The 112,655-nt window shown below is 61.6% G+C and carries 112 protein-coding genes and 1 tRNA gene (2 of these 113 only partly in view); 56 read left to right on the forward strand and 57 right to left on the reverse strand.

Annotation, left to right across the window (positions count from 1 at the left end; genetic code table 11):
• Positions 1-89, reverse strand: the 5' end (the start) of a protein-coding gene (locus QMG56_RS06985) for a class I SAM-dependent methyltransferase (protein ID WP_281821857.1). 778 nt of this gene lie to the left of the window's left edge; only the first 89 of its 867 coding nucleotides appear in the window; the start codon lies at positions 87-89; its stop codon lies beyond the left edge, outside the window.
• Positions 90-161: 72 nt separating this feature from the next.
• Between QMG56_RS06985 and QMG56_RS06990 the strand changes: the two genes are divergently transcribed.
• The 6 genes from QMG56_RS06990 (at position 162) to QMG56_RS07015 (ending at position 4,230) form a co-directional block, all read left to right on the forward strand.
• Positions 162-935: a ComF family protein gene (locus tag QMG56_RS06990; protein ID WP_281821858.1), complete on the forward strand. Its 774-nt coding sequence runs from the start codon at positions 162-164 to the stop codon at positions 933-935.
• Positions 936-983: 48 nt separating this feature from the next.
• On the forward strand, positions 984-1,241 hold the full coding sequence (gene grxC / locus QMG56_RS06995) for a glutaredoxin 3 (protein ID WP_230187186.1): 258 nt from the start codon (positions 984-986) through the stop codon (positions 1,239-1,241).
• 5 nt (positions 1,242-1,246) lie between these two features.
• Positions 1,247-2,077, forward strand: a complete 831-nt coding sequence (locus QMG56_RS07000) for a carbon-nitrogen hydrolase family protein (protein WP_281821859.1) — start codon at positions 1,247-1,249, stop codon at positions 2,075-2,077.
• Positions 2,074-2,550, forward strand: a complete 477-nt coding sequence (locus tag QMG56_RS07005; protein ID WP_281821860.1) for a DUF1178 family protein — start codon at positions 2,074-2,076, stop codon at positions 2,548-2,550. The genes QMG56_RS07000 and QMG56_RS07005 overlap by 4 nt, the downstream gene beginning before the upstream one ends.
• Positions 2,551-2,677: 127 nt before the next feature.
• Complete coding sequence (locus QMG56_RS07010; RefSeq protein WP_281821861.1) at positions 2,678-3,562, forward strand: bestrophin family protein; 885 nt, start codon at positions 2,678-2,680, stop codon at positions 3,560-3,562.
• 56 nt (positions 3,563-3,618) lie between these two features.
• The gene (locus QMG56_RS07015) at positions 3,619-4,230 is read left to right on the forward strand and encodes a carbonic anhydrase (RefSeq protein WP_281821863.1); all 612 of its coding nucleotides are present in this window, start codon (positions 3,619-3,621) and stop codon (positions 4,228-4,230) included.
• A 51-nt stretch (positions 4,231-4,281) separates the two neighbouring features.
• Here QMG56_RS07015 and QMG56_RS07020 read toward each other — a convergent pair whose 3' ends face one another.
• From QMG56_RS07020 to QMG56_RS07040, 5 genes are all read right to left on the reverse strand, one after another.
• Positions 4,282-6,228: a calcium-binding protein gene (locus tag QMG56_RS07020; RefSeq protein WP_281821865.1), complete on the reverse strand. Its 1,947-nt coding sequence runs from the start codon at positions 6,226-6,228 to the stop codon at positions 4,282-4,284.
• Between the two features lie 126 nt (positions 6,229-6,354).
• Positions 6,355-6,741: a VOC family protein gene (locus tag QMG56_RS07025; protein WP_230187180.1), complete on the reverse strand. Its 387-nt coding sequence runs from the start codon at positions 6,739-6,741 to the stop codon at positions 6,355-6,357.
• A gap of 27 nt (positions 6,742-6,768) precedes the next feature.
• Complete coding sequence (locus QMG56_RS07030; RefSeq protein ID WP_281821866.1) at positions 6,769-7,434, reverse strand: glutathione S-transferase family protein; 666 nt, start codon at positions 7,432-7,434, stop codon at positions 6,769-6,771.
• 167 nt (positions 7,435-7,601) lie between these two features.
• On the reverse strand, positions 7,602-10,640 hold the full coding sequence (locus QMG56_RS07035) for a TonB-dependent receptor (protein ID WP_281821868.1): 3,039 nt from the start codon (positions 10,638-10,640) through the stop codon (positions 7,602-7,604).
• Positions 10,641-11,072: 432 nt separating this feature from the next.
• Positions 11,073-11,738, reverse strand: coding sequence for an O-methyltransferase (locus tag QMG56_RS07040; RefSeq protein WP_281821869.1), 666 nt, complete (start codon positions 11,736-11,738; stop codon positions 11,073-11,075).
• A gap of 91 nt (positions 11,739-11,829) precedes the next feature.
• Between QMG56_RS07040 and QMG56_RS07045 the strand changes: the two genes are divergently transcribed.
• Positions 11,830-12,456: a TetR family transcriptional regulator gene (locus QMG56_RS07045; RefSeq protein ID WP_281821871.1), complete on the forward strand. Its 627-nt coding sequence runs from the start codon at positions 11,830-11,832 to the stop codon at positions 12,454-12,456.
• A gap of 189 nt (positions 12,457-12,645) precedes the next feature.
• Here the strand turns inward: QMG56_RS07045 and QMG56_RS07050 are convergent, their stop codons facing one another.
• The 5 genes from QMG56_RS07050 to QMG56_RS07070 form a co-directional block, all read right to left on the reverse strand.
• On the reverse strand, positions 12,646-15,165 hold the full coding sequence (locus tag QMG56_RS07050; protein WP_281821872.1) for an esterase-like activity of phytase family protein: 2,520 nt from the start codon (positions 15,163-15,165) through the stop codon (positions 12,646-12,648).
• Positions 15,166-15,571: 406 nt separating this feature from the next.
• A complete protein-coding gene (locus QMG56_RS07055; protein WP_230187174.1) occupies positions 15,572-17,092 on the reverse strand; it encodes a Ppx/GppA family phosphatase in 1,521 nt (506 codons plus the stop codon).
• A 3-nt stretch (positions 17,093-17,095) separates the two neighbouring features.
• Positions 17,096-19,237 (reverse strand): RNA degradosome polyphosphate kinase, encoded by a 2,142-nt coding sequence (locus QMG56_RS07060; RefSeq protein ID WP_230187270.1) that lies wholly within the window; start codon positions 19,235-19,237, stop codon positions 17,096-17,098.
• Between the two features lie 53 nt (positions 19,238-19,290).
• Positions 19,291-19,923, reverse strand: coding sequence for a chromosomal replication initiator DnaA (locus tag QMG56_RS07065; protein ID WP_281821873.1), 633 nt, complete (start codon positions 19,921-19,923; stop codon positions 19,291-19,293).
• Positions 19,920-21,146: a heavy-metal-associated domain-containing protein gene (locus QMG56_RS07070; RefSeq protein WP_230187172.1), complete on the reverse strand. Its 1,227-nt coding sequence runs from the start codon at positions 21,144-21,146 to the stop codon at positions 19,920-19,922. Before QMG56_RS07070 ends, QMG56_RS07065 begins: the two co-directional genes overlap by 4 nt.
• A gap of 96 nt (positions 21,147-21,242) precedes the next feature.
• Between QMG56_RS07070 and purM the strand changes: the two genes are divergently transcribed.
• Complete coding sequence (purM, locus tag QMG56_RS07075; protein WP_281821875.1) at positions 21,243-22,337, forward strand: phosphoribosylformylglycinamidine cyclo-ligase; 1,095 nt, start codon at positions 21,243-21,245, stop codon at positions 22,335-22,337.
• A gap of 55 nt (positions 22,338-22,392) precedes the next feature.
• Positions 22,393-23,346 carry a phosphoribosylglycinamide formyltransferase gene (gene purN, locus QMG56_RS07080; RefSeq protein ID WP_281821876.1) on the forward strand — a complete coding sequence of 318 codons (954 nt, stop codon included), beginning with the start codon at positions 22,393-22,395 and terminating at the stop codon, positions 23,344-23,346.
• Here the strand turns inward: purN and QMG56_RS07085 are convergent.
• From QMG56_RS07085 to QMG56_RS07100, 4 genes are all read right to left on the reverse strand, one after another.
• On the reverse strand, positions 23,343-23,879 hold the full coding sequence (locus tag QMG56_RS07085) for a GNAT family N-acetyltransferase (RefSeq protein ID WP_281821877.1): 537 nt from the start codon (positions 23,877-23,879) through the stop codon (positions 23,343-23,345). The two genes, purN and QMG56_RS07085, sit on opposite strands and share 4 nt — an antisense overlap.
• Position 23,880: 1 nt before the next feature.
• Positions 23,881-24,303, reverse strand: a complete 423-nt coding sequence (ndk, locus tag QMG56_RS07090; RefSeq protein WP_230187168.1) for a nucleoside-diphosphate kinase — start codon at positions 24,301-24,303, stop codon at positions 23,881-23,883.
• An 82-nt stretch (positions 24,304-24,385) separates the two neighbouring features.
• A complete protein-coding gene (locus QMG56_RS07095; protein WP_281821879.1) occupies positions 24,386-24,823 on the reverse strand; it encodes a DNA polymerase III subunit chi in 438 nt (145 codons plus the stop codon).
• Positions 24,823-26,271: a leucyl aminopeptidase gene (locus tag QMG56_RS07100; protein ID WP_281821986.1), complete on the reverse strand. Its 1,449-nt coding sequence runs from the start codon at positions 26,269-26,271 to the stop codon at positions 24,823-24,825. The genes QMG56_RS07095 and QMG56_RS07100 overlap by 1 nt, the downstream gene beginning before the upstream one ends.
• A gap of 217 nt (positions 26,272-26,488) precedes the next feature.
• On the opposite strand from QMG56_RS07100, the gene QMG56_RS07105 reads away from it, so the two are divergent.
• The 4 genes from QMG56_RS07105 (at position 26,489) to rsmA (ending at position 32,154) form a co-directional block, all read left to right on the forward strand.
• Positions 26,489-28,765 (forward strand): LPS-assembly protein LptD, encoded by a 2,277-nt coding sequence (locus QMG56_RS07105; protein WP_281821881.1) that lies wholly within the window; start codon positions 26,489-26,491, stop codon positions 28,763-28,765.
• 199 nt (positions 28,766-28,964) lie between these two features.
• Positions 28,965-30,272 (forward strand): peptidylprolyl isomerase, encoded by a 1,308-nt coding sequence (locus QMG56_RS07110; RefSeq protein WP_375713650.1) that lies wholly within the window; start codon positions 28,965-28,967, stop codon positions 30,270-30,272.
• Entirely contained in the window at positions 30,272-31,330 is a 1,059-nt protein-coding gene (pdxA, locus tag QMG56_RS07115; RefSeq protein ID WP_230187164.1) for a 4-hydroxythreonine-4-phosphate dehydrogenase PdxA, read from the forward strand. The genes QMG56_RS07110 and pdxA overlap by 1 nt, the downstream gene beginning before the upstream one ends.
• Positions 31,330-32,154: a 16S rRNA (adenine(1518)-N(6)/adenine(1519)-N(6))-dimethyltransferase RsmA gene (rsmA, locus tag QMG56_RS07120; RefSeq protein WP_230187163.1), complete on the forward strand. Its 825-nt coding sequence runs from the start codon at positions 31,330-31,332 to the stop codon at positions 32,152-32,154. Before pdxA ends, rsmA begins: the two co-directional genes overlap by 1 nt.
• A 32-nt stretch (positions 32,155-32,186) precedes the next feature.
• On the opposite strand, the gene QMG56_RS07125 is transcribed toward rsmA, so the two are convergent.
• The 3 genes from QMG56_RS07125 to guaB are packed head-to-tail and all read right to left on the reverse strand — an operon-like array spanning position 32,187 to position 35,401.
• Positions 32,187-32,705 carry a tetratricopeptide repeat protein gene (locus QMG56_RS07125; RefSeq protein ID WP_281821884.1) on the reverse strand — a complete coding sequence of 173 codons (519 nt, stop codon included), beginning with the start codon at positions 32,703-32,705 and terminating at the stop codon, positions 32,187-32,189.
• Between the two features lie 56 nt (positions 32,706-32,761).
• On the reverse strand, positions 32,762-33,943 hold the full coding sequence (locus tag QMG56_RS07130; RefSeq protein WP_281821885.1) for an RsmB/NOP family class I SAM-dependent RNA methyltransferase: 1,182 nt from the start codon (positions 33,941-33,943) through the stop codon (positions 32,762-32,764).
• Positions 33,944-35,401 (reverse strand): IMP dehydrogenase, encoded by a 1,458-nt coding sequence (gene guaB / locus QMG56_RS07135; RefSeq protein ID WP_230187160.1) that lies wholly within the window; start codon positions 35,399-35,401, stop codon positions 33,944-33,946.
• A gap of 355 nt (positions 35,402-35,756) precedes the next feature.
• Here guaB and QMG56_RS07140 point away from each other — a divergent pair, with 355 nt between their 5' ends.
• Positions 35,757-38,006, forward strand: a complete 2,250-nt coding sequence (locus QMG56_RS07140; protein WP_281821988.1) for a TonB-dependent receptor — start codon at positions 35,757-35,759, stop codon at positions 38,004-38,006.
• Between the two features lie 52 nt (positions 38,007-38,058).
• Here QMG56_RS07140 and QMG56_RS07145 read toward each other — a convergent pair whose 3' ends face one another.
• On the reverse strand, positions 38,059-39,111 hold the full coding sequence (locus tag QMG56_RS07145) for a sensor histidine kinase (protein ID WP_281821886.1): 1,053 nt from the start codon (positions 39,109-39,111) through the stop codon (positions 38,059-38,061).
• 202 nt (positions 39,112-39,313) lie between these two features.
• Here QMG56_RS07145 and QMG56_RS07150 point away from each other — a divergent pair, with 202 nt between their 5' ends.
• The gene (locus QMG56_RS07150; RefSeq protein ID WP_281821887.1) at positions 39,314-40,780 is read left to right on the forward strand and encodes an integral membrane-like protein; all 1,467 of its coding nucleotides are present in this window, start codon (positions 39,314-39,316) and stop codon (positions 40,778-40,780) included.
• Here the strand turns inward: QMG56_RS07150 and QMG56_RS07155 are convergent.
• Positions 40,777-41,592 carry a CoA ester lyase gene (locus tag QMG56_RS07155; RefSeq protein ID WP_281821889.1) on the reverse strand — a complete coding sequence of 272 codons (816 nt, stop codon included), beginning with the start codon at positions 41,590-41,592 and terminating at the stop codon, positions 40,777-40,779. The two genes, QMG56_RS07150 and QMG56_RS07155, sit on opposite strands and share 4 nt — an antisense overlap.
• A gap of 84 nt (positions 41,593-41,676) precedes the next feature.
• On the opposite strand from QMG56_RS07155, the gene QMG56_RS07160 reads away from it, so the two are divergent.
• Both QMG56_RS07160 and QMG56_RS07165 read left to right on the forward strand, forming a co-directional pair.
• Positions 41,677-42,654 (forward strand): SPFH domain-containing protein, encoded by a 978-nt coding sequence (locus QMG56_RS07160; RefSeq protein WP_281821891.1) that lies wholly within the window; start codon positions 41,677-41,679, stop codon positions 42,652-42,654.
• Positions 42,651-43,094, forward strand: a complete 444-nt coding sequence (locus tag QMG56_RS07165; RefSeq protein WP_230187154.1) for an NfeD family protein — start codon at positions 42,651-42,653, stop codon at positions 43,092-43,094. The genes QMG56_RS07160 and QMG56_RS07165 overlap by 4 nt, the downstream gene beginning before the upstream one ends.
• A gap of 3 nt (positions 43,095-43,097) precedes the next feature.
• On the opposite strand, the gene QMG56_RS07170 is transcribed toward QMG56_RS07165, so the two are convergent.
• The gene (locus tag QMG56_RS07170) at positions 43,098-43,400 is read right to left on the reverse strand and encodes a hypothetical protein (protein WP_230187153.1); all 303 of its coding nucleotides are present in this window, start codon (positions 43,398-43,400) and stop codon (positions 43,098-43,100) included.
• 115 nt (positions 43,401-43,515) lie between these two features.
• Positions 43,516-45,111, reverse strand: coding sequence for a phosphoenolpyruvate carboxykinase (locus tag QMG56_RS07175; protein ID WP_281821892.1), 1,596 nt, complete (start codon positions 45,109-45,111; stop codon positions 43,516-43,518).
• Between the two features lie 262 nt (positions 45,112-45,373).
• Here QMG56_RS07175 and QMG56_RS07180 point away from each other — a divergent pair, with 262 nt between their 5' ends.
• Genes QMG56_RS07180 through QMG56_RS07220 form a run of 9 tightly spaced genes read left to right on the forward strand, consistent with a single transcriptional unit; the run spans position 45,374 to position 53,199 of the window.
• Positions 45,374-46,078, forward strand: coding sequence for a response regulator transcription factor (locus tag QMG56_RS07180; RefSeq protein WP_230187151.1), 705 nt, complete (start codon positions 45,374-45,376; stop codon positions 46,076-46,078).
• Positions 46,047-47,642, forward strand: coding sequence for an ATP-binding protein (locus tag QMG56_RS07185; RefSeq protein ID WP_230187150.1), 1,596 nt, complete (start codon positions 46,047-46,049; stop codon positions 47,640-47,642). Before QMG56_RS07180 ends, QMG56_RS07185 begins: the two co-directional genes overlap by 32 nt.
• On the forward strand, positions 47,639-48,100 hold the full coding sequence (locus tag QMG56_RS07190; RefSeq protein WP_281821893.1) for an HPr kinase/phosphorylase: 462 nt from the start codon (positions 47,639-47,641) through the stop codon (positions 48,098-48,100). The genes QMG56_RS07185 and QMG56_RS07190 overlap by 4 nt, the downstream gene beginning before the upstream one ends.
• Complete coding sequence (gene rapZ, locus QMG56_RS07195) at positions 48,078-49,013, forward strand: RNase adapter RapZ (protein WP_375713651.1); 936 nt, start codon at positions 48,078-48,080, stop codon at positions 49,011-49,013. The genes QMG56_RS07190 and rapZ overlap by 23 nt, the downstream gene beginning before the upstream one ends.
• 25 nt (positions 49,014-49,038) lie before the next feature.
• Entirely contained in the window at positions 49,039-49,443 is a 405-nt protein-coding gene (locus QMG56_RS07200) for a PTS sugar transporter subunit IIA (RefSeq protein WP_230187148.1), read from the forward strand.
• Entirely contained in the window at positions 49,440-49,712 is a 273-nt protein-coding gene (locus tag QMG56_RS07205) for an HPr family phosphocarrier protein (protein ID WP_230187147.1), read from the forward strand. Before QMG56_RS07200 ends, QMG56_RS07205 begins: the two co-directional genes overlap by 4 nt.
• A gap of 6 nt (positions 49,713-49,718) precedes the next feature.
• The gene (locus QMG56_RS07210) at positions 49,719-50,519 is read left to right on the forward strand and encodes an RNA methyltransferase (RefSeq protein WP_230187146.1); all 801 of its coding nucleotides are present in this window, start codon (positions 49,719-49,721) and stop codon (positions 50,517-50,519) included.
• Positions 50,516-51,793, forward strand: coding sequence for an MFS transporter (locus tag QMG56_RS07215; protein WP_281821894.1), 1,278 nt, complete (start codon positions 50,516-50,518; stop codon positions 51,791-51,793). Before QMG56_RS07210 ends, QMG56_RS07215 begins: the two co-directional genes overlap by 4 nt.
• Before the next feature lie 59 nt (positions 51,794-51,852).
• On the forward strand, positions 51,853-53,199 hold the full coding sequence (locus tag QMG56_RS07220) for a M24 family metallopeptidase (protein WP_281821895.1): 1,347 nt from the start codon (positions 51,853-51,855) through the stop codon (positions 53,197-53,199).
• Between the two features lie 3 nt (positions 53,200-53,202).
• On the opposite strand, the gene QMG56_RS07225 is transcribed toward QMG56_RS07220, so the two are convergent.
• Complete coding sequence (locus tag QMG56_RS07225) at positions 53,203-53,877, reverse strand: L,D-transpeptidase family protein (protein WP_281821896.1); 675 nt, start codon at positions 53,875-53,877, stop codon at positions 53,203-53,205.
• A gap of 283 nt (positions 53,878-54,160) precedes the next feature.
• On the opposite strand from QMG56_RS07225, the gene QMG56_RS07230 reads away from it, so the two are divergent.
• Genes QMG56_RS07230 through QMG56_RS07240 form a run of 3 tightly spaced genes read left to right on the forward strand, consistent with a single transcriptional unit; the run spans position 54,161 to position 58,617 of the window.
• A complete protein-coding gene (locus QMG56_RS07230; RefSeq protein ID WP_281821897.1) occupies positions 54,161-56,101 on the forward strand; it encodes a TonB-dependent receptor in 1,941 nt (646 codons plus the stop codon).
• A 28-nt stretch (positions 56,102-56,129) separates the two neighbouring features.
• Positions 56,130-58,073 carry an acetate--CoA ligase gene (gene acs, locus QMG56_RS07235; protein WP_281821898.1) on the forward strand — a complete coding sequence of 648 codons (1,944 nt, stop codon included), beginning with the start codon at positions 56,130-56,132 and terminating at the stop codon, positions 58,071-58,073.
• 4 nt (positions 58,074-58,077) lie between these two features.
• Entirely contained in the window at positions 58,078-58,617 is a 540-nt protein-coding gene (locus QMG56_RS07240; protein WP_281821899.1) for a cytochrome b, read from the forward strand.
• Between the two features lie 36 nt (positions 58,618-58,653).
• Here QMG56_RS07240 and QMG56_RS07245 read toward each other — a convergent pair whose 3' ends face one another.
• On the reverse strand, positions 58,654-59,133 hold the full coding sequence (locus tag QMG56_RS07245; protein ID WP_375713652.1) for a copper chaperone PCu(A)C: 480 nt from the start codon (positions 59,131-59,133) through the stop codon (positions 58,654-58,656).
• Between the two features lie 181 nt (positions 59,134-59,314).
• Here QMG56_RS07245 and dnaK point away from each other — a divergent pair, with 181 nt between their 5' ends.
• Both dnaK and dnaJ read left to right on the forward strand, forming a co-directional pair.
• Entirely contained in the window at positions 59,315-61,219 is a 1,905-nt protein-coding gene (gene dnaK, locus QMG56_RS07250; protein WP_230187139.1) for a molecular chaperone DnaK, read from the forward strand.
• 141 nt (positions 61,220-61,360) lie between these two features.
• On the forward strand, positions 61,361-62,488 hold the full coding sequence (dnaJ, locus tag QMG56_RS07255) for a molecular chaperone DnaJ (protein ID WP_281821900.1): 1,128 nt from the start codon (positions 61,361-61,363) through the stop codon (positions 62,486-62,488).
• 48 nt (positions 62,489-62,536) lie between these two features.
• Here the strand turns inward: dnaJ and QMG56_RS07260 are convergent, their stop codons facing one another.
• From QMG56_RS07260 to QMG56_RS07270, 3 genes are read right to left on the reverse strand one after another with little or no spacing between them, the layout of a single operon-like run.
• On the reverse strand, positions 62,537-62,989 hold the full coding sequence (locus QMG56_RS07260) for a hypothetical protein (RefSeq protein ID WP_281821902.1): 453 nt from the start codon (positions 62,987-62,989) through the stop codon (positions 62,537-62,539).
• Positions 62,990-63,021: 32 nt separating this feature from the next.
• Positions 63,022-65,376 (reverse strand): patatin-like protein, encoded by a 2,355-nt coding sequence (locus QMG56_RS07265; RefSeq protein ID WP_281821903.1) that lies wholly within the window; start codon positions 65,374-65,376, stop codon positions 63,022-63,024.
• A 39-nt stretch (positions 65,377-65,415) separates the two neighbouring features.
• Positions 65,416-66,120 carry an endonuclease/exonuclease/phosphatase family protein gene (locus tag QMG56_RS07270; RefSeq protein ID WP_281821905.1) on the reverse strand — a complete coding sequence of 235 codons (705 nt, stop codon included), beginning with the start codon at positions 66,118-66,120 and terminating at the stop codon, positions 65,416-65,418.
• A 108-nt stretch (positions 66,121-66,228) separates the two neighbouring features.
• Between QMG56_RS07270 and radA the strand changes: the two genes are divergently transcribed.
• From radA to QMG56_RS07295, 5 genes are read left to right on the forward strand one after another with little or no spacing between them, the layout of a single operon-like run.
• The gene (gene radA / locus QMG56_RS07275; RefSeq protein WP_281821906.1) at positions 66,229-67,596 is read left to right on the forward strand and encodes a DNA repair protein RadA; all 1,368 of its coding nucleotides are present in this window, start codon (positions 66,229-66,231) and stop codon (positions 67,594-67,596) included.
• A 48-nt stretch (positions 67,597-67,644) separates the two neighbouring features.
• On the forward strand, positions 67,645-68,157 hold the full coding sequence (locus QMG56_RS07280; protein WP_281821907.1) for a CvpA family protein: 513 nt from the start codon (positions 67,645-67,647) through the stop codon (positions 68,155-68,157).
• Positions 68,158-68,205: 48 nt separating this feature from the next.
• Positions 68,206-68,640: an iron-sulfur cluster assembly scaffold protein gene (locus QMG56_RS07285; protein ID WP_281821908.1), complete on the forward strand. Its 435-nt coding sequence runs from the start codon at positions 68,206-68,208 to the stop codon at positions 68,638-68,640.
• Entirely contained in the window at positions 68,640-70,448 is a 1,809-nt protein-coding gene (locus QMG56_RS07290; protein ID WP_281821909.1) for a cation:proton antiporter, read from the forward strand. Before QMG56_RS07285 ends, QMG56_RS07290 begins: the two co-directional genes overlap by 1 nt.
• Complete coding sequence (locus QMG56_RS07295) at positions 70,445-70,771, forward strand: DUF423 domain-containing protein (protein WP_230187130.1); 327 nt, start codon at positions 70,445-70,447, stop codon at positions 70,769-70,771. Before QMG56_RS07290 ends, QMG56_RS07295 begins: the two co-directional genes overlap by 4 nt.
• Here QMG56_RS07295 and QMG56_RS07300 read toward each other — a convergent pair.
• The 3 genes from QMG56_RS07300 to QMG56_RS07310 are packed head-to-tail and all read right to left on the reverse strand — an operon-like array spanning position 70,739 to position 72,587.
• The gene (locus QMG56_RS07300) at positions 70,739-70,912 is read right to left on the reverse strand and encodes a DUF2256 domain-containing protein (RefSeq protein ID WP_230187129.1); all 174 of its coding nucleotides are present in this window, start codon (positions 70,910-70,912) and stop codon (positions 70,739-70,741) included. The two genes, QMG56_RS07295 and QMG56_RS07300, sit on opposite strands and share 33 nt — an antisense overlap.
• Positions 70,912-72,015, reverse strand: a complete 1,104-nt coding sequence (gene aroB / locus QMG56_RS07305; protein ID WP_281821910.1) for a 3-dehydroquinate synthase — start codon at positions 72,013-72,015, stop codon at positions 70,912-70,914. The genes QMG56_RS07300 and aroB overlap by 1 nt, the downstream gene beginning before the upstream one ends.
• Positions 72,012-72,587 carry a shikimate kinase gene (locus tag QMG56_RS07310; RefSeq protein ID WP_230187127.1) on the reverse strand — a complete coding sequence of 192 codons (576 nt, stop codon included), beginning with the start codon at positions 72,585-72,587 and terminating at the stop codon, positions 72,012-72,014. The genes aroB and QMG56_RS07310 overlap by 4 nt, the downstream gene beginning before the upstream one ends.
• A gap of 120 nt (positions 72,588-72,707) precedes the next feature.
• Between QMG56_RS07310 and QMG56_RS07315 the strand changes: the two genes are divergently transcribed.
• The 5 genes from QMG56_RS07315 (at position 72,708) to QMG56_RS07335 (ending at position 78,310) form a co-directional block, all read left to right on the forward strand.
• A complete protein-coding gene (locus tag QMG56_RS07315) occupies positions 72,708-72,884 on the forward strand; it encodes a hypothetical protein (protein WP_281821911.1) in 177 nt (58 codons plus the stop codon).
• A gap of 33 nt (positions 72,885-72,917) precedes the next feature.
• Positions 72,918-74,726, forward strand: coding sequence for a hypothetical protein (locus tag QMG56_RS07320; RefSeq protein ID WP_281821991.1), 1,809 nt, complete (start codon positions 72,918-72,920; stop codon positions 74,724-74,726).
• Between the two features lie 190 nt (positions 74,727-74,916).
• Positions 74,917-75,813 carry a tyrosine recombinase gene (locus QMG56_RS07325; protein WP_281821912.1) on the forward strand — a complete coding sequence of 299 codons (897 nt, stop codon included), beginning with the start codon at positions 74,917-74,919 and terminating at the stop codon, positions 75,811-75,813.
• Positions 75,814-75,823: 10 nt separating this feature from the next.
• A complete protein-coding gene (locus QMG56_RS07330) occupies positions 75,824-76,768 on the forward strand; it encodes an acetyl-CoA carboxylase carboxyltransferase subunit alpha (RefSeq protein ID WP_281821914.1) in 945 nt (314 codons plus the stop codon).
• Between the two features lie 63 nt (positions 76,769-76,831).
• Positions 76,832-78,310 (forward strand): M48 family metalloprotease, encoded by a 1,479-nt coding sequence (locus QMG56_RS07335; RefSeq protein WP_281821915.1) that lies wholly within the window; start codon positions 76,832-76,834, stop codon positions 78,308-78,310.
• Between the two features lie 70 nt (positions 78,311-78,380).
• Here QMG56_RS07335 and QMG56_RS07340 read toward each other — a convergent pair whose 3' ends face one another.
• Positions 78,381-78,542, reverse strand: a complete 162-nt coding sequence (locus tag QMG56_RS07340) for a Flp family type IVb pilin (RefSeq protein WP_230187122.1) — start codon at positions 78,540-78,542, stop codon at positions 78,381-78,383.
• A gap of 358 nt (positions 78,543-78,900) precedes the next feature.
• Complete coding sequence (locus tag QMG56_RS07345) at positions 78,901-79,086, reverse strand: Flp family type IVb pilin (RefSeq protein ID WP_230187121.1); 186 nt, start codon at positions 79,084-79,086, stop codon at positions 78,901-78,903.
• A gap of 66 nt (positions 79,087-79,152) precedes the next feature.
• Between QMG56_RS07345 and QMG56_RS07350 the strand changes: the two genes are divergently transcribed.
• The 3 genes from QMG56_RS07350 (at position 79,153) to QMG56_RS07360 (ending at position 80,697) form a co-directional block, all read left to right on the forward strand.
• Positions 79,153-79,575 (forward strand): (deoxy)nucleoside triphosphate pyrophosphohydrolase, encoded by a 423-nt coding sequence (locus QMG56_RS07350; protein WP_230187120.1) that lies wholly within the window; start codon positions 79,153-79,155, stop codon positions 79,573-79,575.
• A 154-nt stretch (positions 79,576-79,729) separates the two neighbouring features.
• Positions 79,730-80,269, forward strand: a complete 540-nt coding sequence (locus tag QMG56_RS07355) for a glycoside hydrolase family 108 protein (protein ID WP_281821916.1) — start codon at positions 79,730-79,732, stop codon at positions 80,267-80,269.
• A 14-nt stretch (positions 80,270-80,283) separates the two neighbouring features.
• Complete coding sequence (locus tag QMG56_RS07360) at positions 80,284-80,697, forward strand: holin family protein (protein ID WP_281821918.1); 414 nt, start codon at positions 80,284-80,286, stop codon at positions 80,695-80,697.
• 33 nt (positions 80,698-80,730) lie between these two features.
• Here the strand turns inward: QMG56_RS07360 and rmuC are convergent, their stop codons facing one another.
• From rmuC to recR, 3 genes are all read right to left on the reverse strand, one after another.
• Positions 80,731-82,158, reverse strand: coding sequence for a DNA recombination protein RmuC (gene rmuC / locus QMG56_RS07365; RefSeq protein ID WP_281821919.1), 1,428 nt, complete (start codon positions 82,156-82,158; stop codon positions 80,731-80,733).
• 163 nt (positions 82,159-82,321) lie between these two features.
• Positions 82,322-82,855, reverse strand: a complete 534-nt coding sequence (gene def / locus QMG56_RS07370; RefSeq protein WP_281821920.1) for a peptide deformylase — start codon at positions 82,853-82,855, stop codon at positions 82,322-82,324.
• 36 nt (positions 82,856-82,891) lie between these two features.
• Positions 82,892-83,488: a recombination mediator RecR gene (recR, locus tag QMG56_RS07375; RefSeq protein ID WP_230187265.1), complete on the reverse strand. Its 597-nt coding sequence runs from the start codon at positions 83,486-83,488 to the stop codon at positions 82,892-82,894.
• Positions 83,489-83,542: 54 nt separating this feature from the next.
• On the opposite strand from recR, the gene fmt reads away from it, so the two are divergent.
• The 5 genes from fmt (at position 83,543) to purQ (ending at position 87,372) form a co-directional block, all read left to right on the forward strand.
• Positions 83,543-84,451 carry a methionyl-tRNA formyltransferase gene (gene fmt, locus QMG56_RS07380; RefSeq protein ID WP_281821921.1) on the forward strand — a complete coding sequence of 303 codons (909 nt, stop codon included), beginning with the start codon at positions 83,543-83,545 and terminating at the stop codon, positions 84,449-84,451.
• A 132-nt stretch (positions 84,452-84,583) separates the two neighbouring features.
• Positions 84,584-85,324, forward strand: a complete 741-nt coding sequence (gene truA, locus QMG56_RS07385; RefSeq protein ID WP_281821923.1) for a tRNA pseudouridine(38-40) synthase TruA — start codon at positions 84,584-84,586, stop codon at positions 85,322-85,324.
• Between the two features lie 169 nt (positions 85,325-85,493).
• Positions 85,494-86,273, forward strand: a complete 780-nt coding sequence (purC, locus tag QMG56_RS07390; RefSeq protein ID WP_230187112.1) for a phosphoribosylaminoimidazolesuccinocarboxamide synthase — start codon at positions 85,494-85,496, stop codon at positions 86,271-86,273.
• A gap of 189 nt (positions 86,274-86,462) precedes the next feature.
• Positions 86,463-86,696, forward strand: coding sequence for a phosphoribosylformylglycinamidine synthase subunit PurS (gene purS / locus QMG56_RS07395; RefSeq protein ID WP_230187111.1), 234 nt, complete (start codon positions 86,463-86,465; stop codon positions 86,694-86,696).
• A gap of 1 nt (position 86,697) precedes the next feature.
• Positions 86,698-87,372, forward strand: a complete 675-nt coding sequence (gene purQ, locus QMG56_RS07400; RefSeq protein ID WP_281821924.1) for a phosphoribosylformylglycinamidine synthase subunit PurQ — start codon at positions 86,698-86,700, stop codon at positions 87,370-87,372.
• Here purQ and QMG56_RS07405 read toward each other — a convergent pair.
• The 3 genes from QMG56_RS07405 to QMG56_RS07415 all read right to left on the reverse strand — a co-directional run bounded on the left by QMG56_RS07405 (position 87,369) and on the right by QMG56_RS07415 (position 89,600).
• Positions 87,369-88,355 (reverse strand): VacJ family lipoprotein, encoded by a 987-nt coding sequence (locus QMG56_RS07405; RefSeq protein ID WP_281821925.1) that lies wholly within the window; start codon positions 88,353-88,355, stop codon positions 87,369-87,371. The two genes, purQ and QMG56_RS07405, sit on opposite strands and share 4 nt — an antisense overlap.
• 144 nt (positions 88,356-88,499) lie before the next feature.
• Positions 88,500-88,841 carry a hypothetical protein gene (locus QMG56_RS07410; protein WP_230187108.1) on the reverse strand — a complete coding sequence of 114 codons (342 nt, stop codon included), beginning with the start codon at positions 88,839-88,841 and terminating at the stop codon, positions 88,500-88,502.
• A 6-nt stretch (positions 88,842-88,847) separates the two neighbouring features.
• On the reverse strand, positions 88,848-89,600 hold the full coding sequence (locus QMG56_RS07415; protein WP_281821927.1) for a queuosine precursor transporter: 753 nt from the start codon (positions 89,598-89,600) through the stop codon (positions 88,848-88,850).
• Positions 89,601-89,715: 115 nt separating this feature from the next.
• On the opposite strand from QMG56_RS07415, the gene QMG56_RS07420 reads away from it, so the two are divergent.
• Positions 89,716-89,792 (forward strand) — tRNA-Arg (locus QMG56_RS07420).
• A gap of 111 nt (positions 89,793-89,903) precedes the next feature.
• Positions 89,904-90,317 carry a membrane protease subunit gene (locus QMG56_RS07425; protein ID WP_281821929.1) on the forward strand — a complete coding sequence of 138 codons (414 nt, stop codon included), beginning with the start codon at positions 89,904-89,906 and terminating at the stop codon, positions 90,315-90,317.
• Between the two features lie 95 nt (positions 90,318-90,412).
• Here QMG56_RS07425 and QMG56_RS07430 read toward each other — a convergent pair whose 3' ends face one another.
• The 3 genes from QMG56_RS07430 to QMG56_RS07440 form a co-directional block, all read right to left on the reverse strand.
• Entirely contained in the window at positions 90,413-90,547 is a 135-nt protein-coding gene (locus QMG56_RS07430) for a hypothetical protein (RefSeq protein WP_281821930.1), read from the reverse strand.
• Positions 90,548-90,629: 82 nt separating this feature from the next.
• The gene (locus QMG56_RS07435; RefSeq protein WP_281821931.1) at positions 90,630-92,033 is read right to left on the reverse strand and encodes an MATE family efflux transporter; all 1,404 of its coding nucleotides are present in this window, start codon (positions 92,031-92,033) and stop codon (positions 90,630-90,632) included.
• Between the two features lie 63 nt (positions 92,034-92,096).
• A complete protein-coding gene (locus QMG56_RS07440) occupies positions 92,097-93,359 on the reverse strand; it encodes an ATP-binding protein (protein ID WP_230187105.1) in 1,263 nt (420 codons plus the stop codon).
• A gap of 48 nt (positions 93,360-93,407) precedes the next feature.
• Between QMG56_RS07440 and QMG56_RS07445 the strand changes: the two genes are divergently transcribed.
• The 4 genes from QMG56_RS07445 to QMG56_RS07460 all read left to right on the forward strand — a co-directional run bounded on the left by QMG56_RS07445 (position 93,408) and on the right by QMG56_RS07460 (position 96,346).
• Positions 93,408-93,839, forward strand: coding sequence for a hypothetical protein (locus QMG56_RS07445; RefSeq protein WP_281821932.1), 432 nt, complete (start codon positions 93,408-93,410; stop codon positions 93,837-93,839).
• A 173-nt stretch (positions 93,840-94,012) separates the two neighbouring features.
• Entirely contained in the window at positions 94,013-94,390 is a 378-nt protein-coding gene (locus tag QMG56_RS07450; protein WP_281821933.1) for a hypothetical protein, read from the forward strand.
• Entirely contained in the window at positions 94,387-95,250 is an 864-nt protein-coding gene (locus QMG56_RS07455; RefSeq protein ID WP_281821934.1) for an HprK-related kinase A, read from the forward strand. Before QMG56_RS07450 ends, QMG56_RS07455 begins: the two co-directional genes overlap by 4 nt.
• An 85-nt stretch (positions 95,251-95,335) precedes the next feature.
• Positions 95,336-96,346: a nucleotidyltransferase family protein gene (locus QMG56_RS07460; protein ID WP_281821935.1), complete on the forward strand. Its 1,011-nt coding sequence runs from the start codon at positions 95,336-95,338 to the stop codon at positions 96,344-96,346.
• 122 nt (positions 96,347-96,468) lie between these two features.
• Here QMG56_RS07460 and QMG56_RS07465 read toward each other — a convergent pair whose 3' ends face one another.
• The 16 genes from QMG56_RS07465 to QMG56_RS07540 form a co-directional block, all read right to left on the reverse strand.
• Complete coding sequence (locus tag QMG56_RS07465; protein ID WP_281821936.1) at positions 96,469-97,581, reverse strand: SEC-C domain-containing protein; 1,113 nt, start codon at positions 97,579-97,581, stop codon at positions 96,469-96,471.
• A gap of 239 nt (positions 97,582-97,820) precedes the next feature.
• A complete protein-coding gene (locus tag QMG56_RS07470; protein WP_281821937.1) occupies positions 97,821-98,627 on the reverse strand; it encodes a hypothetical protein in 807 nt (268 codons plus the stop codon).
• A 132-nt stretch (positions 98,628-98,759) separates the two neighbouring features.
• Positions 98,760-99,542 (reverse strand): DUF4019 domain-containing protein, encoded by a 783-nt coding sequence (locus QMG56_RS07475; RefSeq protein ID WP_281821938.1) that lies wholly within the window; start codon positions 99,540-99,542, stop codon positions 98,760-98,762.
• 115 nt (positions 99,543-99,657) lie between these two features.
• Entirely contained in the window at positions 99,658-100,326 is a 669-nt protein-coding gene (locus QMG56_RS07480) for a hypothetical protein (protein ID WP_281821939.1), read from the reverse strand.
• A gap of 70 nt (positions 100,327-100,396) precedes the next feature.
• Positions 100,397-101,341, reverse strand: a complete 945-nt coding sequence (locus QMG56_RS07485) for an L-lactate dehydrogenase (protein WP_281821940.1) — start codon at positions 101,339-101,341, stop codon at positions 100,397-100,399.
• A 92-nt stretch (positions 101,342-101,433) separates the two neighbouring features.
• A complete protein-coding gene (locus QMG56_RS07490; protein ID WP_281821942.1) occupies positions 101,434-102,540 on the reverse strand; it encodes a DUF5694 domain-containing protein in 1,107 nt (368 codons plus the stop codon).
• Between the two features lie 178 nt (positions 102,541-102,718).
• On the reverse strand, positions 102,719-103,792 hold the full coding sequence (locus QMG56_RS07495) for an OmpA family protein (RefSeq protein WP_230187095.1): 1,074 nt from the start codon (positions 103,790-103,792) through the stop codon (positions 102,719-102,721).
• A gap of 224 nt (positions 103,793-104,016) precedes the next feature.
• Complete coding sequence (locus tag QMG56_RS07500) at positions 104,017-104,523, reverse strand: DUF2793 domain-containing protein (protein WP_281821943.1); 507 nt, start codon at positions 104,521-104,523, stop codon at positions 104,017-104,019.
• A 35-nt stretch (positions 104,524-104,558) separates the two neighbouring features.
• Positions 104,559-106,724, reverse strand: coding sequence for a phage tail protein (locus QMG56_RS07505; RefSeq protein ID WP_281821944.1), 2,166 nt, complete (start codon positions 106,722-106,724; stop codon positions 104,559-104,561).
• A gap of 189 nt (positions 106,725-106,913) precedes the next feature.
• The gene (locus tag QMG56_RS07510) at positions 106,914-107,312 is read right to left on the reverse strand and encodes a peptidoglycan endopeptidase (RefSeq protein ID WP_281821945.1); all 399 of its coding nucleotides are present in this window, start codon (positions 107,310-107,312) and stop codon (positions 106,914-106,916) included.
• A 133-nt stretch (positions 107,313-107,445) separates the two neighbouring features.
• Complete coding sequence (locus QMG56_RS07515; RefSeq protein ID WP_281821946.1) at positions 107,446-108,264, reverse strand: DUF2163 domain-containing protein; 819 nt, start codon at positions 108,262-108,264, stop codon at positions 107,446-107,448.
• Positions 108,261-110,576, reverse strand: a complete 2,316-nt coding sequence (locus QMG56_RS07520; RefSeq protein ID WP_281821947.1) for a DUF2460 domain-containing protein — start codon at positions 110,574-110,576, stop codon at positions 108,261-108,263. Before QMG56_RS07520 ends, QMG56_RS07515 begins: the two co-directional genes overlap by 4 nt.
• Before the next feature lie 179 nt (positions 110,577-110,755).
• Complete coding sequence (locus QMG56_RS07525) at positions 110,756-111,316, reverse strand: tail tape measure protein (protein WP_281821948.1); 561 nt, start codon at positions 111,314-111,316, stop codon at positions 110,756-110,758.
• Positions 111,309-111,506: a phage tail assembly chaperone gene (locus QMG56_RS07530; RefSeq protein WP_281821949.1), complete on the reverse strand. Its 198-nt coding sequence runs from the start codon at positions 111,504-111,506 to the stop codon at positions 111,309-111,311. The genes QMG56_RS07525 and QMG56_RS07530 overlap by 8 nt, the downstream gene beginning before the upstream one ends.
• A gap of 199 nt (positions 111,507-111,705) precedes the next feature.
• On the reverse strand, positions 111,706-112,032 hold the full coding sequence (locus QMG56_RS07535) for a GTA-gp10 family protein (protein ID WP_281821950.1): 327 nt from the start codon (positions 112,030-112,032) through the stop codon (positions 111,706-111,708).
• 66 nt (positions 112,033-112,098) lie between these two features.
• Positions 112,099-112,506 carry a phage tail tube protein gene (locus QMG56_RS07540; RefSeq protein WP_230187085.1) on the reverse strand — a complete coding sequence of 136 codons (408 nt, stop codon included), beginning with the start codon at positions 112,504-112,506 and terminating at the stop codon, positions 112,099-112,101.
• 64 nt (positions 112,507-112,570) lie between these two features.
• Here QMG56_RS07540 and QMG56_RS07545 point away from each other — a divergent pair, with 64 nt between their 5' ends.
• A protein-coding gene (locus tag QMG56_RS07545; protein ID WP_230187084.1) for a hypothetical protein crosses the window boundary here: on the forward strand, positions 112,571-112,655 show its 5' end (the start). Its footprint extends 224 nt past the window's final position; the window shows 85 of its 309 coding nt (coding positions 1-85); it begins with the start codon at positions 112,571-112,573; the stop codon falls past the right edge of the window.

Below are 112,655 nucleotides of genomic sequence, written 5' to 3' on the forward strand. Positions count from 1 at the left end.
TGCGCGGCAAAATCCCGCGCTGCCCGGTCCCGCCGGATCGCACGCAGGCGATGGTCGAAAATCTCCGGGGCGTGATGCGAGTCGGACATGGCTTTTGGGATACCGTAGAAAAAGGAGGCGGCGCGCCTTGTGCTACGCGCCTCGTCAGGGAACAAGGGGCTATGCGCGCGCTGTCCCGTTTCGTCCCTTCCCCCGTCCGGCACCTCACGCGCATCGCAGTGGATTACGCGCTTCCCCCGCGCTGCCCCGGTTGCGGCGTCATCGTGGAGGACGATCATCGCTTCTGCGTTTCCTGTTGGCAGGGGATGACCTTCCTCGGCTCGCCCTGCTGCGACTGCTGCGGCATCCCCTTCCCCTTCGACATGGGGCCGGATGCGCTCTGCGGTGCCTGCCTTGCCGATCCACCGGAAATCGACCGCGCCCGTGCCGTGCTGGCTTATGGCGACGTTGCCCGCACCATCGCGCTGAAGCTAAAATATGGGCGACGCATCGGCCTTGCGCGCCTGATCGCAGCACAGATGGTGCGCCATGTGCCGGAGGGGGATCGGGACACTATGCTTATCGTCCCCGTGCCGCTGCATCGCTGGCGTCTGTGGTGGCGCGGCTTCAATCAGTCGGCGATCATCGCGGACCATCTCGCCCGGTTGAGCGGCATTGCGGTGGACAACGAAATCCTTATCCGCACCCGCCGTACACCCCCGTTGCGGGGCATGGGACCAAAAGCGCGGCGGAAGGCGGTGCGCGGTGCGTTTCGTTTGTGGGGCGCAAACCCCAACCCGCTGAAGGGCCGCAACGTCATCCTGATCGACGATATCCACACCAGCGGCGCAACCGCCGATGCCTGCGCAGCGGCATTGCGGAAAGGCGGCGCGCTGTCCGTTACCCTTTTATGCTGGGCGCGCGTTATGCCCGAAACAACGGAGCAGGCCGATTGACAAACGACGCTCCACTGCCAATCTCTACACAAAGGAGTTTCCCGTTTAATGGCGCACGTTGAAATCTATACAAAGGCGTTCTGCGGCTATTGCGCGCGCGCGAAGTCATTGCTGAATGACAAGGGTGTGGCGTTCGAGGAATTTGACATCACCATGGGCGGGCCAAAGCGGGCCGAAATGCTGGAACGGAGCAATGGCGGCGTAACTGTGCCGCAGATTTTCATCGACGGTAGCCATATCGGCGGAAGCGACGATCTGGGACGCCTCAACCGCGAAGGCAAGCTGGACGCGCTGCTGGGCCTTTGACTGTCATGCGCGCTGCGCTTTTTCAGATGACCAGCGGGATCGATCCGTCGGCCAATGCCGACGCGATCGTCGATGCGGTGTGGCGCGCCAAGGCGCAGGGCGCAGACATGCTGTTCACGCCCGAAATGGCGGGCTATCTCGACCGGGATCGCAAGCGCGCGGCGGATCGTGTCACCAACGAAGTTAACAATCTGGTGCTGACCCGCGTGCGCGAAGCGGCGGCGAAGTCGGGTATCTGGGTGCATCTGGGATCGCTGGCCTGTTCCGACGAACGCGAGGATGGCCGGTGGAGCAATCGCTCCTTCATGATCGACGACAGCGGCATGATCCGCGCGCGCTATGACAAGATGCACCTGTTCGACGTCGATCTTTCAACAGGAGAAAGTTACCGCGAATCAAATGCTTATGCTCCAGGCGAGGCCGTGGTAGCAGTCGACACACCATTTGCACGTGTCGGCTTATCTGTCTGCTACGACCTCCGCTTCCCGGACCTCTACCGCGCCTTGACCAATGCCGGGGCGACCCTCCTGCTCGTGCCCGCCGCATTCACCGTACCCACCGGCGAAGCGCACTGGCACACTCTCCTCCGCGCCCGCGCCATCGAAGCGGGCGCCTTCGTCATCGCCTGTGCGCAGGTCGGCCAGCACGCCGATGGGCGCACCACCTATGGCCACAGCCTGGTCGTCGATCCCTGGGGCACGACCCTGCTCGATATGGGCGATGTTAGAGAAGTTACGGTCGTCGATATCGATCTCGATCAGGTCGCTGCCGTCCGCGCCCGCATCCCCGCCATCGCCAACCGCCGCCCCGTTCCTCCGGTAGTGACCATCACATGATCGTATTCGACCTCAAATGCAGCCGCCACGGCCACCCCTTCGAAGCATGGTTCGGCTCCAGCGCCGATTATGAGGATCAGCGCACCCGTGGCCTTCTGACCTGCCCGGTCTGCGGCGACCCGGACATCGACAAGGCGTTGATGGCCCCTGCCATCCCCGCCAAGGCAAACCGCCGCAGCGATACGCCCGCGCCGTCTTCCGTCGCTATGGCGCAAGGCCCGCAGGCGGTGGAGGCAGCCAAGGCCCGCGCCGTCATCGAACAGCTCGCCAAGGCGCAAAGCGAAGCGCTTAAGGACTCGCAATGGGTCGGTCGCCAATTCGCCGATGTGGCGCGCGCCATGCACTATGGTGAGCAGGATCACGCCAGCGTCCACGGCGAAGTCGCCCCTGAAGAAGCCAAGGCGCTGATGGAAGAAGGCGTCCCCGTTGCCCCCCTGCCCTTCCCGGTCATCCCGCCCAAAGCGCAGAACTGACCACCCTGCCTCCCGCCCTGTAAACGTAACGAATTGTTACCTCGCCGTTATAAAGTATAGCGGCGCCGGCTTACCGCATCCAAAACTGTTTTTCGGTGTTATGCGTCCGCCATCTCGGGAGATAAGAGTGATAGTCGATGCCGTTCCACGCATCAGCCATATCGTGCGCGATGTCTGGAAACCCCTGCTGGTTCTGGCGATCTGGGATGTCGCGGTGACCGTCGTTTATTACGTCCTGCCGTTCAAGGCACCTGCGCTGCCGCTCACCATCTTCGGTACGGCGCTCGCACTGTTCCTGGGTTTTCGCGACAATTCCGCCTATCAGCGCTGGTGGGAAGGGCGCGTGCTGTGGGGCGCGATGATCAATGCCTCGCGCAGCCTCGCCCGCGCCGCCAACAATTTTCTGCATCTGGAAGAAGCAACCAGCCTGCGCCGCTCCATCGTGCTGCGTCAGGTTGCCTATGTGAACGCCCTGCGCTGTCAGTTGCGCCGCCAACCATGCGATGAGGAAGTGTTGCGCTTCCTGTCGAGAGGCGAAGCGGAGCCTACCCTGGCCCGCGCCAATCCCTCCAACGGCCTGCTCGACGGCACCGGCCATCGCATATCGGAGGCACAGCGCGCCGGGTGGATCGACACCATTCAGCAGACGCAGATGGAACAGGTACTGATCGACATCGCCAATGCGCAGGGCGGGATGGAGCGGCTGAAGAACACCCCGCTACCCAATCAATATCGTTTCTTTCCCTATTTCTTCACTCACCTGTTCTGCATCCTGCTGCCCATCGGTCTGGTGGAGACGCTGGGCTTTGCGACGCCGCTCGGCTCGACCGTCGCAGGCCTCATGTTTCTGGCGGTGCTGCGGATCGGCGACGATCTGGTCGATCCCTTCGCCAACACCGTGCACGACGTACCCTTGACCGCGATGTGCCGCACGATCGAGATCGACTTGCTGCAGGGCATCGGCGAAACCCCGCTTGCCCCGGTCAAACCTGTTAATGGCGTGCTGTGGTAGATGATCCCGCACAGCGCACTGTCCTACACCCCCGTCACCCCCTAAAGGAGATTATTATGCCCACTTCCGGCCAGCCCACCCCTGACGAAGCCCTGCAACGCCTCAAGGACGGCAACGCTGCTTTCATGGCGGACAAGCCTGTCGAAGCGGACGTGTCCCGTGATCGCCGCCTCGAACTTGCGCAGGGTCAGCAGCCTTTCGCCACGCTCGTCGGCTGCTCGGATTCGCGCGTCGGCCCGGAACAGCTTTTCGGCGCAGGTCTGGGCGAACTCTTCATCGTCCGCACTGCAGGCAATAATGTCGACACCGCGGGCATGGGCTCCATCGAATATTCGGTCATGGCGCTCGGCGTGCCGCTGATCGTGGTGCTGGGGCATGAGAAATGCGGTGCCGTCGCCGCCGCAACCGATATCGTGACGAAAGACGCGCGTTTCCCCGGCAGCATCGGCCGCATGGTCGAACCTATCCTCCCAGCCGTCATGGCCGCCCAGCGCGCCCATCCCGATGGTGATCTGGTCGAGCACGCCGTCGAGGAAAACGTCCGCCGCATGGTGGAAAGACTGCAGGAATATTCCGAACCGATGCTGCTGGAACCGCAACAACGCGGTGCATTGAAAGTCGTGGGTGCTGTATACAGCCTCTCCACCGGCGAAGTGCGCTGGCTGTAATAGCTACGAGTTGGTTTGCGGGTCGGGTTAAGCACCCGGCCCGCCACTCGGTCAGATCACAAAGTCATCCACATTAAGCAAAGGCTTGTTCGTCAACATTGCAATAAGGACCTGCGCCTCACCACCTGCACCGTCGTGATCATAATACAGAGAACCAGTCGAGCGGTCATATATGACATGCTGATCCGCCGTCGTCGCTTGTGCACCAGCGTAGAACTGCGACTTACTTAACGCTTGGGGGTTAACACCATGATCCAATGCGGCGTAATATGGATACGGCAGGACTAGGCTATCCACGTTCGTTTCGAAATCGGTGATTGTGTCCCAGCTCCCGGGCGCATCCCAACGTTCGAAGAAAAAACGATCGAAACCGGCACCGCCCGTCAGGGTATCGCCGCTCGGGCCGCCAATTATGGTATCGTTTCCATCTCCGCCCGAGATATTGTCGCGACCTCTCAACCCATCAAGAAAGTTATCCCCAGAATTGCCGACGATCATATTGGCCATATCATTCCCGCCGCCGGAAATGTCCCCCGTGCCGGTCAACCGAAGGATTTCAAGGTTGTAGAATAGAAACGTACCGACGCTGGCGAAAACCGTATCCGTGCCTTCCCCATCTTCTTCGATCAGCGATGTGGGGTTAGTATCGATATCAACAAAATAATGGTCGTTACCCGCGCCGCCATGCAACTCGTCGTTACCTAAAGACGCATACAGCTTGTCCTGGCCCTCGCCCCCGAACAGCCGGTCGTTGCCGATCCCGCCTTTCAGGATGTCGCTGCCGCTGGTGCCGATTAACGTGAAATCCTCGAAACCGCTGAACTGGCCGGTTCCCAGTTTGAGCGACCCATCAGCGCCCCATACGACTTTGGCGGAGGCTCCGGCACTCATCTGGAGCGTCAAACGGTCGTTCCCCTCGCCCCCCAGCATGGTCAAGACCGTGCCCGTGAATAAAGGTGCCGTATCGACCGAAACGAAGTCGTCGGACTTACTGAGGGTCAGATACAGTTTTTCGATATTGCGTACGCCATTGCCGCCTACTCTGCCCTGCAACCCGCCCAGACCGTCCGCAACCAGATCGCTGTAACGATCGGCATACACTCCGCTCAGGTTGACGCTGGCAAAGTCGATGCCCGCGCCGCCATCGATCGACATGCCCCGTGGCCGGGTGAGGCGGAACACATCCGCGCCTGCCCCGGAATTGATCGCACCGTTCCACCCTTCGTTCATAGTGATCGTGTCCGCGCCCGATCCCAGCACGGCGTTCACGACTTCAACATTCTTTGCCGTCACCACGCCCGCAATGGACGCAGTGGCTTTCAAGCGGTCATGCACCAGCGCATAGGACGCGATGCTACCGCCCATTTCGATAGACAGCGTGTCCCAATCGTCGCCCCCGTCCACGATATCCTGTCCGCCATGCACGATGATGGTGTCGTTGTGCGCGCCGGTTGCGATGGTGCTTGTTCCCACGCCGACGGACACGATGTCAGATCGCGCACCGGTCGTGATCGTATTGATACCGCCACCGACATACAGCTGAAACGCTTCGAAATTGGTCAGCGTCAGACCAAGATTTTGCGTAACCGCGCCGGTCGCATCCACCTTGAAAGACACGTTGTCGAACGTGGGAGCGTCGAACTTGAAGCTGTCGATACCCAATCCGCCGTCGACAGAAACGACCTTTCCGTTAAACGGCTTCAGGGCCGTAAACTCGAATTGGTTGGTGCCGTTATCCAGCCGCAAATCCAGTGCTTCGATCCGTCGAAAACTGACGAAATCACTGGCCAACGGAAAACCGATGGTGCCGCTCAACGCATCGTCCATCGTGATCCAGGAATAGGATGTCGGCCGCAGTGCGGAATAATCGACGATCAGCTTGTCGTAACCGCCTGCGCCATCCACCTCGTCCGAAAAGCCGGTCAGCGCGTTGAGTATGTCGTCCTGCTCGGTTCCGACAAGTCTGTCGCTGCGTATAGTCCCGGTAATGATGGCCATGACAATCCCCCCTGATCGCGTATCGTCTAGCAACGGCCCGGTGATTGTAAAAGCCTGATTAACCGCCTTTTTCGGAAGGGAGGGAAAATTGCCGGACGCACGATCTGTCGCACGTCCGGCCCGCCATTATTCCGCAGGCATCCGGTGGAGCGCACACAGCTTGTTCCCGGCAGGATCGCGCAGATACGCCAGGTAGAGCTTGCCCATCGAGCCTTCGCGCACCCCCGGCGGATCTTCGCAGGCGGTGCCGCCATTTGCCACGCCTGCCGCGTGCCATGCATCGGCCTGTTCGGGGGACTCCATCGCAAAGCCGATGGTGGCTCCGTTGCCGTAACAGGCCGGTTCCCCGTTGATGGGCTTGGTTACCATAAAGACGCCCGTCGGGGTCATCCAGATTAACCGACCCTTGGGGTCTTGTTGACCGGATTTGGCGCCCAGCACGCCCAGTGTCGCGTCATAAAACCTCTTGGATGCGTCCAGATCGTCCGAACCCAGCATGATATGGCTAAACATAGATTTTTCCTACTTTCGCTTTGTGAATTACAGGACCAACTCAGGCTGCGTTGCCATCGCTTCGATCAGGGGCCTTTCCTCCGCCAGGACCGATGCGAACGCCGGCCGGGTCTTCAACATATTCAACCACCGGCACAGTCGCGGATGAGTCGCGCTATCCACCGGCGGACAGCAATAGGCCAGGTTGATCAGGGGCGAGGCGACGGCAATGTCCGCAAGGGTCAGCCGGTCCTCGATCAGAAAGCCGCTGTCTGGCAGCACGCCCTCGATATAATCGAGCAGGCGCGGCAACTCGTTGCGCTCGGCTGCGTCGGCGGCAGCCAGATCGCCCGAAATCTTCATAAACTTGGGGGCCACTACCCTGTTGAAGAATATCTTTCCGCCTGTCGCAAACAATACCGTATCCGCGAATTCATCGAACCAGACCGCCCGCGCTCGCGCCTTTGCTTCCGTCGGGATCAGGTTCGGCTCAGGATACAGCGTTTCAAGATAATGGACGATCGCACTGCTGTCGCTGATCGAAAAATCGCCATCGACCAGTGCGGGAAACTTGCCGAAGGGAGACGCCTTGGCGAATTCTTCGCCGCCAATACCCAACCCGGCGGGTCGCAGCTCAAAATCGATGCCCTTTTCCTCTAAATAGAACAGCACCTTGCGTACGAACGGCGACGGCCGCATGCCATAAAGGATCATCGTCTCTCTCCCTGAGATTCCCTGGTCGGATGGTGCAATTCTATTCATTGCGTTGCAAAACACAACCAATATTGCCGGTGAAACGATCGCCGCCATCCGCGACAGACACAAAAAAGGGGGCGGCAAGGGACCGCCCCCTTTTCTAAAGATCAGTTACGCAGGCGCTGTCAGAAACCTACGCGCAACTGAACCCGTGCAGAACGTGGTGCCTGGAAAACCAGTGGCGAACGGTAATTTGGGTTGACGTTGCCGCCGTCGTCTTCGCCGAATTCGTCGAAGTCGAGCGCCGACTTGGAATTGAACACGTTGAACACATCGAAGCGAATGCTGGCGTCGAAATCACCCGGCACCTGGAACGCGGCGGTCAGGTTGACCTCCTTGCGCCAGTCGCTCTTGAACACGGTACCGCGCGGCACCAGAGCCCCCCCGCAGAAGTTACCGGCTGCGCCATAATCCGCCGCAAACTGATCGACCGATGTCGGCACGACGCCGATGCAGCCGAACTTCTTGGGCGACTGGATGAACGCATTCACACCCAGCGTAACAATGTCGTTCACCTGATAAGACCCATAGACCTTGAACGAGTGACGGCGATGGCCCGGCAGATAGCCGTAGGAGCCAAGCGTCAGGCCCGGCTGGTCGAAGTCCTGCGTGGCGCCGGTATCGGCCTGCCCCACATCGGATTTTGCGCCCCCTTCGTAGTTACCCTTCAGGCTCGCCCAGGTATAGGAGCCCGACAGACTCCACTTGCCGTCGAACTCCCGATCGAAGGTGAAGGTAACTGCCTTGTACGTGCGCTTCGCCTTGGGATAGCCGAGTTGCGCGGCGGTGAAGTCCACTACCGGCGTCGTGCCATCGGGCAGGCCCAGCAACTGGATGCTGGCATCCTTGCCGGGATTGACGAGCACATACTGGCTGAAGCCGGTATAGATCTGCCCGCAATCGTCGGCGCTGAAACCCTGCGACGTGCAATAGGCCAGAGCCGCCTGGTCGATCGCGACGTCTTCCAGCACTTCGCCCAGCTTGCGATAGGTGAAGTTGAGGCCCAGCTTGATCCGCGGCCCGAACCGCCTTTCCACGCCGAAGCTGTATTCATCCAGCGATTGCGGCTTCAGGCCTTGAGCGATGAAGGCCGTGGGATCGGTAATTTCCCCGTTGCCAGTGACCACACAGTTGGCAACACCTGTATCTGGACATGGGCGCGCATTGGCGACGCTCAGCACCGGTGCGCCCAGTATCGGCGTGCCATCCGCGTTCACACCGTCGAGCACGTTAAACCGCGTGTAGTCAAGTTCACGCCCTGCGCCGCGAATATTGGTGTTGGCGGCGATGGGTACGAAATACCGGGAGAAGGTGCCGAATATCTTGGTCCGTCCGTCACCTGCCGGATCGAAGGTAAAGCCCAGACGCGGTCCCCACTGATCACCCGACTCGTAGAACGCGTTGCCGGCGGCGTCCTTGTTGGTGAACCGGTCGTTGCGGATACCCAGTTGCAGCGTCAGTCGGTCGTCGAACAAGGACCAGCTATCCTGCAGATAGAAGGCTTCGTTGCGGGTGCCGAAAGACCCGCCATTCTCGAACGTCCGGGTCTGAACATACTCGGTGCCTACGGGCAGGCCAGTACGGTCCGTCGCACTGGTGACACGCAAAAAGGTCGATGTGCCACCGCCGAGGCTTGCCGAAATCTGCTTAGCCGTCAGGTCTTCGCGGTCATAGCCACCGCGAATATGGTGCGACCCGAACAGGTTGAAGTACAGATCGACGTCCGCACGATAGAATTCGCGCTTGTCGTCATTGGTCACGACCGACCCAACCGGATTGCCGATTTCGCTCGCAGTGCCGCTGCGCTGATCGATGATCCGCGGATTGACGGTATCGAGCGGCAGCGTGCCTGCACGGTTCTTGTTGACGCCATAGGCAGCCGACAGCGTGACCCAGGGGGCAAAGGTGCCGGTGTAGCGACCGACATAGTTCTCGCCACCCGCACGGATACGGCTGCCGCCTACGGAAGCGCCCCGCTCATTCGTGTCGGAATTATAGATGGTCGTGTTGGTGTTGGTGATCTGGGTCGTATTGAAATAGGTGCCTTCCAGGCGATGCCCATCGGTTATGATCGCGTCGATCTTGCCGCCGTAAAACGGGCTGGTCGTCCGCTGCCGCGTGGAACGGTTGCCCGCCGCGAACAGGTTGCCGTCATCATCGACCGCGCCAGTCGTCCCGTTTTCGACGGTCGAATCGCGGAAATTGTACAGGCCATAGAAGAACAAACGATCCTTGATGATCGGGCCGCTCAACTGGAATACCGTATCCGTGCGATTGGTGTAGTCGCCGTCATTGTCCGCTTGATAACTGTTGGGCGCATCGTCGGTCAGCGAATTGGGTTCCCAGTTGAAGAGGACGCTGCCGTGAAACTCGTTGGTGCCGCGCTTGGTGGTTGCGTTGACCACACCGCCGGTCGCCCGACCGAATTCCGCCTGGAAGCCGCCGGTCTTCACTTCGACCGTTTCGTAGAAATCGAACGGCACCGACACCGGCGCAAATCCCTGCCGGAATTCAGTGATGTTGAGGCCGTTCACATAGTAGGCGTTTTCGGTGAAGGACGAGCCGCTGATGCTCGACTGATTGGCAAAGGCGCTGTTCGACCCTGAACTGCCCTGTGTCGTGCCCGGTGCGAGCAGGATGACCTGATTAAGCGAGCGCGAGACTGGAATCCGTTTCGACAATTCTCCCAGATCGATCACTGCGCCAGTTGTGGTCCGATCGAAATCGGCAACCTGGACGCGCGCGCCCGTCACCACGATGGCATCGCCTCCATCAGCGGTCGCAGCATTGCCCCCCGGGCCATTAAGGCGGAAAGTGTTGCCCCCGCCGCCTGCCGATAAGGTGACGGCCGGATCGGTGAAAGGTGCTTGGCCGGGAGCAGTAATCGTGAAGCTATAGCTGCCCGGCGGCAGAGCCGGAATGCGGTAAGACCCGGTATCGTCCGTGGTTGCCGTGCGCTTGAAACCTTGCGCATTCGACGTGATTTCGACCGTTGCGCCACCGATGCCATTGCCCTGGGCGTCTACCACGCGGCCCGACGCGGACACGTTGGTATAGTCCTGCGCAAATGCCGCCGTCGGCATCGTGGTGGACAGCAGGGTGCCGCCGCCCAACACCATCATCGCCTGAAGCACCGAACCGGTGCGCAGGAGGTTGCGGCGCATGTTGTGAATTTTCGTCATTGTCCCTCGCATGAAATGCGGGGTGGCCTTTGCGACCAACCCTGTTGTTTCAGTGTTCAGGAAGGGGCCGACACCCCGCATATTCCCGAACGCCATGCGCAGGACCGTCGCGATAAAGCGTTCGAGGGAAATGATATTACGGTAAATGTTACGCCGGGTTTTGCGCAACATGTTGCTTATTTATGACAGGTGAAATCGCTTGGAAACATTCCAGCGCAGGCCCGAATATCCAGACGACTGCGCATCAACCTTCAACCATTGCTAATCATCGGCGTAGCTTTGCATCGTCGGCCGACCGTCTAAAAACCGAGGAACATAGAACGCGGCTTTAACGTGTTATTGGGGTCGGAGGTCGTGATGCCCTGCCTCCGACCCCCTGCCTCCGACCCCCTGCCCCCGACCCCTTGCCTCGTTTCAGGTCAGACGGATCGTCAATTCGACTTCGTCGCCAAACGGAATGGACATATATCCGCTCTGGGGCGCTCTCACGCGCTCCAGATAGGCAGGGCAGTGATCGGCATTATCGGCCACGATCAGGGCGCCGGGGCGCAGCCGGACCTCCACTCGGTCGAGTATGTCGGAATATAGCGCTTTCGCCCCGTCAAGCAGAAGTAGGTCTATGGTCTCGGGCAGATCGGTAGCAAGGGTCACCAGCGCATCGCCCTCTCGAAACTCGACGAGGTCGTCCAGCCCGGCGGCGATGAGATTGTCCCTGGCGCGTGCCAGCTTTTCGGGTTCGAATTCGCTCGTGATGAGCCGCCCGCCACCATTGTCACGCAGGGCTGCCGCAAGATGGATGGTGGAGTTGCCGAACGATGTCCCGAACTCGACGATTGAGCTGACACCTACAATGCGGGCGAGCATGTAGAGGAGCCTCCCTGTTTCCCGCGACACGGGAAGCGCGAAGTCCTTAAGCGCGCCATAAAAGGCTCGATATTCGGTGCGGCTCTGCATTAGCCGCGCGCTTTCCTCCGCAGAGACATTCGCGAACGCGAGACTGGTCTGGGGACTGGTCGCATCGGCTTCTTCGAAAAGCCGGTCGAGGAGGGGGACGACGGGGATTTCGGTCAGGGTGGACATAGACAACTCCATTTAAGGTGCGGCGTTCTTGCGCGGCTCCAGAAATACGAATAGTTCGTCATATTTGCTATTCGCATTGGCCGGAGCAAGCATGACAGAAGCCCGAAAACCCCTGATTTCCTCACGCAAACAGCCCAAGCAGGCGCGCTCTTCAGGGCTGGTCACTGCGGTTCTCGAAGCGGCTGTTCAGGTTTTGATGAAGGAAGGCGCACAGCGATTTACGATGGCTCGGGTCGCGGAGCGAGCCGGGGTGAGCGTGGGTTCGCTCTATCAATATTTCCCGAACAAGGCGGCTATCCTCTTCCGCCTGCAAAGCGACGAATGGCGTCAGACTAGCAACCTGCTGCGGGCCATTCTCGAAGACAAGCAAAGGCCGCCACTGGAAAGGCTGCGCATTCTGACGCACGCTTTCTTGCGGTCAGAGTGTGAAGAGGCAGCGGTACGCGGCGCGCTGAACGATGCGGCCCCTCTCTATCGCGACGCGCCAGAAGCGATAGCGGCAAAAACGTCCGCCCACGCGGCAATTTCGCAGTTTATGGAGGAAGTATTGCCACACAGATCAGATGCTCAACGGGCGCTGGTCGCCGATCTTTTGAAGACGACATTGAGCCAGGTGGGAAAGCACTTTTCCGAAACGCCGCGCGCCGACGCCGAAATCGAAGCCTATTCGGATGCAATGGCGGATATGTTCAGCGCCTATCTGACGGTATTGTGCTGATAAGTCGCACACGGTATGCGGCTCACCCCTGCGCCGCGCCCGATGGCGGCACGGGCGAAGCGACAGCCGCCCGCTGTCGCCACGCCCCCTCAAAATTGCGCCCATGCCCCGCAAAAATCGCATGGGCACGCAGGAAGAATGGTGACAGCGCTATCGCAGCCACCGACTATGCTGGCCCGACAGCGCGTATTACAGCGCAAACCCTACGCCGATGGTAACGCGAGCGTCATCGTTGCCGCGGCCCCAACGGCCACGGCCAGACACGTAACCCGAAACCGGGCCGTCGCCCATCGCAATGCGTAGTTCGGCGAAGGCCGTATCGCGCTCGGTATCGCCCAAAGAGAGCAATGCCGAACCCATGCTGTGCTCCGCACTGGCAAGGCGCACCGCTGCGCTTTTGTCGCCACTTTCCTGTTCGAAGCTATAGCCGCCGCGGATCGCCGGGTGGATCGCACCGATATCGACGCTCAGTTCGCCGCCCATGCTGATCGTAGCTTTCTTGAAGCTGCGATCGGCGTAAACGATGTTGGAAACCGACGCGCCGCTTTCGGTGTAGCCGTCCAGGTCGAGGTCGGTGTAATCCACAGCGGCAAATGGCGTGACGCCGACGCGGCCCACGGGAAAACGCCAACCGATTTCTCCGCTCACGGCCCAGCCTTCACCCTTGGTCTTGCCAGTTGCCGTTTGACCGTAGGCCGAGGCACGCCCGATCTCCCTGAACTTCACGTCGCCGAGCCACGCCGCCGAGATTTGCGCATAGATGCCCATCGGCAAGGATGCGCCAGCATAAGCGCCGACCGTCCATGCATCCGCGTCCAGTGGTGCGCCATAGGCCAGTTTGCCGTCCATTTTGCGGTAGCCGCCCATGACGCCAACACGGACGCCAGTGCCCAGCGGCACATCTAAACCCAGCGTAGTCCCCATGGTATCGACGTCGAGTCCCGTCAGCGGGCTGGCACCAGCACCGATCTTGCTCCAGTCCCCGTCCATCCAGAGCTGCGCCCGGGGGCGGACCCCCTCCGGCGCCCCTACGCTGCGCTGTGCATTGAGAAAGCGCATTGCTGGCTGCGTCGCGGTCATGCCCAGGCCGTTCATCGCCATGCGCGTGCCATAGAGGACGTCCGGCGCCATCGCGTTCATCGCTGCAAGCGCCTGCGGATCTACATAGGTAGGCAGCGTCAGCCGATAGACCAGCAGGATGCTGTCATTGTTCCCCGTGCCATCCAGCGCGCCGGAGGCGGAGGACACGCCGTTGAAGCGGATGTTGGTCCCCTGGAAGTCATTGTCATTGCCAACGAACAGAAAGAAGTCCTGCGGCGCATTTTCTTCCAGCACGGGTGCCAGCGCCATCGCTTCCCACTTTTCGCCGATCGTGGTCGAATTGGTCCGGGGGAGCCGTGTTATATTCATGCCGACGCGCGCAAGCTGCGTCGGGTTCAACATGTTGACCAGTTCGACTTGCTGAACCGGCACGATGGCGGGGATCAGAACGCCGTTACTGGCGATCGGGGTGGTGCCGGTTTCATATGGCGTTCCGGCGAGGTTGGTCGCCCCGGTCGTATCGACCAGGAGGACGCTCTTGAACAGCGGCGTGGTGCTCGTGCTTGCGTTGGCGGCGACACCGCGGCCCAGACTGTCGCGGGCAAGCACAAGAAACTGGTTGTCATTCAGCGCCAGCATTTCCGATTGAGCAGCCGTACGATCGGGTGCGCCGCCCGACCCGTTGTTGTTCAGAACCGGCAATTGCAGCACATAATGTCCGACCGGGTTCGTCGGGATGGCGTTTGCGCTGATATCGTAAACCAGAATGCGCGTATTGCTGCGTGTCTGCTGATTTGCTCCATTGGTATCCTGCACCGTCGCCGACTGCAGGATGGTCACCAACTTCTTGTTGTCGGGCGTGATCGCCATCGCCTCCAGGCCTTGGTTATTGCGGCGGCCGGTCTGGCCAGGCGTGGTGCTGTTGAAGTTGATCGCCCCGTTAGTGCGCGGCAACAGCGCAGGTACGGTTTGAATGGCGCCGATCTGCTTCCCGGTCGCGTCGAAATAATAGAGCCCCGCTGCATATTCATCGGAAACGTAGAAAGTCCCGTCCGGCCGGAAAGCAATGGCCTCTGCGTCGAGGCTGATGTGGCCGGCAGCCGTGCCATCTGTCGCGCTGGGATAGACGATGCCCGCCCGGGTAACGGTTTTCGCACCGGGATCGCGGCCGGTCATCTCGATCCCGTCCGTGTCCTTTAAGGTGAAGCCGCCGGTCGGGGTGATCGTCAATTGGCTTTGCGACGAAGGCAATTGCGGCAGGATCGCGGTGCCGTTCAGCGGCGTAAAGGCAATATCATGGGTGTGAACGCGATTGCGATAATCGATCGCGCCATCGAACGGGCCGCGGTCGGGCAAGGTTGCGATACTGCTCGTATAGCTCCCGTTTGGATTACGGCGCCAGGTCGACAGGTTCATGGCCATGCCCGAAAAGCTGCCAAGGGTTTCATTGCGGAAGTCGAGCGCATTCGCGTCCAGCCGACCGGCACCGGTCAGCCCCTTGTTGGTGAATGTCTTCCCACCGAGCGTGACGCTGCTTGCGCCTTCCACATTCGTGACGTTGGCCGTTCGGATTTGCGCAGACTGCGCAAAAGCTTGGCTCGCTGTAAACAGCATACCGGTCGCTACCGCCGCACCACATACGGTCGAATAAAAGCCCCAAATCTTCATGATACCCCCCACCACGAAACGTGATGGACGTGCCGCTAAGTGACGGATGTTACGGTTTCAGGGCAGTATGATGAAAGTTCGATGATGACGCTCTGCCTTCGAACAGGCATGAAAATCATAGCAGGCGAAATCAACGGCCTAGGCGAATTTATAAATCAACTTGTGAACGTGGTCTAATCGATAAGGACAGGTCGAGAAGAGGCTTAAGACGCGCGCCATCCAATGTGGCGTCCTCTTCCTCAGGCCGCGAACCTCGAAGCGCTCAACATGGGGTTGGACCAGCACTGCAGGGCATTGTGGACCTGTGGACTGGCCTGATCGCGTTGATCCGTATCAGTCGTCCGACACGGTGCTCGTCAAGATCGAGGCCGACCGCTGGGTTTGATAGGCCCCCCCAAAGGGCGATTTATCCCTCCGCCGCCATCTTGTATTTCAATCCCAAAGCCTGCGACAAATTCTTCAGCCGCCGTTCCACCGCTTCGCCGTACAGGTCCGCGTGTCGCGCAGGCAGAACCAGGGTCAGCGTTTCGCTATCCGCGTCCAGCCGACCGCCCAGTAGCGGCCCTTCGACCCCACCCGAAAGCCGCTGACCCAGCCTGATAGCCATGCCCCACAACGCCGCCCGCCGTAGCGCGTCCGGCGCCGCCAGCCGCGTCAGTTCTTCCGGCACCTGCGTCCCGCCGCCGAAATTGCTGTGGAGCGCCTGCGCCAGCATTGCCCGACCTTCGACATCGATACCGACCCAGTTGCCATGCAGCGCGATTTCCACGCCCCGCTGCGACCGGAAATCGGGGTTTGCGCGCCATCCGACATCGGCCAGCAGGCACGCCGCGCGCCGTATTCGCCGCCACTTCGCGCCATCCTCCAGAAACAATGGTGCGATCCAATTTTCGATCAGGTCGCCATGCCCCGTAAACCGCCCCTGCGCTTCGCCCTCGGCTTCAACCGCGACCAGCAGCGGGTCTTCGTCACGCACAGCCTTGGGCAGTTTCTCGAAAAGCAGGCCTTCGCGCAGCCCATAGGCCGACACTACCAACGTGCTGCTCTTTAACTGCCGCACCATCACGGACAGCAACGCCGCTGCTCCCGGCAAAGTGGGAATGCGCGTCCCGGTCAGTCCCGGTATGTCCTTCAGCGTCTCGCGCTGCATATGGCTCACCACGCGCACCAGACGCGCTGCCCGATCCGCGGGCATCTCATAATGGTGGATCACCGGCAGCGCGAATTGGTTGAGGTGCATGTCCAGCCGCGCCAGCGACCGCCACGATCCGCCCACGAGGTAGAAGGGTAGACCCGGCTCGATCTTGTCCCACCCAGATTTCTTCAGCAGCTTTTTAACGTAACGATCCAGCGCGCCCTGCCCCTTGGCCCGCACTTCTGGCAAGCGCAGCACACCCAGCGGCAGCGAGGTAATCTCATGCACTTCGCCATCGCGAATGCGAACCAGCTCCAGACTTCCGCCGCCCAGATCGCCGACGATACCATTGGCGCCAGGGATGGCCGACAACACGCCATAGCCGGAAGCCGCACCTTCCTGCGCACCGCTCAGCAGTTCGACCTTCAGGCCCAACGCAGAAGCCCGACGGATCAGTTCCCCGCCATTGTCCGCATCACGCACCGCCGCGGTTGCAACGCAGCGCAAAGACGCAACGCCCATCTCCTCGCACAGATGCCGGTACCGGGCCAGCGCAGCCAGACTGCGCTTCATGGCACCCGGCTCGATCATGCCGGTCTTGCCCAGCGAGGCACCGAGACCCGCCATCACCTTCTCATTGAACAGGATAAACGGAATGCGCCGCGGGCCATCGTACACCACAAGGCGCACGCTGTTCGATCCGATGTCGATAATCGCCGACCGCGTTTCGATCGACGTGGCCGTATCTCCGCGCGTCGCGGCCGCACGGATCAGGTTAAGCATCGATGCCATGGATCAGCTACGCCGACGCAAGCTGAGGGTTGGAACCGCATCGCTGCTCTGCATGGCAGCACCGCGCCCGGACAGCGAGGGATTGGTCATGAAATAGCGATGCAGGTTGAATGGACGTTCGCCCGGCTCCAGCCTGTGATAGCGTCCATCGCTATCCAGTTCCCAGCTTTGTTCATTGTCGATCAGGTTCGCGACCATCACCTGATCGAGAATCTGATCGTGCACCGTCTCATTCTCCAACGGCAGCATATACTCGACACGCCGATCAAAATTGCGCGGCATCCAGTCCGCCGAGCTGATGAATACCCGTGCGCCGTTATTGGGTAGCGGTTTGCCGTTACCGAACACCGTGATGCGGCTATGCTCGAGAAAGCGCCCCACTACGGACTTCACGCGAATATTCTCCGACAGTCCGGGCACACCGGGGCGTAGGCAACATATGCCGCGCACGACGAGTTCGACCTGCACGCCTGCATTGCTGGCGGCGTAGAGCTTCTCAATAATCGCAGGATCGACGAGAGAGTTCATCTTCGCCCATATCGTACCCGGACGCCCTTCGCGTACATGCACGATTTCCGCGTCGATCAGATCGCACAACTTTCCGCGCAGATCGCGCGGCGACATGATGAGACGCTCCAGATGCTGCGGCTCGACATAGCCGGTGATGTAATTGAACAGCGACGCCGCATCGCGTCCGACCCGCGGGTCGGCGGTGAAGAAGCTGAGGTCGGTATAAATCCGCGCAGTTACCGGATGATAATTGCCCGTGCCAAAATGGCAGTAGGTACGAAACTGCTCGCCTTCGCGCCGCACGACCATCGAAATTTTGGCATGCGTCTTCCAATCGATGAAGCCGTAGACGACCTGCACCCCAGCCCGCTCCAGCGCGCTGGCCCACAGCAGGTTCTGCTCCTCATCGAATCGCGCCTTCAATTCGACGACGGCCGTGACGGACTTCCCCGCTTCTGCAGCGTCGATCAGCGCACGGATGACAGCGGATTGCTTGCCCGCGCGATACAGTGTCTGCTTGATCGCCACGACATCGGGATCGTCCGCTGCTTGTTTCAGGAACGCGACCACCACGTCGAAACTCTCATAGGGGTGGTGGATGACGATGTCCTTGGCCCGAATCGCGGCAAAGCAATCCCCGCCATATTCGCGGATTCGCTCCGGGAAGCGCGGCGCATAAGGTTCGAACTTCAGATCGGGGCGATCCTCGTCCACAATCCCGGACAGATCCCCGATTCCCACGAACCCATCGATCTCCGCGATGATCGATTCGTGCCCCTGCAACATATCCTGCAGCATGTCCTCGACCGCTGCAGGAATGCCTGCCTCGACTTCCAGCCGTATCACGCGACCGCGACGACGCCTTTTGATGGCGCTACGGAAATAGCGGACGAGGTCTTCGGCTTCTTCCTCGATCTCGATGTCGCTGTCGCGGATGATGCGAAACACGCCGCTATGCTTTACGCGATAGCCGGGGAACAACTTGTCGCAGAAGCGGCGAATCACCGCCTCCAGCGCCATGTACCGCGCCGGTTCGCCAGGCACGCGCACAAACCGCGCGAGCGTCGCCGGTATCATCACCAGTTCGCGGATCGGCTGTTTGTCCGAAAGGCGCACCAGATCGAAAACGATCGACAAACCCTGATTGGGGATGAACGGAAAGGGATGCGCAGGGTCCAGCGCCTGCGGGGTCAGAATCGGGAAAATTTGCGTGAGGAAATGGTTGGACAGCCAGCTATCGGCCTTTTCGCCCAAGCTGACATCGCTTGCCGCGACTTCGATCCCGACAGCCGACAATTCTTCATGCAGTATATGCCAGACGCGCTGCTGCGCGGTCATCAGGCGATCTGTCTCCTGCGCGATTGCCGTCAGTTGCTGCGCGGGTGTCAGGCCGTCCGCAGAGCGCAGATCGACATCCTGCAGCTGCTGCCCCTTCAAGCCGGCAACGCGAACGGAGAAGAACTCATCCAGATTCGCACCCGAAATCGACAGGAACCGCAACCGCTCCAGCAGAGGATGCGCGGGGTTCATGGCCTCTTCCAGGACTCGCTGGTTGAAGCTGAGCCAGCTCAATTCACGGTTAAAGTATCTCTCTGGCGCTGCGGCCAAAGTTGCGGACGGATCGACTTCGGCCAAGGAGGCTTCCTTTTGGGTCACTGCGATATCTGGTTTCACGAGGCTCTCCGCAACTATGGTTCCGGGTCGGACCAGACTATAGGCAGAAAACCTGCGCTTTGCAGGGTCTCTTTAGCGAATGGCACGGAAATCTTTCGTCCGTGTGAAAGGGACGCAGCATGAAGGCACGCGATCACTTCGGTAATGGCAGCATAGCTGCGCTCGATCCGACGATGCAGCCAGTCGGGCAGATCCGGCGACCACAAGGCGGCACCACGCGCAAGCCCACGCTCGATCAACGCACGGACAAGGGCATCGTCGGGCTCCTCGATCCGTACATGCGGCACGGCGGCCAGACGAGAGCGCAAGTCCGGCAAAGCCACCGTCCATCGCTGCGGAGCAGCATCGGCAATCATCAGCAAGGGCCGTCGATCCAGTTGCGCCCGGTTCCAGGCGTGGAATAAAATCTCGTCCCCTGCCCTTTCCGCGTCATCGATCACATTGCCGCCGGACAGCCGCACAAACTGCCGTCCCAGCGTCGATCGACCGGATCGGGGCGGGCCGGAAAGCACACTCACCTGCACAGGCCAGTCGTGCCATCCCTCCAGATGACGCACCGCACGCGCGTTTGCGTCGCTCACGATAAAGCCATCATCCGCCGAAGCGTTCTGGTCACTCCAATCGAAAGGCAGGCTGATCTGGCTCATTGCCCCGTAGCCGGGGCCGCTCCCCGACGGCTGATCCGCAACGTATTGCCCGACGCGGACACCGTGTATCCACGCGACTGAAGCGCCGCGCGAAGGGCGTCTGCCGTGCCATCATATGTCACCGCCATGACGGACGTCCCGCCAAGCGCAAGGCTGGTGGTCGCTGCCGAACGGACGCCGGGGATACCGCGCAGTGCGGTCTCGCTCTGACTTACGGAAGTGGCACTCGGCGTGTCGTACTGGATCGAGAAACTCGCGGTCGTTGCAGTCGTCGCCGGAACGTCGATCACATCCACCGGCGCATCGCTGGCATTCTCGATGGCCAGAGCGTCCTCGTCTACCGGCTCCTCAATGATCAGCGACGGATCGGGTCGCAACGTGCCTTCCAGCAACGCTTGCGTATAAAGGCCATCGATCCGCTGGATGGCCTGATCGATCATCTGCGGGACCGCCGCTTCGTTCGAGGCGCGCAGAGAAAAGCCGCCGATCAGCGCATTGTCCGGCCCGTAGCGCGCAGTAAACCGCCCGGTGACTGGCCCGCCCGGCCACGCCCGTTCCAGCCGCGCAATGGGCACGACGACATCCGCCGCGCCATATTGATCCAGCAATACACGCCACCAGTTACGGCTGCGACGTCCGGCCTGCGCAGCGTTCAGCAGCAACGGATCGGCGGCATTGCCCGCAACGCGCACATAATCGATGGCACTGTCGCCCGTGCGAAAACGTGCCCAGCCCTTCTGCCATTCGTTAATCGTCTCATAGGAGGTCGCCGTGCCACCTTCCCAAAGGATGGGAATCACCAACAACGGCGGGGAACGCATGGAGCGGCTCTGCACGCCCAGTATCTGCCCGGTCCGCGCACGGTCGAACAGCACGCCCAGCGTCGCGACATAGCGGGTCGGGCCAGCCTGTTCTGACTGTATCTCGATACCCGACACGATGGCTTCAAGCTGAGAATCGGAAAGCCCCGGTGCCGTTGTCCCGCCATTGGTGCGGTTCCACAGCATCTTCCACGCCAACCGCTGCGCCTGCCGCCAGCCGGCATAGCGTGCCGCTTCGGCATTGGCGGCAGCAACGTCGACCTTCACGCCACTCACTTCGAAATCGCCGCCGCTGGCGATGGGCGGAACGCCTCTCTCGCCTTCGATTTGCGCGACCAATATCGCTGCGGCGAGCCCAAGCAGCAGCAGGATTACGATATGCAATGGGCGAATTTGGGGCATGGTCAGGGTCACGGCGCCCTTTTGACGGCATTTGCCGACGAAGCCAAGAGCCAAGTCCCTTGATAAAATCGCCCAAATGACTAGGCGCTTGTCCACATGAGCGACGACACATCCTATAGCTATGCCCAGGCGGGCGTCGATATTGCCGCTGGCAATGCCCTTGTCCGCGCAATCGCGCCGCTGGCCAAGGCAACACGCCGCCCCGGTGCCGACGCAGAGCTTGGGGGCTTTGGCGGTTTTTTCGATCTCAAGGCAGCGGGCTATACCGATCCGCTGCTTGTCGCGGCCAATGATGGGGTCGGCACGAAGCTGAAACTCGCCATCGATCATAATCGCCACGACGGCGTGGGCATCGATCTCGTCGCCATGTGCGCCAACGATCTGATTGTGCAAGGCGCCGAGCCGCTGTTCTTTCTGGATTATTACGCTACCGGCAAACTGGAAAGTGGAGTTGCCGAGCGCGTCATTGCGGGCATCGCGGAAGGCTGCCGGATCGCGGGCTGCGCGCTGATCGGCGGCGAAACGGCTGAAATGCCCGGCATGTATGCACCGGGCGATTATGATCTGGCAGGGTTCTGCGTTGGCGCAGTGGAACGGTCGCAGGCGCTTACCGGATCGCGCGTCGCTCCCGGCAACGTCCTGCTAGGCCTGGCGTCGTCCGGCGTTCATTCCAACGGTTTCTCCCTCGTCCGCCGCCTCGCCGCTGACAAGGGGTGGAAGCTGGATCGTCCGTCGCTGTTCGACAATGAAGTGCTGTTGATCGACGCACTGATGGCGCCGACCCGCATCTACGTCAAATCCTTGCTGCCTTTGGTGCGCAGCGGAAAAATCCATGCGCTTGCCCATATTACCGGCGGCGGCCTTCTGGAGAACATCCCCCGCGTCCTGCCCGAAGGCAGCCATGCCGTTGTCGATGCCGATGCGTGGGAACAGCCGCGGTTGATGGCCTATCTGCAGGCACAGGGCCATATCGAGCCGGAAGAAATGGCGCGCACGTTCAACTGCGGCATCGGTATGGTGCTGGCTGTGGACGAATCGGAAGTTGCCGGGGTGACCGCAGCGCTGACCGAAGCGGGCGAAACCGTGTACCGCATCGGGCAAGTCGAAGCAGGCGACAAGGGCTGCACTGTTCGGGGTTCTGTAGAAACATGGAGCGCCAAAACGGCATGGGTCGCAACGCATAAGGGATGATGACCATCCCGCCCGCATGCCGGATGTGGATGAAGCCATGAGAGGCGTTTCCCGGATGACCAAAGCCAAAGTCGCCATTCTGATTTCCGGTCGCGGATCGAACATGATGGCGCTGCTCTATGCCGCCAAATTGCCGGACTGTCCGTACGAAGTCGTCCTCGTGGCATCAAACGATCCGGACGCCCCTGGCCTTGCGCTGGCCGCTGCGGAAGGCGTCCCGACCTTCGGACATAGTCACAAGGGGCTGGATCGCACCAGCTTTGACGCAATCATCGATGCACAGCTCAAAGAGTCCGGAGCCGACTATGTCGCGCTCGCAGGCTACATGCGTATCCTGTCCACCGAGTTTGTTCAGAAGTGGGAAGGTCGGATGCTCAACATTCACCCTTCCTTGCTGCCGAAATACAAGGGGCTAGATACGCATGCGCGCGCTATCGCTGCAGGGGACAGCCACGGCGGCTGTTCCGTCCATCTCGTCACCGCCGAATTGGACGATGGCCCGGTCCTCGGCCAGTTGCGCATCGCCATTCTGCCGGAAGAAACCGCAGAAAACCTCGCAAATCGCGTGGTCTTTGCCGAGCATCAACTTTACGCCCGCGTTCTGGCCGACTTCGTAAGTCGCGAACGCAATCCCGAATGGCTATTGGGCAAAGTGCGGGAACTGGCGCTTGCCCTACCCGAAGCGGGCGAAAAAACGTCGCATGGCAGCCCGGGATTCTTCGTAGAGGGCGGCAAGTTCTTCGCATACTTCAGCTACGACCATCATCATGACGGCATTATCGGATTGCTCGTCAAATCGAGCGGGGTGGAAGAGCAGGCCATGCTGATCGAGCGCGATCCCGATCTCTATTATCGCCCCGCCTATCTTGGCCCATCCGGCTGGATCGGCATCGATCTGGGCAGCGGCAGTATGGATTGGGAGCATATCGGTGAATGGCTGCGCAAAAGCTGGCGCTTGTCAGCGCCCAAGCGCTTGACCAAAATGCTGGATATCGCCGACCAATTCTAAGCCAAAGGCCGCGCCATCACCTTGTCGTAAAAGGTTTGGGCACCAACCGTAAATCGCCGGTCGCCAATCATGTCGAAACCCATCTTGCGGTAGAACGCGATGGCGCGGTGGTTTTCACCATATACACCCAGCAACATGCGCTGCTTTCCCATCGCTGTCGCGGCTTCAACAGCACGTCCGACCATCTGTTTGGCCAAACCACCGCCATGATAGCGTGAGAAGATATAGATGCGCTTGAGTTCGACATCCCCCGCAACCGCAAGGTCGATGTCAGGCGTCGTCAATACCTGATAACCGATTGGCGCCTGGGTGCCGGGCAATTCCGCCAGCCAGCATCGCGTATCAGGATCGCCGAGCAGCTTTTCATAATAAGCGACGCCATGCGGCCCCTGCGCATGCGCAAGGAGATTCGCAGCATCGATGCTGTCACCGAATGTCTCAAGAAAAGTAGCGCCGCCGATGAGCGAAAGAATCGCGGCATCGGCGGCGTCACATGCCCTTATGCAGGGCGCAGTTTCGACTACGTCGCGCAAATCAGCCGACGATTTCTTCCGGCTTGAAGAAATACGCGATTTCGGTCGCGGCATTTTCTTCGCTGTCCGAACCGTGGACGGAATTGGCTTCGATCGATTCGGCCAGTTCCTTGCGGATCGTGCCCGCATCGGCATTGGCAGGGTTGGTTGCGCCCATGATGTCGCGGTTGCGCTTCACGGCGTCTTCGCCTTCCAGAACCTGTACTACCACAGGACCGGAAATCATGAAGGACACCAGATCGGCGAAGAAAGGACGTTCGCTGTGAACGGCATAGAAGCCTTCAGCCTGTTCCTTGGTCATCTGGATGCGCTTTGACGCGACGACGCGCAAACCGGCGTCTTCCAGCATCTTGGTGACGGCACCGGTCAGGTTGCGGCGCGTTGCGTCCGGCTTGATGATCGAGAAAGTGCGGGTCGCGGCCATGGCGATAAAACTCCGAAGATATATGGGGATTGGGTGGGCGCGCTTTAGCGGCGCAATGCGAATGTCGCAAGGTTGTTAAACGTCATGCATCCTGCAACCATTTGCCGCCCTCCTGCCGGAAGAAACGCGCTTCCACGCCTTCCCGCCCACGAAGCGCACGCCAGCTTTGCCGTGCACCGTCGATGGTCAGATGATCGAAGAAGTAAAAAGCACGGTCGAAGCCCAGAACTTCCTCGCGCCAGGTTCCATCAGCCAGCGCAACAAAGCGCGCCTGGTTGGTTGGTTCGCAGATCTCGGAAAGCAGGATTGGCTGTAGCGCGTCATTGCTTTCGCCGGCTTCAGCATGCGCTAGGAAGCTCGCCGGATCTGCTCTCCAAAGCCCTTGCGAGATTGCTTCCCTTCGCTCAGCCTCTGCCGCGACCACCAGCAGTCGTTCACCGGTGGCAAGCACCTTCGCCGCGATCGCGGGAAGCACTTTGTCCACCGGATCGCGGCTCAACTGATAGAAGTCAACTTGCATTACATCTCGAACTTGTCGGCCACCAGACGATCCAGCAGGCGCACGCCATAGCCGGTTGCGCCCTTGTCGCACACCGGGCCGGGCTTGTCCGCCCACACCATCCCGGCAATGTCGAGATGCGCCCATTTCACGCCTTCGTCGACAAAGCGCTTGATGAACTGCGCCGCGGTGATGGACCCGGCAAAACGCGGTCCGATATTCTTCATGTCGGCAATCGGGCTGTCGATTAGCTTGTTGTAAGCATCGGACAACGGGAAGCGCCAGAGCGTCTCGCCTGCGGCTTTGCCTGCCGCGATCAGATCGTCGGCCAGACCGTCGTCATTGGCAAACAGCCCGCCGTTCTGATCGCCCAGCGCGATCATCATTGCCCCCGTCAACGTGGCGAGATCCACGATGACATCGGGCGCGAACTGCTTCTGGGTCCAAGTGATCACATCGCAAAGGACCAAACGTCCTTCTGCGTCCGTATTCAGAACTTCGATGGTCTGCCCCGACATGGATGTGACGATGTCACCGGGCCGCTGCGCGTTACCGTCGGGCATATTCTCCACAAGACCGCAGATCCCGACCACGTGCGCCTTCGCCTTGCGGCCCGCCAGAGCCTTCATCGCACCCGCAACAGCGCCAGCGCCGCCCATGTCCCATTTCATGTCTTCCATACCGGGGCCAGGCTTGATCGAGATACCGCCGGAGTCGAACGTCACGCCCTTGCCGACGAAAGCAACCGGCTTGGCTTGTGCGCCGTTCGTCCCGTCCCAGCGCATGGCGATGATGCGCGGCTTGCGCGCCGACCCCTGCGCTACGCCCAGCAGGGAACCCATGCCCAGTTCGGTCATCTGCGCTTCGTCCAGCACCGTGATCTCGATGCCCAGCTCGGTCAGATGCTGGCATCGTTCCACGAAGCTTTCGGGATAAAGGATATTGGCCGGTTCCGACACCAACTCGCGCGTGAAGGCCACGCCATCGGCCACTGCGGACAGTGCCGCCCATTCCGCTTCGCCAACGCCGTTCACGACGGTGATCGCCGTAAGAGTAGGCTTGGCCTTTTCCGGAAGGCGCGTGCGGTAGGTGTCGATCCGCCACCCGCGCAAGCGCGCACCGAAAGCCAAACGTGATGCTGCGGCAGCGCTGGCGGCCATCGGGAATTCTACTGCCGCATGCGTCGCGCCCGAAGTGGCCAGTCGCGCCGTCAACGCGCCACCCGCCTTCTCCATGTCAGCATCGCTGCCATTGCCGGTGCCAAGAAGGACAACCCGGACAGTCTGGCCCGCCTCTTCGACGAAACTCTCGAAGGTTGCCCCCGCATCGCCTGAAAACCGTGCAGCACGCGCGCCATCGACCAGCGTCCGCGATGCCGCAACGCCTACAGAGGTAAGCCCGTCCTTGGGAACGGCAAACACCAGCGTGTCGGCATTTGTGGGGCGGGACGGGCTGATCGTGATGTCCATCAGGGTCATTCTTTCCATGAGCAAACAGGGGTGCCAACAACCCGATATGGGATATTCTGGCAAAGGGATAGGATGGTGAGATAGTGCGCGCCGGTCGCTGTGGCAAAGCGCTTCATGTAATTTTCCGTTTCTCGATAGTCGTCATGACGATTGCGGGCGGCGCGAAGCAATGCAATAGGCGTCAGTGCATCACACTGAAAGTGCGTCCGTACCCTTCATGAACAGCCGTAATCGCCTCTCCGGTCCGTCAGTAGCGACGCATAGTGTGACCTGGGCTCTGGCCCTTCCCACCTTATTCTTGGCTGTCGGCGCGGCGCCTGCGGCAGGGCAGATATTGAACGAGCCTCCCAAATCACTGACTGCCGCCGACACGCCGACGCCTGCAACGGATGAGGAAATCGCATTTTCGGCGGACAAGCTGGAATATGATTCCGACGCGGACATCGTTACCGCCAGCGGCAATGTGCAGATGGTGCGGCAAGGCAACCGCCTGCGCGCCGATGGCGTGACCTGGGAACGCAAAAGCGGCAAGGTCGTCGCCAATGGCAATGTGTCGATCACCGATCCCGAAGGCAACATCGCCTATGGCGACAAGGTCGATGTAACCGACACGCTTAAGGACGGCCTCGTCGAGAACATGCTGCTGGTGCTGGACAGCGGCGGGCGGCTTGCCGCAGCCAAAGCGTCACGGGTGAATGGCGTCTACACCCTAAACCGCGCAGCCTATACCGGTTGCTCCGTCGAAGACAGCGCGGGCTGCCCGAAAGAGCCGACGTGGCAGATCAAAGCGGTCAAGGTGGTCTATGATCCCGTCCGTCAGCGTGTTTCCTATACCAATGCAAAGATCGAACTGTTCGGCTTGCCGCTGATCCCGTTGCCCGGGCTTTCCCACCCAGTCGGCGAAGGCGGCGGCAATGGATTGCTTGTCCCGGACCTGCGCTACGATCGGGTCAACGGCTTGGAAGCCGCCATTCCCTATTATATTCGCATCGCGCCGAATCGCGACCTCACAATCACCCCGCGTGTGTTTTCCGAAGCGCTTCCAATGGTGGCAGCCAATTATCGCGCACTGCTGGACAATGGCGCGTATCAGATCACCGGATATGCCACCTATGGCTCGCGCCTGCCAGCGTCGAACACAGATCCTACGGTAAATTCCCAAAAGGGTTTCCGTGGCTATCTGGACGCCAGCGGTCGGCTGCAACTGGACCCCGAATGGAGCGTCAGCGGATCGATCCGTACTGCTACCGACCGTACCTTCCTGCGGCGCTACGACATCAGCCGCGACGATCGTCTACGTTCGACCCTTCAGGCCGAGCGCATTGATGCGAACAGCTATTTCTCGCTGTCAGGCTGGGCGACACAAACGCTGCGCGCCAACGACGATCAGGGCCAGGTTCCGGTCGCCTTGCCGATTGTCGACTATCGCCTGCGTCTGACCGACCCGGTTCTGGGTGGGCGTATTCAACTGCAGGCCAATTCCCTCGCAATAACACGGACCGAGGGGCAGGATACACAACGCGCATTCGTCGGGGCAGAGTGGAGTTTGCGCAAGCTCAGCGGGCTGGGTCAGGAAGTGACTTTCACCGGTTATTTGCGTGGCGACGTCTATCACAGCGATCAAAATAATCTTACCGAGACGGTCAGCTATCGCGGCAATAGTGGCTGGGAAACGCGCGGCATAGCTGCGGCAGCCGTCGACATCCGCTGGCCCTTCATCGGCGCGGCGTTTGGCGGCACGCAGCGCATTACACCTCGCGTTCAAATCGTGGCCGCGCCACGTCTCGCCAATCTGTCTGTCCCGAACGAGGATGCACGCGCCGTCGATCTGGAGGACAGCAATCTTTTCTCGCTCAATCGTTTCCCCGGATACGATCGGTTCGAGGATTCCACGCGAATCACTTACGGCTTCGAATATCAGCTCGACAGGAAGAACCTCTCGATCAGCACTGTGATAGGCCAGAGCTACCGCCTGGATCGTCGGCCTAATCTCTTCCCCGATGGCACCGGCCTATCGGAGCGCGTCTCGGACGTAGTCGGCCGCACGACGGTAAAGTTCACCGATTTCGTTCGCTTCGTTCATCGCTATCGACTGGATAAGGACAGTCTGGGCATTCGCCGAAACGAACTGGACGCCACAGTCGGCACGGACAAGACCTATGCGACCGTCGGATACCTCCGCCTTAACCGCAATGCGTCCGCCGCGCTTGAAGATTTGCAGGATCGCGAGGAAGTCCGTTTAGGTGGCAGGGTACAGGTGACTCGCTTCTGGTCGCTATTCGGATCGACTGTGATCGATCTGACGGATGCGCGGGAGGATCCCATTTCGATTTCGGATGGGTATCAGCCGCTGCGGCATAGGGTCGGCGTTTCTTATGCCGACGACTGTCTAGAGTTCGGCCTGACCTGGCGCCGCGACTATCGCACGACCGGCGACGCGAAGCAGGGCAACACTTTCCTCCTGCGGCTGGCTTTTCGCAATCTTGGGATATAAAGGGTTGAGGTGAATTTTGCGCGATGGGCATATCCTGTCCGTCAGCGATTTCGCTCAGGCCGGGTTAAGACGTAGATTGTCATAAGGTGCATCCCGGCATCTGCGGGTACGAGTTGGAGAGTATATTTCGCCGATGATAGGTTCTATTTCTGCCGCGCGTCGGCCCCGATTTGCCGCTCTACGGGCTTCCTTGCTAGCGATGGCCATGCTGTCCGTGGGGGCGTCTTCATTGGCACAGACGGTTCCCGATGAAGGTAGCGCGCCTTCCTCCGCCCTCGACCTACCGAAGAACATGACGATTTTCGGCAAGGGTGACCCGAACGTGCGTAAGGCGACTGCAATCGTCAACGGTTCGATTATCACAGGAACCGATATCGATCAGCGCCTCGCGCTTATAATCACCGCTAACGGCGGAAAGGTTGCGGACGAGGAAAAAGAACGCCTTCGCGTGCAGGTTCTGCGCAACCTTATCGACGAAACACTGCAGATCCAGGAAGCCGCTGCCAACAGCATCAAGGTCGATCCGGCTGAAGTCGAACAAAGCTACGAGCGCGTGGCTGCCAATTTCCGCAAAAGCCCGAAGGACTTCGAAGCCTATCTGCGTCAACAGGGCAGTTCTTCCGCGAGCATCAAGCGCCAGATTGAAGGCGAATTGGCCTGGAACCGCCTGCTGCGACGCAATGTGCAGCCGTTCGTCAACGTTGGCGAGGACGAAGTGAAATCCGTCGTTGACCGGCTAAATGCGGCGAAGGGTACGGACGAATTCCGGATCGGCGAAATCTACCTGTCTGCCACGCCAGAAAATGCCGCGCAGATCTCAGCCAACGCACGCAACATCATCGATCAGATTCGTAAGGGCGGCTCCTTCGCTGCCTATGCGCGCCAGTTTTCCGAAGCCTCCACGGCGGCGGTAGGCGGCGATCTGGGTTGGGTCCGCCCTGCGCAGTTGCCCGACGAACTTGCCACGGCTGCAACCGAGATGGAAGTGGGGCAAATCGCCGGACCTATCTCCGTGCCGGGCGGCGTATCGCTGTTGTACGTCATGGACAAGCGCAAGGTTCTGACCGCCGATCCAAGAGATGCGCTATTGAGCCTCAAGCAGCTCTCAATCGCATTTCCGAAGGGAACGACGAAGGAGCAGGCCACGGATCGTGCAGCCAGCTTTGCGTCTCAGACCAAGGCAATTCAGGGTTGCGGTGCGGCCAATGACGTTGGCGCAAAACTGGGCGCCGATGTCGTGGACAACGACAATGTCAAAATCCGCGATTTGCCTGGGCCGCTGCAGGAAATGCTGCTGGGCTTGCAGATCGGCCAGTCCACGCCGCCCTTCGGTTCGGTAGAAGACGGCGTGCGCGTTCTCGTGCTGTGCGGTCGCGACGACGCAGCCGCTGCTGGTGCTCCTTCTTCTGAACAAATTCAGGCTCAGATGGAGGAAGAGCGCGTGAATAAGCGCGCGCGTATCTATCTGCGCGATCTTCGCCGCGATGCGGTGATCGACTATAACTGATGAGTGAGGGCGAGGCACTGTCCGACCTTTCGTCCTCACCGATTGCCCCCTTTGCCATTTCGCTGGGCGACCCGGCGGGCATTGGGGCGGAAATAGTCGCTAAGGCATGGGGCATGCGCGAAGCGCGGAACTTGTCGTGCTTCTTCGCCGTCGGCGATCCTGCAGCAATAAAAGCCGTATGGGGCGGCCCGATGCGCGAAATCGAGGGGCCAGAGGAAGCGCATGCGGCCTTCCCCAACGCGCTGCCGTGTTTGCGCGTAGCCAACGCAGGTTCCATCGTGCCGGGCGAAGCCAGCTCCGATGGCGCCCGTGCTGCTCTACAGGCGCTCGAATGTGCTGTCGGCCTTGCCCGTTCCGGGTCTGCGGCAGGGATAATCACGGCGCCCGTCGGCAAGACGCAACTTTATGGTGTCGGCTTTTCGCATCCCGGCCAGACAGAATTCATCGCCGAACGCTGTGGCGTATCCCATGACAATGCGGTGATGATGCTCGCAGGACCATCGTTGCGGGTGGTGCCGATAACCATTCACCTGGCATTAGCCGATGTACCGCGCGCACTGACAATCGATCTGATCCGTGCGCGCACCATCGCCACCGCGAAGGGTTTGCAGCGCAATTTCGGCATAGCCAAGCCCCGCCTCGTAATGACCGGCCTCAACCCACATGCCGGAGAAAACGGCGCATTGGGGCGGGAAGAGATCGATGTGATCGCCCCGGCCATCGCCTCGCTGCGGGCGGATGGGATCGATGTGACCGGCCCCCATGCTGCCGATGCCCTGTTTCACAGCCGCGCGCGCAAGACCTACGACGTGTGCATGTGCATGTATCACGATCAGGCACTTATCCCGGTCAAGACGCTGCATTTCGACGAAGGCGTAAACATGACGCTGGGCCTGCCGATCATCCGGACATCGCCCGATCATGGCACGGCATTCGGTATTGCCGGAACCAACAGCGCCAATCCCGGCGCGATGATCGCCGCGATCCGCATGGCGGGGGAAGCGGCAAACCATCGTCGCGCCGCAGATTCCGCCGCTCTTGCCTCTGCTGAGGCCTGATGTCCCTGCCGAAGCTACCGCCTCTGCGGGAAGTCATTGCCGCGCACGGGCTTCAGGCAAGCAAAGCGCTCGGGCAGAACTTTCTGCTCGACGAGCAATTGCTCGACCGCATAGCTGCTATTCCTGGACCGCTGCAGAACGCGACGGCCTATGAAGTCGGCCCCGGCCCCGGCGGCCTAACCCGCGCCTTGTTACGCACGGGCGCGCGCGTGGTCGCGGTCGAGCGCGACCGCAGATGCCTGCCGGCCCTGGCCGAACTGGACGCCGCTTTTCCCGATCGGCTTACCGTAATCGAAGGCGATGCCATGGCCGTGGACGCGCGTAGCGTGGCGGGCGAAGGCGCGCACATCGTGGCCAATCTTCCTTATAATGTCGGCACGGCTTTGCTTGTCGGTTGGCTATCGGCGGACTGGCAACCGTGGTGGGCATCGCTGACGCTCATGTTTCAGCATGAGGTTGCCGAGCGGATCGTGGCGCAGCCCAACAGCGATCATTACGGTCGCCTTGCAGTTCTGAGCCAATGGCGGTCTACGCCGCGCATCGCGATGAAAGTGCACCGCAGTGCCTTCACTCCTCCGCCCAAGGTGATGTCCGCGGTCGTTCACATCGAACCTGCCCCGCAGCCGGAGGGAGTCGATTTCAAACATCTGGAGCGCCTGACCGCTGCGGCGTTCGGTCAGCGTCGCAAGATGTTGCGGCAAAGCCTGAAAGGACTTCCGGGCGGTCTTGCCGCGCTGGAATCCGCAGGGATCGACTCGCAACGTCGGGCCGAGACATTGACGATTGCAGAATTTGTAACGGTTGCGCGCATTTTAAGCCAGTAAGCGAACGCACGCTCACTGCCCCAGGCAGGATTTTAGGGTTGCTTGGTTGGAACGACCGTCGGTGTCGGCACAACATCCTTGGCCGTCAGCACCGTCGGCGGCACACCTTTGTCGATGGTAGCCGCAAGCTGCGTTGCCGCTGCGCAGCCATCTTTACAGAGGTTTTTCACCTGCGCCAGATTTTCGCGCGCCTTGGCTATGGCACCCTTTTCCACCATCGCCTGCCCCTGCCCCGCAAGGGCATGAACATCGGTCGGATCGAGCAGCAATGCCTCGCGATAATAGCGAATCGCCTTCCCCTGCAGGCCTTGCGCACGCGCGACCTTCCCCAGCCCTAAATAGGCACCACGGTTACGGGGATCGATAGCGAGTGCCGTTTCCATTGCATCGGTAGCACCGGAAAGATCGCCTGCCTGCTGCGCGGCTTCCCCTTTTTTCAGCCATTCAAGCGACAAGGGGTCGATCTGCGCATCCGGCCGCTGGCTGATCCCGACACTCGACACAGTGGCGAGCAGGACAGCAAGGGCAACAGTGGCAGGGGTGAAACGCATGATAGTCTCCAGCATCGATTCCGCCGGATTTTCACCGTTTCGCGCGTGTTTGTCCATTAAGACTTTTCCAGCACCGCCAGGAAAAAACCATCCGTGCCATCATGATGCGGCGTTAGCAACTGCCCCATGCCCCAGACCCGCCCGACCGCGCCGCCAACCGGCACGGCCGTCCATCCGGGATGACGTTTCAAAAAGGCATCCACCTGATTGCGGCCTTCGCGATCGGTAAGAGCGCACACAGCGTACACGAGACGACCGCCGTCGCGCACCAGCGGCGCAGCGATATCGAGAATGCGGGCCTGCTCCACCGTCAGCCGCGTCAGCCGGTCGGGCGTCAGGCGCCAGCGCGCTTCGGGATTGCGCCGCCATGTGCCTGTGCCGGAACATGGCGCATCCACGAGCACGATGTCCGCCTTGCCCTCATAGCTGCCCAGCGCGGCGCCTTCACGTCCCTGATCGAGCAGCAGGGTTTCGATGAAGCCCGCCCCCGCCCGTTCGGCGCGCGGTGTCAGGCGCTGAAGCCGCGACCGCACCGTATCGGCCGCTATCAGTGCGCCCTGCCCCTCCATCGCGGCCGCAAGGGCCAAGGTCTTGCCCCCCGCACCCGCGCATAGATCGATGACAGTCATGCCCGGCTGCGCACCGCAGGTCGCGGCAATGATCTGGCTACCGGCGTCCTGTACTTCGACCAGACCCTGATCCCATGCATCGCTTTTTTCGAGCGGATAGCCTTCCGGCAGACGCAGTGCGTCGGGCAGCGAATCGATGACAGCCGCATCGGACAGCATCCCCGCCACCTCGTCGCGCGTCGCCTTCAGCCTGTTCACGCGCACATCGAGCGGAGCGCGCGCCAACAGCGCCGTGCGCTCCCGCGCATCGATAAGGTCCGACAACAGCGGCGCGATCCAACGTGGGACGAGGCGACCGTTCGTCGGCTTTTCGCCTTCGACAATGGCGGCAGGGCCGTGAGGCGATCCGTCGAAATGCGCGGCTAGATCGGGTTGATCCTGCAAGAGACCCAGCATCGCTGCACGCCCGCTTTCGGGGCGCTCGCCCGCACGACGAATGGCATCGTACACCAGATCGCGGACAGCGCGCCGGTCCTTCGACCCAGCATAGCGCCGCGTCTTGAAATATCGGGCTATCAGCGTGTCGGCGGCGGGACCGCCATCGCGAGCGGACAGCACCACTTCGTCGAGCAGGTCGATTGCGGCCTGCACCCGCGCTGCGGGAATCATTTACCGCGTCGGATAATTGGGGGCTTCGCGTGTGATGGTAACGTCATGAACATGGCTTTCGGAAAGGCCCGCATTGGTAATCTGCACGAAGCGGGCGCGCTCGCGAAGATCGGGAAGAGTCCGGCTGCCGGTATAGCCCATCGCTGCCTTTACCCCGCCGACAAGCTGGTGAATGACATCCTTGGCCGGTCCCTTGAACGGCACCTGACCTTCGATACCTTCGGGCACCAGCTTCATCTGGTCCTTGATATCCTGCTGAAAATAGCGGTCGGCGCTGCCACGCGCCATCGCGCCGACGCTGCCCATCCCGCGATAGCTCTTGTACGCACGGCCCTGATACAGGAATGTCTCGCCAGGCGCTTCCTCGGTCCCGGCCAGCAGTGAACCGACCATGACGCAGCTTGCTCCCGCCGCCAGCGCCTTGGCCAAGTCGCCGCTGGTACGCAGACCGCCGTCGGCGATGACCGGAATACCCGATTTGAACGCCTCTTCAGCAGAGTCCATGACCGCGGTGAGCTGGGGTACGCCCACGCCGGCAACGACACGCGTCGTACAAATCGACCCCGGCCCGATACCCACCTTCACGCAATCCGCGCCCGCATCGATCAGTGCGCGCGTCGCTTCGGCCGTAGCTACGTTGCCCGCCACGACCTGCACCGAATTGGAAAGGCGCTTGATGCGCTCGACAGCAGCGGACACTTGCTTGCTATGGCCATGCGCCGTGTCCAGCACGATCAGATCGCATTCCGCGTCGATCAATGCTTCGGTGCGTTCAAAGCCCGTATCCCCCACAGTGGTTGCGGCGGCAACACGCAGTCGACCCGTGCCATCCTTGGTTGCCTGCGGATAATTGACGGCCTTTTCCATATCCTTGACGGTAATCAGGCCCACACAGTGATAGGCCTCATCCACCACCAGCAGCTTTTCGATACGGCGCTGATGTAACAGCCGCCGCGCATCGTCCTGCGTGACGCCAGCAGGCACTACCGCCAGATTATCCTTGGTCATCAGTTCGCTGACCGGCTGCTTGGGATTTTCCGCAAAGCGCGTGTCGCGATGGGTCAGGATACCGACCAGCTTGCCGGACGCTTCCACCACGGGAATCCCGGAAATCCGGTGGCGTGTCATCAGCATCTGCGCATCGGCCAGGGTCGCATCGGGCGTGATCGTGATCGGATTGACGACCATTCCGCTTTCGAAGCGCTTCACCGCGCGCACTGCCGACGCCTGCTGCTCCACCGTCAGGTTGCGATGGAGAACGCCGATGCCGCCGAGTTGCGCCATGACAATCGCCATATCGGCTTCGGTGACGGTATCCATAGCGGACGACAGCACCGGAATGTTCAGCTTGATGCTCTTGGTGATGTGCGTGCTGGTATCGACCTGGCTCGGCATGACGTCCGATTCCCCTGGCTGCAGGAGAACGTCGTCGAATGTCAGACCAAGGCGAATGTCCATGGGTTAAGCCACTTTCTGTGCGGGCGCTCGGCAGACAGGGCCGTACGCAGGGGGATCATGTGGCGGTCCATGTAACCATTATGGCTCCTGTGGGCTAGTGCACCGCGACATTTTGTTGGAGCAGGCGCAATCGTCGCTCTGTTGCGCCGCAGCAACACCTGACAAACTCCGCAACATAGTGTCACGAATCAGACATAATGGAAGGTTAGCGCCGCGCCATCAGGGGAGTCAGTCAACGACGAGCAAGAGTGCCGTCGTTACCAGCCAACCATCTTCCATAGGGGAATATCTCGTGTCGCACTCCAAATCTGGCCGGTCGGCCTTGCTGCTTACCGCAGCGTTCAGCGCACTTTCCATGGGCACAGTCGCGCGCGCGCAGGATGCCACGGCGCCCGCTGCTGACGAGTCGCAGCTTGGCGACATCGTCGTCACTGCAGAGCGTCGCTCCGAAAATCTGCAAAAGGTGCCGTTGTCTGTCGGCGTGGTCGCCGGCGACAAGCTGCGCGACTTCCAGAGCGGCGGTGACGATATCCTCGCCTTGTCTGGCCGCGTACCTGGCCTGTATGCCGAAACGACCACGGGGCGCATTTTCCCACGCTTTTACATTCGCGGCCTTGGCAATATAGACTTTTACCTCGGCGCGTCGCAGCCCGTTTCGATCATTCAGGACGACGTCGTGCTGGAGCATGTCGTGCTCAAATCGAACCCCGTGTTCGACATGAGCCAGGTCGAAGTGCTGCGCGGTCCGCAAGGATCGCTCTTCGGTCGCAATACGACCGCAGGCATCATCAAGTTCGACAGCATCAAGCCGAACCTGACGACATATGAAGGCCGCGCATCGGCCAGCTATGGTAGCTACAATACGGTAACCTTCGACGGTGGCGTTGGCGGCCCGCTTATCCAGGACAAGCTCGCTTTCCGCGTTTCCGCACTGTACCAGCATCGCGACGACTGGGTCGACAACGTCTATGTCGGGCCGAGCGCCGATGGCACCGTGTCACCGAAAAAGGACGCTATGGGCGGCTATAACGAACGCGATGTCCGCGTTCAGTTGCTCGCCACGCCGAACGAACAGACATCGATCCTCCTGTCCGGCCATGCGCGCAGCTATGACGGCACGTCCACTATCTTCCACCGTGCTGCTATCAAAAAGGGTTCGAATGATGTGTCGAACGAACCGCGCACCGTCATCGCGCTGGACGAGGGACGTAACAATCCGCAGGCCTACGACACTTATGGCAGCTCGCTGAAGGCTACCTATGATTTTGGCCCGGTCACGCTGACGTCTATCACAGCCTACGAAACCACATCGGGATACAGTCGCGGCGACACCGATGGTGGCGCAGCTGCCAATTTCCCGGTCAAGGGCGTCGCCAACGGCTTTGGCCAGAGCCAGGGCCAGATCCGCGATCTGGACCAGTGGACACAGGAAGTGCGCTTGTCCAGCAACGGAGATTCAGGCCTGAAATATCAGTTCGGCGGCATGTATTTCGATTCGCGTGACACGACCGATTTTTATCAACGCGCCTATTTTCTGACGACAGCAGCAGGAAACCCCAACAACTGGGTGCGACTGCACAACATCAATACGTCCTGGGCGTTGTTCGGCCAGTTGAGCTACGAAATCCTCCCCAACTTGACGCTGACCGGCGGTGGCCGCATCACTCGCGACACCAAGAGCACACGTTTGCTTAAGACAGCAGACTCAGCGGCTGGTGTCAGCAGCTACCGGGGTCGCCGCTATGTCCGCCTGTCCGACAGCAAGCCAAGCTGGGATGCAAGCGCGCTATATGAAGTCAGCCCCGACTTTAGCCTGTATGCCCGTGTCGCGAAGGGTTTCCGCGGTCCCACCATTCAGGGTCGTTCGGCAGTATTCAATTCCGACTTCACAACGGCCGATTCTGAAACGATCCTGTCTTGGGAAGCCGGTTTCAAGAGCCAGATCAGCAATACCCTGCGCTTCAATGCCAGCGCCTTCACCTATACGGTCAAGGACATCCAGTTGAACGGCAACGACAGCAACGGCAACGGTGTGCTCTTCAACGCAGACAAGGCGAAAGCCTATGGTATGGAAGCAGAACTGGACTGGGCACCCATCGAGAACCTTTCGATCTCCGCTGGGCTCAGCCTGTTGCATAGCGAAATCAAAGACAAGCGCGTGTACGCGCAGGTCTGTGCATTAAATGGTGTGGTGGTGTGCACCGTCGGCAACCCCACGATTACCGTTCCCGTATTTGGCCAGCCTGCCGTTTTCGCGCAGATCGACGGGGAGCCTCTTCCAAACGCGCCAGAATACAATCTTAATCTTACGGCACGGTATGACATCCCCCTGGGTAACGGCGGCAAGGTTTTTGCGGCTACCGATTGGAACATGCAGGGTAAGACCAGCTTTGTTCTATACGATACCAAGGAATTTACGTCGAAGAACAGCTTCGAAGGCGGCTTGAAGATCGGCTATGCCGCTCCCGACAACGCTTATGAATTCGCGGTATTTGCCCGGAACATAACCAATGAAAAGAACCTGAAGGGCGTCATCGAAAACTACATGGCCGCCGTTTTCAACGATCCCCGTGTCATCGGCGTATCGCTCAGCGGCAAGTTCTGATCATCGCTGCGACAGGTCGCGCCCGTCCTTCCCAAAGGGTGCGACCTGTCTTTCAGACTGCTTTTGCACGTCCTGCAATGTCGCCACCCAAATGGATGACCTTTACCGCCGTGCCGGGGGAAGAATCGGAAACACTGATCGTCGCGCCCAGTTGCTTGGCCAAAGCCTGCACGATGGTCGTGCCTAGCCCTGCCTTAGGCGAGTCAGTCTCGCGCGACATCCCAACTCCGTCGTCCGTTACGGACAGCGTCCATCCTGCGCCTTTGGGACTATAATCGACCGATATCTGCCCCTTCCTGTCGTCGGGAAACGCATGTTTCAGCGCGTTGATCACCAGTTCGGTCACGATCAGGCCCAGACTCACGGACATATTGCTACTACTCGTCACATCGTCGCAACGGACCTTGAGCGTGATGCTTTCAGGATCATGGATCATCGAAGCGCCTATACTCCTGCACAGGTCAGTCAGGTAGGGACGCAAAGAAACGTTCGCCGAAGGCGCGATGGCAAGATGGCGTTGCAATGCCGCAATCGACATCACACGATTGCGCGCATCGGAAAGGTGCATCCGGCTCTCTTCGGAATTGACCCGACGAGCGCTTTGCATGAGTACGCTGGCGATAATCTGAAGGCTGTTGGCGACCCGATGCTGAATTTCCTGCAGCAGCACGCCCTTTTCGGCGATCAGGGCATCTTTGGCACGCTCGGCATTTTCAGCATCGGTCACATCGATGATCGTTACTATCAGTCGCACATCCCCGCCGCCCCGATAATCCAACTTGCGCGCCTGGATGACCAGCGACCGGACGTCCTGACCGTTCCGCTTAAGGTCCATATGGTAACCGTCGACATTGGCTGAACCCGACGCTGTGGCGTGCAGCAAAGCCCCCAATTGCGGAACCGCCCATTCTCCCGCTCCAATCTGACTCAGTCGTTGGCCGACCGCCTGGTCATGATCGATGGCGAAATCGTCGCAAAACGAAGCGCTGACAGCCAGTATGCGCAGTTCGACATCCAGCAACAGCAAAGGAGCGCTGGACGAGGCAACAATTGCAAAACTGAGGCTCTGGGCATCCTCCGAAGACGCGCGAATTTTATCGGGCATGCAAAGCTCCCTGTGCCGGAGGCTCGCAATGCGAAAGCCCTTCATCGGTCGGAGCACTGCAGTTTAGATAGTGGAAAGCGCAGTATCAGTGCCTGCAGCCTTCATAGCACGTCCCGACTCAATCAAAGACTTGTTTGTGCGCCCGATCGAACGCAGGCACTAAGGTAAACATCATTTTAAGGAACGCTTGCTAGGAGACTGCATGCGTTCGTTATTCTGGCTCATCCTCGTCACCGCAATCGTGATGGCTCCGAATCTTATTTTCGGCCAAGGCTACACGCATTCAGGGACGTACAACTATATTTGGACCAGCCAGTTCTCGGAAGCAATTCGTGCCGGCACTCTGTACCCTCGCTGGCTGCCACACAGCTTCGAGGGGTTGGGAAGTCCCACCTTTTACTTCTATCCGCCCCTTGCCTATTGGCTGAGCGGCGGGATCGGGGCCATCGGCTTTACGACATTGCAGGCCATTACCGCCGCAGAGTTCATCGTCCTATTGGCATCTGGCGTGACGATGCACCTTTGGCTCAAAGGTCGCAGCGCTTACCCGCTACTAGGAGCGATATGCTACATCGTCGCGCCCTACCATCTGCTCGATCTGGGCGTCCGGGGCGCCTTGGCCGAGCTTACGGCGTTTTTGTGGTTCCCACTGATCGCATTGGCGATAGAGCGGTTACCGACGCGCAATGGCATCTTCCTTCTGACCGGGAGCTTTGCGGGATTGCTCCTCACCCATTTGCCGATGGCCGTGCTGACGGGCATCTTCATGATAGCGCCGCTGGTTTTTTGGCGCGCGAAAGAAGACAAATCCCTTTGGATTCCTGCCGCGATTTCTGGAGCGTTAGCCATAGGGTTGGTGGCATTCTACCTGCTACCCGCGTTGACGTTGCAGGGTCATATTACGACAAAGCTGCTATGGTCTCCTTATTATCAACCTGCCAACTGGATCATCTTTGACCGGCCTGACCCCACGCTTGGCAATGTCCAGCTCATTGGCTTGGGTATGTTGCTTATATCCTTGTCGACCCGCTCGATATGGACCGGAATTGCTGTTGTAACCGGGATCGCTGCGATCGGATTGCTGCCGCCCCTTTGGCTCATTCCGCCACTGGACAAGGTGCAATTTCCGTGGCGATTGCTAGGCGTTACGGAATTCGTCGCAATCACCGCTGTATTCACGGCGGGTAAACCGCTCCGTCTTCTTTTCGTCCTGCCGGGACTTGGCTGTCTGATAATACCTTATGTCCTGCTGATGAAGCAGGTGCACAAGCACTATGAAGTGCCGCAGCATTACGAGGCTCTGACACCCCGGCTACCCGATGCGATCGAATATTTGCCTAATGGCTTTCCGTATCAGGGCACCATCGACAACAAGCGTGCCCCTGACCTGACAGCGTACAAATCGCTTTCGAGAGCGTCGGTTATCGAAGTACCAAAAGCCGGCGCGGTTACGCTGGGCCGTGCAGCTTTTCCGATCTGGCGCGTAGAGCGCGACGGGAAGGTCGTGCCGTCGACAGGTCCGCTCATTCGCTTTCAGGCAACGCCCGGAACCTATCGCATTGTCCGCGTCAGGATCTGGCAGGAGATCGCTGGCGCCATCGTGAGCCTGATCACATTACTGGCTGCATTGCTCTTTTGGTACGTGCGCAGACCTAGGAATACCGCTTAAGCCCTCAAGGCCTCGGCGCGAGCGATAAGTGCGCGCGCGGCATCGACGTGCATCGCTTCGATCATTGCGCCTTCAAAGCGCTCGGCACCCCCGGTCGCAGCATCGATGAGGCGATGCGCATCGGCAATCGCGACCGCGTCCGGGCCATAAATGCCGTTGGCGATTTCCACCTGGCCGGGATGGATCAGCGTCTTGCCGTCAAACCCGAAATTGCGACCTTCGCGGCATTCCGCCGCCAGACCATCGGAATCGTCCAGCCGGTTATAGACGCCATCGAACACGGCTTTGCCCGACGCGCGCGCGGCCAGAACCACCGTCTGCAAAGCCAGCGATAATCCCTGCCGGTCCGTGCCGCTCGGGATACCCAAATCCTTACGCAGATCATTGACCCCGATGAACAAGGCCGCGGTACCGGATTGCGCCGCTATGTCCCGCGCCGCCAGCAAGCCCAGCGCGCTTTCGATCATCGCGATGACTGGCTTTTCGCACACGCTTCGCACGTCATGCACCTGCGAGGCCTTTTCGACTTTCGGCACCACGACATAGTCCGCCGCGCTGGCTTTCACGGCCATCATATCTACCCCATGCCACGGTGTTCCCACCATGTTGATGCGAATTCCCATTAGCTTGTCGGGGTATCCCATCTGCGTGGCCGCCACTGCAGCATCCCGCGCGGCATCTTTTTGCGCATCCGGAACAGCGTCCTCCAGGTCGAGGATCACCATATCGCACATCAACCCACGCGCCTTTTCCACTGCGCGCGCATTGGACGCAGGCAGGAACAGCAAGGATCGCGCGAAAGACAGTTGCATCGAATTTTCCCTCAAATGACTTTCCCCATTAACCCTTTGCCTGCATAGTCACCACTATCGGTATTGCCGGGAGGGATCCATTCCATGCTTACGACATTCGCACTTGCGGCGGCATTGCTCGTCTTCATCTATCTCGCGGCCAGTATCAAGATCGTTCGGCAGGGGTATCAATACACCATCGAACGCTTTGGACGATTTACCGAAGTGGCACGGCCCGGCCTGAACTTCTATCCTGCCTTCTTTTACAATGTCGGTCGCAAGATCAACATGATGGAACAGGTGGTCGATATTCCCGGCCAGGAAATCATCACCAAGGACAACGCCATGGTGTCGGTGGACGGCGTGGTGTTTTTTCAGGTGCTGGACGCGGCTAAGGCGGCATATGAAGTTTCCGAACTCTATGTCGCGATCATGCAATTGGCGACGACCAACCTGCGCACCGTCATGGGTTCGATGGATCTCGATGAAACGCTGTCGAAGCGTGACGAAATAAATGCCCGGCTGCTTTCGGTCGTCGATCATGCGACGGGAAGCTGGGGCGTGAAGATCACGCGCGTCGAATTGAAGGACATTCGTCCGCCTGCCGATATCGTCAACGCGATGGGCCGGCAGATGAAAGCCGAGCGTGAGAAGCGCGCCAACATTCTGGACGCAGAAGGGATGCGGGCTTCCGAAATCTTGCGCGCAGAGGGCGAGAAGCAAGGCCAGATCTTGCAAGCGGAAGGGCGGCGAGAAGCCGCGTTTCGCGATGCTGAGGCGCGCGAACGCGAAGCCGAGGCGGAAGCCAAAGCGACACAGATGGTCTCCGACGCAATTTCGGCGGGCAATCCGCAGGCCCTCAATTACTTCATCGCCCAGAAATATGTCGAGGCTATCAGCGGTTTCGCGACATCGCCAAATGCCAAAACGATCCTGTTCCCGGTCGAAGCGACGCAGCTTATCGGCACTTTGGGCGGGATCGGTGAACTGGCGCGCGAGACATTCGGCAGCACCGCCCCCACCGTCACCGATCCCACACCGACACCCCGCCGCCGCGGACCATTCGAACAGAGCGGATCATGATCGATCTGACAGCGCTTGATTCCTATTGGATCTGGCTGATCCTTGCAGCCGTGTTCGGCATCGGGGAAATCATCATTCCCGGTGTGTTCCTGCTCTGGATTGCGATCGCCGCCGCGCTGACCGGCGGGATCGCGATGCTGACAGGTATCAGCTTGCCGGTGCAGATCATTCTGTTCGCGATCCTTTCGATCATCGCCACTTATGGCGGTCGGCGCTGGTATGCCAATAATCCCGTCGCGTCGCAGGACCCCCTTCTCAACGATCGCGCCGCACGCCTGATCGGTGAAACAGTCACCGTCGTTGAAGCAATCCGGGGCGGGCATGGCCGCGTGAAGGTAGGCGACGGCGTATGGTCCTGCCGCGGCGCTGACACCGCAGAAGGCACGCTGATGCGCGTCGCCGGTGTGTCCGGCAACGAGCTGATCGTCGAAGCGCTTTAAGAGCTAGCCGAACAACCCTTTGGCAAGGCCGCTCAGTTCGTTCAGAGGATTTCCGTCGCCATCGCGATCCAGAAAGCTGGTCAGCTTGCCCATGATCGCTTCCGGACCGCCTGCGGCCGCGAGCATCTCTTCCAGCTTGGCAACGGGCAGCCCATATTCGTTGGCCGTCTGCGTCAACGCCGATGCGTAGTCGGCACCGCCGCCGATCTTCGCGCCCAGCATGTCGCTAATGCCCTTCACCTGTTCGGGCGGCAGTCCAATCTTGGCGGCAATGGGCTCAAGATTACCCAGAATTGCGTCGAACATGGCGTGCCTCCCTCGTTGAATGAGCCGGGACGTACATAACATTCATCGCCGCCGGGCTGAAACGAAAACGGACGGCACATCCTGCGATGTGCCGTCCGTTTTTCGATAGTCTGGATCAGGCGGCGGTCAGGGCAGCTTCCCGTACCGATGCATCGACATGATCTTCGAACTGGGCAAAATTATCGACGAATTGCTTCACCAGCTTGGCTGCGGTTTCGTCAAATTCTTGGCCATTGGCCCAGGTCTGACGCGGATCGAGTATTTTGGCATCCACACCGGCCACAGCGACCGGCACTTCGAAGCCGAAATTCGGATCGGTGCGGAACGCGACGCTGTTAAGGCTGCCGTCAAGCGCTGCATTCAGCAGAGCGCGAGTGACGCGGATGGGCATCCGGTTCCCGACGCCATATTTGCCGCCGGTCCAGCCCGTGTTGACCAACCAGCACGTCACGCCGCCCTTGGCAATGCGTTCTTTCAGCAGATTGCCGTAGATCGAAGGATGGCGCGGCATGAAGGGCGCGCCAAAGCAGGTCGAGAACGTCGCCGTCGGCTCGGTTACGCCAATTTCGGTGCCTGCCACGCGAGCGGTGTAGCCCGAAAGGAAGTGGTACATCGCCTGCTCAGGCGTCAACCGCGAAATCGGCGGAAGAACGCCATAGGCATCGGCTGTCAGGAAAATGATCGTCTTGGGCACAGGCCCCAGATTTTCCTTGGACGCATTGGGAATGAAGTCGATCGGATAGGAACCACGGCTGTTTTCAGCGAGGGTGTTGTCGTTGAAGTCCAGCTCGCGCGTTTCCTTGTCGATCACGACATTTTCCAGAACCGTACCGAAACGCTTCGTCGTCGCGAAAATTTCCGGTTCCGCTTCAGGCGACAGGTTGATCATCTTGGCATAGCAGCCGCCTTCGAAATTGAAGACCGCCGTGTCGGACCAGCCATGCTCGTCGTCACCGATCAGCGTGCGGCTGGCGTCCGCCGACAAGGTGGTCTTGCCCGTGCCGGACAGGCCGAAGAATACGGCCGTGTCGCCATTCGGACCGATGTTTGCCGAACAGTGCATAGGCATCACGCCCTGCACAGGGAGCAGGTAATTCAGGATGCCGAACACCGACTTCTTCATTTCGCCGGCATAGGCGGTGCCGCCGATAAGGATCAGCTTTTCGGTAAAGTTGACCGCTACCACTGTTTCGCTGCGGCAACCGTGGCGCGCGGGATCGGCGCGGAAGCTCGGCAAGTCGATGATGGTGTATTCCGGCGTGAAATCAGCCAGTTCGTCCGATGTGGGACGGACCAGCAACGTGCGGATGAACAGATTGTGCCAGGCAAGCTCGTTAATGACGCGCACATTCACGCGATATTCCGGCTGCGATCCGCCAAAGAGGTCCGCGACGTACAGCGTTTCCTTCTCACCCAGCGCAGCGATGAAATCTGCCTTGAGCGCAGCGAAATGTTCGGGAGTCATGGCAACATTGGTGCTGCCCCACCACACCGTGTTTTCGGTTTCTGCATCGCGGACAATGAACTTGTCCTTGGCGGAACGACCGGTGTGCTTGCCGGTCTCGACGACCAGCGGGCCATCCTTCGCCAGAATGCCTTCGCCATTGGCCAACGCAGCTTCGACCAGAGGAGCGGTGCCAAGGTTCCAGTGTTGGGTTGCACGAGTATGGATGCCCTGGGTTTCCAGAGTAACAGAGGATATCGCCTGCACGCGCTTGCTCCTAAAACAATGTAGTGGCAGCCTGAAAGGCCGTTAAGGCAGGACGCGCGGCTCCATGCATGGCGGCGCTTACCCTGCTTACGCGAATCCGCATAAGCCTTTGACCCTTACCCGTCAAATCGGGTCAATTGTGATTGATCTAAGTTGATACATGGCGATATCCGCGCCACGACGGGGAACATGCAGACATCCTTGCTCCTCGCGACGCCATCGTCTAGTCCCTGCGCGTGAACCAGCAACCGGACCGCATGCAATGAGCGCAACAATCGCGTTGGTTGACGACGACCGCAATATTTTGACGTCCGTATCCATAGCGTTGCAGGCGGAAGGGTTCATCACGCGCCTGTATTCCGATTCCGAGGCCGCGCTGAAGGCGCTGACAGACAGCCCGGCGGATCTGGCGGTATTCGATATCAAGATGCCCAAGCTGGATGGGATCGAGCTGCTTCGTCGCCTGCGTGAGAAGAGCGCAATGCCGGTCATCTTCCTGACCAGCAAGAATGACGAGCTGGACGAAGCACTGGGACTGGCCATGGGAGCGGACGATTACATCTCCAAACCCTTCTCCCAGCGTTTATTGATCGCCCGCATCCGCGCAATTCTGCGCCGCGCGGAGTTTGCTCGCCCTTCTACGGAGAGCAGCGAACCTGCCGCCGAACCTATCGTGCGCGGTCGGTTGGAAATGGACCCGGCACGCCATCGCGTAAAGTGGAAGGGGAATGACGTCACCCTGACCGTCACTGAATTCCTGATTCTCGAAACGCTCGCGGCCCGCCCCGGCGTCGTCAAAAATCGCAATCAGTTGATGGATGCCGCCTATCAGGATGATGTCTATGTCGACGATCGCACCATAGACAGCCATATCAAACGCCTGCGCCGGAAATTCCGGGAAGCGGATTCCGATTTCAACGCTATCGATACATTATATGGCGCCGGATACAGATTCTCAGAAGAATGAGCATAGCGACATGGCGCTCCGCTGGTCGGGGCAACTGTCGCTGACGCGCCGCATTCTGGCGGTCAATATCTTTGCGCTCGCGCTTTTGGCAGGCGGCTTTTTCTATCTCGACAGCTACCGTTCCCGTGTCGTTGACGAGCGTTTGCAGCGGTCGCTAAGCGAACTGCAACTGCTTGGGACCGCGCTGGAAAGTACGCCGGACGCACAACATGACGGTCTGATCAATGCCTTTGCCAGCAAAAACGACGGTCGCATCCGTCAATATAGCGCTGACGGCAGGCTGGAAACGGACAGCTTCAAACTGGCGCCACCACGCTATGTATTACGGGACCCGGCAAGCGAAGATTGGCAGCGTCATGTGGCACGTTTCCTCGATAAAGTCGTCGATCGCATAGTCTTTGCGCCGCGCACGCCCTATTTCACCGAACCTGCGATCGACCGTGCAGACGCATGGCCTGAACTTGTAGCGGCGCGCAGTTCTGGTCAGGGGCAGGCGATGAACCGCTACGCGCCCGATCGCACGCCAATGGTGTCTGCGGCAGTGGTCATGCGAAATGGCGAAGCATTGTTGGCTACCGAAAACGCCCGCGACATCACGCGCGTCGTACGCGCAGAACGCCTGCGCCTCGGCTTTGTTTTAGCAACGGCCTTGCTTGGATCGACGTTACTTTCGCTCTTTCTTGCCCGCACTATAGTTCTCCCCTTGCGCAGGCTGGCGCGGGCTGCCGTGCGCGTACGCCTTGGCCGTGCGCGCGAAGTGACGGTACCGCGTCTGCCCGACAGGCGCGATGAAATAGGCCTCCTCGCTCGCGCGCTGTCGGACATGAGCCACGCGTTGCGCAAACGGATCGATGCCACGGACGCCTTTGCTGCCGATGTCAGCCATGAGCTGAAAAACCCCATCGCTTCACTGCGATCTGCCCTCGACGGCTTGAGTACGATCGATAGACCAGACTTGCGGGCCCAGTTGCTGGCCATTGCAAAGGATGACGTCCGACGGCTCGACCGATTGGTCACCGATATAGCCGAGGCGTCCCGTGTGGATGCACAACTATCGCGCACCCGCTTTGAACCTGTGGATCTGGGCAAGATGATCGAAGAGCTCATCCTCGCTCGCGAAACGCGCGGGATAGAACGCGATGTGCGCATTGCGTTTGCACGCCCCCGCGTCGATGTTGCTGTTGTCATGGGCGAAGAACAGCGGCTGGCCCGTGTGCTGGAAAACCTGCTGGATAACGCGATTTCCTTTTCGCCCGATGGTGGCCTTGTCCAGATCGTCGCGACCGTCGCCAATGACGAAGTGCTGGTGAGCGTCGAAGACGAAGGTCCGGGTGTACCGCTCAGCGAGCGCGAAACAGTGTTCCGCCGCTTTCACAGCGTCCGGCCCGAAGGCGAGCAGTTCGGCAAGCATAGCGGCCTGGGTCTGGCCATTGCGCGCAGCATCGTGGACGGCCATCAGGGCCGCATCAGCATCGGCGATCGCGACGATGCGCAGCAGGGCGCGAGCTTCATCGTGCATCTGCCGATGGCGCAAGCCGCCGACCCTGGCATGGCATCGGAATGAGCGACGGCCCAAGCCAAACGCTGCACGCCACTACAGTTGCCATAAACGGTCGTGCGATCCTGCTGACGGGGCCAAGCGGCAGCGGAAAATCGGACCTTGCCCTGCGGCTGATAAGTGGCGGCGCCGTTCTGGTGAGCGATGACTACACCGTCGTTGCCCGCGATGAGACGACTCTCATCGCCACGCCTCCTGCCTCGATTGCCGGCAAAATGGAGGTGCGCGGTATCGGTATCGTGGATTTCGACTATTGTCGAAGCGCTCCGGTGGCGCTTATTCTGGATTTAACTGCTCCGGTGGAACGTCTACCCCAGGCATGCGAAAGCAAGGAGATAGCCGGGATATCCATCCCCATGTGCTCTATCGCCCCCTTCGAGGCCAGCGCGCCAGCTAAAGTCGCGCTTGCGCTCAAGGCCTTTGGGCTGGCAACAAGGGCAAATGGTGGCGCGGCAAAATCCTAAGAACATATTGCTGGTGTCCGGTCTGTCCGGCGCGGGGAAGACCACGACTCTCAAGACGCTGGAGGATATGGGCTGGGAAGTGGTGGACAATCTGCCGCTGCTCCTCCTGGACAGTTTACTACAGACCCCCCTCCCCGAGGGGCATGTCGCCGAAGATCGTCCGCTGGCCATCGGGATAGACGCCCGCACGCGCGGCTTCGATGCCAATGGCATCGTGCAACGCATCAAGGCTCTTCGAGGGAAGCACGATCACGACATAGAGACCCTGTTCCTCGATTGCAGCGGTGCCGAACTGGAACGCCGCTTTTCCGAAACGCGCAGGCGGCACCCTCTGGCGCAAGACCGGGTCGCCGCCGATGGCATCGCACGCGAACGCGAATTGCTCGAACCGCTACGCCGTTGGTCGACCAACGTCCTCGATACGACGACCCTCAACATTAACAGCCTGCAACAGGAAATCCGCAATCGCTACAGCCGGGAGCGGCTCTCCGATCCGGTGCTCACCATCCTTTCCTTCGGTTTCTCCCGCGGGCTCCCCCGCAACGCCGACCTGGTTTTCGACATGCGGTTTCTGCGCAACCCACATTGGGATAACAACCTGCGCGCGAAGACCGGCCAGAATGCGGATGTTGCCGCCTATATTGCCCAGGACCCCGCCTATGAGACTGCGGTTTCCCAGATAGAGGAACTGCTCAAGACCTTGCTTCCGCGCTATAGCGAAGAAGGCAAGGCTTATGTTACCGTGGCGTTTGGCTGTACCGGGGGGAGACATCGTTCGGTTCATGTGGCGGAACGTGTCGCCTCAGCCTTGCGTCAGGCGGGATTTTCCCCCACGGTCTCGCACCGCAACATGGAATCGGCACCCCAGGACGCCCTGGAGAAGCGCCGACCGGGGGCGTCGGACCAAACATAATGACGCAAATGGGCTGCAATATTCTATGATCGGACTGGTTCTGGTAACGCATGGTCGGCTGGCGGCGGAATTCGTCGTAGCGATGGAGCATGTGGTCGGCCCACAGCAGGCGATCGAAACGATCTGCATCGGCCCGGATGACGACATGGAATTGCGCCGTGCCGACATCGCTTCGGCGGTCGAGCGTGTCAACGACGGCAACGGCGTCATTCTCCTGACAGACCTGTTCGGCGGCACCCCCTCCAACCTCGCTATTTCGCTGCTGAAGGCAGGCGAAATAGAAGTGATCGCCGGGGTCAACCTCCCCATGCTGATCCGGTTGGAGAGCGCACGCAAGGCTATGGACGTGCGCATGGCCGTGGCGGCAGCGCGCGAAGCGGGCCAGAAATATATCAGCGTAGCGTCCGAGCTGCTGGGCAGTGCGTCATGAGCGGGTTCAGCCGCGAAGTCCTGATCACCAATCGCCGGGGGTTGCATGCGCGCGCGAGCGCCAAGTTCGTCACGATCGCTAGCGCCCTGCCCGCGCAGATCACCGTCGCCAAAGACGGTTCTGAAGTCACCGGCACGTCGATCATGGGCCTCATGATGCTGGGCGCCGCAATGGGCGACAGCATCGTGATCAGCGCCGCAGGGGATGAAGCCGAAGAGTCGCTGGGCAAACTCGTCAGCCTCGTCGAGGACAAGTTCGGCGAAGAGTGACCTTACGTGGCGCGTGAAATCACCGGTTTTTCCAACCCGCTGGTAAAGAGGGTACGCAGCCTGCGGGAAAAGAAGTTCCGCAAGGCGGAAGGTCTGTTCCTGGCAGAAGGCCTTCGTATCCTGACAGAAGCGCGCGATGCGGGCGTCCTGCCCGAAATGCTGTTCCATGCAGGATCGGACCATCCGCTCGCACAGGATCTGATTGCGGCGATGGAGGCGGCCGGTGGCGATGTGATCGAAACATCGCCCGACATTCTCGCGAAAATCAGCGGTAAGGACAATCCGCAGGCAGTCGTTGGCGTATATCGCGATCGATTGACGCCGCTGGATGCAATCGACCGCACCACCGCCGATATCTGGATCGTCGCGCAATCGCTGCGAGATCCCGGCAATCTTGGCACAATCTTGCGTACGGGCGACGCCGTGGGCGCGGGTGGCCTGATATTGGTGGACGATTGCGTCGATCCCTTTTCCGTCGAAGCGGTGCGCGCCAGCATGGGCGCGCTCTTCACCCAGCTTATCGTGACGGCGCGGTGGGAGGAGTTCGTCCCTTGGCTCCGGCAAGGTCCGGGACAACTGGTCGGCACCAGCCTCAATACAACGCATGACTATCAGGGACCGACCTATCAAGCGCCCGTCTTCCTGCTCGTCGGCAATGAAGCGCAGGGACTACCGGAAAGCTATGAAGCGCAATGCGACCTGCTGGTGAAAATGCCGATGCTGGGCAAGGCCGACAGCCTGAACGTTGCCGTCGCCACAGCCGTCATGGCGTATGAAGTGCTGAACCAGAAGCGGGGCCGGGCATGAGCGGCATCAGTGCGATGCTGCGTCATAAGCGCGTACTCAGCGCGAGCCTGATCGGCACGGCAGTCGAATTTTACGATTTCTATATCTACGCTACGGCCGCCAGTCTCGTCTTCGGCCCCTTGTTCTTTCCCGCGACTTCTCCATCGGCACAGCTTCTGGCCGCCTATGCGAGCTTCGCGCTGGCGTTCATCGCCCGCCCCTTAGGCGCAGCGGTATTCGGGCATTATGGCGACCGGATCGGACGCAAGTCGACGCTGGTCTATTCGCTGATGCTGATGGGCGGATCGACGTTGCTCATCGCCTTTCTGCCGACCTATCAGTCCATCGGCTGGGTCGCGCCTTTGCTGCTTTGCATCCTGCGTTTCGGTCAGGGTTTCGGCCTTGGCGGCGAATGGGGCGGCGCGGCATTGCTGGCGGTGGAGAACGCTCCGCCGGGATGGCGTGCACGGTTCGGGATGTTCCCGCAACTCGGTGCGCCTGTCGGCTTTATCGCCGCCAATGGCCTGTTCCTGCTTCTCGGCGCGTTTCTAACCGAAGAGCAGTTTCTGGCCTGGGGTTGGCGCTTGCCGTTCCTCGCCAGCGCCATTCTGGTCATATTGGGCCTCTGGGTTCGACTGAAACTGACTGAAACGCCTGAGTTTGCAGATGCGATGGCGGAAGCACCGCCCCCTGCCCTGCCCCTCGCGACGCTCCTGCGCGATCACCTGCGCGCCGCCATTGCCGGTACATTCGCTGTTGTCGCTTGCTTCGCCATTTTCTACATCGCGACGGCCTTTGCATTGGGTTATGGCACCGCGACGCTCAAGATCGGGCGAGAGACGTTCCTCGGCCTGCAACTCGGCGCGATCCTGTTCATGGCGCTCGGCATCATCCTTGCCGGATGGTGGGCGGACAAGACCAGCCCGCGCCGGGTTCTCATCATCGGATGCCTCGGCACGATCCCGATGGGCATACTCTTCGGCGCAGCGATGGGCAGCGGATCGCTCCTCGCTATCTTCTCTATCCTCGCGCTTGCGCTCTTCCTCATGGGTTTCGTTTACGGCCCGCTCGGCGCGTTCCTGCCGGCACTGTTTCCCATACAATTGCGCTACACCGGCGCCTCGTTCGGATTCAATCTGGGCGGTATCATCGGCGGCGCACTAGCCCCCATCGTCGCGCAATATCTCGTTGCGACACAGGGTATCGCATTCGTCGGCCTATATATGTCGGCAGCGGCAGCCATCAGCCTGATGGCCCTCTGGCGTCCCGGCGGAACAACTGCGCCCGCCGCCTGACTCTCTTGCCCGCCGTCCACTACGCGATACAGTGCGCTCCTCATGACAAGGGGATTACCGTGAAGGCATATTATTTGGGCGTCGCCGCTCTGGCCATGTCGCTGCCCGCACATGCGCAAATGCCACTTAGCATGACCGAGGCGCGCAATCCCACGGTCCCACCGGTCTTGCCTCTGCGCGATCAAGCCGCGTTGCGCGATGCCTGGCTGGCGGAGCGACTGGACAGCGTCGTTCCCAAATTGATGCGCGAACACGGCATCGACATGTGGGTGCTCGTCGCGCGGGTATATATGGAGGACACCGTCGTCGCGACGATGCTGGACGCCGAATCCATGCATGCCCGTCGGCGCACGATCCTGATGTTCTACGATCCCGGCAACGGCAAACCTATCGAGCGGCTGACGGTCAGTCGCTATGGCCTAGGCACGCTTTTCGCCGCAGCATGGACGCCGGAGACGCAGCCCGACCAATGGAAGCGCCTTGCGCAGTTGATCGCCGAGCGAAACCCCAAGAAGATCGGCCTCAACATCTCCCCGCGCACGGCATTCGGCGATGGCCTGACGCATGGGCAGTATCAGGATCTGGTTGCTGCCCTGACGCCGGAACAACGCGCGCGGATCGTGTCCGCCGAACCGCTGGCGGTCGGCTGGCTCGAAACACGCATCCCCGCCGAGATGAAGATGTATCCGCAAATCGTCCGCACAGCACATGCCATCATCGCCGAAGGGCTATCCAATGCGGTCATCACCCCCGGCAAGACGACGGCGGACGATGTTGTATGGTGGTTTCGCGAACGGATTGCCGGACTGAAGCTAGACACATGGTTTCAGCCATCCGTGCATATCTTCCGCGAGGGCGAAGCGAACGACATTTCAGGAGACGTCGTGATCCAGCCCGGCGACATGCTGTGGACCGATTTCGGCATCACCTATCTGGGGCTGAACACCGACACGCAGCATCTGGCCTATGTGCTGAAAGCCGATGAGCGCGATGCGCCCGCTGGTCTGCGCGCGGGCATGGCGGCGGGCAATGCAGTGATGGACGCACTGACGTCCAGCTTCAAAACCGGCCTGACGGGTAATGAGATGCTGGCCGCCGCGCGTGGCAAGGCGAGCGCCGCCGGACTTAACCCGACGATCTATTCGCATCCTATCGGCTATCATGGCCATGCGGCTGGCAGCGCCATCGGCTTCTGGGACAATCAGCAACCCGGCCCCTCCGGCAATCATCCCTTGCGCGCCGATACCGCCTGGTCGATTGAGTTGTCAGCAACCGTAAAGGTGCCCGAATGGGACGATCAAAGCGTGGTGTTCCGCCGGGAAGAGGACGCCTTCTTCGATGGGAAGACTTTGCAGTATATCGACGGGCGGCAAACGGAATTTCACCTGATCGCTAGCAAGCCATGAAGATTACACCTTGGTGGTGGTCGCGCCGCTGACGTCCATCATTTTCCCATCGGTGATGATGACGCGGTCGCCCAGTTTCGCTTGCTGGAACAACAGCTTCGCAAACGCGGTCGGCACCCCGATGCAGCCATGCGTCGCATTGCCCCATTGAACGTCGCTGCCGTGGATGGCTACGCCGTCATTGGTGAGCCGGAGCATGTACGGCATCGGCGCATCGTAGAGGTTGGACACATGATCGGCGTCCTTCTCTGAGATCGGGAAGGTGCCGACCGGCGATTCCTTATCCGTCGCACCATAGACGATCACCGCCGCGCCAATTTCATACCCGCCCCGGAATACTGACATCGTCTGCGCTTTGAGGTCCACGGTAATGACCAGCGGACCAGCAGGCACACCTTTGTCGTCCCACTTGTAATCGCCATGCCGGAACGGCCCATCGATGGTCAGTACCCGCTTTACGACAAACGGACTGTCAACGGGCGTCGCGACAGGCTTTACCGCAGCTTGCATGACGGCTGCAGGCTTGACCGTGATAAGCGGTGCCTCCGCTTGCGGCTTGTCCGTGGGACGGCTGGGCTTGCTCGTCACCTGAATAGCGGTCGCAACCAAAGCGATGCCCAATCCTGCACGTATGACATCACGCGCCTTGATCGCCTTGATTTTGCTGATGATATTCATGCAATTGGTACTCCAGACCCTGTCCTTAGCCGATCTGCAAAAGAAGGCGAGATGCCGATTTCGGCTGTACCGCTTCGGGACGACGGCACAGCCATTCGTTAATTCGCAAATGGATGGGAAAATATGCTTATCGGCTTGACCCAAAGAAGAATGTACCAAAGGGAGGCGCTGTCTTAACGCGAAGAGAGACGCCTCGTCTCAGGATTGAGATCGGAGCGCTGAAGGAACCACAATGCGTCGCGCCTGCCTGATCATATCATCTGCTCTGTTTTGCACACCGACCATGGCGCAGGAGGCAGTGCAATCAATCGTGGTGACGGGGCAAGGCTTGCCTTCCCCGCCCGGGACGCCCGCCTATGGATCGGTCGTGATAACGCGGGAGCGGTTGACTTCGGTGGCTTCGGGACGGCTGGAAACCGTGTTGGGCGACGTCGCTGGCTTTCAGCAGTTTCGCCGGTCGGACAGCCGGTCGGCCAATCCATCGGCACAGGGCACAACCCTGCGCGCGCTGGGCGGCAACGCATCCAGCCGTGCCTTGGTCTTGCTCGACGGCGTACCGATGGCCGATCCGTTTTTCGGCTATATTCCGTTCAGCGCGATTGTCCCGGATCGGCTGGGTGCCATCCGCGTAACGCGCGGCGGCGGAGCGGGGGCTTTCGGGGCAGGCGCCGTGGCCGGGACCATCGAAATGGAAAGCGCCCCACGCAGCGATTTACCCCTGTTCAGCGGCAACGCCCTGTATGGCAGCCGCGATTCCACCGAGCTATCAGGCACCGTCACGCCGAACCTGGGTGCAGGCTATGTCTCGGTGTCCGGACGATGGGACCGCGGCGACGGTTTTTACACCACGCCGCGCGCACAACGCACCATCGCCGATGTCCCTGCACGCTATGACGGCTGGTCCTCCAACATCCGCGCCGTCGCACCGATCAGCGACACGCTGGAAATTCAGGCCCGCGCGTTGATATTCAACGATGACCGGACTCTCCGTTTCAACGGCGCAGACAGCCATAGCGAAGGACAGGACGCCAGCCTTCGCATCGTGTCACGCGGCGCATGGCAGATCGATGCGCTGGCCTATGTCCAGGCCCGCAATTTCAGCAACGTGGTCATCAGTTCCAGCAGCTTCCGCAAAACGCTGGATCAGCGCAACACGCCCTCCACCGGCATCGGCGGCAAGATAGAATTGCGCCCGCCTGTCGGCCCCGATAACGTCCTGCGCATCGGCGCGGACACGCGCTATGCCAGCGGCAATATGTTCGAAGATGCGTACAACGCCAACACAGGAGTCGTTACCGCTCGCCGCCATGCATTCGGTCGTCAAAGCACGTCTGGCGTATTTGTTGAGGACGACTGGACGATAGGGCAACTCATCCTGACCGGCGGAGCCCGCGCCGACCGGTGGACCATTACGGACGGTCAGTTCGAAACCCGTAACGCGGTCGGCACCCTTACCGGCGACACGCTCTATCCCGACCGGGACGGCTGGAAATTCAGCGGGCGGGCCGGCGCGCTGTTCCGGCCCAATGAAGCCATCGCCTTGCGCGCTGCCGGATATACCGGGTTCCGCCTTCCAACGCTGAACGAACTGTATCGGCCCTTCGCGGTGTTCCCCGTGACGACGCAGGCCAATGCCGCACTTGGCCTTGAAAAACTGAAAGGCGCGGAGATCGGTGCGGACCTGACACCGCTCCCGGGTGTCGCGCTGGGCATCACCGGCTTCTACAACCGCTTGGGCAATGCCGTCGCCAATGTCACGATCGGCACCAATCAGCGTCAGCGGCAAAATGTCGATGCCATCGTAGCGAAGGGCGTTGAGTTGACCGCGAGCGCACGGAGCGGCGACATGTCGCTGATCGCATCCTACGCCTACAGCCATGCGACGGTGAAAGCGCCCTTAAAGCCATTCGACGGCCTCGTGCCCGCACAAAGCCCGCGCCATGCGACCAGCGCGACATTGGCATGGGAACCCGCCAGCGGACCGTCGCTATCCACCACGCTGCGCTATGTCTCACGCCAATATGAAGACGATCTCCAGACAGATGCTCTGCCCGGTGCCATCACGCTGGATGCCTTCGCGCGATTGCCGATTGGTCGACATCTGGCCATTATCGGGCGGGCCGAGAATATTTTCGACAAGGCTGTCGTAACCCGCAACGCTGGCGGATCGATGGACCTTGGTACGCCCCGGACACTATGGATCGGTTTCCGGGTCGAAGGTTGAATGGAATAAGACGAAGAGGATGACGACTATGCCGCAAGACCTTTTCCCGGTGTCAGCCGAATGGGCCACCAAAGCCCTTCGCAATGCAGAAAGCCGTGCGGCGGAACATGCCCGCTCGCTGGCGGAACCTGAGTCCTATTGGCTCGAACAAGCGCAGCGCCTCGATTGGATCACGCCGCCAACAGTCGCAGACGAGAGCAGCTTTGACGAAAACGCGTTCGGCGTACGCTGGTTCGGCGACGGCATCCTTAATGTGTCGGCAAACTGTATCGACCGCCATCTGGCGGAACGCGCGGACGCCGTCGCGATCATTTGGGAATCGGACGATCCCAAGGAGGAACCACGCCGCTACACTTATGCGCAATTGCATGAAGAAGTGTGCCGCTTCGCCAATGTGCTGAAAGCCGCCGGTGCCAAAAAAAGCAGCCGGGTCACGGTCTATATGCCCATGATCCCGGAAGCGGCCTTTGCCCTTCTTGCCTGCGCGCGCATCGGCGCAATCCATAGCGTTGTCTTCGGCGGCTTCTCGCCAGAGGCCCTCGCGGGCCGGATCACCGATTGCGATTCGACCCTTGTGATCACCGCCGACGAGGGGCGACGCGGCGGCAAGATCGTCGCGCTGAAGGACAATGTCGACAAAGCGCTGGCGCTCAGCCATTGCGTAGATCACGTTGTTGTCGTGAAAGCCACTGGCGGCGAGATCGCGATGCAGGACGGTCGGGACATCTGGTATCATGAGGCCGCTGCCAGCGCGTCAGTCGATTGCGCGCCGGAACCGATGAATGCGGAAGATCCGCTTTTCCTCCTCTACACATCGGGCTCGACCGGGAAGCCTAAGGGCGTTCTGCACACAACCGGCGGCTATCTGCTGTGGGCCAGCCTGACGCACGAACTGTGCTTCGATTATCGTCCGGGCGAAATCTACTGGTGCGCCGCCGACATCGGTTGGGTCACCGGACATAGCTACATTGTCTATGGCCCGCTCGCCAATGGCGGAACGACGCTGATGTATGAGGGGCTGCCCAACTGGCCCACACCCAGCCGTATCTGGGAAGTGGTGGACCGCCATAAGGTGCAGACGATTTTTACAGCGCCCACCGTGTTGCGCGCGCTGATGAAGGAAGGCGACGGCTATGTCACGTCGACCAGCCGCGCGTCCCTGCGCATATTGGGCACCGTAGGTGAACCGATCAATCCGGAGGCATGGCGCTGGTATCACAGCGTCGTGGGCGAAGGCCGCTGCCCGATCGTGGACACATGGTGGCAGACCGAAACGGGCGCAGCGATGATCGCTCCCATGCCCGGCGCCACCGATTTGAAACCGGGATCGGCCACTCTGCCCATGCCGGGCGTAGAACCGCAGATCGTGGATGCAGAAGGCACTGTTCTGGAGGGCGCAGCCGAAGGCAATCTCCTCATCGCCCGGTCATGGCCCGGCCAGATGCGGACCGTGTGGGGCGATCATGAGCGTTTCTTCCAGACTTACTTCACCATGTATCCCGGCAAATATACGACCGGCGACGGCGCACGCCGCGACGAGGATGGCTATTACTGGATCACCGGACGTGTCGACGATGTCATCAACGTATCGGGCCATCGCATGGGCACCGCCGAAGTCGAAAGCGCGCTCGTCCTGCATGCCAAGGTTGCAGAAGCCGCCGTTGTCGGCATGCCGCACGATATCAAGGGGCAAGGCATATACGCTTATGTCACGCTGAACGCAGGCGAAGAGCCTTCCGACGATCTCCGCAAGGATCTCGTCAAATGGGTCCGCACCGAAATCGGCCCCATCGCTACGCCCGACGCGATTCAGTTCGCACCCGGTCTTCCAAAGACCCGCTCGGGCAAGATCATGCGCCGTATCCTGCGCAAAATTGCGGAGGGGGAGGTTTCCTCTCAGGCGCTGGGCGACACGTCCACGCTGGCCGATCCATCGGTCGTGGACAATCTGGTCGCGAACCGCGTAAGCTGACGATATGGCAAGTATCCCCCTTCATCCGCAATCACGCTACGACAGCGTGGCCCGCCTTCTCCATTGGGTCATCGCCACTCTCGTGATCCTGAACATCATCGGCGGGCTCGCGCACGATGCGCTGGAAGGGATCGTCAATGTCATGCCCCTGCACAAATCGACCGGCATTACGGTGTTTTTCCTGACGGTTCTTCGGATCGTCTGGCGACTGGTGAATCCGCCGCCACCGCTACCCTCCAACATGGCCAGTTGGGAAAAGGCTGCATCGCACGCTACGCATGCATCCTTTTATCTGCTCATGGTGCTGGTGCCGCTGACGGGCTGGATCATGGTATCGGCCGGAACGCGGCCGCTCGACTGGTTCGGCTTATTCCCGATACCGAAATTCGGGGTGACCAAGGGCGACGCCATTGTCGACATTTCGGGCGAAGGGCATGAAATCCTCGCCATCCTGTTCGGCGTCTTGGCCCTCATTCACATCGCAGCGGCGCTACGCCATCATTTTCTGCTGAAGGACACTATCCTTCGCCGTATGGCGGGCTGATCGAGCTACCATCAGGCGAAGGTTTCCGGGTCTTCCTTAGTGCCCTTCATGCTCTGCACCGGCAGGCGCAGCGGCGCCCGTCTTTTGGACAATGGCGTCGACGATGATCCGGTCGCCATTGGAAAAGAGGAACGTCAGCGGCACCTTGCCCTGCTGAACCGCTTCGGGATTGACGCCCCACAGCATCAGATGCTTGCCGCCGGGTGCGAACGCGACCTGCGTCTTGGCCGGGACCGGCACGGCAGTGACCGGCGTCATCGTCATCTTGCCGCCCATGTTCATCGTTTCATGCATTTCCACGCGCAGCGCGCGGTCGGTCATCACGCCGCGCAGTTCGACCGGCGTCTCCCCGCCGTGGACGACAAAATAGCCTGCCGAGGGCATGTCCTTGTTGGGGCTGACCCGAATCCACGCCTGATCCACGAACAAGGGTGCGGGATCGGCGCAGGCCGCCAGCAGCATCGGCGCCGTCAGCAAACCGATAGTAGCAAGCATCCGTGAAAATGACGGCATCATGGCTGTATCCTTTCTGTCCCGTTTCCGGTCGAACATAATATTGCATCGTCCCTAATCGCCGTAGCTTCTTGTGCCAAGCAAAAGCCCCCCTATATCGACATTCGAGACGGTACTTGTGCTGGCATGATGTGCAGGGCAAGGCCGCTAACCGCTGAACGTCTTGGGGTTAAAGAGGACATACATGGCTAAAGTTATCGGAATCGATCTGGGCACCACCAATAGCTGCGTTGCAGTTATGGACGGCGGCAAGCCGAAGGTAATCGAAAATTCGGAAGGCGCGCGCACGACGCCGTCGATCGTTGCATTTACGAAGGATGGCGAGCGCCTGATCGGTCAGCCGGCCAAGCGCCAGGCCGTCACCAATCCGGAAAACACCATTTTCGCAGTCAAGCGTCTGATCGGTCGTCGGTTCGACGATCCGCTGACCAAGAAGGATATGGAACTGGTCCCTTATGCGATTGCCAGCGGCGGCAATGGCGATGCGTGGGTCAAGGCCGGTGGCGAAGAATATTCGCCGTCGCAGATTTCCGCCTTCACGCTGCAGAAGATGAAGGAAACCGCCGAGAGCTATCTTGGCGAAACCGTCACGCAGGCTGTCATCACCGTTCCGGCTTATTTCAATGACGCCCAGCGTCAGGCAACCAAGGACGCGGGCCGGATCGCCGGTCTTGAAGTGCTGCGCATCATCAACGAACCGACCGCAGCCGCACTGGCTTATGGCCTCGACAAGCAGGACGGCAAGACCATCGCCGTTTATGACCTTGGCGGCGGCACCTTCGACATTTCCGTGCTGGAAATCGGCGATGGCGTGTTCGAAGTGAAGTCGACCAACGGCGACACCTTCCTGGGTGGTGAAGATTTCGACGCGAAGATCGTCGAATATCTGGCCGACGAGTTCAAGAAGCAGGAAGGCATCGATCTGCGCGGCGACAAGCTGGCGCTGCAGCGTCTGCGTGAAGCGGCAGAAAAGGCGAAGATCGAACTGTCTTCGGCGGCAAGCACGGAAGTCAACCTGCCCTTCATCACTGCCGACCAGAACGGTCCGAAGCATCTGGTGAAGACGATCACCCGTTCGGATCTGGAAAAGCTGGTTGCCGATTTGATCAAGCGAACGCTGGAGCCTTGCAAGAAGGCACTGGCCGACGCAGGCGTTACCGCCAGCGACATCAGCGAAGTCGTTCTCGTCGGCGGCATGACCCGCATGCCGCGCGTCCGCGAAATCGTGAAGGAATTCTTCGGCAAGGAACCGCACACCGGTGTGAACCCTGATGAAGTCGTCGCGATGGGTGCCGCCATTCAGGCAGGCGTTCTGCAGGGCGACGTCAAGGACGTGCTGCTGCTCGACGTTACCCCGCTCTCGCTGGGTATCGAAACGCTGGGCGGCGTGTTCACGCGCATGATCGATCGTAACACCACGATCCCTGCCAAGAAGTCTCAGGTCTATTCGACTGCCGACGATAATCAGCAGGCCGTGACGATCCGCGTGTTCCAGGGCGAACGTGAAATGGCGGCGGATAACAAGCTGCTGGGTCAGTTCGACCTCGTCGGCATTCCGCCTGCACCGCGTGGCGTACCGCAGATCGAAGTCATTTTCGACATCGACGCCAACGGTCTCGTCAACGTGTCCGCCAAGGACAAGGGCACCGGCAAGGAGCAGCAGATCAAGATCCAGGCTTCGGGCGGTCTGTCCGACTCCGACATCGATCAGATGGTCCGCGATGCCGAGCAGTTTGCCGAAGAAGACAAGAAGCGTCGTGAATCCGCCGAAGCCAAGAACAACGCGGAAAGCCTGATCCACACGACCGAGCGTCAGCTTGAAGAGCATGGCGACAAGGTCGATGCGTCGCTCAAGTCGGAAATCGAAACTGCCGTTGCTGCGACCAAGTCAGCCGTCGAAAGCGGCGACATCGAAGCAATGAAGGCAAAGGCACAGGAACTGGCGACGATTGCCATGAAACTGGGTCAAGCGATCTACGAGAAGGAGCAGGCCGCCGGTGCCTCGCCGGGTGCCGAAACGGCAGCCAAGGCAGATGACGGCGTGGTCGATGCCGAATTCTCCGAAGTAGACGAAGACAGCAAAGCGTAAGGAAAAACTCCCCCCTCTCCCCTTCAGGGGAGAGGGTCGGGGAGAGGGGGATGGAAGTCGGTGGCTAAAGCGTGAACATGGCAAACATGGGCGTGCGCAGCCTTCCCTTCCAACTCTCTCCCTTGAAGGGGTGAGGGCACTATGAGCACCGAAGTTGATTTTTACGAGCTGTTGGAAGTCGATCGCACGGCTGACGGCGCGACTCTAAAGAGCGCCTATCGCAAGTTGGCGATGAAATATCACCCCGACAAGAACGGGGGATGCGCGGATAGCGAGGCGAAGTTCAAGGCGGTCAGCGAAGCCTATGCTGTGCTGAACGATCCGCAGAAGCGTGCAGCCTATGATCGCTTCGGCCATGCTGCTTTCCAGAATGGCGGACCGGGTGGCGGGAGCGGCTTTGGCGGCGGCGCAGGCGGATTCTCCGACCTAGGCGATATCTTCGAAACGATCTTTGGCCAGTCGGGTTTCGGCGGCGGCGGACGTCAGGCCAGCCGCCGCGGCGCAGACTTGCGCTACGATCTCGAAATCGGTCTGGAAGATGCCTATCATGGCAAGCAGACCGCGATCGACGTGGAAGTTTCCGCGCCGTGCGATACGTGTGACGGATCGGGTGCAAAGCCTGGCACTGGCGTTAAAAGCTGTGGCACCTGCAACGGTCATGGGAAGGTCCGCGCTCAGCAAGGCTTTTTCGTGGTCGAACGCACCTGCCCATCCTGTCACGGCGCAGGCAAGGTCATCGAAAGCCCCTGCGGCACATGTCGCGGCGAAGGTCGGGTGGACAAGAAGAAGACGCTCTCGGTCAACATTCCCGCAGGCGTCGACGAAGGCACACGTATCCGCCTGACGGGCGAAGGCGAAGCCGGACCGCGCGGCGCACCCTCAGGCGATCTCTACATTTTCCTGCACGTGGAGCGGCACAGCATCTTTGAGCGCGAAGGCACGACCTTGTTCTGCCGCGCGCCTGTCAGCTTCACGACTGCATCCCTGGGCGGAACAATCGAAGTCCCCGGCCTCGACCGCGAGCGCCATGAAATCCGCATCCCGGCGGGAATACAGTCTGGCAAGCAACTGCGTCAGCGCGGCGCAGGCATGCCGGTTCTCAACGGTCGTGGTCATGGCGACATGGTCGTACAGATCGACGTAGAGACTCCCACACGCCTTACGCCCAAGCAGAAAGAACTGCTCGAAGCCTTCCGTGAAACGGAAACCGGCGAGGAATGTCCGCAATCGACTGGATTTTTCAGCAAGCTGAAGGATATGCTGGGATAATCACCCGGTGAACGCGGGGGCGGTCACGTGCCACCCCTGCGACCAGTATCATTCCGGCGACGGCGGCGTTTCGATCTTGTCTGCATATTCGTGAAGCGCCGACATCACCTCGGCGTCCTTGCGATAGCGTTTGCGCAAGTCCGCCAGCTTGACGTCGCTGCCGGTGCATAGCGTACGAATGTTGTCCTCCAGAAAGACGCGACGCTCCTCGTCATAGGGCTCCTCGCCCCGAAAATGGTCGCATCCGTCGCGGGCGACCATGAAATCCGTGACTTCATCTGGGAAGGGCATGGCGTCTTGCGTGCTGTTGGCGATCGTCTCGTCTTGCGGCAAATCCGGCACCGGAGTCGTTGCAATCTTCGCAACCACCGCCGGAGCTTCGGGCGCCTCCTCCGTGCGAGCGGACTCGACTGCCGGCTTGGCAGCTTCCGCCAATGCAGGTGTCTCGTTCTGCACCGTATCTTCGGCGGGCGAACGGGAGCAGGCGGATGTCAGCAGCATCAGCACCGCTATCGCCCTTCCCGACCCTGGCTTCACCCAATTTCCCTCCGCAGGCTCGCGATCAAATCCGACACCAGACTCAGCCGCTTTTCTTCCTCATCCAATATCGCATGGAACGCTGCTTTTCTGTAGCGGGTGACGGTGTCGGCAGGAAGCGTGATACCTACAGGCAGTGTCGAAAGCACGATGTCTATCAGCCGCTCAGCTCCATGCAGCCGCCCCCACAGGTAATCGTTCTCGCGATAGGCCCGACTGAAAAAGGCGCCAAAGTTGTTGAATTCCATCCCCCGCAACGTCGCCGCCGCATTGGCAGGGCGGATCGCCGAGCAATCCTCCGGCGAAATACGGTCGACTTTTACCGGATCATATTCGTCCAGTCCTTCCCCCTGCAGCAGCGGGAGGGTCGCGATATCGTAAAAGGGGAAACCCAGATAAGCGAGCAATAGAAGCCGACGCTCCGCCTTGGGCAGTTCGGACAGAGCATCGGACAGCAGCAACTCTGCCGCCTCGTCGCACGCGCGCAAATCGCGTGCCGCCGCCAAAGCGGTCAGCACACTCCCCGGATCGGCGCGCACCCGCCCGGCGGCATCGGCCAGCGTATCGCCATAATATTCGGCGGATTCGCGTTCCAGATACACAGCCAACCCGCCATAGATCGCATCATGCATGGCAGTCAGCGCATCTGCGCTTGCCTCGCTTTCCACTTCCAGCGTTTCCGCCAACCGCCGCGCCATAAAGCGCAGGCGACGCACCCGAAAACTCAGGTCATGATCGCGAAAGAACTGCACCGTCTCCGGGCTCGCACTGTCGCGTCGATCGCCGCCTAGCTGATCGATCCCCGCGTCGCGTACATGACCCCAGATGGCCTGCCGTGTCGCGTCCCGCTGCCCGGCATTATCGTCCGCTCCCAACTGGAACAACAGGTCGGCAATGTCATCGACGATGCCCGACAGTTTCAAATGGCCGTAAGCGGGATAGGCAAAGCCCGCTGCGCCCGCCGCCCGCATCTGAGCTTTCGCCCGCCAGCCTGCCAGTCGCGCCGGTGTCGGACGGTTGAGGAACAGAGTCCCGCCGAAACTGCTTTCCACGTCATGCTCGATCTGCGGACGCAGCGCGTCGATGATCTGCCGCATCCGCAGGATGCGCCGCGACCGCCCCTCGATGGCATCCAGATTGTCGCGGATGGGCTGTTCGCGCGGAATATCGCTGAGCGCGCCGAAGATTGTACGGAAAAAGCCGGGCAGCGGCGCCACTTCCCCCTCGGCCAATTCGTGCGCCTCCCCGCTACGCGTCAGCTTTATGCTGCGGCTATGCGGCTTGGGATCGATGTAGACAAAGCGCCTGTCGACTTCCCGACGCGAGGGGCGATTGCGCAGCGCGCCGATAGCCTGCGCAAACGGGGCATTGGCAAGGATAGACCCATCGATGAGCACTGCGTCTTCGGCTTTGCCCAGCGCGCTGTGGCGCGGCAACACCCGTTTAAGAAACGCTTCCCTCCCCGGCCAATGCCGCTGCCGCTCTTCCAGTACGCCGTCCAGCTCGCGCACCGTGAAAGGCGGAAAGGCCCCCGGAAAGCTGGCCGTGGCGCGCGCCGCAAAGGCCAATTCGATGGGATCGGCAAAATTTCGTTCATCGCGCGACCGGCCGCGCGCGCAAAAGCCCAAAGACAACCTATGCTCGGTCTCGATCACATGCGGCGGGCTATGCAGTTCCAGACTCTCGGGATAGCCTTCGAAATCGGTGACCGTCACGAACAGATCGAGCGGATGCCCCGGCGGCAATAGCGGCGTACCGGCAGGCTCCCTCGCCATCGCATCGAAGGCGTCGAGCAGCATGTTGCTGAACCCCGCCCCGCCAAAGGGCGGCTCGAACCAGCGGGACCGGATAAAGCGCGATAGCTTCATCCGCACTTCTTCCCGTGTCTCGGGCGCGACCGTTCGCTCCACAGCGTCACCCGGCCGCCGCGCCGCCATCCACACCAGCGGAGAGGCCCAGAATTTCGTGAACTTCGCCGCCGGACGCGCATCGGGGTCGAGCAGCCGGTCTATATCGGCATATTCCATCCACAACGCGGTCAGCGGATCGAGCGACTGGCCTGTCTCTATGGCTTGCGCCAGGAATATGCCGTTGATCCCGCCCGCACTCGCCCCCGCAATGATGTCCGGCAGGATACGCAGTCTGGTGCCCGTCTCCGCTTCGATATCCGCAATCAGATCGCGATAGACGGTGCGCGAGCTACCATGCGGATCATCCTTTGCAATGCCGTCATGAAAATCCCGGCTGGCCCGTGCCAGATGCCAGATTTCCTTGGTGATCCCGTGCATGTAAATGGCGAGACTGATCCCGCCATAACATACCAGCGCCAGCCGAAGCTCCTTCTCCCTCATATGCGACGCATCGCAAATGCAGGGAGGAATGTCACGATCTTAAGCCAGAGCGAATTCAGCCCAGATCGGCAGATGGTCAGACGCCTTGCGCGACGCTGCGCTTTCATGGACGCCGCAAGCACTCAATGTCAGCCGCTCACAATACATAATCCTGTCCAGCCGCGCGACAGGCCGCCGTGCATGAAAGCTGCGTCCGCACGGCGCAAAGCGGTAATGCCGCGCGAAATCGGCCAGGCATCCCCGGTCGGCGCTCCATTCGTTGAGATCGCCCATCAAGACCGTCGGCATCGCATCGCGCGCGCCGGCGGCATGGATGACCGCGGCGGCCTGCCGACGGCGCCACAATCCCGACAGGTCGAGGTGCATCCCGAACAGCCGTACCGGGCTAACCGGCGTCGTCACTTCGGCCATGATCGCACCGCGCGGTTCCAGGCAGGGGAGATGGACGATATCATGCGCAGGAACATCCATGTCCTTGCGCACCAATATGGCATTGCCATGCCAGCCCATGCTTTCCACCCGTACATCCAGAGGCACGGCGCGATATGGACTGTGGCTCTCCAGCAAGCGCGCCGGAATGGCGGCAAGGCGCGGGCCGAAACGCCGGTCTGCCTCCTGCAACGCCACGACATCGGCATCCAGTTCGGCCAGCACGTCCAGGATACGCTCCGGACTGCGACGGCGATCCGTCCCTATGGCTTTACGGATATTGTAGGTGGCGACACGAAAGGTGGTTTGTCCCATGATCGTCCAATGCCTCAATGTCCGCTATGTTTCCACCCATCAGCGCAAACAGGACTAGTGTTCCGCATATGTTCTGATATGAAGGACGGGATTTAGCGGGATTTGGGAATGGCCAAGGCAAAACGTAAATTCGTGTGTCAGCAATGCGGATCGATCGCCCCGCGCTGGCAGGGGCAGTGCGACGACTGCGGCGAATGGAACAGCCTGTACGAAGAAGCGGGCGACACCGTGTTCGCCGCCAAGCACGACCTCCAGACTGGAGGACGCGCATTGCAGATGATCGGCCTCGACAGCGCCATTGCCCTGCCGCCTCGCGCCAGCACCGGCATCGCGGAATTCGACCGCGCTTTGGGCGGCGGTCTCGTATCGGGATCGGCGACATTGATCGGCGGCGATCCGGGCATCGGCAAATCCACGCTGCTGTTGCAGGCAGCGGCACGGATGGCCATGCGCGGTCTGTCGGTCGCCTATATCAGCGGTGAGGAAGCGGCCGATCAGGTGCGTCTCCGCGCGCAGCGGCTCGGCCTCGGCAGCGCCCCTGTCCAACTGGCCAGCGCGACGTCCGTGCGCGACATCCTGACCACCTTGGGCGAAAGCCAGCCCCCTGCCCTGCTCGTCATCGATTCGATCCAGACGATGCACAGCGACTTGATCGAAGGCGCACCGGGCACTGTCAGTCAGGTCCGCGCCTCTGCGCAGGAATTGATCCGCTTCGCCAAACAACGCGGCACTGCCGTCGTGCTGGTTGGCCATGTGACCAAGGACGGCAGCATCGCCGGTCCCCGCGTGCTCGAACATATGGTCGATACGGTGCTCAGTTTCGAAGGCGAGCGCAGCCATCAATATCGCATCCTGCGCGCGATCAAGAACCGCTTTGGCGGCACCGATGAAATCGGGGTGTTTTCGATGGCGGAGGAAGGGCTAGCCGAAGTCAGCAATCCTTCCGCCCTGTTCCTCACGCATCGCGACGAATCGGTGACGGGCGCGACGGTCTTTCCGGCTCTGGAAGGCACCCGCCCTGTCCTCATCGAGATACAGGCGCTCACCGTCCGCCTCGCCAGCGGCGCAACGCCCCGCCGCGCGGTCGTGGGATGGGACAGCGGACGCCTTGCCATGATCCTTGCGGTGCTGGAGGCGCGCTGCGGCCTCAGCTTCTCGACCTGCGAAGTCTATCTCAATATCGCGGGGGGATACCGCATATCCGATCCTGCCGCCGATTTGGCTGTGGCCGGTGCCTTGATCTCCGCGCTTGCAGAAAAGCCGATACCTGCCGATGCCGTTCTCTTCGGCGAAGTCGCGCTTTCCGGGGAAATTCGCCCCGTCGCGCACGCACCCATGCGCTTGCGCGAAGCCGCCAAACTGGGCTTCGACCGTGCCCTCGTCCCCGCTTCGGTGGCGGATGGCGCAAAGGGCATCACGCTCAGCGGCTATCGCACCTTGGCACAGTTCGTCGATCATATGCTTGGAAGAGGATGATAGAGTTGCCTCTTCCCTCCCTGCCTCTAACCTTCTAAGTCCACGGCCATGACCGCTCTCGACATTTTCGTTCTGCTTATCGTCGGTGGCGGCGCAGTGTTGGGGCTGTTCCGCGGCTTCGTGATGGAAACACTGTCGCTGATCGCCTGGGTACTGGCGGTGTTCGCCATCCGCCTGTTCCATGCACCTGTATCGGCAATCCTCACCGAATATGTCGGAACGGAAAGCGGCGCGGCTGCGCTTGCCTTTGTGCTCGTATTTGGCGCGACCTTCGCCATCGGCAAATTCATCGCCAGCGCTTTGGGCGCACGCACGCGCAAATCGATCCTCGGCCCTGTAGATCGGGTATTGGGCGGCGGCTTCGGTGCAATCAAAGGCCTGATCGGCGTGACTTTGCTGTTCCTGGCTTTCACGCTGGTGCACGACACCATCTATGGCGGCGGGTCGCAGCGTCCCGATTGGCTCAAATCCTCGCGCACCTTCCCGCTCCTCGATGCCAGCGGGCGCGCGATCAGCGAATTTCTGGAAGAGCGCCGCACGGGTGGAACGGACGCGCAATAATCACGCGACGCCTTCTATCCGACATCAATGTCGCCTACATGGGCGAAGATGAGTGCTCCCTTATACAATACCGACATATTGCGGCTTGCCACCAGCATTCCGCACCACGAGCGTCTTGCCGACCCCGACGCCAGCGTCGAGCGCCGCTCCGCAACTTGCGGTAGCCGCGTGACCGTGGACGTGCGGATGGACGACGCCGGAAACATCGCAGACCTTGGTCTGGAAGTGCGCGCCTGCGCCCTTGGGCAGGCCTCCGCCTCCCTGATGGCCGCCAATGCCGTGGGCCAAAATGTCGATGCGCTATTGCAAGCCCGCGATAAGCTGGCTGCCTATCTTGCCGGAACGGACGACGACCTCGCCTTCTGGCCGGGCCTGTCCGTCCTTGCCCCGGCGCGAGACTATCCCGCCCGCCACGCCTCGATCCGCCTCAGCTTCGACGCCGTCGCACAGGCCGCGGCGGACGCCGTAAAGGCCGGCGTCTGATGGCTGTTGCAGAGGCCGTCAGCGCCACGGATATACTCCTCTCCGAAGGCGTAATCCTGCTCGGTGCAGGCGTTGCTTTTGTCATCCTCTTCCGTCGCTTCGGCCTCGGTGCTGTCCTGGGTTACCTCGTCGCGGGTGCAATCGTCGGTCCGCAGGGACTGGCTCTGGTCGGCGGCGGGCAATCCAAACTCGCCATCGCCGAAATCGGCATCGTCCTGCTGCTGTTTCTGGTCGGTCTCGAACTCAATCCCGCCCGTCTTTGGCGGCTAAAACGCGACATCTTCGGGCTGGGCCTGTTGCAGGTCATCGCATGCGGGCTCGCGCTTACCGGCGTCATCTTCCTGTTCACTGGCTTTAGCTGGGGCGCAGCGCTGGCCCTCGGCCTGCCTCTCGGCCTGTCGTCGACCGCGCAGGTTCTGCCAGGCCTGAAAAGCAGCGGCCGGATCAACTCGCCCTTCGGTGAAAAGGCATTCTCGATCCTGCTGTTTCAGGATCTCTCGATCGTCCCGCTCATCACCATCATCGCGGCGCTCTCCCGCAATCCCGCCGACGCCGCCGGTCCGCCGGGGTGGCAGATGGCGCTTTATACGGTTGGCGCCATAATCGGTCTGGTGCTGGCCGGTCGCTTCATTCTCAGCCCGCTGCTCCGCCTTGTCGGCAATCTGGGCGAGCGTGAACTATTTGTGGCCGTCGGCTTATTTACCGTACTGGCCAGCGCTGCGCTCATGCACAGCCTGCATCTTTCGACCGCGCTCGGCGCATTCGTGGCAGGCGTGATGCTGGCGGATTCGCCTTATCGCCATGAGATCGAAGCCGATGTGGAGCCGTTCCGCACGATCCTGCTCGGCCTGTTCTTTCTGGCGGTCGGCATGGTGCTGGACATCCATGCCGTTCTGGCCAATCCGATCTTCGTCATCAGCCTGGCGGTCGTGCTGGTTGCGGTAAAGGCGGCCATCATTACCGGTCTCGCCCGCGCCTTCGGGATAGACTGGCGACAGGGTCTCGCTTTGGGCCTGTTGCTCAGTCAGGGCGGCGAATTCGGCTTTGTCCTGTTCGCTCAGGCACAAAACGCTCTCCTGATCGCGCCCGAAGCGGCCAGCCTGTTCAGCGCCATTGTCACGCTGTCCATGGCAACCACGCCGTTCCTAATGCTGTTCGCAAGCAGGCTGGAATTCGCCACGCCCAAGGACGGTTCCGATATGGATGGTCCCGAACTTGCCGAACAAGGCACGGCGCTTGTCATCGGCTACGGGCGCTTCGGTCAGACGGTTGCGCAAATGCTGATGGCCAGCGGCTGCGCGGTCACGATGATCGACAAGAAACCCGCCCAGATCGAAGTGTCGGGCCGCTTCGACGTTAAGGTCTATTACGGAGACGGCACGCGCATCGACCTGTTGCGCCGTGCCGGAGCGGAGGATGCCCGGATCATCGCATTCTGCCACGACGACTCCAATTTCGACCGCAAGCAGCTCGAACCGATCATGGAGGCCTTTCCGCAAGCGGCGATATTCGTGCGCGCGTTCGACCGGCGACAATTGATGGAATTGAGCGAACTCGACATCACCGGCACGGTTCGCGAAGTCTATGAATCGGCTGTGTGCATGGGTTGGCAGGCGATGCAAGCGCTCGGCATGTCGGACGAAGCCATCGCCAATGTCGAACGGCAATATCGCGATACCGACCGGGAACGCCTCGACCGGCAGATCGCGGCGGGCGGCGATATTTATGCGGGCCGGGGCATGATGTATAATGCGCAGCACCGCGCCGACCCGCTTCTCATCGTAAACACCGTGGAGGAAGGCGCATGATCGCTATGCTCGCTGCATTGTCTGCTGCTCTGGCTGTAGGGGCAGGTGCCTTCGGTGCGCACGGTGCATCCTCTCCCCAAGCCGCCGAGTGGCTGCGTACCGGCGGCATGTATCAGCTCGTTCATGCCGTCGCAGCCCTTGCGATCATGAGTATCGCGCGCGGTCCCGCGACGCTGTTGCTGGCGGGCGGCGCAATCTTCGGGGGCACGCTTTACATCATGGCTTTGGGTGGCCCGCGCTGGCTGGGCGCCGTGACGCCGATTGGCGGCAGCTTGCTGATCGCCGGATGGCTATGGCTCGCGTGGATCTACTTTCGCAGCTGACTTGGCGGCGCCCCGGCATTTGTCGGAACAATAAAGAACATTCTCCCAATCGCGCGCCCATTTCTTTCGCCAGACGAAGGGGCGATTGCAGATCGGGCATATTTTAGACGGCAAGTTCGCTTTCGCGACGCCATTGGGCATCAGCCGCGTTCTTCGTCCAGAAAGGCCGCGACGTCGGCCAGATCGACGTCCTTCGCCAGAAACGTTTGCCCGATCCCCCGCGCCAGCAGGAACGGCAGCTTCCCGCCCGCCATCTTCTTGTCATGCAGCATATGCGCCACCAGTTCCGCGCCGGATGCCTTAACATGGGCGCTCGCCAGATCATGCGGCAATCCGACAGTCTGCAGATGCGCAGTCACCCGAGCGGCATCCGCCGGATCGCACAGTCCCTGCCGCGCCGAAAAGCGGAAGGCCAGCGCCATGCCCGCCGCCACGCCTTCGCCATGCAACAGCGTGTCGGAAAAGCCTGTATCGGCTTCCAGCGCATGACCGAAGGTATGGCCCAGGTTCAGCAGAGCGCGCCGCCCGGTCGTTTCCCGCTCGTCATCCGCTACGATGGCAGCCTTCGCGCGCACGCTCTTTTCGATGGCATAGAGCTGCGCGGCCCGATCACCGGCAATCAGCGCAGGGCCATTTGCCTCGCACCAGTCGAAGAACGCGGCATCGTCGATCAGCCCATATTTCACGACTTCGGCATAACCCGCCGCCACTTCGCGAGACGGCAAGGTGTCGAGCGTCGAAGGATCGATCAACACAAAGGCCGGCTGATGAAACGCGCCGATCAGGTTCTTGCCCGCCGCGCTGTTGATGGCCGTCTTCCCACCGACCGAGCTATCGACTTGCGCCAGCAAGGTCGTCGGCACCTGCACGAAATTGCATCCGCGCTTCAGGATGGAGGCCGCAAAGCCGACCAGATCGCCGATCACCCCCCCGCCCAGCGCGACGATATGATCGCTGCGCTCCACTTCCAGCGCCAGCAACCGATCGAGCAGCGTTTCCAGATAGCGCCAGCTTTTCGTTCCTTCGCCCGATGGCAGAACGATAGGCTCGATGGCCACACCCCCTGCGGCAAGAGAAGCCTCCAGCCGGGTCAATTGCGCGGCGGCAACGTCATCGTCCGTAACCACGACCAGACGCCCGCCCCGCGCAAAGCGGGCCAGATGGGTAGCAGCCTGATCGAGCGCACCTTCGGCAATCAGGATATCATAGCTGCGGCTACCCAAGGTCACCGGAACGGTCGTCATAATGCTAGAGCTTTCACGATATTTTCGACGGCGGTTTCATGCGGTGCGACTACGCTTCGCACATGGATCGGGGCCAGCGCATAGACCGGGTTACGGATGGCAGCCAGTTCGGTCAGCACGGCGCGCGGATCGCGCCCCTTCAGCAAGGGCCGTCCTTCCCGCCGCGACACCCGATCCACCAGAACGTCGATATCCGCATCCAGCCACACGGCTTTCGCGGCCGACAGGATCAGCGCGCGTGTCTCGTCCTGCATGAATGCACCGCCGCCCGTTGCAATGACCTTGGGCGCGCCATCGATCAGCCGCGCAATAACCCGACGCTCGCCATCGCGAAAATGCGCTTCGCCATAGCGTTCGAACATCTCCGGAATGGTCATGCCCGCCGCTTCTTCGATTGCTTCGTCCGCATCGACGAAGGGCAGGCCCAGCCGGGCGGCCAACCGCCGCCCCACGGTGGATTTCCCGACACCCATCATGCCGACAAGAACGATCGGCCCCTGCTTTTGGAGGGCACTGCTGGCCGGAGCCGCCGCCGGAGACGGATCGTCAGGGGATTTGCTGTTTCGCTGCATCGCGAGCGGGGCTATACAGCCACCCGCTCATAAGGGCAAAAGCCGATTTCGTGGCGAAACGATGCGCGACCAGCGCCATTTTGCTGGCCAAGGCCCCGTCATTCGCCCTAAGAAAGTGCCATGAAGATTAAACGCCAGACCAACAGTTTCGAAAGCCGCCCCCGCAGGCGCAGCGCCTTGCCCATCATTCCCATCGTCCTGCTGATCGGCCTGTTCTGGCTGATGTGGGCGCGCGGCGGTGAACAGCCGCAGGTTCCGGTGGAAAAGGCGATTCCCGCCGAAAAGCTGGGCAAGTAGGACAAGGCATTGCAGCGCCGTAGCATCCTGTTGATGGCGGGCCTGCTCGCGGGCGGCGCCGCGTTGGCGCTGACCGTGCCGGTGATCGACGCGGGCTTTGCCCAGCGTGCGCCCGAATCGTTGCTGCCTCCCGGTTTCGGCGATCCGCCGGCGGCGGAACCGCCTCGTTCCAATGAGCCGCGCGCACCCGCGCCCGCAACGGGTCAGCCCCCCGCGACCATCCAGCCCTTGCCGCTCGATTCTGGCGTACCAGCCGACGTGCAGGACAATGCGGCCGAAGAAATCGCGCTGTCGGAAGAAGAACTTGCGGCGCAGGCGGCGAAATACGACCTTCCCGACACCGCGCGACGCTCGCTCGACAGGGTGGGGCCGCTGACCCCGGAAACACGCGGCCTGCCTGCCAATGCTTTCGGGCAGCAGTCCGGCCAGTATCTTGCGATATTGATGAAGCAGAGCCATGCGCCTTTCGCGTCGCGGTGGGCCTCCATCCTCATTCGACGGGCGCTGTTGTCGGCCATCGACACGCCACGCGATATCGACGGCGCGGATCTGGTCGCAGAACGCGCGTGGCTGTTGTTGCGCATGGGCGAGGCCGACTCCGCGCGCCTGTTGGTCCAGAGCGTGGACCCCGACAAGTTTACGCCCCGCCTGTACGCCGTCGCCATGCAAACCTATCTGGCGACTGCCGATCCGGCGGGTTTATGTCCGCTGTCCGCGGGCGCGCTGCGTACCAGCGATGAACCGGGCTGGCAGCTTTCCAAAGCGATTTGCGCGTCTTTTTCTGGCGATCAGGGCAGCGCCAGCGGCGCGCTCAATCAGGCGGAACGGCGTGGCACCGCGCGCGGCGTCGATTATCGCCTCGCCGAGAAGGTGGTCGGAGCAGGTTTCAACGCCCGCCGTTCGGTCAAAATCGAATGGGAAGGCGTGGACAGCCTCACCGCATGGCGGTTCGGCATGGCCACCGCAACCAACGTCCCGATCCCCGATACTTTATGGGCCAGCGCAGGGCCGCATGTCCGCGCATGGGAAGCCCGCGCACCGACGCTATCGCCCTTCCGGCGCTGGACCGGCGCGAATGTCGCGGCGCGTCTGGGTGTATTTTCCAATGCGGCTCTCGTCGGCTTTTATACTGAGGCGGCTGCCGATCCTGATGCGACCGACGCCATAAAGGACCGCGTCGAGGCGCTGCGCAATGCCTATACCGGCGGCACCGTCGACACGCGGATCGGGGCCATGCGCAAGCTGTGGCAGACCGAAGACGATGGCGTGGACTATGTCGGCCTGATCGCAGTGGCCCGCGCCGCTGCTGCCCTGCCCGTCACCTCCGCCGCCAGCGAGGACATTGCGCATCTGATCGCGGCCATGCTGAGCGCAGGCTATGACCGCAGCGCGGCGCGCTGGGCAAGTGCGCTGGGGCAACTCGATGGGGACGGAGGAGAGGATAGCTGGGCACTGTTGGCACTTGGCGCACCAACGCCGGTCGTCGAAATTTCGAGTAATCGCGTGTCGGCTTATCTCGACGCAGCCGGACCGCAAAAGGGCCGGATGCTGCTTGCTGGACTAGCCGGTCTCAATCGCCTTTCCGCTGGCGATGCAACGACGCTGGCTAACGATAACGGCCTGTCGCTGGCCCCCCGCAGCCGCTGGGCACGCGCCATCGGTGCTGCCGCGCAGCGGGGCGAAACGGGCACGGTCGCCTTGCTGGCCGGGGTCGGGATGCAGGTTGCCGACTGGCGCCGCCTGCCACCCTCACATCTCTATCACATCGTCGCGGCGCTGCATCGCGTCGGGCTAGACCCCGAAGCGCGCATGATAGCCGCCGAGGCAATTGCGCGGTTGTAGTCGCTCTCTCTCTCCTTCAGCGGAGGAGCAATCATATCCTGTGACCATGCAAGAAGCCGTTCTCCCGCGAAAGCGGGAGCCCAGGGCGACAAAGCGCTGCGTGTTGGGCCCTGGACCCCTGCTTTCGCAGGGGAACAGTGGGGGACAGGCCCGATGGATATAAGAGTCAGGAAGAGAGGGAGATGTTAGCATGACGACAGACGCCCCGCTGATCGACCGTTTCCTCGAAATGATGGCCGCAGAGCGCGGCGCGGCGCGCAATACCTTGCTTGCCTATCGCACCGACTTGCTTGCCGCATCGAAGGCAATCGGCGGCCTTGAGAAAGCCGACAATCACGCTCTGGAAAAGCTCGCTGGCCTGTGGTCCCAGCTTTCCGGCTCAACCGTCGCGCGCAAGGCATCGGCCCTGCGCGGCTTCTACGCCTTCCTGCAGGAAGAAGGATTCCGCGCGGACAACCCCGCCGCATCCCTTCCCCGCCCCGCCCTGCAACGCCCGCTGCCCAAAATCCTGAGCGCTGCCGACATCGACCGCATCTTCGCCGTCATTGAGGAGCGTCTCGCGGTGGAGCACCCCTCGCTGCAGGACATGCGCCTGTCCGCGATGATCGAGCTGCTCTATGGCTCCGGCCTGCGCGCGACCGAACTGGTGTCGCTGCCCCGCCGCGCGCTGGCGAGTGACCGTCCGTTCCTTATCCTGCGCGGCAAGGGCGGGAAGGAACGCATGGTGCCCATATCGGATCGTGCACGCGCTGCCGTCGCGACATGGTCGGCCTTCGTCCCGAACGATGCGCTCTGGCTCTTCCCCTCGGGCAAAAGCCACTTGAGCCGCATCCGCCTCTATCAAATGGTGAAAGCGCTCGCCGCCGCAGCCGGCATATCGCCCGACCGCGTCAGCCCGCACGTCCTGCGCCATGCTTTCGCCACGCACCTGCTGGAAGGCGGCGCAGACCTGCGCGCGCTTCAAACGATGCTGGGCCACGCCGACATCGGCACGACGCAGATCTACACCCATGTCGAGAGTTCCCGGCTGGTCGCGCTGGTCAACAGCCGTCATCCGCTCGTTGACCTCAAGCCGCGCTCGTCCTAACGGCTGCTTCATGGTCAGTTTTCTGGATTTCGAAAAGCCGATTGCCGCGCTCGAAGCGCGCATTGCCGAACTACGCGAAACCGCGCGCGATGGCGACTTGTCCATCGACGGCGAAATCGACAAGCTGCAGCAGCGCGCGCAGAAAATGCTGGCGGACACCTATGCCCGCCTGACGCCGTGGCAGAAGACGCAGGTCGCCCGCCATCCTGACCGCCCGCACTTCAAACATTATGTGGCAGGCATTTTCGACGAGTTCATCCCCCTTGCGGGCGACCGTGCCTTTGGCGACGATCAGGCGATCCTTGGTGGTTTTGCGAAGCTGGATGGCCGCAAGGTCATGGTCATCGGCCATGAAAAGGGCGACGACACCACCAGCCGCCTCAAACATAATTTCGGCATGGGCAAACCTGAAGGCTATCGCAAAGCGATCCGTCTTATGCAGCTTGCCGACCGCTTCGGACTTCCCGTGGTGACGCTGGTCGACACCTCCGGCGCGTTCCCCGGCGTTCAGGCCGAAGAGCGCGGTCAGGCCGAAGCGATTGCCCGCTCCACCGAACAATGTCTCGCGCTGGGCGTGCCGATGGTTGCCGCGGTCGTCGGTGAAGGCGGATCGGGCGGCGCGGTCGCCCTTGCTGCCGCCAACCGCGTGCTGATGTTCGAACATGCAGTCTACGCCGTGATCTCACCCGAAGGCTGCGCGTCGATCCTGTGGCGTACTGCGGAAAAGGCCAGCGAAGCGGCCACCGCGATGCAAGTTACGGCCCAGCATCTCAAGGCTCTGGGCGTGATAGACGCCATCATCCCTGAGCCAGTCGGCGGCGCACATCGCGCCCCGGCTGAAGCCATTGCTTCGCTGCGCGCCGCGCTTGGCACGCAACTCGATCAGCTCGGCACCATGAACGCCACGGCGCTGCGGATCGATCGTGCGGACAAGTTCCTCGCGATGGGAACCTGACGCCGTCAAAGGGTTTTCCTCCCCCACATCCTGCCCTAACGTGGCGGCAATAGGGAGACACACATGCGTAGGGTTTATTGGGCAACAGGTTGCGGCGTTCTGCTCGCGGGGACAATGCTCGCGCTACCGGCTGCAACCGGGCAGCAGCGGCAGATATCCACCGCAACGTCGATCAGCGCGCAGGACAGAGCCGAAGGTGCGAAGGCCCATCCGCAATTGCTCCAGGAATTTGGCGGCGCTTATGCAGGTCCGCAATCGGCTTATGTGACGACTGTCGGGCGCAAGATCGCAGTGCAATCGGGCCTGTCCAATGCGCAAAGCGATTTCACCGTTACCTTGCTCAACTCCCCGGTGAACAACGCCTTCGCGATTCCCGGCGGCTATGTCTATGTCACGCGGCAGTTGCTGGCCTTGATGAACGACGAAGCCGAGTTGGCCGGGGTTCTGGGCCATGAAGTCGGCCACGTTGCCGCATTGCACGGGCAGCGCCGCCAGAAAGCCGCGAGCCGCAATGCGATTGGCGGCACATTGCTGCAAGTTCTTGCAGGCGCGGTCTTGGGCGATTCGGGCTTAGGCAGCATCCTCCAGAAGGGGATCGGCACCGCCAGTCAGGCGCTGACGTTGAAGTTCTCCCGCTCGCAGGAATATGAGGCTGACGACCTGGGCATCCGGTATCTTGCCAATGCAGGCTATGACCCCAAGGCGCTCTCCTCGACGCTCGCGTCGCTCGCGGCTCAAAACGCCATAGATCAGCGGGTTACGGGCAACAGCCGGACCGTTCCCGAATGGGCCAGCACCCACCCCGACCCCGAAGCCCGCGTTTCACGCGCTTTGCAACGGGCAAAGGCAACCGGCGCCACCAGCACCTTGCGCAATCGCGACAGCTTCCTCGCTGCCATCGACGGCACCTTGTACGGTGACGATCCCAAGCAAGGCGTGATCGAAGGCAATCGCTTCCGCCACCCGGACCTGCGCCTCGCTTTCGCGATTCCCACGGGATACACGATGGAGAATGGCGCCGCTGCCGTCAGCATCACGGGGGCGAACGGCCAAGCGCAGTTCACCGGCGCAAGCTATAACGGCAACATGACCGACTACATCAGCGCGGCCTTTTCCAGCATCGCAAAGAATGCGTCGATTTCCCCCGATGCCATCCGCACCACAACGATCAACGGCATTCCGGCAAGCTATGCCAGCGCGCGCGCCAATGCGCAGTCCGGGCCTGTCGACGTCACGGTGTTCGCGTATCAATTCGGTCCGAAAACGGCCTATCATTTCCTGATGATCGCACCCGCTGGGCGGGGCATCGGTCCGTTCGAACCCATGATCCAGTCCGTCCAGCGCCTGAGCGCGCAGGATGCCGCCGCGATCAAGGCACGTCGCGTCAATGTGATAACGGTAAAGCCCGGCGACACCGTTGCGTCGCTATCGGCAAAGATGGCCTATCCCGATTATCGCGAAGACCGCTTCCGGGTCATAAATGCCCTGCCCGGCGCGGCAACCGTGCGTCCCGGACAAAAGGTGAAAATCGTAAGCTACTGATCACGCGAACGATAAAAAAAGGCGGCGGGAATATCCCGCCGCCCTTCTTTTGAACATAATGCTAAAAGCATTACGTCAGGTTTTTTGCAACCTTGTCGAAGGTGTTCGTCAGGTTACCACCAAGGCTCTTCATTGCGGTGATGGCAGCAACTGCGATCAGAGCAGCGATCAGGCCATATTCGATAGCCGTCGCGCCCTTGTTGTTGCGGATCATTTTACGGATATGCATCATGTCGTCTTCCCTTCTTAGAAATAGCGGCAGAGGGGTCAAATCTCTACCTTCGCAAAATCGAGCAAACTTAGTTCATGCTGTTCGATACTTTAGTGAATATATTATTCAGTTGGCCGCCTAAGGTTCTCATCGCACCAAGAACGGCCACGGCAATCAAGCAACCATCAGACCGTATGCAATGGGAGTTTCACTATGTTGTTTTTGATCATCTTGCGAATAAACAACATTTGTAACCCCCAAATATATAGTCTCGAAAGCGACCTTACTTGCCGGTAATCTTCAGCAAGTGATATTCGATCTAGACCGGAGAGGTTTCCAAAACATTAAACGGGCGGTATTAATTGTCAGATATCTATAGTTAATTTTCGGTTACTTTAGCAGAAATATTATTCCACATCGCGTTGGACTTGGTTGCGACTTCATGAAGAGCTGCGAGCATCGCCAGAACGATCATGGCGCAGATCAATCCATATTCGACCGCAGTGGCACCGCGCTGAGAGCGAATCAGCACGCTATGCGTGAAATATCGAATAATATTGCGCACGAAGCACCCCGCCCTTTCTGCTATCAGGCGCGACTGTAAGGCATTGTGCGTTAATGGATTGTTATAATGGCAAGTGAATTACCCGCGAGTACCCCTCTTTTGCATGTTGTCGCGGCTGCGCTGGTAGACGCCGACGGTCGTGTCCTGCTGCAGCAACGGCCGCTAAACGGATCGTTGGCCGGTCTGTGGGAATTTCCCGGCGGCAAAATCGAACCCGGCGAAACACCCGAAGCCGCGCTGATCCGCGAACTGGAAGAGGAACTGGGTATTGCGACGCACGCCAGTTGCCTGGCGCCGGCAGCATTTGCCAGTGAGCCTTTGGACGACAAGCATCTCGTGATGCTGCTCTATATCTGCCGCAAATGGAAAGGCACGCCAGAGGCACATCATGCCACCGGCCTGAAGTGGCTGCGACCCGCACAGATGTACGGCGTGCCCATGCCCAAAGCGGACCTTCCGCTCATCGGCTTGTTGGACGCACTGATATGACCGGCGTTGCGCGGGCCTGAGGTTCCGAAACAATCCACTGGTGATCGTCCACCGATACGCCATCAAATCAGGTCAGATGGACCCGCCCCATATCGCCCTGTCCTACATATAACCACATAGGTTATTTGTAATGCTTCAAGACAGGAGCATGGGCATGGATATAGATATATTGATCGACGAAGTGATTGCGCGCGAAGGGGGCTATAGCAACCATCCGACGGATCGCGGCGGGCCCACTCGATGGGGGATTACGCAGGCGGTGGCGCGGGCGCATGGGTTTGCGGGCAGCATGTGCGATTTTCCGCGGGCGGACGCTGTCGCAATCTATCGCGCGCGCTATTGGGACGGGCCGAAATTCGCGTTCGTCGCGGAACTGGCACCGCGCATTGCTGCAGAATTGTTCGATACCGGTGTGAATATGGGACCAGCGGTCGCCACCGGCTTTCTGCAACGCGCACTCAATGCGCTCAATCGCAACGGACGGGACTTCGCCGATCTGGCGGTGGATCGGCGGATCGGCCCGCGCACACTTGCGACGCTCGGTGAATTTATAGAGTCGCGTGGTCGGAACGGCGAGACCGTGTTGCTGAAGGCAATGGAGGCGTTGCAGGGCGCGCGTTACATCGACCTGGCCGAAAGCCGTCCCGCCAACGAAGCCTTTCTCTACGGCTGGCTTGCAAACCGCATCGGTTAAGGGGGAGCACTATCATGGGACTATTAAACGGCATCATCGGCCCGGTCGCCCAATTGATCGACAAGGTCATTCCCGACCCGGAAGCCCGCGACCGCGCGAAGCTCGAACTGCTCAAGCTGGAAACCAGCCGCGAAATCGACAGCATACAGGCACAATTGTCCGCGATCCTGGCCGAAGCGCAATCGGCCGACCCGTGGACCAGCCGCGCACGCCCGGCGTTTCTGTACGTCATGTATGCGCTGTTATTATGGGCGATCCCTATGGGGATGATTGCAGGGATACGCCCCGAACTGGCCGAAGCCATTGCGCGGGGGATCACCGCCTATCTCAACGGCCTGCCCGAACCGCTCTACGCGCTCTTCGGCACCGGCTATCTGGGGTACACGGCCGCACGGACTTGGGGGAAGGTGAAGGGCGTCGATCGGTAGCCTGTTACATACCGGGGGAGAAGGGCTTTACGCCTACTCCCCCACCCTCGCGGCCACTTTCACGACCTCCGGCTCCGGCAAAGCCCTCAGCCCCTCTTCCGTCGTGGGCTCCCGCGCCAGCACGTCCAGCGGATCGAGCATTTCGATCTCCTTGCCGCCCGTCTCGATATCCAGATCGCGGAAGCGCCGCCCGGATGACAGCACCCGCGTTTCGAAGCTGCCGATGAAACTGTTGTAATTCGCGACCGCACTGCTCAGCCCGCTGCCCAACCGCTTGAGATGCGTGGCGGCCACTGCGAGCCGCTCATACAATTCCTTGCCCAGCGCACCGACCTGCTTGGCCTGATCCTGCATTTTGGCCTGTCGCCAATGCCCCGCCAACGTCCGCGCAAGCGGCAGGAACGTCGCCGGACCGCAGATAATCACGCGATTCTTCGCCGCGCGTTCCCACAGGTCCATGTCGGCTTCCAGCGCGGCGGTGACGAAATTGTCGCCCGGCACATACATGATGACGAAATCAGGCGCCTTGTCGAACTGCTCCCAATAAGCCTTGCGCCCCAGTGCGTCGGCATGGGTGCGCAGCGCGCGGGCATGGTCGGCGAAATAGCGTTCGCGCGGCACATTCTCGGTCTGCTCGACGGCGTTGAGATAAGCTTCCAGCGAACATTTTACGTCGACCACCAACTGCTGATCGCCAGGCAAACGGATGATGAAATCGGGGCGCAACCGGCCGTCGTCGGTATTGACCGAGACTTCCTCGGTAAAATCGACAAAGGCCGACAGCCCCGCCGTTTCGATGAGGTTCTTGAACTGCTGCTCACCCCACCGCCCGCGCGTCTTGGGCGCGGCGCGCAAGGCATTGACCAGCTTGGCGGTTTCGTCACGCACTTGCCCCTGCCCCAGCTTCACTTGCTCGACAGCTTCGCGCAATTCGTGATAGCTGCCGACGCGGTCCTTCTCGACGCGCTGCAACCCTTCCTCATAGCGTTTGAGCGTGGTTTCGACCGGCTGCAGCAACCCCTTGAGTTGCGCTTCGCTCTTCTCATTGGCCTGCGCAAAACGCTGATCGGCGCGGTCGAGGAAGGTCTTTTGCGCCTGCTCCAATATCTTGCCGCCGATCTCACTGAACTGCGCGGAAAGCTGTTCCTTAGCCTCGGTCAGCGCCTTGATCTGCGCCTCGAACGCTTCGGTGCGCGCCAGTTGTTCAGACCGGAACGCCGCCAGATCGCGCAACGCCGATTCGCGCTCGACCTGCACAGCATCCAGCCGCGCGGACACCGCCGCCGCCTGATCCGCCCGCTCCCGCGCCACGGCAAGGTCGCGCTCGGCGGTGTCGCGCTGCGCTACGGCGGCGTCCAGGCGCGCCGATAACGCCGCCATCCCCTGCCCACGCGCGATCCATCCGGCAACGAGGCCAGCGAGCAAAGCGGCAATGATGAGAGCGACGGCAAGAAGGTCCATGGGCACTTTCCGCAAGAGAACGAAAAGGGAACTTACTGGACGTTGCGCAGAGTGGCAAGTGGGTCGTCGCCCCATACCATAATCGTCACCCCAGCGAAGGCTGGGGTCTCATACGGCAGCGCGCCATCGCCTGAGATCCCAGCCTTCGCTGGGACGACGAGGACTAAGCTGCCTTGGCTTCCTTGCGCTGCTTGGCCAGCTTCTTCAGCACCATCTCGCGCTTCAGCCGCGACAGATGATCGATGAACAGCACCCCTTCGAGGTGATCCATCTCATGCTGCAAACACGTCGCCAGCAAACCTTCCAGTTGCTCCTCGCGGATGCGGCCATCGCGGTCCATCCAGCTTGCACGGATGCTCGCAGGGCGCTCCACATCGGCATATTGGTCGGGGACCGACAGGCACCCTTCCTGATAGATCGAAATATCGTCCGACCCTTCGATGATCTGCGGATTGATGAACACCATCGGCCGCTTGACCGGCTCGCCGCCTTCTTCCTCCGGCTCCTGCAAGTCCATCACGAGAACGCGCTTGGGCACCCCCACCTGAATGGCGGCAAGGCCAATGCCCGGCGCGTCGTACATCGTTTCGAACATATCATCGATCAGCCGTTGCAGATCGGCGTCGATCAACTCGACGGGCGTGGAAATAGTGCGCAATCGCGGATCGGGCGTTTCGATGATGGGAAGAATGGCCATGGCGCTAAAATATGGCGACAACGCAATAAGATCAAGTCACCCTACGGGTCGGCGCGCCCTTAATGCCTGCGCCAGCGTTCCTTCGTCCAGATAGTCGAGCTCCCCCCCGACCGGCAGGCCGTGCGCAAGCTGCGTAAGCCGTATGGGAAAACGCTCCAGCCGTTCGATGATATAGTGCGCGGTCGTCTGCCCCTCCAGCGTGGCGTTCATCGCCAGCACCACTTCGTCGATGCCGCCCGCCGCCACCCGGCCGACCAGCGCATCTATCGACAGATCCTCCGGCCGCACCCCTTCGAGCGCGGACAATCGCCCGCCCAGCACATGAAAACGCCCCGGAAACAGACGCGACTTGTCGAGCGCCCACAGGTCGGACACATCCTCCACGACACACAATGCGCGGTCGTCGCGACGCGGATCGGTGCAGATGCCGCAGGGATCGACTGTATCGACATTGCCGCACAGCGCGCAGGTGGACAGGTTCTGCTCCACTGCCTCCAGCGCACGGCGCAGCGGCCCCAGCGCCAGTTCGCGTTTCTTGAGAAGATGCAGCACCGCCCGCCGCGCCGATCGCGGTCCCAGACCGGGAAGGCGGGAGAGCGCCTGCGTCAACGCTTCGATTTCAGGAGAGGCCATATCGCGCAACATAGGGGCTTGCGCTCCCGCCCGACAAGGGCTTGAGAGAAGACCATGCGTATAGTCTACATGGGAACGCCCGATTTTGCGGTGCCGGGGCTGGAAAAGCTGGTCGCTGCGGGGCACGATATCGTTGCGGTATATAGCCAGCCGCCCCGCCCGGCGGGTCGCGGCAAGGCACTGCGCCCCTCCCCCGTTCAGGCGCGGGCGGAGGCCTTCGGGTTGCCGGCGCATGTGCCAGTAAGCCTGAAGGATGCCGACGCGCAGGCGGTGTTCGCGTCGCATGATGCCGATGTGGCGGTGGTGGCCGCTTATGGCCTCATTTTGCCGCGCGCCGTGCTGGATGCGCCCAAACGCGGTTGCCTCAACATCCACGCATCGCTCCTGCCGCGCTGGCGCGGGGCTGCGCCGATCCAGCGGGCGATCCTTGCAGGCGATCACGTTACCGGTGTGACGATCATGGATATGGAAGCGGGCCTCGATACCGGACCGATGCGGGCGAAACATGTAACGCCCGTGGAATATAAGACCGCCGGGGAGTTGACGACCGAACTGGCCGAGGCAGGCGCGGTGCTGATGACACAGGTACTGGAAGACCTCGACGCTTTCCCGCCCGTACCGCAACCGGACGAAGGCGTCACTTACGCGGCAAAGATCGACAAGGCCGAAGCGAAGATCGATTTCACCGCCGATGCCCACGCCGTCGAGCGGCAGATTCGCGCGTTCAATCCGGCCCCCGGCGCATTCTTCAGCTATGGCGGCGAACGCTTCCGCATCCATGCCGCGCATGTCGAAACGCGGAGCGGCGCAGCGGGCGAATTGCTCGACGATAGCCTGCTCATCGGCTGCGGCAAAGGCAGCATCCGCCCCACGCTGATCCAGCGCGCGGGCAAATCCGCTATGCTGCCGGGCGAATTGCTGCGCGGGTTCGATATGGCGGCGGGGACGCGGGTGGATGATTGAGCGCGACCATCTCCTTCTTACGTCACCCCCGCTCCTTCTTACGTCACCCCAGCGTAGGCTGGGGTCTCAGGCGACAGGATGCTACCTGGAGGCCTACGACACCAGCCTACGCTGGCGTGACGGTTCTCTCAAATGACTCGCTTCGCGTTCACCATAGAATTTGACGGCCGCCCCTTCATGGGTTGGCAGCGGCAGCCGCATGGCCCCACTATCCAGCAGGCCGTTGAGGACGCCATCACGGCCATCACCGGCGAAACGGTCGGCGTCCACGCGGCGGGGCGCACCGATACCGGCGTCCACGGCATCGCTATGCGCGCCCATGCCGACATCGCCAAGCCCTTCACCCCCTTCCGCCTGAGCGAAGCGCTCAACGCGAAAATGCGGCAGCAGCCTGTGGCGATCACCGACTGCGAGATCGTCGCGGATGACTGGCACGCGCGTTTTTCCTGCCTCGGTCGTTCCTATGTCTATCGCATCGCCAATCGCCGCGCGCCGCTGACATGGGAAAAAGGCCTCGCATGGCGCATCACGCAGGCGCTGGACAGCGACGCCATGCACGAAGCCGCACAGGCGCTCATCGGCCTTCATGATTTCACCACCTTCCGCTCGGTGCATTGCCAGTCGGCCAGCCCCGTCAAGACGCTCGACCGGCTGGACGTGATCCGCACCGGCGACCGCATAAACATTCACGCGGCGGCACGCTCTTTCCTGCACCATCAGGTCCGCTCGATGGTGGGCTGCCTCGCGCTGGTCGGCACCGGCAAATGGACGGTGGAAGACATGCGCGCCGCGCTGGAGGCAAAGGACCGCGCCGCCTTGGGCCTCAACGCCCCGCCCGATGGGCTGTATTTCGTGGGGGCGGTGTACCCCTGATCTAAAATTCGTCATCCCTGCAATGCGAAGGGAAACCCAAACCAGCCGCTCCCCCATTTGCACCGCTCCCCACTTTGGTCTATTGGCCCCCACTACAGCCCCGGCGACCGCTGATCCTTAACGATTCGCGTTTGCCGGGGCGCATTGTTTTACAAGCAGGGATATGCCGATGGCCCGTCGCCGCCAGATTTACGAAGGCAAAGCCAAGATCCTCTATGAGGGTCCAGAACCCGGCACGCTGATCCAGTATTTCAAGGATGATGCGACTGCCTTCAATGCGCAGAAAAAGGGTACGATTTCCGGCAAGGGCGTACTCAACAACCGCATTTCGGAGCATATCTTCACGCTCCTCGCGCAGATCGGCGTGCCTACCCACTTCATCCGCCGCCTCAACATGCGTGAGCAGTTGATTCGTCAGGTCGAGATCATCCCGATCGAAGTGATCGTGCGCAACGTCGCCGCCGGATCGCTCAGCAAGAAACTGGGTATCGAGGAAGGCACGCAGCTTCCCCGCACGCTCATCGAATATTGCTACAAGGACGATGCGCTGGGCGATCCGATGATTTCGGACGAGCACATTGCCTGCTTCGGCTGGGCCAGCCAGGAAGAAATGCACGACATCGCCGACATGGCGATCCGCGTGAACGACTTCATGTGCGGCCTGTTCGCCGGCATCGGCATCCGCCTCATTGACTTCAAGCTGGAATTTGGCCGCATTTGGGACGGTGAATTCAGCCGCGTCATTCTCGCTGACGAAATCAGCCCTGACGGCTGCCGCCTGTGGGACGCCGTCACCAACGAAAAGCTCGACAAGGACCGCTTCCGTCGCGACCTTGGCGGCGAAGTCGAAGCCTATCAGGAAGTCGCCCGTCGCCTTGGCCTGCTGCCCGAAGGCGCCGAAAACGCGATCCTCGACATGGAAACGCACCGGAAAAAGCGCGGGATATAAGTTCGCTCGACACTGTCGTGTTCCTGCGCAGGCAGGAACCCAGTAATAGTGCAACGTTTGCGCGTGATGAGATTACTGGGTTCCTGCATCCGCAGGAACACTTTACCCTATTGTTTCGGAACCCGCTTCATATCGGCGCGCATTTGGTCTAGGGGGTCCGCAACTTACCCCATTCAGGAGTCCCGCCCCATGAAAGCCCGCATTTTCGTGACCCTCAAGGGCGGTGTGCTCGATCCGCAGGGCAAGGCGATCCATCATGCGCTGAGCGGTCTGGGCTTCGAAGGCGTGAACGACGTTCGTGCGGGCAAGCTGCTCGAACTCGATCTCGCCGACGGCACCAGCGATGCGGACATCGATGCCATGTGTCAGAAGCTGCTGGCCAATACCGTCATCGAAAATTACCGCATCGAAAAGGTCGCTTAAGATGAAGAGCGCCGTCATCGTCTTTCCCGGCAGCAATTGCGACCGCGATCTGGCCGTGGCCTTCGAACAGATCACCGGCACTGCGCCCGCGATGGTCTGGCATGGCGACAGCGCATTGCCCGAAGGGATCGACCTGATCGGCGTTCCCGGCGGCTTTTCCTATGGCGATTATCTGCGCTCCGGCGCGATGGCCGCCCGTTCGCCGGTGATGCAGGCCGTGGCACAGGCCGCGGAGCGCGGCACCTTCGTTTTCGGGGTGTGCAACGGCTTTCAGGTTCTGACCGAAACCGGCCTGCTCCCCGGCGCGCTGATGCGCAATGCAGGCATCCATTTCGTCTGCCGCGACGTGAAGCTGACAGTCGACAACACCCAGTCCGCCTTCACCGCAAAATATGAAGCGGGCGAGACGATCACCATCCCCGTCGCTCACCATGACGGCAACTATTTCGCCGACGACGCGACGCTCGACCGGCTGGAAGGCGAAGGCCGCGTGGCGTTCCGCTATGCCGAAAACGTCAACGGATCGGCGCGCAACATCGCTGGCATCCTGAACGATGCCGGTAATGTGCTGGGCATGATGCCGCATCCCGAACGCATGATCGAACCCGCGCATGGCGGCACCGACGGCCGCCGCCTGTTCGAAGGCCTCGTCGAAGGACTGCTTACCCGCGCTTAACTGGGTGGCGGGTTCACCCCTGCCTGTGGCTGGGGCGATGGCGTAACATCGGTGTCGGCTGGCAAATCGGTGGGCAGCGGCGCATTCCCCTCAGCGGGCGGCACATCGCTGACCTCATCTTCAGGCACCCACTTGCCATTGCCCTTGCCATGCAGCGCGTCGATTTCGGCCTGCCGACCCTTCAGATAATATTCGCGCGACATGGCATAGGGATCGTCGGCTGACTTGATCTTGCGGATTTGCCCATCGAACTCGACGCGGCTGTTGAGCAGCCCCAGCACCGTTGCCGGAATGACATAGGCCGGTTGGCTGAACGGCTTGCCGACTGCAAAGGGCAGGAACATCCCGTCAATCGTATAGCCGATCAGGTCGCGCACCGTCGTCGGCCCCATCAGCGGCACGTAAAGGAACGGTCCCGGCTTGATACCATAATAGCCCATCGTGTTGGCAAAGCCGTTCGGGCGATAGGGCAGATGGAAGGGCTTCTTCTTCGCCGCATCAACCAGCCCGGCGATGCCGACGGTGGTGTTGATCGCGAAACGGCCAGCGGTTTCGGCGGCCTTGCCGGGCTTTAGCTGCAACATGTAATTGATGAACACGACCGGCTCGAACAGATTGCGCAGGAAATTGCGCATCCCCTTCCGGATCGGGCTCGGCACCGAGTCCTGATACGCCATCGCCACCGGACCGACGACGGCGTCGTCCACCTTCTGCGTCACGCCAAACGCTTCCGCGTTCACCTGTTCCAGCGGATCTCCCGGCGCAGCCTGCGCCTTGCCGCTCACGATAATTGCATTGGCATCGTCCGCGCTCTCCGGTGCGGTCGTCGGCAAAGCCGGCGGCAAGGTAGGCACGGTCGGCGGAACGGATGTCCTGATATCCCGGTCCTGCACAGCCGTTGCGACTGGTACGCTGGGAACATCGCCTTGTCCCGCTGGCGTACCCACCATCATCATTGCTGCGGTAATTGCCGGTAAACCCATCTATTCGCCCTTTAAGAAATCCGCCCCAAAACCAGATTCTGATAGGGACAGTGCGCCAGCGACATTGGACGCGGCGGTCGATTTGGCAATAGCTGAAGCAAATTTACATCTGTGTTACAGCGTTTTCGTGGGCGTCCGTGTCGGTCAGCCCCAGCTTCCGACCTTCTCGAACCGCTTAATCCGGGCGTAGAGCATGATCATCGTCGGCAGGAACATCGTGTTCAGAATATCATGCTGCGAAGCGGGCCAGTTGTTTTCCACACTGCCCTGCACCTGATTGAGATCGATGAACTCGTTGCAGCATTCGATCACGAAAAGGCCCAGCCACGGTGCCCAGTGATCCATGCGCTTGCGAGTCACCAGAGCGATCGACAGCAATATCAGGACGCCGACATGGATATGCATCGCGTCAGGGCTGAGGCCCACCGCAATTTCGATGTCATGTTTCCAGTTGCCCCAAACCGTGGACACTTCTTCCAATGTCATCCGCAATCAGATCCGCGTCTTGAAGGGCGTGAAATCGGTCTGGCTGTCATAGATATCCAGCCCTTCGGCGCGTTTCAGGCCATTGACGACCTTGTATGTCACCGGCGTCAGCAGCACTTCCCAGGCGACCTTCAACGCCCAGTTCGACACCATCACCGCCAGCACCTGCTCCGTGGACCAGACGCCCAGAAAGGCGATGGGATAGAATATCAGGCTGTCCACAGCCTGCCCGAACACCGTCGATCCGATGGTCCGGGTCCACAGCATCCGCCCCTGCGTCAGCAGCTTCATGCGCGACAGGACAAATGCGTTGACGAACTCCCCGCCCCAGAACCCGGCGATGGACGCGCCGACGATCCGCAATGTCTGCACCCCCAAAGTGCCGAACACGCCTTCATACGCGGCCTGCCCCTCCCAGCCCGGCGCAGGCGGCATGGCGACTACCACCACCGTCATCACCGCCAGAAAGATCAGCGCCCAGAACCCCGCCCAGATGCAACGACGCGCCCGCGCATAGCCATAGACTTCGGTCAGCACGTCGCCGATCACATAGCTGATCGGAAAGAACAGGATGCCCGCGCCGAAAATGAAAGGCTGCCCGAACAGCGTCACCGACGCCAGCTTCGCCGCGCCGATCACATTGGACAGCACCAGCACGACGACGAACGCAGCCATGACGAAATCGAAATGGCGCAGCGGACGCGCGCCGAGGGTGGAAGCGTCAATTTTCTCGATTGTTGCGGCTGGCGAACTATCCATACACTGTCCTGCATATCCAGCTTGCGCTGCATTGCAATGCGCCGCGTGCTGCATTGCACTATTTTGCAGCGCCGGATTTGCATCGCCCTCGCCCCGCCGCTATTGGAAGCCCAGCGCGCCCGTAGCTCAGTTGGATAGAGCACCCGCCTTCTAAGCGGGTGGTCGCTGGTTCGAATCCAGCCGGGCGCACCATATATTCAATTGTATAACCGCTGCTTTTGTGTGGTGCGGATTATCTGTACATTCCTGCTTCAGGCGGATTAATGCTCGGGCTTGTTTAGTGGTGGCGCTGGCGGGGAAGATATGAGCGGAGAAATAGGAGCGGCGGTCGGTATAGTCACCGCAATCGCATTGACGGTCGGCGTCGGCTTATGGGGCTGCCCGACGTACAACGTCTATTCGCAGGAGATGGCAGGCAAGGCCAAGCTGGCTGAAGCACAGTCGAGCCGACAGGTAGCGACGCTGGAAGCCAAAGCGAAGCTGGAAAGCGCAAAGATGTTGGCAGACGCGGAAATTATTCGCGCCGAAGGTGCAGCAAAAGCAAACCGTGTTCTGCAAGGCAGTCTTGGCGGACCGGAGGGCTATCTGCGTTATCTTCAGATTCAGGCTTTGGACGCAAAGGATGCGACCATCATTTACGTGCCGACTGAAGGCGGCTTGCCCCTGCTTGAAAGCAGTCGATTGACACCCCGGCCAACGTCTCCAGAAGGAGATTAAGGCGTCTGCAGCAAGCCTTTGCACGAACGCTGCGACGCTTTAGCGGAAACCATTCGTCCGACCGTCTTTGGCATTACGCCATCAGCATCATCGCATCATGCGAAATTGCCGGGAAATGGCTCCCCTTCCTCTTTGATATTTTCTTCGTCCTGCTCGGCATCATGAAGCGGCGCGTCGTCCTTTTCCTTTGGGTCGGTTTCCGTCTTCTTGGGATCGTCATGGGTGGTCATACAGGTCTCCTCCATGCCCGAACGCATGAGGTGCAAAGGAGTATCCGTAGCTATCTGGCGCGGCGCAGTATGACGCGCCCCGTCACCCTGCGCGCGAAACCAGCCCCAGCCGTTCGCGCATGGCCCAGCGCGCCGTAATCAGCAACGCCACCACGCCCAGACCGCTTGCCAGGCCCCACCAGATACCGACACCGCCCATCCGCAGTTGGAACGCCAGCAGCACGCCGACACCGATGCCGATCACCCAGTAACCGACTGCCGCGATCATCATCGGCACGCGCGTATCCTGCAGCCCGCGCAACACACCCGCGCCCACTGCCTGCGCGCAATCGACGATCTGGAACAACGCCGCCACCGCAAGGAACGACACCGCCAGCGTCACCACCTGACGATTGGCCGGATCGGCGACATCGATGAAGATCGCGATCAATGGCAACGGCACAGCAATCAGCACCGCACCCGCCACCAGCGCAAACGCCGTGCCGATGCCGATGGCCAGCCAGCCCGCACGCCCGATGGCCGCAGCATCGCGCCGCCCGAAGGCCACGCCCACACGCACCGTCGCGGCCTGCCCGATGCCCAGCGGCACCATGAACGAAAGCGCTGCGATCTGGATCGCGATGGCGTGCGCCGCCAGCGACGCCCGGTCGATCAGGCCCATCAGGAACACGGCGGCGTTGAACACGGTCACTTCCAGCCCCAGCGTAATCGCAATCGGCAACCCGATCCGCCACACCGTCGCAAAGCGCGGCCAGTCCGCCACCCAGAAGCGCCCGAACAGGCGATAGCGCCGGAAGCGCCGATCCAGCATGACCACCGCGACCATCCCCAGCAGCATGAACAGCGAAGACGCGCTCCCCGCCAGCCCCGCGCCGAACATGCCGAGCGCAGGCAGCCCAAGATGCCCGAAGATCAGCGCCCAGCCGATGCCCAGATTGAACGGGATCGCCAGTATCACCACGATCACGCCCCACATGGGCCGCTCCAGCGCCGAAATGTAATTGCGCAACGTCAGAAAGCCGAGATAGGGCAGCAATGCCCATTGCAACCCGCGCATCAATTCGCCTGCGCCCTGCGCCAGTGTGCGGTCCTGCCCCATCGCGATCAGCAACGCTTCGCAGTGCCACAGCAGCAGCCAGGCCGGGATGCACAGCAGGATCGCGGCCCACAATGTCTGCCGCACCGTCCGCCGGATATCCCGCACCGAATGCAACCGCGCGCCGCGCTCCGCCGCGATCATCGGCGAAGCAGCGGTGACCAGCCCCATGCCGAACACCAGCAAGGCGGTGTAGAGATTGATGCCCAACGCCCCGCTGGCCACGGCATCCGGCCCCAGACGGCCGAGCAGCAACAGGTCCGTCGCTGCAATTCCCGACCAGGCGACATTCCCCACGATCATGGGCAGCGCCAGTACGATCAGGGCGCGCGCCTCGATTCGCCACGGTCCGGCGGCGGGGGTAGCGGGGGCGGAGGAGGTGCGCGACATGGTCCGCGCGTTAGGCTGTAAGAGCGTGCAATGGCAAGCGGGCTTGTCGGGAAATACCGACCCTCAGCGTGCCACCTCTTCCGCCACCGGCAGCAGGATGGTGATCGTGGTGCCCTTGCCTACGATGCTGGCGATATCCAGTCGCCCGCGATGCCGCTCCACGATATGCTTCACGATGGCAAGGCCAAGGCCGGTGCCGCCCATCGCCCGGCTGCGTCCCGAATCCACACGATAGAATCGCTCCGTCAAGCGCGGCAGATGATCCGGGCCGATCCCTTCGCCTTCGTCCGCCACCGACAGCCGCACCATGCCGCTTGCCCCCGGCGTCAGCGTCACGACGATCGGTGTGCCGGGTCGCGCATATTTCGCCGAATTGCCCACCAGATTGTGGAGCACCTGCGATAGCTGCGCGCGGTCGCCTTGCACCGCGGCCGTATCGCCATCGATATGCGCCACCACTTCCTGCCCCCGCGCGCCGTGGCTGTCGCGGAACACCGCGACCACTTCGGCCACCAGTTCGCGCAGGTCGATGCTGTCGTCGGGCGTGCGATATTTCTCCGCTTCGATCCGTGAGAGCGACATGAGGTCATCGACCAGCCGCTGCATGCGCCGCGCCTCGCCGTCCATGATTTTCAGGAACCGTCCCCGCGTTTCCGTCTCCGCGCCCGCCGTCGGATCGGTCAGCGTTTCGATAAAGCCCAGGATCGCGGCCAGCGGCGTGCGCAGTTCGTGGCTGGCATTGGCGACGAAATCCACGCGCATCCGCTCGGCGGCATAGCTGCCCGTCCGGTCCATCAGATGCACGATCCGCCGGTTCTCTCCGACCCCTTCGTGCCCGTCGGGTGAGCTTAACGGCGCGATCCGCATTTCCCAGCGTTGCTCGCGCGTACCCAGCCCTACCAGATTGATCGACACCGGCTCCGACATCAGGCCGGGACTGGCCAGCCGCTCCGCCGCTGCCGGATGCCGAATGGCGATCCGCGCATCCTCCCCCACGATATGCGCGCCCAGCAGGCGCAGCGCAGGCCGGTTCGCGCGCACCACCTTGCCGCGTGCCGCCACCAGCACCGGCTCGGAAATCCCCTCCAGCAAGGCATTGAAATCGGGGTTGTCGAGAATGTCCGCGCCTTCGCCCGGTGCGGGATCTTCCATGGTCACGGCGGTGGGCGGGGGCGCGCGGTCGGTCAGGATGAACAGCGCCAATCCCCCTGCGGCTGCCGATATCGCCGCTGTCTCCCACTGTCCGGCGAGCAGCCACGTGGCGATGGCCCCCGCGACGATCACGGCAGAGGCGACGAGGATCTGGATCATGCTGGTGCGATTCATGGTTACTGGCCTAGATTATTCGCGCGATTGCTGCGATGAATAATCGCAATGCGCAACGAAGAAGCAACGCCCGAAGCAACGCCGCCGTGCGATCCTGTGACCGGCGCACCGCTTCCCGTGCCTTCACGGCGGCAATTGCTGATTGGCGGCGCGGTCGCGGCCTCCGCCATCGTGTCGATCCGCCCTGCGCTGGCGCAGACGGCGGCCTCAGTCCTCAACTGCCAGATTCCCGTTCCCGATCCGGGCCGCGCGGGCAATCACGTCGCGGCCAACGGCACGCTCGTCCCCGCCGGGACAAAGGGCGCCTTCCCCGGCCCCCGCCGCCCGTTCTCCGGCGAAGAAGTAAAGGCCGCGATGCGCGGCCGCACCTTGCCCGGCACCAGCTACGAACAGAGCCAGGCTTATCTCAACTACATCCGTCGCCTGCAATCGGGCACCAGCGGCTTCACTTGCTACGCCTCGCTGCAAATGCCGCGCTAAAATTTCCGGATACTAATGAAATCCGTTCACCCTGAGCGTGTCGAAGGGTTCACTTCTAAGGAAATAAAAGGCTTCGACAGGCTCAGCCCGAACGGAACTTATCTCTCCCTAAAAAACGAATATGCTGGTTCGCCGCGCTTTTTTAACCCGCGCACGCTACGCTCCCCGGCGCGATGACAGTCCCCACCCGCTACCGCGCCGCCCCGGCCACCGACCTGATCGTCCGCGCGCTCGACGACATCACGCTCATCTATCACCGCCCCTCCAGCCAGACCCACATGGTCGCCAGCCCCGTGCCGGAAATATTGGACGCTCTCCTCTCTTCTCCCATCCCTGAAAGGGAGGGGCCGGGGGTGGGTGGCGAGCGCAGCGAGCCTCCTTCGAAGGCTACCCACCCCCAACCCCTCCCTTTCCGGGAGGGGAGCAGTGCTGAAGAAATCCTCACCACCCTCACCACCCATTTCGACCTGGGCGACCCCGCCACCGCGCGCCCGGTCATCGCCGCGCATCTCGAAGAAATGGTCGCCCTCGGCCTCATCCACCGCGCATGAGGCACAGCATCGCCCTCACCATCGGCCCCGCCAGCTTCCGCATCGGCTCGGCATGGCCCGCCCCCATCGCGCAGCTCGCGCAGCTTTACCGCGCCTATCCCACGCCGCCCGAAGGCATTGCCGACTTCACCGTCCGCCTCGAACCATCGAAGCCGTGGCGCCGCCATATCCGCCCGTCGATCCACATCACCGGCGATCACGGCCTTGCCGACGCCGCGCCAATGTCCCTCGCTCACGGACTGCTAGCCGCCGAGATGGGGATGAACCTGCAAATGGCGCTCGGCTGGCGGCGGCACCTGCTGCTCCACGCTTCCTGCGTAGAAAAAGACGGTCGCGCCCTCGTGATGACCGGCGAGTCCGGCTCCGGCAAGTCCACCCTCGCCGCGCAACTGGGCGAGCGCGGCTGGCGGTTGATGGGCGACGAATTCGCGCTGCTCGATCTGCACAGCGGTCAGATCTTCGCCTTCCCGCGCCTCATATCGCTGAAAAACGCGGCCATTGCCGTCATGGAAGCCGAAGCCGCGCCCGACCGTTTCGGCCCCCTCCTGCGCGCCACGGCCAAGGGCGACATCCGCCACCTCTCCCCCCGCGCAGACGCCGTCGCGCGCATGAGCCAAGGCGCGATGCCCGCGCTGCTCCTCTTCCCTCGCTACGGCTTCGCACCCGAAATCCGCACCGTCGGCCAAGGCGAAGTCTTCATGCGCCTCACCCAGGCCTCCACCAATTACACCGCGCTGGGCGAACCCGGTTTCACCGCCCTCACCCGCTTCGTCCAGACCGTCCCCGCCCACGCCATAGACTTCCCCAGCGGCGCAGACGCCATCGCCCTGATCGAGCAACTCTGGGCAGAAACGCAATGACGCGCACCCCATCCCCCACCGTCATCCCGGCGAAAGCCGGGATCCCACTTTCTTCTTCGCAACCGTCCGCTGGGGCAGCGCACCCATGACCGCCACCCTCCTCGTCCAGACCCTCCGCGATCCCGCCTCCGCCGCGCGCCTTTCCGCGCCGGACTGGAACGCCCTCATCGCCGCCGCCCGCGCAGAGCGCCTGATCGGCACCCTCGCCTACCGCCTCGAACAGATCGCCGTCCCCGCCCCCGTCCGCCCGATCCTCGCCGACGCCCGCACGGAGGCCGTCCGCGAAGCCCGCCAAGCCCTCTGGGAAGCCGACCGCGCCCGCGTCGCCCTCGCCTCCTTGAATATCCCGGTCGTCCTCCTCAAAGGCACCGCCTACGCCGCCGCGCAGCTTTCCCCCGCGCAGGGCCGCTTCATCGGCGATCTCGACATCCTCGTCCCCCGCGCCGCGCTCGACGCCGTTGAGGCGGCGCTGATCGCCGCAGGCTGGGAATGGGTAAAGCCCGATCCCTATGACGATGCCTATTACCGCCAGTGGATGCACGAACTCCCCCCGCTCATCCACCGCGACCGCGACCGGATGATCGACGTCCACCACAGTATCCTGCCGCTCACCGCCCGCCCAAAGCCAGACCCCGCGGCCCTCCTCGCCGACAGCATCCCGATTTCGGAAGGATCACTAAAAGGGCTGCGCATCCTCTCCCCCACCGACCGCATCTGCCACGCCGCCGCGCATATGCTGGCCGATGGCGACCTGTCGGGCGGCCTGCGCAACCTGTGGGACATCCACTGCCTGCTGACCGATCTCGCCCCCAGCGAAGACCTCCCCACCAGAGCCGCCCACCACGGCCTAACCGCGCCAGTAGCGCAAGCCCAACGCCTGGCCCGCCACCTCTACGCCCCCCAGGAAAAGCCAGCCCCGCTACCCCTACAAGATCGCCTGATCGCCAAACGCCTGCTAGCCACAAACGCCTGGGGCCAGGAAACCCAAAAACCCCTCCGCATGGGGTATTACCTCCGCTCCCACGCGCTAAGAATGCCGCCCATGATGCTGGCACGGCATCTGGTGACGAAGTGGAGGAAGGGGCATCGGGGGTAGGGGTGAAGGACGGCAATAGAGCCAGTATCGTTCGCTTGTTAGCTACAACAGAAAACCTGAAACACGCCGTGTCGAAAAGCGCTTCATTTCGTTCACGACGCTATGGATTTGAATCTTACAATTTAAACGGAGTAGGATCGTACTAGGTTTGGTAAAGTAAATTCTAGGTCTAGAGAGATTTGGGCTGAGGGCGGGCTTCCCATAGCATCCACACCACTGAATACCAATCTATCCAGTGTCTTACGTTGCGTGTCCGAAAGCGATCCAAACCAATCAATATTAAAGAAAATATTTTCGACGTGCTTTGCCACCAGTTGGAGGCAAGCCCCGCCACGCTGCTGGCTTGGCAGCGCCTCGATCTGTTCAACAATTGCTTTGCCGGGAGCCCCCGGAAGGTCTCTCCAAGATAGGCAGATTGAACTACCCTTTACACCTGCAAATGAGGAAACGATGATTTGCTCAAGCAATTCATCCGCATAACCTATTTGCAGTCTGACGCCGTATAAATCTGTAAATGGCGACCATGCTCCAGCGAACATGAACGGGAGGACGCTATCGAATTCAAAGATTCGAGACCGGATAACATTCGGTTGCTTTTGGACGAGCGCCTCAACAAGAACGTCAAACGTCGCCTTTATATCCTGCTGTGCGGCTCTATTTCCTAAGTCAATTGCTTCGATCATACCCTGAAGGCGCATTTGTTGCATTAGCGGCATACCTTTGTCAGCCCCTCGCAAAATCTCCCGCAAATTGCTTACTGCATCCTTTCCGTATCGTTCTCGGCTTATGGTTCGGTACGCCACAGCTAGGCACTGATCCCAGCGCCCTGCGAACGGCTCGTTCTCTATGCAAGAGAACAGTTCCCGGTCATGTTTTCTGCAGAATCCGTAGAACACCGACGCATCGCTGATGCCGATCTTCTCAATCGACAGTTTGCCACCATTCTTGTTCATCTCAGAAATATTTGCAGCATAGTGCATCACGTGACCGCCATTTGCGATCTTGGAAAGGTTCGGCCCCCTAGAAACCGTATGCGCTTTAATTACACCACCATCGCAGCTTCCAAGTCCTACATCGCGTGCAGAGCAGATCTTTTGCTGGAAAGCCTTCCTATTCTTTGCAACTGCATCCCAAGGATTATCTTTAGTTTGATCGTGTCGATCATAATGACAATTCTTATATTTTATTCCGGAGCCGCACCAGCAAGGAGAATTTCGGTCTCTTCCCTTCATCATGCCGTCTAATCACGCCCACTAAAAACCATTTCGCCATAACAATAAGCACATTTGGGAGTAATTCCTCTATCTCTAAATGGCCTGGTTTCACTGCGGGGACTACAGTTAACTCCACTCGTCTATGACAATGAAAGGGGCGAAGGCGCCCCTGCCGTAAGAGATACGATTTCCAAGACAGCCTTCGGCAGCAAGGTGCGTCACAAATTCCGAAGGTTCCATTCCACTATCACTCACCCCCCTCAAAACCGCCGATGGTCATCCCCATCGATCAAATCGCACGTCCCACGAAAGCCATAGGGGTCCAGCCCCCGGATCGTGATCTGCCCGCTGCGCCGGTTGATCGTGATCGTCGGCTTGTTCATCCCGTTCAGGCGATATTTCGCGCGGATCAGGTCCGGTCCCGCTTCCACGTCGTACAAGTCCCACCACCCATCGCTGCCGCGTGAATGCACCGGCGGGATGAGTTTCTTGGGCAGGCTGATCCGTCCGCCCCCGTCCCACATCTGGATCATCACCGAAGCGTCGAACTGCTGCGACGTCATCTCCGTGCGATTGCCATAGTCATAGCGGTCGCGCTTGCTGTTCCACGACCATCCATAAGTCGTCGCCACGCCGGGCCGCTGGCCATCGCCAAAGCACACCAGCCCCAGATCGACGGCATTGCCGCTCACCTGAACAGACCCGCGCTCCCCGGCATAGCTGGGCGATTCACGCCGCGCGTCGGGTCGTTGAAACCCCCTGTCGCGATACTCCGGTGCGTTCACGCGCTGGTTGCAATCCGGCGCGGGGCTGGTGGTGATGGAGTCATATCGCCCATCCATCGTCGCGACAGTCACGCACTGGCGCGTTCTCGCATTCCACCAATAGCTATATTTGCGGTCGTCGCCCGTCCGCGTCTTTACGAACATATAGCCCCGCGCCTGCATGGCGGTCTCCGCCCCGGCGGCGCGCGCGCCCACCAGATCGCGAATGTCACCCGGCGTCTGTGCCTGAACTGCGCTTGAAGATGCCGCCATCGCGGCCAAGGTGAATGCAACGGCTTTCATGCTGTCCTCCCTGTATTATGGGCGACTTATAGCATAAATTATGACATTAACACAGAACCTTAGCGTCAAACACCATCACGATTTTTCTGCGGCATTGCGCGCGCATTGCATACGCGCGCAATGCCTTTCCACTCAATCGATTGTCACGCCCACCACGCGCCACTGCCCGCCTTCGCGATCCAGCGAGACTGTCTCGATAGCATCGGTCTTGTTGGCGAAGCGTGTGCGGAACTTCACCACTTCATAGCCGGCGGGCGGAGCAGGCAGGTTTTGCTGGCTGACGAACTCCCGCGTGATCATCGCGCCCAGCGGCACACGCGCCTGTTGCGAGGCCTCGGCCCAGACTTGCGCGCTATTCAACTTCTGAAACGCCGTCCCGAACCCCCGATAGCTCTCGTCCCAGCGCCCTTCATCGACCAACGCCAGCCACTGGCGCGCGGTGTCGACGACTTCGGATTGTGCGGCGTCCTGTGCCACGCTCCCGGCTTGCTGAGAGGGTGAAGCGACCGGCGATAAAGCGGTGAGGGCCAACAGGCCAAGAGCAAGCGTCATGAGAAACACTCCAACGATGATCCAGAGGCGAGGGTATGCCCGCCCCGCGCCGCCAATCGACGCAGCGCCTTGCTCCTCCTCAAGGCCGTGCACGTCTTCCCCGATTTCGATGTCCCCCAGCAAATCGGGGTTCGATGAAACCACATCGCCGCCCTCCGCTTGCAACAACAGGCGGGCTGCCTCACGGCTACTGGATACCGACATCTTGCGCCGGGCATCGCGCAGCCGTTCGTTGATCGTGTGGACCGAAAGGCCCAGACTGCGTGCGGTCGATTTAGCATCATGGCCACGGACGATCAGGCGAAGGGTCTGCTTCTCCTTCTCTGTCAGCGCCCAGCTATTTTCTGTTATCCGCGTATCCATGCCTCAGGGCTTAAGTCAGCCTCATTGTCACAGCCACCCCAAATAATTCGTACTTTCAGAACAAAGCGATACCGAAACCGCACGCGCATACAAATCGTCCTGCATTCCCGCGCGCTCAAATGATCAGTTTTGCCAGCACCACGAACATCACCATCGCCAGAAACGTCGCCAGCACCGCCTGCCCAAATCCCGCCAGCCGCGATACCTTCAGTTTCTGCGAAAACCACAAAGTCTGCACGCCCAGATACCACGCGATCGCCCCGACGATCAGCACCGTTCCCCCCGTCCGCCAATGGCCATGCGGCACTGCGGTCATCAGCGTGCCGATGCCGATCATCAGGGTGAAGGGCGCGGCGGTAAAGCACTGGCCGTAAAACGGTCGCCGCAAACTGCTATGGGTCAGCCGCGCGCCCTGCCGCCGCAGCAATCGCACCGACATCATCAGCGCGAACAGGCTGAACAGCACCATGCGCAACGCCAGCAACGCCAGATCGGAATCCACCAGCGCCGCCAGCCCATGCCGGTCCGCCAGCAACGGGTTCTGGCCCTGCATCGCAATCTCTATTCCGTGCGAAATCAGCAGCGTCAGGAACAGGAACAGCGGCGGCCGGATCGCGTCGTCATACTGATCCTGGGGCCGGTCCGACACTTCCCGGTCGGCATAGGCCATGATCCGCAACGGCTGCACCAAGGCCCGCCACAATGTCAGCGGATAGAATATCAGCCACCCCATGACCGTATAGAGCGCCTCGTCGAGGGACTCGATGATCTTCATGAAATCCATGACGGCACCGTCCACATATCGCGCTGAATTGTCGAGCTATTCTGCGCAGGAAAACCTGCCCCTGCCGCCGCTATCGGCCCTCCCCCTTCACCCCCTCCAGCGCCGCGCCGACCACGTGCGCCGAATGCGCAAAGGATGCCCGTTCCCCTTCGTCCAGATCCGGCACCAGCACATGCTCCACGCCCACCGCGCCCAGCACGCAGGGGAGGCTCAGGCACAAGTCGCCAATCCCGAACTGCCCCGTCAGCACGGTCGAGACCGGCAGAATGACATGCTCGTTCCGGACGATGGCTTCGCAAATCCGCACGATCGCCGTCGCAATACCAAACGACGTGTACCCCTTACCCTGGACGATGCGATACGCCGCCTGCCGCACGGCATCGGTCAGCGACGCGGCGTCGATATCCGCCCCCTCCGGCGCCATTCGGGTCAGCGCCATGCCGCCCGCCCGCGCGATGGAAAGCGCCGCGAACGACGTATCGCCATGTTCGCCCAGCATCATCGCATCGACGGACGCTGGCGCGATATTCAGTTGCCGCGCCAGCATCGTGCGCAGGCGATTGCTATCCAGCAACGTCCCCGTCCCGATCACCCGCGCATCGGGCAACCCGCTTTCGTCGCGCGCCACCCACGTCATCAGGTCGACCGGATTGGCCGCGACCACTATGATGCCGTCGAACCCCGCCGCCATCAGCTCGCGCACACAGCCGCGCACGATCTCCGCGCTTTTCCCCGCCACGGCCAGACGGCTTTCATCGCCATGCGTGGCCGCGCCGGCGGTCAGTATGGCGATCCGCGCGGACGCGGCATCCGCATAGTCGCCTGCCCGCACAGTCGCAGGCCGCGTCAGCCCGCCCGCATCGGCAATATCCGCCGCTTCGGCAGCGGCCAGCGCGGTGTCGCGGTCGATCAGGACGATCTCCCGGAACAACGCCCGCAGCATCAGCGCATAGGCCGTCGTCGCACCCACATGCCCCGCCCCGATTATCGCGACGCGCCCTTGATCCTGTGCCATGGTCATTCCCGTCCTGAGGTTGCGGCAAAGCGCCGTTCGTTGACTAGCCTAACCCTGCACCGGAACGAAAGTTGCTGGCGAAGTCCGTCGCGCTATTTCAGAACCGTCATCGCATCCACCAATCGCACATCGTGCATCTGGTCGAGATACGCTTCATAATAGCCCTTGTGCGACGCCCCCACGATGGCCAGCATGCGCGTCCCCGGCTTCCGGCCCAGCACATCGCGGATATTCGCCACCATGCGCAGGTTGCGCGTCTCCCAATAGGCCAGATAACGCCGACCGAAGGCCTGTGGCGAAGGCTCCACGAACGCCGCGCCGAAGTCCGACCGGTACACCAACTGCGCCGCGCCGGGCGCATTATAGGCGCGCAATATCGCCAGCAATCCGTCAGGCGCTGAAAGGCCAGCGTGCAACTGCGCATCCTGAGCTGTCCGCTGCGCTGACGCAGGATTGTCCCACGCGCGCATCATGGCGGCGCCTGCCGCCTCCTGTTCCACCCCATCGTCACTGTCTGCCGTATGATCGTCGACGCTCCACACCCGCTCCAGCCCCAGCTTCGCCGCCAGAGGTGCCGCGATCAGTGTCGTTTCGTTCCGTCGGCTTTTCAGCTTTTCCAGCGCTGCAACCAGGGCGTCGTTCAGGCCGTCGCCCGCATGCCGTTCGCCTTCCGGCAACCGCAGCCATTGCACCAAGGCCGATGCCCGCTCGCCCGCCGCCAGAAAGATCGCGGCCAGATGCCGTCGCTCGGCTGCCGCAGGTGTGGCGGGCCATGCCGCCAGCAATCGCTCCGCTTCGGCATTGGCGGCTGGCACGTCCAGCCCCGTAGCCAGACCCGCCGCCGTGGGATCCGCGCAATAATCCTTTACCGTCACGGCATATCGCATCGGATAGCGGCGCAGACTGTCGCATTGCAAGCCGGACAGGTCTTCGGTCGCAATGGCTGTCGGTCGCCATGCCGCCAGCCGCGCCACCACCGGCACAGCCATCTCCGGCTTGAACGATTCCGGTAGCCCGGACAGATGCGCCGTACCCAGCACCAACACGTCGTTGGGCGCACCGGGCGGCGGTCCCTTGAGCGTGTCGGGGTGGAAAGAAGGGCGAAATGCGTCGTCCCTGGCCGCATGCGCTACACTTCCCAACGCCATGGAAAGAACGGGAAGAGCGAGCAGATAAAGGCCACGTAGCAGGTGAGTCATCGACGGTCCTATCGCAAGATTCGTCGCGATCCTACCAACCGTGTATTATACATACAATACAGTTGTCGGACACCGCATCCCCGGCATATATCCCGGGGAACCACACCCATAAGAAAAGGGGCCGGTCTTGCGACCGGCCCCCTCTTTTGCATCAGCCCCGAAGGGTTGATGGCAATTCTTACATGCCCGAACCGGGACCGTAGGTGATTTCCACGCGACGGTTCTGCAGTTCGCGAACGCCATCGGCGGTTTCGACGCGGGGACGGCTTTCACCGAACGCTTCGGTCGAGATCACGCCGTCAGGAATACCCTTCGAAGTGAGGTATGCCTTGACGCTGTCGTTGCGACGCTGCGACAGACCGACGTTGTACGAAGCAGAACCCGACTTGTCGGCGTGACCGGCAAGCATGACCTGAGCCGAACCGCAGTTGCTGTAGGCCGAGATCGCGTTGTCGAGGATGGTTGCGGCATCGGGAGTGATGTTCGACTTATCCCATTCAAAGAACACGATGTACGGTCCAGGCGTGCATTCCACTGCCGGAGGCGGCGGAGGCGGCGGGGGCGGAGGAGGCGGCGGCGGGGGCGGCGGAGGCGGCGGCGGCGGTGCTGCCGGCTCACCGAAGTTGTAGCTCAGGCCAACCAGAACGCTGTGCGTACGCAGACGGGCATCGACGTCCGAACCAGCGGCATTGAAGCGCGGATCGGGACGATTGCTCGTTACGAGGCCCATGTCGGGGTGGTTGTAGAAGCGATACTTCAGCGACGCGTCCAGCTTGTCGGTCAGCGGGAAGCGAACGCCGGCAATTGCCTGCCATGCGAAGCCCGTGTCCGAATCATCGGTCGTCAGCGTGTAGAGGTAGGTGCGAGCAACGCCGACACCACCGCCAACGAAGCCCTGGATGCCGTCATCGGCACCGAAGTCGAGCATGCCGTTGACCATGAAGCTCAGCGAACGGACGTTGCCGCGCGTGCTCTGAACGCCATTGGTGTAGCTGTTTACGTCGGTGTAAGCGCGCTTGAACGCGACTTCCGATTCAAGGCGGAAACCGCCGAAATCGTAACCGATTACGCCATCGACGTCGTAGCCGGTGTTGTAGTTGACGGTTGAAACTGGCGTCACGATGGTGAGGGTGGTATCCTCAACGATCATGGCACCGGCATCGGCACCGATGTACCATGCATTGTCACGAGCCATGGCGGGGGTCGCCAAGGCTGTGGTAGCGAGCGCTGCTGCGAGGGCAAGCTTCCGCATATAATTCCCCTTTCAAAATGGTCACGAAGGACTGCGGTAATGCTCTAGCTTGCCGAAAGTTTCATGGCAAGTGCGCAAATGCCGGAACTGTTGCCCAAAAGCCTCAGTTTTGCGGATAATGAACGGCGGCATTATGACCGCATTTCCAGCGTTTACTGGCGACAACCGCCCAAGCATTTTTTTTGTTGGCTTTGCGGAACGGTGCTGGAAAGTCGCGCTTTCGATCAGCTTTCAGCTATCATACCGTGCAACCGCAGCATGACCAGTATCGCATCTATCGCGGCCCGGCTTTCTGCGTCCACGAGTCCGCCGCCAGATGGTGACATTATCGCCCCACCCTGCGCGCCAACCACCCGTATGCCGCCCTGATACAGCCCGTCGGCGCGCACCTCCGCGTCGATCCATGCGCTTCCGCTCCAGCGCATTGCATGTCCCCTGTCGACGACCCACACCGCCATGCCGACGACGGGCGCAACGAAGCGCCAGCCGCCTGCCGTCCATCCCGCGATTGCGCCGCCTTGCCCGGCCCACGCGCCGCTCGCCCCCGCCGCCACGATCCAGCACTGCCCTGCCACCGGCGCGGAGGGCGGCACGGACACATCCGCACTGACCGCAGCCCCATGGCTCAGCATATCCAGCCGCACCAGCGCTTCGTTATGCGTCACTTCCTTCTGCGCCTGTCCCGCCTGCAACAGCGGCAAGGCAAAACGATCCGTCAGCTCATCGGCCATCCGTTAAACTCCCAATCAGATTAAACAGGTCAACGTCAGAGCGCCACCACAGCCACCCGTCCCAACCCGTAAGTCCCTACTTGCCGCACAGCGACCGACAGAGACCCCACCGCTCCATCCGCCGCGATCATCGCCGCGTCATAGGTCCACTCCGGCACCCCGACCTCCGCCGACCGCACCACATCCGCGCCATCCAGCAGCTCGACCCGATAGCGCTCCGCTTCCTCGCCCAGCGGCACTTCCACGCCATCGCTCCACGCCGAGCCCGCACGGCTGCGCCGGACCCAGCGCACCGTCACGCCGCCCGCCCCGTCGCTCTCGACCGAAAGATGCACCGGCGACAAAGGCACCAGAGCCTCCCCCGATACCGTCACCTCCGCCTCGGCAGGCACCGCATCGCCAATCCCGATCCCGATCACCCGGCACAGCATCCCCGGCTGCGCCGCACTGGAGGGCACCGTCGCCAGCCGCTCCGCCTCCAGCATCAGGAAATTCTCGCCCGCGATATGCCCCGCCATCGCCCACTCGGTCCCGCACCGCCCACGCAGCAAGTGCCGCAACCGGAACAGCCCCGGCCCGATCACGCTCACCGCACCGAACTGGATCAGCTCCCGCCCCAACAGACACAGGTTCGCCCCGCGCAACAACGCCGCATCGTCTGCGCCCGCCAAAGACGCCCCCGGCGACACCAACTGCACATCCACAAATCCCGCCAGATCGAACAGCGCGGCCGATCCCGCACCCGGCGCCGTCACGACAGTCCCCATCGTCGCAGCAGGCGCCGTCCGTCCCATCGACACCGCCGTCCCGCTCCCCGGCTCCACGGTGAACAGCGCTGCCCGCTTCCACCCGGCAGAGGCTCCCGCCGCCGCCACGACCACGCTCGGCGCAACCGCCGCGCCATCGCCCAGCCCCGGCAGGTCCGCGATCATCAGGCGCGTAGCCCCATGCGGCGCATCCGGCTCCCGCACCACGCTGCCCGAAGACGCCGCGCCCGCCACCACCGGCCCACGCCGCCACCCGCGCAGCGTCAACGTCACGCCCATCGCTTCCCATTCCAGCGAAACCACGCGCCAAAGCCCCGCAACCCCTTCCACGGTCACGACGCTCCCCGGCCGCACCGCCAAAGCCTCCCAGCCGCACAGCAGCTCCAGCCGCGACCGCCCGGACCAGGCCTCCGCCAACCGTGCCGCCGCCAGCGCCTTCGCTTCGCCCGCCGCAACAGCCGCAGGCATCTCGACCGACTGCAACGTCCGCCCAACACCGGGCCGCACCGCCGTCTGCACGCCCGCCTGATAGTCCCGCGCCGGATCGTAATGCCGCACCGCCAGCCGCAACGGCACATCCCCCGCCGGGTCACGCCCCGCCTTCACGGGCACCTGCGCCGCCCCATTGATCCGCGCCGCCAGCATCCCCCGCGCCACGACACCATCCTCTTCGGGCACATCCAGCAGGGCATCACGCAACACCAATCCCTGCGCCTCGACCAGAGGCTGCAACGCCGCCGCCACATCGTCCCCGCTCGCCGCATAGCCGCCGACCGATCCCCCGGCCCCGCCCACAACACCCGCCGTCAGGGCAGAAGCCATTGCCCCCGTCGTCACCGGCGCATCGTCCGCAAATATCTCGAAAGTCAGCGACGGTATCCGGTTGCCATAGTCCGCCAGCGCCAAATCCTCGAACACCGCATAGGCCATCCCGCGATGCGCCGGTGTCACGCCAATCCCCTCCGCCGCCGCGATCAGCGGATCGACCGCCTGATCTTCGCCCCCCTTATGCAGCCGGAACGCCCCCAACTCGGTCTTGAAATCCCCCGCCGCCCCGCGCAGCAGATTCCCGTCCGCCCAGATCCGCCCCACCGACGACACTTCACGCGCCGACAACGCCACCGCAAAGCTCGCCGAATAGCTGTACGTCGTAACGCTCGGCTGCCCCTTGCCGCCCCCCGAGCGATTGCTCGTCTCCTGCAAATCGGTCGCCCAGATCACCGTCCCGGCCACCCGCATCGCCCCGAAAATCTTCGGTATCTGCGTGCCATAGGTCGATGTCTGCACCTGCAAATCCTGCAGCCGCGGCCCGCGCCGTCCCTTGGGCTTGAACAGCACCGCCTGATCCAAAGCCCGCCCCGCCAGCGCTCCGATCGCACCCCCGATCGGCCCGCCCAGCACCGTCCCCACTGCCCCAAGCACCAACGTCGCCATGCCAAATCCTAACCTGAAAGCCCGCGCCCGTGTTCCTGCGAAGGCAGGAACCCAGTGTCGCCTGGTAATCACCCAGCTCCCTGGACTCCTGCTTTCGCAGGAGAACAAATGACGCGGAGCCGCAGAGACGCGGAGCCGTCACCCCAAGGCACACCCCCTCCGCGTCTCCGCGTCTCCGCGCGCACAAACCTACCGCCCCCACCGCCAAACACTGACCACAGGCCAGAGCGCCTCCCCCGGCATCTCCACCACCCGCCGCAAGCCAGCATGGGCGTGAACGAACCCGCCCGGCACGCGCAGCATCACGTGAAACTGCGCCACCCCCGCGCGCACCAGCACCACATCGCCGGCTTTCAGTATCCGCACCCGCCGCAACCCGGCGCTACGCAACCACCCCGCAAACCGCACCGGATCGCCCCCGCGCAAGCCATAGCCCCCCGGCACAGCCCCCCGATGCCCCGCCGCCGCCAGCGCACAGGCCACCAGCCCCACACAATCCAAACCCCTGTCCGCATCCCGCCCCTGCAACCGAAACGGCACCCCCACCAACGCCCGCGCCCCGGCAACAATCCTCTCCGCTCTTTTCATCCATCCACCCCCAAACCCGTTCCCCGGCGAACGCCGCACAAAAACAAAATCGCGCGGAGCCCCAGAGACGCGGAGCAGTCGCCCCAAGGCACCACCCCCTCCGCGCCTCCGCGTCTCCGCGCGACCCAAAAAATCACCCCCCCGGATACCGCGTCAGCAAATCATTCCCCGGCAGATACGGCTCCCCCCGAAAATTCACCGCGTTCCCGAACCGCGTCGAGCAAGTCGCCATCCGCCGATCGCACCCCTGCGTCAGCACCGCCAAAGCCCCCTCGACCACCGCAAAAGCCGGCGCATCCGCCAAAGTCACCCCCGCCGCATCGTTCGCCACGACAGCCTGCGCCAACCCGGCATTCGCCCCCGTCAGCCAGCGCAAAGACCCAAAGGCATAGACTCCCGCCTCAATCCCCCCGACCACAGCCACATCCTCGCCATCCACTGCGCCGACCCGCACCACCCGCCGATGCTTTGCCAGATCCACCCCACAGTCCCGGTCCCCCAACACCGCGCGACAATCGGGCGACGTCTCCGGCGCGACCGGCCCCGACAGCACTGCGCCCGCACCCACAAGCTCGGCAGTAAACGCCTCCCCCTCGCGCTCCACCGCCCCAATCTCACCCGCCGCAAGGTCCAGCCACAGCGCCCCCGGATCGGTCCACTCCGTCAGGAACAGCGCGACCGCCGCCCCGTCCCATCGCCCCGCTTCCAGATCGCGCGCGGTGATCGCATCGCTCGACAGCGCGCCCTGCACATCCATGCTGTCGACATCCAGCGAAGACCCCTGCCGCACCGCCGATGGCACCAGCCCCGGCGCCGCGCGATACACCACGCCGCCAATGCGCAAATCGCGATCATGGCTCGTCAGCCCGATGGTCACCCCATCGCGCCGCTCCAGCCGCCAGCAAAATGCCAATGCCGCCAGTTCCTGCCCCAGAACGTCGGCCACACTCACGCCCGCAACTCCACCAACGGCACCGAAGGCACATCCCCCGCCGCAAAGGTCGCACGGCTCACATCCAGCCGGTCCTCGGCAAAGCGCACCGGCACATCGAACCGAAACCCCGCCGTCAAAGCCGCGCCCACCGCAGGCGCCACATCGAACGCAATCACACCCAAGCCCACATGCGCCCAGCCGGACAGCGCCTCGACCCCATCCACCGCCACCCGGATCGTCCCCGCCACCGGCCGCGTGACGATCCGCTGCTGCGCGTCCGCACCCTCAAGGTCCATGGCCCCATAATATTTGCAGAGTTGAAAGCTGCTCGTCGCCCCGTCCCCGGTGCCCAGAAACTGATCCAGCGCCCCGCCGTCCCCCGACGAGAAATCGAACGGATCGGCAAAACGGAACCCCCGTGCTGCCCCCCGCCGCGCCCGGAAAAACGCAATCAGTTCCATCACATCGGATTCAGACCTCACACCCGGTCCCACATCGAACGACAATCGCGCATCCGCCCAGTCGCTGCTCCGCCGCTCATGCCCGGACAGGCTCTCCACCGTCTGCGTCGAAAAGGCCGGGGACACGCTCGCCTCCCGCCCGATGCTCAGCGGAAACACCACATCGTCAAAGGCTTGCATTGCATCCTCCCCATCGATCCTGAAAAGCGTGAAGCCATCACGCGCCACCTGCGGCAATGCCCAGACAAACGTCGCCGCACTCCCCCGCGCCACAGACGCCCCCGCCGCGTCGGCAATCCGCGCCCACGCCGCCGCCGCATCCTCGGCCCGCAGAACAAACCCCGCAAAATACTGCTGATCCGCCACCGGATAACCCAGCCGCGCCGCAGCCTCCGCCACCCCCCGCGCCGCCAAGGCGGAACGCCCCTCCGTCACCCAGTCATAATCCTCAAGCTGCAACACATCGAACGCCGGACTTGCCCACCCCAGCGGCATATTCGCCCGCTTCGCTTCCGGCGCGTCCGGGTCCAATATCGTCGGCAGATACGCCAGCAAATGCGTCACCGCCCCCGGCGCGACATCTCGCACCGCCGCGCACAAAGCCGCCGTAGACGCCGCCAGCACAGCCCCCGCCGCATCCAGCAAATCCCTCTGCGCCCCGCTCAATGCCCCCCGCACATCGGATATCGACACCGGCGACCCACCAAAAGCCGCCCGCGCCACGTCATCATACAAACAGATCCGCCCATCTTCGGGCATCACCCACCACCAAGGCTCCCCCACCTGAAACCGCACCGGCAATCCCGCCGCCACCGCGATCCCGACAAAGGCCCGCGCCACATCCTGCAAGAACCCCATCGCCCCCGAATGCGCAGGCGACAGCAAAGTCGAAGGCGGCACCCACGCCGTCAGCGCCGGGTCGCCATTCTCCGCTCGCTGCTTCCACTCCGCCGGACAATGCGCATCGAGCAATTCATAAGACAGCGACCAGATCACCCCGAAATCCAGCGCCTTCGCCCGCGCCGCAAAGTCCCGATGCCACGCCGCACACACCGCATTCAGCGCCCCCGTCGCCAGCCACTCCCCGCCGACCCGCTCCAGCGCGAAATAATGGCTCATCCCCACATAATGATTGATCGCCCCGCGATACCCCAAAGCAAGCACCTGCCGCAGCACCCGCTCCGGCGTCTGGTTGAAGCAATCGTCATATCCCGTCGCGATGCACAGCCCATGCTCGGGCACCATCACATCGCCCACCGCCAGCACAGACCCCGCTCCGTCGCAGGCAATCTCGCTTATCTCGACCCACCCCTCCACAGGCGCGGCAAAGGCCGTATCCCCCGCATCGTAACCCGGCGGCACGACCGAGATGAACATCCGGTCCACATCCCCCGCCCACACCGGATCGGCTTCCACCGGCAGCGCAAACCCGCCACTCAGCGCCGCAAAATCCAGCGTAATTTCTGCATCTTCCGGCGCACCGCTGGCATAGTTCCACAACCGTACATACCAGTTCCGCGGCGCCCCGGAGGAATCCCGCCCCTCGATCGTCAGCGTCGCCCCATGCGTCTCATCCAGCCGCCGCACCCCGGAGCAGCGCCACCGAAACCGCAACACGCAATCCCGAAAATCCCGGTCGGTCGCATAGCTGAGCAAAGGATGATCCCACCGATCCTCCGCATCCAAGATCACCCCCGCCAGATCCCCCGACCCGCAAAAAACGGTATCCACCCGCAAAGCGTCGGGCGCGGTCGTCACAACACTCGCCACAGCCGGCCGCGCAAAATTCACCGTCCAAAAAGGCGCCGCAAACCGCTTAACAACGCCAACGTCCTGCCCCGCCCGAGCATCCGCCAACCAATACTGCATGATGTATCTCCAAAAACCCCTCTCCCATTTAGGGAGAGGGAGGGGCCCGCCGCGCAGCGGTGGGAGGGTGAGGGCCAGCGGGATTCCCCCGCAAATCCTTTCCCCGGCGAAGGCCGGGGCCCAGTTCCGACCTTGGAACTGGGCCCCGGCCTTCGCCGGGGAACGCTTCACTACAGACCCTACTCCAAAGCCCCCCGCACCGCCCGAGCCACCTGCCGGGCACTCCGCGCCAAGGCCTTGGGCGCATCCCCGCCACTCCCCGCGACATTCACCGTCACCCGAACCTCACGCACCCCACCAGAGCCACCAGCTACCACCTGCCCACTCGACGTCGGCACAAAGACCTCAGGCCCCCGCTCCCCCACGATATAGCCGCGCCCCGGCGCCACCGGCCCGCCCGTCGCCCGCCCCGGCAGCCCCAGCGCGCTCCCCAACAAAGAAGCCCCGATCCCCAGCAACCCGCCCGATCCGCCGCCGCCCCCAATCGCCCCGATCCCCGCCTGCAAGGCACTCCGCGCAATCTGGTCCAGCACGGACGATGCCACCCGCTGCAAATCCTCGAACCCGAATTTCCCCGTCTTCACCGCGCGCAGCAGCCCGCTTTCGATGGCCCGCCCCGCCCGGTCCCCCGCACTCGCCAGCGGCCCCTCAAGCCCGCTGCGCATCGCCTCCACATCCCGCGCAAAGCCCTGCACATCCGCCCGCACGCTCACGACCAACCGTTCGATCTCTTCATCCATCCGGATACATCTCCCTCAACCGCGCCAGCGTCCCCGCATCCGGCGGCGCACCAACCGCCGCCTCACCACCAACCGCCCCGAATATCGCCGCCAGTTCCTCCGGCGTCGCCCGCCAGAACACCTCCGGCGTCCACCCCAAAGCCCACGCCGTCACGCCGGAAAGCCGCACAGCCATGTCTGTGAATGTCATCTAAAACTCCTCCCCATTCGGGGGAGGATACGGAGACTTAGCCGCAGGCTTAGTCGCAGTTGGAGAGGGGTTTCGCCCTATCGCTTGCACATAGCCTCTCCCACTGAAGAACAAATGTTCGCGCGGAGCCGCGGAGACGCGGAGCCGTCGCCCCAAGGCACCACCCCCTCCGCGCCTCCGCGTCTCCGCGCGCCCCAAACTATCCCGCCCCCACCAGAACCTGCCGCAACACCACGCGCAACACCGGCATCGCCGCACGCAATCCACCCGCCACGACAGCCTCGCCCAACACCTCCCGCGTCAGCCCTTCAGGCCGCGCCTCCAGACAATGCCAGAACAACCCCGCCATCTCCGACAGGCGCAATTCCCCCGCCGCCGCCCGCTCGACCAGCGCGAACAGCGGCCCCAATTCCGCCTCCGCCGCCACCAGCGCCGCAAACGAAGGCCGCAATGTCAGCACCGCCCCCGCCACAACCAAAGCCGCCTCACCCCGCGCCACATTGGGCGCCGCGTTAGCCACCGTCATCACACCCTACCCCCCGTTCGTGTCGAGCGAAGTCGAGACACCCCGCGCCACCCACCACGCACCCACTCACAAACTCACCACCGGCCCGCTGCTCTCCAGGCTCAGCGTATAATTGCGCTCCCCGTTATAATCCCCGGCATAGTCCAGCCGCGTAATCAGGAACCGCCCGCGCATCCGCTCGCCACTTTCAAAACTCAGCTCGAAATCGTCGATCGTCCCCGACAAGGCATGGTTGCGTATCCGCACCTCAGCCGCCGATCCCGTGAACAGCCCCGCCGCCGACACGCTCACCGCGCGCACGCCCGCACCCGACAGCAGCTCGCGCCAGCCGCCGCTATCCTTGCTGGTGATGTTCACCGCCTCGCCGCTCACCGACATCTGCGTCGTGCGCAAACCCGCCACCGTCGCATAGCCAATCGGCGACCCGCCATCCCCGACCTTCAGCAAGAAAGCGCTTCCTTTTTCCACTGCCATATCGCATTCTCCGTTCACAAAATGTCACGTTCGGACATGCGCCGAACACATAGGAGGGAACCCCATGCTCGCTATTTCCACCGCTCTGATGCTGATGCTTGCCGGCACGCCGGATGAAGACATGGGCATGGCGCGCAAAGCCTACGCCA

It is taken from the genome of Sphingobium sp. BS19 (assembly GCF_027925545.1).
Classification (GTDB): domain Bacteria; phylum Pseudomonadota; class Alphaproteobacteria; order Sphingomonadales; family Sphingomonadaceae; genus Sphingobium.

What these genes read in the sequence shown, in the direction of transcription:
- QMG56_RS06990 (WP_281821858.1), top strand. Translation starts at nt 162, where the DNA reads ATGCGCGCGCTGTCCCGTTTCGTCCCTTCCCCCGTCCGGCACCTCACG.
- grxC (WP_230187186.1), top strand. Translation starts at nt 984, where the DNA reads ATGGCGCACGTTGAAATCTATACAAAGGCGTTCTGCGGCTATTGCGCG.
- QMG56_RS07000 (WP_281821859.1), top strand. Translation starts at nt 1,247, where the DNA reads ATGCGCGCTGCGCTTTTTCAGATGACCAGCGGGATCGATCCGTCGGCC.
- QMG56_RS07005 (WP_281821860.1), top strand. Translation starts at nt 2,074, where the DNA reads ATGATCGTATTCGACCTCAAATGCAGCCGCCACGGCCACCCCTTCGAA.
- QMG56_RS07015 (WP_281821863.1), top strand. Translation starts at nt 3,619, where the DNA reads ATGCCCACTTCCGGCCAGCCCACCCCTGACGAAGCCCTGCAACGCCTC.
- QMG56_RS07020 (WP_281821865.1), bottom strand. Translation starts at nt 6,228, where the DNA reads ATGGCCATCATTACCGGGACTATACGCAGCGACAGACTTGTCGGAACC.
- QMG56_RS07025 (WP_230187180.1), bottom strand. Translation starts at nt 6,741, where the DNA reads ATGTTTAGCCATATCATGCTGGGTTCGGACGATCTGGACGCATCCAAG.
- QMG56_RS07030 (WP_281821866.1), bottom strand. Translation starts at nt 7,434, where the DNA reads ATGATCCTTTATGGCATGCGGCCGTCGCCGTTCGTACGCAAGGTGCTG.
- QMG56_RS07035 (WP_281821868.1), bottom strand. Translation starts at nt 10,640, where the DNA reads ATGCGCCGCAACCTCCTGCGCACCGGTTCGGTGCTTCAGGCGATGATG.
- QMG56_RS07040 (WP_281821869.1), bottom strand. Translation starts at nt 11,738, where the DNA reads ATGTCCACCCTGACCGAAATCCCCGTCGTCCCCCTCCTCGACCGGCTT.
- QMG56_RS07045 (WP_281821871.1), top strand. Translation starts at nt 11,830, where the DNA reads ATGACAGAAGCCCGAAAACCCCTGATTTCCTCACGCAAACAGCCCAAG.
- QMG56_RS07050 (WP_281821872.1), bottom strand. Translation starts at nt 15,165, where the DNA reads ATGAAGATTTGGGGCTTTTATTCGACCGTATGTGGTGCGGCGGTAGCG.
- QMG56_RS07055 (WP_230187174.1), bottom strand. Translation starts at nt 17,092, where the DNA reads ATGGCATCGATGCTTAACCTGATCCGTGCGGCCGCGACGCGCGGAGAT.
- QMG56_RS07065 (WP_281821873.1), bottom strand. Translation starts at nt 19,923, where the DNA reads ATGAGCCAGATCAGCCTGCCTTTCGATTGGAGTGACCAGAACGCTTCG.
- QMG56_RS07070 (WP_230187172.1), bottom strand. Translation starts at nt 21,146, where the DNA reads ATGCCCCAAATTCGCCCATTGCATATCGTAATCCTGCTGCTGCTTGGG.
- purM (WP_281821875.1), top strand. Translation starts at nt 21,243, where the DNA reads ATGAGCGACGACACATCCTATAGCTATGCCCAGGCGGGCGTCGATATT.
- purN (WP_281821876.1), top strand. Translation starts at nt 22,393, where the DNA reads ATGACCAAAGCCAAAGTCGCCATTCTGATTTCCGGTCGCGGATCGAAC.
- ndk (WP_230187168.1), bottom strand. Translation starts at nt 24,303, where the DNA reads ATGGCCGCGACCCGCACTTTCTCGATCATCAAGCCGGACGCAACGCGC.
- QMG56_RS07095 (WP_281821879.1), bottom strand. Translation starts at nt 24,823, where the DNA reads ATGCAAGTTGACTTCTATCAGTTGAGCCGCGATCCGGTGGACAAAGTG.
- QMG56_RS07100 (WP_281821986.1), bottom strand. Translation starts at nt 26,271, where the DNA reads ATGGACATCACGATCAGCCCGTCCCGCCCCACAAATGCCGACACGCTG.
- QMG56_RS07105 (WP_281821881.1), top strand. Translation starts at nt 26,489, where the DNA reads ATGAACAGCCGTAATCGCCTCTCCGGTCCGTCAGTAGCGACGCATAGT.
- QMG56_RS07110 (WP_375713650.1), top strand. Translation starts at nt 28,965, where the DNA reads ATGGCCATGCTGTCCGTGGGGGCGTCTTCATTGGCACAGACGGTTCCC.
- pdxA (WP_230187164.1), top strand. Translation starts at nt 30,272, where the DNA reads ATGAGTGAGGGCGAGGCACTGTCCGACCTTTCGTCCTCACCGATTGCC.
- rsmA (WP_230187163.1), top strand. Translation starts at nt 31,330, where the DNA reads ATGTCCCTGCCGAAGCTACCGCCTCTGCGGGAAGTCATTGCCGCGCAC.
- QMG56_RS07125 (WP_281821884.1), bottom strand. Translation starts at nt 32,705, where the DNA reads ATGCGTTTCACCCCTGCCACTGTTGCCCTTGCTGTCCTGCTCGCCACT.
- QMG56_RS07130 (WP_281821885.1), bottom strand. Translation starts at nt 33,943, where the DNA reads ATGATTCCCGCAGCGCGGGTGCAGGCCGCAATCGACCTGCTCGACGAA.
- guaB (WP_230187160.1), bottom strand. Translation starts at nt 35,401, where the DNA reads ATGGACATTCGCCTTGGTCTGACATTCGACGACGTTCTCCTGCAGCCA.
- QMG56_RS07140 (WP_281821988.1), top strand. Translation starts at nt 35,757, where the DNA reads ATGGGCACAGTCGCGCGCGCGCAGGATGCCACGGCGCCCGCTGCTGAC.
- QMG56_RS07145 (WP_281821886.1), bottom strand. Translation starts at nt 39,111, where the DNA reads ATGCCCGATAAAATTCGCGCGTCTTCGGAGGATGCCCAGAGCCTCAGT.
- QMG56_RS07150 (WP_281821887.1), top strand. Translation starts at nt 39,314, where the DNA reads ATGCGTTCGTTATTCTGGCTCATCCTCGTCACCGCAATCGTGATGGCT.
- QMG56_RS07155 (WP_281821889.1), bottom strand. Translation starts at nt 41,592, where the DNA reads ATGCAACTGTCTTTCGCGCGATCCTTGCTGTTCCTGCCTGCGTCCAAT.
- QMG56_RS07160 (WP_281821891.1), top strand. Translation starts at nt 41,677, where the DNA reads ATGCTTACGACATTCGCACTTGCGGCGGCATTGCTCGTCTTCATCTAT.
- QMG56_RS07165 (WP_230187154.1), top strand. Translation starts at nt 42,651, where the DNA reads ATGATCGATCTGACAGCGCTTGATTCCTATTGGATCTGGCTGATCCTT.
- QMG56_RS07170 (WP_230187153.1), bottom strand. Translation starts at nt 43,400, where the DNA reads ATGTTCGACGCAATTCTGGGTAATCTTGAGCCCATTGCCGCCAAGATT.
- QMG56_RS07180 (WP_230187151.1), top strand. Translation starts at nt 45,374, where the DNA reads ATGAGCGCAACAATCGCGTTGGTTGACGACGACCGCAATATTTTGACG.
- QMG56_RS07185 (WP_230187150.1), top strand. Translation starts at nt 46,047, where the DNA reads ATGGCGCCGGATACAGATTCTCAGAAGAATGAGCATAGCGACATGGCG.
- QMG56_RS07190 (WP_281821893.1), top strand. Translation starts at nt 47,639, where the DNA reads ATGAGCGACGGCCCAAGCCAAACGCTGCACGCCACTACAGTTGCCATA.
- rapZ (WP_375713651.1), top strand. Translation starts at nt 48,078, where the DNA reads ATGGTGGCGCGGCAAAATCCTAAGAACATATTGCTGGTGTCCGGTCTG.
- QMG56_RS07200 (WP_230187148.1), top strand. Translation starts at nt 49,039, where the DNA reads ATGATCGGACTGGTTCTGGTAACGCATGGTCGGCTGGCGGCGGAATTC.
- QMG56_RS07205 (WP_230187147.1), top strand. Translation starts at nt 49,440, where the DNA reads ATGAGCGGGTTCAGCCGCGAAGTCCTGATCACCAATCGCCGGGGGTTG.
- QMG56_RS07215 (WP_281821894.1), top strand. Translation starts at nt 50,516, where the DNA reads ATGAGCGGCATCAGTGCGATGCTGCGTCATAAGCGCGTACTCAGCGCG.
- QMG56_RS07225 (WP_281821896.1), bottom strand. Translation starts at nt 53,877, where the DNA reads ATGAATATCATCAGCAAAATCAAGGCGATCAAGGCGCGTGATGTCATA.
- QMG56_RS07230 (WP_281821897.1), top strand. Translation starts at nt 54,161, where the DNA reads ATGGCGCAGGAGGCAGTGCAATCAATCGTGGTGACGGGGCAAGGCTTG.
- acs (WP_281821898.1), top strand. Translation starts at nt 56,130, where the DNA reads ATGCCGCAAGACCTTTTCCCGGTGTCAGCCGAATGGGCCACCAAAGCC.
- QMG56_RS07240 (WP_281821899.1), top strand. Translation starts at nt 58,078, where the DNA reads ATGGCAAGTATCCCCCTTCATCCGCAATCACGCTACGACAGCGTGGCC.
- QMG56_RS07245 (WP_375713652.1), bottom strand. Translation starts at nt 59,133, where the DNA reads ATGATGCCGTCATTTTCACGGATGCTTGCTACTATCGGTTTGCTGACG.
- dnaK (WP_230187139.1), top strand. Translation starts at nt 59,315, where the DNA reads ATGGCTAAAGTTATCGGAATCGATCTGGGCACCACCAATAGCTGCGTT.
- dnaJ (WP_281821900.1), top strand. Translation starts at nt 61,361, where the DNA reads ATGAGCACCGAAGTTGATTTTTACGAGCTGTTGGAAGTCGATCGCACG.
- QMG56_RS07260 (WP_281821902.1), bottom strand. Translation starts at nt 62,989, where the DNA reads ATGCTGCTGACATCCGCCTGCTCCCGTTCGCCCGCCGAAGATACGGTG.
- QMG56_RS07265 (WP_281821903.1), bottom strand. Translation starts at nt 65,376, where the DNA reads ATGAGGGAGAAGGAGCTTCGGCTGGCGCTGGTATGTTATGGCGGGATC.
- QMG56_RS07270 (WP_281821905.1), bottom strand. Translation starts at nt 66,120, where the DNA reads ATGGGACAAACCACCTTTCGTGTCGCCACCTACAATATCCGTAAAGCC.
- radA (WP_281821906.1), top strand. Translation starts at nt 66,229, where the DNA reads ATGGCCAAGGCAAAACGTAAATTCGTGTGTCAGCAATGCGGATCGATC.
- QMG56_RS07280 (WP_281821907.1), top strand. Translation starts at nt 67,645, where the DNA reads ATGACCGCTCTCGACATTTTCGTTCTGCTTATCGTCGGTGGCGGCGCA.
- QMG56_RS07285 (WP_281821908.1), top strand. Translation starts at nt 68,206, where the DNA reads ATGAGTGCTCCCTTATACAATACCGACATATTGCGGCTTGCCACCAGC.
- QMG56_RS07290 (WP_281821909.1), top strand. Translation starts at nt 68,640, where the DNA reads ATGGCTGTTGCAGAGGCCGTCAGCGCCACGGATATACTCCTCTCCGAA.
- QMG56_RS07295 (WP_230187130.1), top strand. Translation starts at nt 70,445, where the DNA reads ATGATCGCTATGCTCGCTGCATTGTCTGCTGCTCTGGCTGTAGGGGCA.
- QMG56_RS07300 (WP_230187129.1), bottom strand. Translation starts at nt 70,912, where the DNA reads ATGCCCAATGGCGTCGCGAAAGCGAACTTGCCGTCTAAAATATGCCCG.
- aroB (WP_281821910.1), bottom strand. Translation starts at nt 72,015, where the DNA reads ATGACGACCGTTCCGGTGACCTTGGGTAGCCGCAGCTATGATATCCTG.
- QMG56_RS07310 (WP_230187127.1), bottom strand. Translation starts at nt 72,587, where the DNA reads ATGCAGCGAAACAGCAAATCCCCTGACGATCCGTCTCCGGCGGCGGCT.
- QMG56_RS07315 (WP_281821911.1), top strand. Translation starts at nt 72,708, where the DNA reads ATGAAGATTAAACGCCAGACCAACAGTTTCGAAAGCCGCCCCCGCAGG.
- QMG56_RS07320 (WP_281821991.1), top strand. Translation starts at nt 72,918, where the DNA reads ATGGCGGGCCTGCTCGCGGGCGGCGCCGCGTTGGCGCTGACCGTGCCG.
- QMG56_RS07325 (WP_281821912.1), top strand. Translation starts at nt 74,917, where the DNA reads ATGACGACAGACGCCCCGCTGATCGACCGTTTCCTCGAAATGATGGCC.
- QMG56_RS07330 (WP_281821914.1), top strand. Translation starts at nt 75,824, where the DNA reads ATGGTCAGTTTTCTGGATTTCGAAAAGCCGATTGCCGCGCTCGAAGCG.
- QMG56_RS07335 (WP_281821915.1), top strand. Translation starts at nt 76,832, where the DNA reads ATGCGTAGGGTTTATTGGGCAACAGGTTGCGGCGTTCTGCTCGCGGGG.
- QMG56_RS07340 (WP_230187122.1), bottom strand. Translation starts at nt 78,542, where the DNA reads ATGATGCATATCCGTAAAATGATCCGCAACAACAAGGGCGCGACGGCT.
- QMG56_RS07350 (WP_230187120.1), top strand. Translation starts at nt 79,153, where the DNA reads ATGGCAAGTGAATTACCCGCGAGTACCCCTCTTTTGCATGTTGTCGCG.
- QMG56_RS07355 (WP_281821916.1), top strand. Translation starts at nt 79,730, where the DNA reads ATGGATATAGATATATTGATCGACGAAGTGATTGCGCGCGAAGGGGGC.
- QMG56_RS07360 (WP_281821918.1), top strand. Translation starts at nt 80,284, where the DNA reads ATGGGACTATTAAACGGCATCATCGGCCCGGTCGCCCAATTGATCGAC.
- rmuC (WP_281821919.1), bottom strand. Translation starts at nt 82,158, where the DNA reads ATGGACCTTCTTGCCGTCGCTCTCATCATTGCCGCTTTGCTCGCTGGC.
- def (WP_281821920.1), bottom strand. Translation starts at nt 82,855, where the DNA reads ATGGCCATTCTTCCCATCATCGAAACGCCCGATCCGCGATTGCGCACT.
- recR (WP_230187265.1), bottom strand. Translation starts at nt 83,488, where the DNA reads ATGGCCTCTCCTGAAATCGAAGCGTTGACGCAGGCGCTCTCCCGCCTT.
- fmt (WP_281821921.1), top strand. Translation starts at nt 83,543, where the DNA reads ATGCGTATAGTCTACATGGGAACGCCCGATTTTGCGGTGCCGGGGCTG.
- truA (WP_281821923.1), top strand. Translation starts at nt 84,584, where the DNA reads ATGACTCGCTTCGCGTTCACCATAGAATTTGACGGCCGCCCCTTCATG.
- purC (WP_230187112.1), top strand. Translation starts at nt 85,494, where the DNA reads ATGGCCCGTCGCCGCCAGATTTACGAAGGCAAAGCCAAGATCCTCTAT.
- purS (WP_230187111.1), top strand. Translation starts at nt 86,463, where the DNA reads ATGAAAGCCCGCATTTTCGTGACCCTCAAGGGCGGTGTGCTCGATCCG.
- purQ (WP_281821924.1), top strand. Translation starts at nt 86,698, where the DNA reads ATGAAGAGCGCCGTCATCGTCTTTCCCGGCAGCAATTGCGACCGCGAT.
- QMG56_RS07405 (WP_281821925.1), bottom strand. Translation starts at nt 88,355, where the DNA reads ATGGGTTTACCGGCAATTACCGCAGCAATGATGATGGTGGGTACGCCA.
- QMG56_RS07410 (WP_230187108.1), bottom strand. Translation starts at nt 88,841, where the DNA reads ATGACATTGGAAGAAGTGTCCACGGTTTGGGGCAACTGGAAACATGAC.
- QMG56_RS07415 (WP_281821927.1), bottom strand. Translation starts at nt 89,600, where the DNA reads ATGGATAGTTCGCCAGCCGCAACAATCGAGAAAATTGACGCTTCCACC.
- QMG56_RS07425 (WP_281821929.1), top strand. Translation starts at nt 89,904, where the DNA reads ATGAGCGGAGAAATAGGAGCGGCGGTCGGTATAGTCACCGCAATCGCA.
- QMG56_RS07430 (WP_281821930.1), bottom strand. Translation starts at nt 90,547, where the DNA reads ATGACCACCCATGACGATCCCAAGAAGACGGAAACCGACCCAAAGGAA.
- QMG56_RS07435 (WP_281821931.1), bottom strand. Translation starts at nt 92,033, where the DNA reads ATGTCGCGCACCTCCTCCGCCCCCGCTACCCCCGCCGCCGGACCGTGG.
- QMG56_RS07440 (WP_230187105.1), bottom strand. Translation starts at nt 93,359, where the DNA reads ATGAATCGCACCAGCATGATCCAGATCCTCGTCGCCTCTGCCGTGATC.
- QMG56_RS07445 (WP_281821932.1), top strand. Translation starts at nt 93,408, where the DNA reads ATGCGCAACGAAGAAGCAACGCCCGAAGCAACGCCGCCGTGCGATCCT.
- QMG56_RS07450 (WP_281821933.1), top strand. Translation starts at nt 94,013, where the DNA reads ATGACAGTCCCCACCCGCTACCGCGCCGCCCCGGCCACCGACCTGATC.
- QMG56_RS07455 (WP_281821934.1), top strand. Translation starts at nt 94,387, where the DNA reads ATGAGGCACAGCATCGCCCTCACCATCGGCCCCGCCAGCTTCCGCATC.
- QMG56_RS07460 (WP_281821935.1), top strand. Translation starts at nt 95,336, where the DNA reads ATGACCGCCACCCTCCTCGTCCAGACCCTCCGCGATCCCGCCTCCGCC.
- QMG56_RS07465 (WP_281821936.1), bottom strand. Translation starts at nt 97,581, where the DNA reads ATGATGAAGGGAAGAGACCGAAATTCTCCTTGCTGGTGCGGCTCCGGA.
- QMG56_RS07470 (WP_281821937.1), bottom strand. Translation starts at nt 98,627, where the DNA reads ATGAAAGCCGTTGCATTCACCTTGGCCGCGATGGCGGCATCTTCAAGC.
- QMG56_RS07475 (WP_281821938.1), bottom strand. Translation starts at nt 99,542, where the DNA reads ATGGATACGCGGATAACAGAAAATAGCTGGGCGCTGACAGAGAAGGAG.
- QMG56_RS07480 (WP_281821939.1), bottom strand. Translation starts at nt 100,326, where the DNA reads ATGGATTTCATGAAGATCATCGAGTCCCTCGACGAGGCGCTCTATACG.
- QMG56_RS07485 (WP_281821940.1), bottom strand. Translation starts at nt 101,341, where the DNA reads ATGGCACAGGATCAAGGGCGCGTCGCGATAATCGGGGCGGGGCATGTG.
- QMG56_RS07490 (WP_281821942.1), bottom strand. Translation starts at nt 102,540, where the DNA reads ATGACTCACCTGCTACGTGGCCTTTATCTGCTCGCTCTTCCCGTTCTT.
- QMG56_RS07495 (WP_230187095.1), bottom strand. Translation starts at nt 103,792, where the DNA reads ATGCGGAAGCTTGCCCTCGCAGCAGCGCTCGCTACCACAGCCTTGGCG.
- QMG56_RS07500 (WP_281821943.1), bottom strand. Translation starts at nt 104,523, where the DNA reads ATGGCCGATGAGCTGACGGATCGTTTTGCCTTGCCGCTGTTGCAGGCG.
- QMG56_RS07505 (WP_281821944.1), bottom strand. Translation starts at nt 106,724, where the DNA reads ATGGCGACGTTGGTGCTTGGGGCAGTGGGGACGGTGCTGGGCGGGCCG.
- QMG56_RS07510 (WP_281821945.1), bottom strand. Translation starts at nt 107,312, where the DNA reads ATGAAAAGAGCGGAGAGGATTGTTGCCGGGGCGCGGGCGTTGGTGGGG.
- QMG56_RS07520 (WP_281821947.1), bottom strand. Translation starts at nt 110,576, where the DNA reads ATGCAGTATTGGTTGGCGGATGCTCGGGCGGGGCAGGACGTTGGCGTT.
- QMG56_RS07525 (WP_281821948.1), bottom strand. Translation starts at nt 111,316, where the DNA reads ATGGATGAAGAGATCGAACGGTTGGTCGTGAGCGTGCGGGCGGATGTG.
- QMG56_RS07530 (WP_281821949.1), bottom strand. Translation starts at nt 111,506, where the DNA reads ATGACATTCACAGACATGGCTGTGCGGCTTTCCGGCGTGACGGCGTGG.
- QMG56_RS07535 (WP_281821950.1), bottom strand. Translation starts at nt 112,032, where the DNA reads ATGACGGTGGCTAACGCGGCGCCCAATGTGGCGCGGGGTGAGGCGGCT.
- QMG56_RS07540 (WP_230187085.1), bottom strand. Translation starts at nt 112,506, where the DNA reads ATGGCAGTGGAAAAAGGAAGCGCTTTCTTGCTGAAGGTCGGGGATGGC.